At 45.6% G+C, this 115,343-nt stretch carries 89 protein-coding genes, 3 pseudogenes and 2 riboswitches (1 of these 94 running past the window's edge); of the genes and pseudogenes, 29 read left to right on the top strand and 63 right to left on the bottom strand.

The genetic code is table 11. From position 1 onward, the window contains the following. From BWI96_RS07340 to BWI96_RS22260, 5 genes are all read right to left on the bottom strand, one after another. Nucleotides 1-535, bottom strand: partial view of a Pycsar system effector family protein gene (locus BWI96_RS07340; RefSeq protein ID WP_232793626.1) — the start only. It extends 635 nt beyond the left edge of the window; 535 of the gene's 1,170 nt are visible here — the first part of the coding sequence; the start codon lies at nt 533-535; its stop codon lies beyond the left edge, outside the window. Between the two features lie 36 nt (nt 536-571). Next, nucleotides 572-4,234 carry a BamA/TamA family outer membrane protein gene (locus tag BWI96_RS07335; RefSeq protein ID WP_106636021.1) on the bottom strand — a complete coding sequence of 1,221 codons (3,663 nt, stop codon included), beginning with the start codon at nt 4,232-4,234 and terminating at the stop codon, nt 572-574. Between the two features lie 16 nt (nt 4,235-4,250). Beyond that, a complete protein-coding gene (locus BWI96_RS07330; RefSeq protein WP_106636020.1) occupies nt 4,251-6,623 on the bottom strand; it encodes a hypothetical protein in 2,373 nt (790 codons plus the stop codon). A gap of 184 nt (nt 6,624-6,807) precedes the next feature. Further along, a complete protein-coding gene (locus BWI96_RS22265; RefSeq protein WP_232793625.1) occupies nt 6,808-7,338 on the bottom strand; it encodes a hypothetical protein in 531 nt (176 codons plus the stop codon). Continuing rightward, nucleotides 7,305-8,150, bottom strand: coding sequence for a peptide MFS transporter (locus BWI96_RS22260; protein ID WP_232793624.1), 846 nt, complete (start codon nt 8,148-8,150; stop codon nt 7,305-7,307). Before BWI96_RS22260 ends, BWI96_RS22265 begins: the two co-directional genes overlap by 34 nt. A 422-nt stretch (nt 8,151-8,572) precedes the next feature. On the opposite strand from BWI96_RS22260, the gene BWI96_RS07320 reads away from it, so the two are divergent. After that, nucleotides 8,573-8,782 (top strand): hypothetical protein, encoded by a 210-nt coding sequence (locus BWI96_RS07320; protein WP_106636019.1) that lies wholly within the window; start codon nt 8,573-8,575, stop codon nt 8,780-8,782. Nucleotides 8,783-8,881: 99 nt separating this feature from the next. Then, nucleotides 8,882-9,301, top strand: a complete 420-nt coding sequence (locus tag BWI96_RS07315) for an SRPBCC family protein (RefSeq protein ID WP_106636018.1) — start codon at nt 8,882-8,884, stop codon at nt 9,299-9,301. A gap of 484 nt (nt 9,302-9,785) precedes the next feature. Here the strand turns inward: BWI96_RS07315 and BWI96_RS07310 are convergent, their stop codons facing one another. Then, nucleotides 9,786-11,351, bottom strand: a complete 1,566-nt coding sequence (locus BWI96_RS07310; RefSeq protein WP_106636017.1) for a serine hydrolase — start codon at nt 11,349-11,351, stop codon at nt 9,786-9,788. A gap of 214 nt (nt 11,352-11,565) precedes the next feature. Here BWI96_RS07310 and BWI96_RS07305 point away from each other — a divergent pair, with 214 nt between their 5' ends. After that, nucleotides 11,566-12,099: a DUF4833 domain-containing protein gene (locus tag BWI96_RS07305; protein ID WP_106636016.1), complete on the top strand. Its 534-nt coding sequence runs from the start codon at nt 11,566-11,568 to the stop codon at nt 12,097-12,099. A gap of 166 nt (nt 12,100-12,265) precedes the next feature. Here the strand turns inward: BWI96_RS07305 and BWI96_RS07300 are convergent, their stop codons facing one another. From BWI96_RS07300 to BWI96_RS07290, 3 genes are all read right to left on the bottom strand, one after another. Next, the gene (locus BWI96_RS07300; RefSeq protein ID WP_106636015.1) at nt 12,266-13,288 is read right to left on the bottom strand and encodes a FecR domain-containing protein; all 1,023 of its coding nucleotides are present in this window, start codon (nt 13,286-13,288) and stop codon (nt 12,266-12,268) included. 30 nt (nt 13,289-13,318) lie between these two features. Continuing rightward, nucleotides 13,319-13,918, bottom strand: coding sequence for an RNA polymerase sigma-70 factor (locus BWI96_RS07295; RefSeq protein WP_106636014.1), 600 nt, complete (start codon nt 13,916-13,918; stop codon nt 13,319-13,321). Nucleotides 13,919-14,040: 122 nt separating this feature from the next. Beyond that, complete coding sequence (locus tag BWI96_RS07290) at nt 14,041-15,381, bottom strand: MATE family efflux transporter (RefSeq protein WP_106636013.1); 1,341 nt, start codon at nt 15,379-15,381, stop codon at nt 14,041-14,043. Between the two features lie 425 nt (nt 15,382-15,806). Between BWI96_RS07290 and BWI96_RS07285 the strand changes: the two genes are divergently transcribed. From BWI96_RS07285 to BWI96_RS07265, 5 genes are all read left to right on the top strand, one after another. Beyond that, complete coding sequence (locus BWI96_RS07285) at nt 15,807-17,009, top strand: multidrug effflux MFS transporter (RefSeq protein ID WP_106636012.1); 1,203 nt, start codon at nt 15,807-15,809, stop codon at nt 17,007-17,009. Nucleotides 17,010-17,061: 52 nt separating this feature from the next. Then, the gene (locus tag BWI96_RS07280) at nt 17,062-17,967 is read left to right on the top strand and encodes a LysR family transcriptional regulator (protein WP_106636011.1); all 906 of its coding nucleotides are present in this window, start codon (nt 17,062-17,064) and stop codon (nt 17,965-17,967) included. 45 nt (nt 17,968-18,012) lie between these two features. Continuing rightward, on the top strand, nt 18,013-18,924 hold the full coding sequence (locus tag BWI96_RS07275) for an LEA type 2 family protein (RefSeq protein ID WP_106636010.1): 912 nt from the start codon (nt 18,013-18,015) through the stop codon (nt 18,922-18,924). A 584-nt stretch (nt 18,925-19,508) separates the two neighbouring features. Then, a complete protein-coding gene (locus BWI96_RS07270) occupies nt 19,509-20,852 on the top strand; it encodes a Gfo/Idh/MocA family protein (protein WP_106636009.1) in 1,344 nt (447 codons plus the stop codon). A gap of 165 nt (nt 20,853-21,017) precedes the next feature. Further along, nucleotides 21,018-21,380: a hypothetical protein gene (locus BWI96_RS07265; protein WP_157830250.1), complete on the top strand. Its 363-nt coding sequence runs from the start codon at nt 21,018-21,020 to the stop codon at nt 21,378-21,380. 6 nt (nt 21,381-21,386) lie between these two features. Here BWI96_RS07265 and BWI96_RS07260 read toward each other — a convergent pair whose 3' ends face one another. Further along, entirely contained in the window at nt 21,387-22,214 is an 828-nt protein-coding gene (locus BWI96_RS07260; protein ID WP_106636007.1) for an AraC family transcriptional regulator, read from the bottom strand. A 122-nt stretch (nt 22,215-22,336) separates the two neighbouring features. On the opposite strand from BWI96_RS07260, the gene BWI96_RS07255 reads away from it, so the two are divergent. Further along, nucleotides 22,337-23,326 carry a YhdH/YhfP family quinone oxidoreductase gene (locus BWI96_RS07255; RefSeq protein ID WP_106636162.1) on the top strand — a complete coding sequence of 330 codons (990 nt, stop codon included), beginning with the start codon at nt 22,337-22,339 and terminating at the stop codon, nt 23,324-23,326. A gap of 175 nt (nt 23,327-23,501) precedes the next feature. On the opposite strand, the gene BWI96_RS07250 is transcribed toward BWI96_RS07255, so the two are convergent. From BWI96_RS07250 to BWI96_RS07220, 5 genes are all read right to left on the bottom strand, one after another. Next, nucleotides 23,502-24,470, bottom strand: coding sequence for a zinc-binding alcohol dehydrogenase family protein (locus BWI96_RS07250; RefSeq protein WP_106636006.1), 969 nt, complete (start codon nt 24,468-24,470; stop codon nt 23,502-23,504). 1 nt (nt 24,471) lies between these two features. Next, nucleotides 24,472-24,834, bottom strand: coding sequence for a DoxX family protein (locus BWI96_RS07245; protein ID WP_106636005.1), 363 nt, complete (start codon nt 24,832-24,834; stop codon nt 24,472-24,474). A gap of 83 nt (nt 24,835-24,917) precedes the next feature. Then, nucleotides 24,918-25,493 (bottom strand): Crp/Fnr family transcriptional regulator, encoded by a 576-nt coding sequence (locus BWI96_RS07240; RefSeq protein ID WP_106636004.1) that lies wholly within the window; start codon nt 25,491-25,493, stop codon nt 24,918-24,920. A gap of 980 nt (nt 25,494-26,473) precedes the next feature. Beyond that, entirely contained in the window at nt 26,474-26,932 is a 459-nt protein-coding gene (locus BWI96_RS07225) for a hypothetical protein (RefSeq protein ID WP_106636001.1), read from the bottom strand. A 198-nt stretch (nt 26,933-27,130) separates the two neighbouring features. Then, nucleotides 27,131-27,838: a class I SAM-dependent methyltransferase gene (locus BWI96_RS07220; RefSeq protein WP_106636000.1), complete on the bottom strand. Its 708-nt coding sequence runs from the start codon at nt 27,836-27,838 to the stop codon at nt 27,131-27,133. A 659-nt stretch (nt 27,839-28,497) separates the two neighbouring features. On the opposite strand from BWI96_RS07220, the gene purL reads away from it, so the two are divergent. Then, complete coding sequence (purL, locus tag BWI96_RS07210; RefSeq protein ID WP_106635998.1) at nt 28,498-32,154, top strand: phosphoribosylformylglycinamidine synthase; 3,657 nt, start codon at nt 28,498-28,500, stop codon at nt 32,152-32,154. A 55-nt stretch (nt 32,155-32,209) separates the two neighbouring features. On the opposite strand, the gene BWI96_RS07205 is transcribed toward purL, so the two are convergent. Next, on the bottom strand, nt 32,210-33,091 hold the full coding sequence (locus BWI96_RS07205) for a cation diffusion facilitator family transporter (protein WP_232793622.1): 882 nt from the start codon (nt 33,089-33,091) through the stop codon (nt 32,210-32,212). A 320-nt stretch (nt 33,092-33,411) separates the two neighbouring features. Between BWI96_RS07205 and BWI96_RS07200 the strand changes: the two genes are divergently transcribed. Further along, nucleotides 33,412-34,281, top strand: coding sequence for a sugar phosphate isomerase/epimerase (locus tag BWI96_RS07200; RefSeq protein WP_106635996.1), 870 nt, complete (start codon nt 33,412-33,414; stop codon nt 34,279-34,281). A gap of 74 nt (nt 34,282-34,355) precedes the next feature. On the opposite strand, the gene BWI96_RS07195 is transcribed toward BWI96_RS07200, so the two are convergent. The 12 genes and pseudogenes from BWI96_RS07195 to BWI96_RS07145 form a co-directional block, all read right to left on the bottom strand. Further along, the gene (locus BWI96_RS07195) at nt 34,356-34,817 is read right to left on the bottom strand and encodes a GyrI-like domain-containing protein (RefSeq protein WP_106635995.1); all 462 of its coding nucleotides are present in this window, start codon (nt 34,815-34,817) and stop codon (nt 34,356-34,358) included. Between the two features lie 334 nt (nt 34,818-35,151). Then, nucleotides 35,152-35,889, bottom strand: coding sequence for a hypothetical protein (locus BWI96_RS07190; RefSeq protein WP_106635994.1), 738 nt, complete (start codon nt 35,887-35,889; stop codon nt 35,152-35,154). Nucleotides 35,890-35,921: 32 nt separating this feature from the next. Then, nucleotides 35,922-36,872: a bestrophin family protein gene (locus tag BWI96_RS07185; protein ID WP_232793621.1), complete on the bottom strand. Its 951-nt coding sequence runs from the start codon at nt 36,870-36,872 to the stop codon at nt 35,922-35,924. 66 nt (nt 36,873-36,938) lie between these two features. Then, nucleotides 36,939-37,373, bottom strand: coding sequence for an ion channel (locus BWI96_RS07180; protein WP_232793620.1), 435 nt, complete (start codon nt 37,371-37,373; stop codon nt 36,939-36,941). A gap of 236 nt (nt 37,374-37,609) precedes the next feature. Further along, a complete protein-coding gene (locus BWI96_RS07175; protein ID WP_106635991.1) occupies nt 37,610-38,056 on the bottom strand; it encodes a hypothetical protein in 447 nt (148 codons plus the stop codon). Then, nucleotides 38,053-38,406, bottom strand: a complete 354-nt coding sequence (locus BWI96_RS07170) for a DoxX family protein (protein ID WP_106635990.1) — start codon at nt 38,404-38,406, stop codon at nt 38,053-38,055. Before BWI96_RS07170 ends, BWI96_RS07175 begins: the two co-directional genes overlap by 4 nt. A 74-nt stretch (nt 38,407-38,480) precedes the next feature. Next, nucleotides 38,481-39,236 carry an SDR family oxidoreductase gene (locus BWI96_RS07165; protein WP_106635989.1) on the bottom strand — a complete coding sequence of 252 codons (756 nt, stop codon included), beginning with the start codon at nt 39,234-39,236 and terminating at the stop codon, nt 38,481-38,483. Between the two features lie 51 nt (nt 39,237-39,287). Continuing rightward, complete coding sequence (locus BWI96_RS07160; protein ID WP_198555172.1) at nt 39,288-39,695, bottom strand: AraC family transcriptional regulator; 408 nt, start codon at nt 39,693-39,695, stop codon at nt 39,288-39,290. A gap of 658 nt (nt 39,696-40,353) precedes the next feature. Further along, the gene (locus BWI96_RS07155) at nt 40,354-41,607 is read right to left on the bottom strand and encodes a DUF2264 domain-containing protein (protein ID WP_106636161.1); all 1,254 of its coding nucleotides are present in this window, start codon (nt 41,605-41,607) and stop codon (nt 40,354-40,356) included. Nucleotides 41,608-42,043: 436 nt separating this feature from the next. Then, nucleotides 42,044-43,186, bottom strand: coding sequence for a glycoside hydrolase family 88 protein (locus BWI96_RS07150; protein ID WP_106635988.1), 1,143 nt, complete (start codon nt 43,184-43,186; stop codon nt 42,044-42,046). A gap of 50 nt (nt 43,187-43,236) precedes the next feature. After that, a complete protein-coding gene (locus BWI96_RS22255) occupies nt 43,237-43,719 on the bottom strand; it encodes a DUF6805 domain-containing protein (RefSeq protein WP_369804111.1) in 483 nt (160 codons plus the stop codon). Between the two features lie 48 nt (nt 43,720-43,767). Next, a pseudogene (locus BWI96_RS07145) lies at nt 43,768-45,575 on the bottom strand (glycoside hydrolase family 127 protein); the annotation flags it as partial. Between the two features lie 207 nt (nt 45,576-45,782). On the opposite strand from BWI96_RS07145, the gene BWI96_RS21835 reads away from it, so the two are divergent. Further along, entirely contained in the window at nt 45,783-45,938 is a 156-nt protein-coding gene (locus BWI96_RS21835; protein ID WP_198555171.1) for a hypothetical protein, read from the top strand. A gap of 73 nt (nt 45,939-46,011) precedes the next feature. Here the strand turns inward: BWI96_RS21835 and BWI96_RS22250 are convergent, their stop codons facing one another. The 6 genes from BWI96_RS22250 to BWI96_RS22240 form a co-directional block, all read right to left on the bottom strand. Beyond that, nucleotides 46,012-46,947: a RagB/SusD family nutrient uptake outer membrane protein gene (locus BWI96_RS22250; protein ID WP_232793619.1), complete on the bottom strand. Its 936-nt coding sequence runs from the start codon at nt 46,945-46,947 to the stop codon at nt 46,012-46,014. After that, nucleotides 46,881-47,648: a RagB/SusD family nutrient uptake outer membrane protein gene (locus tag BWI96_RS22245; protein ID WP_232793618.1), complete on the bottom strand. Its 768-nt coding sequence runs from the start codon at nt 47,646-47,648 to the stop codon at nt 46,881-46,883. The genes BWI96_RS22250 and BWI96_RS22245 overlap by 67 nt, the downstream gene beginning before the upstream one ends. 24 nt (nt 47,649-47,672) lie before the next feature. Further along, on the bottom strand, nt 47,673-49,334 hold the full coding sequence (locus tag BWI96_RS22835; RefSeq protein ID WP_255400655.1) for a SusC/RagA family TonB-linked outer membrane protein: 1,662 nt from the start codon (nt 49,332-49,334) through the stop codon (nt 47,673-47,675). A 14-nt stretch (nt 49,335-49,348) separates the two neighbouring features. Next, nucleotides 49,349-50,692, bottom strand: coding sequence for a SusC/RagA family TonB-linked outer membrane protein (locus BWI96_RS22830; protein ID WP_255400654.1), 1,344 nt, complete (start codon nt 50,690-50,692; stop codon nt 49,349-49,351). A 281-nt stretch (nt 50,693-50,973) separates the two neighbouring features. Further along, nucleotides 50,974-52,248, bottom strand: coding sequence for a family 43 glycosylhydrolase (locus tag BWI96_RS07130; protein WP_232793617.1), 1,275 nt, complete (start codon nt 52,246-52,248; stop codon nt 50,974-50,976). Continuing rightward, nucleotides 52,179-52,892 carry a family 43 glycosylhydrolase gene (locus BWI96_RS22240; protein WP_232793616.1) on the bottom strand — a complete coding sequence of 238 codons (714 nt, stop codon included), beginning with the start codon at nt 52,890-52,892 and terminating at the stop codon, nt 52,179-52,181. Before BWI96_RS22240 ends, BWI96_RS07130 begins: the two co-directional genes overlap by 70 nt. 182 nt (nt 52,893-53,074) lie before the next feature. On the opposite strand from BWI96_RS22240, the gene BWI96_RS07125 reads away from it, so the two are divergent. Together BWI96_RS07125 and BWI96_RS07120 are read left to right on the top strand one after the other, a co-directional pair. Next, a complete protein-coding gene (locus BWI96_RS07125) occupies nt 53,075-57,292 on the top strand; it encodes a hybrid sensor histidine kinase/response regulator transcription factor (RefSeq protein ID WP_232793615.1) in 4,218 nt (1,405 codons plus the stop codon). 892 nt (nt 57,293-58,184) lie between these two features. After that, complete coding sequence (locus BWI96_RS07120) at nt 58,185-60,611, top strand: TonB-dependent receptor domain-containing protein (RefSeq protein ID WP_106635986.1); 2,427 nt, start codon at nt 58,185-58,187, stop codon at nt 60,609-60,611. Between the two features lie 49 nt (nt 60,612-60,660). Here BWI96_RS07120 and BWI96_RS07115 read toward each other — a convergent pair whose 3' ends face one another. Beyond that, nucleotides 60,661-61,626, bottom strand: a complete 966-nt coding sequence (locus BWI96_RS07115; RefSeq protein ID WP_106635985.1) for an AraC family transcriptional regulator — start codon at nt 61,624-61,626, stop codon at nt 60,661-60,663. A 94-nt stretch (nt 61,627-61,720) separates the two neighbouring features. Between BWI96_RS07115 and BWI96_RS07110 the strand changes: the two genes are divergently transcribed. The 7 genes and pseudogenes from BWI96_RS07110 (at nt 61,721) to BWI96_RS07080 (ending at nt 69,516) form a co-directional block, all read left to right on the top strand. Further along, nucleotides 61,721-62,833, top strand: a complete 1,113-nt coding sequence (locus BWI96_RS07110) for an NAD(P)/FAD-dependent oxidoreductase (protein ID WP_106635984.1) — start codon at nt 61,721-61,723, stop codon at nt 62,831-62,833. Nucleotides 62,834-63,083: 250 nt separating this feature from the next. Beyond that, the gene (locus BWI96_RS07105) at nt 63,084-63,365 is read left to right on the top strand and encodes a DUF427 domain-containing protein (RefSeq protein ID WP_106635983.1); all 282 of its coding nucleotides are present in this window, start codon (nt 63,084-63,086) and stop codon (nt 63,363-63,365) included. Between the two features lie 51 nt (nt 63,366-63,416). Further along, complete coding sequence (locus BWI96_RS07100) at nt 63,417-64,799, top strand: mercuric reductase (protein ID WP_106635982.1); 1,383 nt, start codon at nt 63,417-63,419, stop codon at nt 64,797-64,799. Beyond that, the gene (locus tag BWI96_RS07095) at nt 64,796-65,746 is read left to right on the top strand and encodes an ABC transporter ATP-binding protein (protein WP_106635981.1); all 951 of its coding nucleotides are present in this window, start codon (nt 64,796-64,798) and stop codon (nt 65,744-65,746) included. The genes BWI96_RS07100 and BWI96_RS07095 overlap by 4 nt, the downstream gene beginning before the upstream one ends. Next, the gene (locus tag BWI96_RS07090) at nt 65,746-67,314 is read left to right on the top strand and encodes a glycine betaine ABC transporter substrate-binding protein (protein WP_106635980.1); all 1,569 of its coding nucleotides are present in this window, start codon (nt 65,746-65,748) and stop codon (nt 67,312-67,314) included. Before BWI96_RS07095 ends, BWI96_RS07090 begins: the two co-directional genes overlap by 1 nt. Next, nucleotides 67,286-68,451: pseudogene (gene egtB, locus BWI96_RS07085) on the top strand (ergothioneine biosynthesis protein EgtB). The gene BWI96_RS07090 and the pseudogene egtB overlap by 29 nt, the downstream one beginning before the upstream one ends. A 123-nt stretch (nt 68,452-68,574) precedes the next feature. Next, nucleotides 68,575-69,516 carry an L-histidine N(alpha)-methyltransferase gene (locus tag BWI96_RS07080; RefSeq protein ID WP_106635979.1) on the top strand — a complete coding sequence of 314 codons (942 nt, stop codon included), beginning with the start codon at nt 68,575-68,577 and terminating at the stop codon, nt 69,514-69,516. A gap of 57 nt (nt 69,517-69,573) precedes the next feature. On the opposite strand, the gene BWI96_RS07075 is transcribed toward BWI96_RS07080, so the two are convergent. The 13 genes and pseudogenes from BWI96_RS07075 to BWI96_RS07025 all read right to left on the bottom strand — a co-directional run bounded on the left by BWI96_RS07075 (nt 69,574) and on the right by BWI96_RS07025 (nt 88,170). Beyond that, a complete protein-coding gene (locus BWI96_RS07075; protein ID WP_106635978.1) occupies nt 69,574-70,803 on the bottom strand; it encodes a multidrug effflux MFS transporter in 1,230 nt (409 codons plus the stop codon). 161 nt (nt 70,804-70,964) lie between these two features. Further along, nucleotides 70,965-71,663: a hypothetical protein gene (locus tag BWI96_RS07070; RefSeq protein ID WP_106636160.1), complete on the bottom strand. Its 699-nt coding sequence runs from the start codon at nt 71,661-71,663 to the stop codon at nt 70,965-70,967. Between the two features lie 106 nt (nt 71,664-71,769). Then, nucleotides 71,770-72,357: a Crp/Fnr family transcriptional regulator gene (locus BWI96_RS07065; protein WP_106635977.1), complete on the bottom strand. Its 588-nt coding sequence runs from the start codon at nt 72,355-72,357 to the stop codon at nt 71,770-71,772. 244 nt (nt 72,358-72,601) lie between these two features. Then, nucleotides 72,602-73,510: an AraC family transcriptional regulator gene (locus BWI96_RS07060; RefSeq protein WP_106635976.1), complete on the bottom strand. Its 909-nt coding sequence runs from the start codon at nt 73,508-73,510 to the stop codon at nt 72,602-72,604. A gap of 14 nt (nt 73,511-73,524) precedes the next feature. Next, complete coding sequence (locus BWI96_RS07055; protein WP_106635975.1) at nt 73,525-73,869, bottom strand: hypothetical protein; 345 nt, start codon at nt 73,867-73,869, stop codon at nt 73,525-73,527. Between the two features lie 25 nt (nt 73,870-73,894). Beyond that, a complete protein-coding gene (locus tag BWI96_RS07050; RefSeq protein WP_106635974.1) occupies nt 73,895-74,671 on the bottom strand; it encodes an SDR family oxidoreductase in 777 nt (258 codons plus the stop codon). Nucleotides 74,672-75,151: 480 nt separating this feature from the next. Beyond that, nucleotides 75,152-78,310: a TonB-dependent receptor gene (locus BWI96_RS07045; RefSeq protein WP_106635973.1), complete on the bottom strand. Its 3,159-nt coding sequence runs from the start codon at nt 78,308-78,310 to the stop codon at nt 75,152-75,154. Nucleotides 78,311-78,627: 317 nt separating this feature from the next. Continuing rightward, nucleotides 78,628-79,251: a cobaltochelatase subunit CobN gene (locus BWI96_RS22825; RefSeq protein WP_255400653.1), complete on the bottom strand. Its 624-nt coding sequence runs from the start codon at nt 79,249-79,251 to the stop codon at nt 78,628-78,630. Beyond that, nucleotides 79,223-81,675: pseudogene (locus BWI96_RS07040) on the bottom strand (cobaltochelatase subunit CobN). The gene BWI96_RS22825 and the pseudogene BWI96_RS07040 overlap by 29 nt, the downstream one beginning before the upstream one ends. Nucleotides 81,676-81,704: 29 nt before the next feature. Further along, complete coding sequence (locus BWI96_RS22820) at nt 81,705-82,880, bottom strand: (2Fe-2S) ferredoxin domain-containing protein (protein ID WP_255400652.1); 1,176 nt, start codon at nt 82,878-82,880, stop codon at nt 81,705-81,707. Next, the gene (locus BWI96_RS07035) at nt 82,873-84,204 is read right to left on the bottom strand and encodes a cobyrinate a,c-diamide synthase (RefSeq protein WP_106635972.1); all 1,332 of its coding nucleotides are present in this window, start codon (nt 84,202-84,204) and stop codon (nt 82,873-82,875) included. The genes BWI96_RS22820 and BWI96_RS07035 overlap by 8 nt, the downstream gene beginning before the upstream one ends. A gap of 17 nt (nt 84,205-84,221) precedes the next feature. After that, complete coding sequence (locus BWI96_RS07030; protein ID WP_106635971.1) at nt 84,222-85,757, bottom strand: PepSY domain-containing protein; 1,536 nt, start codon at nt 85,755-85,757, stop codon at nt 84,222-84,224. Between the two features lie 46 nt (nt 85,758-85,803). Next, complete coding sequence (locus BWI96_RS07025; protein WP_106635970.1) at nt 85,804-88,170, bottom strand: TonB-dependent receptor; 2,367 nt, start codon at nt 88,168-88,170, stop codon at nt 85,804-85,806. A gap of 167 nt (nt 88,171-88,337) precedes the next feature. Continuing rightward, nucleotides 88,338-88,599: riboswitch (cobalamin riboswitch) on the bottom strand. 109 nt (nt 88,600-88,708) lie between these two features. After that, nucleotides 88,709-88,981: riboswitch (cobalamin riboswitch) on the top strand. Between the two features lie 93 nt (nt 88,982-89,074). Here BWI96_RS07025 and BWI96_RS07020 point away from each other — a divergent pair. The 4 genes from BWI96_RS07020 to BWI96_RS07005 all read left to right on the top strand — a co-directional run bounded on the left by BWI96_RS07020 (nt 89,075) and on the right by BWI96_RS07005 (nt 93,696). After that, nucleotides 89,075-89,692 carry a cytochrome c biogenesis protein CcdA gene (locus BWI96_RS07020; protein WP_106635969.1) on the top strand — a complete coding sequence of 206 codons (618 nt, stop codon included), beginning with the start codon at nt 89,075-89,077 and terminating at the stop codon, nt 89,690-89,692. A gap of 42 nt (nt 89,693-89,734) precedes the next feature. Continuing rightward, nucleotides 89,735-91,876 carry a TonB-dependent siderophore receptor gene (locus BWI96_RS07015; RefSeq protein WP_106635968.1) on the top strand — a complete coding sequence of 714 codons (2,142 nt, stop codon included), beginning with the start codon at nt 89,735-89,737 and terminating at the stop codon, nt 91,874-91,876. 216 nt (nt 91,877-92,092) lie between these two features. Next, nucleotides 92,093-92,464 (top strand): DMT family protein, encoded by a 372-nt coding sequence (locus BWI96_RS07010; protein WP_106635967.1) that lies wholly within the window; start codon nt 92,093-92,095, stop codon nt 92,462-92,464. Next, a complete protein-coding gene (locus BWI96_RS07005; protein ID WP_106635966.1) occupies nt 92,458-93,696 on the top strand; it encodes an MFS transporter in 1,239 nt (412 codons plus the stop codon). Before BWI96_RS07010 ends, BWI96_RS07005 begins: the two co-directional genes overlap by 7 nt. A 341-nt stretch (nt 93,697-94,037) precedes the next feature. Here the strand turns inward: BWI96_RS07005 and BWI96_RS07000 are convergent, their stop codons facing one another. Both BWI96_RS07000 and BWI96_RS22235 read right to left on the bottom strand, forming a co-directional pair. Then, entirely contained in the window at nt 94,038-94,457 is a 420-nt protein-coding gene (locus tag BWI96_RS07000) for a hypothetical protein (RefSeq protein ID WP_106635965.1), read from the bottom strand. 110 nt (nt 94,458-94,567) lie between these two features. Beyond that, nucleotides 94,568-94,750: a hypothetical protein gene (locus BWI96_RS22235; protein WP_106635964.1), complete on the bottom strand. Its 183-nt coding sequence runs from the start codon at nt 94,748-94,750 to the stop codon at nt 94,568-94,570. A gap of 382 nt (nt 94,751-95,132) precedes the next feature. On the opposite strand from BWI96_RS22235, the gene BWI96_RS06990 reads away from it, so the two are divergent. After that, the gene (locus BWI96_RS06990) at nt 95,133-95,708 is read left to right on the top strand and encodes a hypothetical protein (protein ID WP_106635963.1); all 576 of its coding nucleotides are present in this window, start codon (nt 95,133-95,135) and stop codon (nt 95,706-95,708) included. 70 nt (nt 95,709-95,778) lie between these two features. Here BWI96_RS06990 and BWI96_RS06985 read toward each other — a convergent pair whose 3' ends face one another. From BWI96_RS06985 to BWI96_RS22225, 12 genes are all read right to left on the bottom strand, one after another. Next, on the bottom strand, nt 95,779-95,973 hold the full coding sequence (locus tag BWI96_RS06985) for a hypothetical protein (RefSeq protein ID WP_106635962.1): 195 nt from the start codon (nt 95,971-95,973) through the stop codon (nt 95,779-95,781). Between the two features lie 167 nt (nt 95,974-96,140). Next, nucleotides 96,141-96,473, bottom strand: a complete 333-nt coding sequence (locus BWI96_RS23205) for a 4-alpha-glucanotransferase (RefSeq protein ID WP_369804109.1) — start codon at nt 96,471-96,473, stop codon at nt 96,141-96,143. A 2-nt stretch (nt 96,474-96,475) separates the two neighbouring features. After that, nucleotides 96,476-100,246 carry a malto-oligosyltrehalose synthase gene (treY, locus tag BWI96_RS06980; RefSeq protein WP_369804101.1) on the bottom strand — a complete coding sequence of 1,257 codons (3,771 nt, stop codon included), beginning with the start codon at nt 100,244-100,246 and terminating at the stop codon, nt 96,476-96,478. Further along, nucleotides 100,239-102,080 (bottom strand): malto-oligosyltrehalose trehalohydrolase, encoded by a 1,842-nt coding sequence (treZ, locus tag BWI96_RS06975; RefSeq protein ID WP_106635961.1) that lies wholly within the window; start codon nt 102,078-102,080, stop codon nt 100,239-100,241. Before treZ (BWI96_RS06975) ends, treY begins: the two co-directional genes overlap by 8 nt. Nucleotides 102,081-102,082: 2 nt before the next feature. Further along, complete coding sequence (glgX, locus tag BWI96_RS06970; protein WP_106635960.1) at nt 102,083-104,209, bottom strand: glycogen debranching protein GlgX; 2,127 nt, start codon at nt 104,207-104,209, stop codon at nt 102,083-102,085. 184 nt (nt 104,210-104,393) lie between these two features. Next, the gene (treZ, locus tag BWI96_RS06965; protein WP_106635959.1) at nt 104,394-106,253 is read right to left on the bottom strand and encodes a malto-oligosyltrehalose trehalohydrolase; all 1,860 of its coding nucleotides are present in this window, start codon (nt 106,251-106,253) and stop codon (nt 104,394-104,396) included. Nucleotides 106,254-106,307: 54 nt separating this feature from the next. After that, on the bottom strand, nt 106,308-106,943 hold the full coding sequence (locus BWI96_RS22815) for an alpha-amylase family glycosyl hydrolase (RefSeq protein WP_255400651.1): 636 nt from the start codon (nt 106,941-106,943) through the stop codon (nt 106,308-106,310). After that, nucleotides 106,880-107,938 carry an alpha-amylase family glycosyl hydrolase gene (locus BWI96_RS22810; protein WP_255400649.1) on the bottom strand — a complete coding sequence of 353 codons (1,059 nt, stop codon included), beginning with the start codon at nt 107,936-107,938 and terminating at the stop codon, nt 106,880-106,882. The genes BWI96_RS22815 and BWI96_RS22810 overlap by 64 nt, the downstream gene beginning before the upstream one ends. 38 nt (nt 107,939-107,976) lie before the next feature. Then, the gene (locus tag BWI96_RS06955; protein ID WP_106635958.1) at nt 107,977-108,675 is read right to left on the bottom strand and encodes a YetF domain-containing protein; all 699 of its coding nucleotides are present in this window, start codon (nt 108,673-108,675) and stop codon (nt 107,977-107,979) included. A gap of 9 nt (nt 108,676-108,684) precedes the next feature. Further along, on the bottom strand, nt 108,685-109,377 hold the full coding sequence (locus tag BWI96_RS06950) for a DUF421 domain-containing protein (protein WP_106635957.1): 693 nt from the start codon (nt 109,375-109,377) through the stop codon (nt 108,685-108,687). A 255-nt stretch (nt 109,378-109,632) separates the two neighbouring features. Beyond that, a complete protein-coding gene (locus tag BWI96_RS22230) occupies nt 109,633-110,964 on the bottom strand; it encodes a hypothetical protein (protein ID WP_232793614.1) in 1,332 nt (443 codons plus the stop codon). Nucleotides 110,965-110,978: 14 nt separating this feature from the next. Then, the gene (locus BWI96_RS22225; protein WP_232793613.1) at nt 110,979-111,755 is read right to left on the bottom strand and encodes a family 10 glycosylhydrolase; all 777 of its coding nucleotides are present in this window, start codon (nt 111,753-111,755) and stop codon (nt 110,979-110,981) included. A 184-nt stretch (nt 111,756-111,939) separates the two neighbouring features. Here BWI96_RS22225 and BWI96_RS06940 point away from each other — a divergent pair, with 184 nt between their 5' ends. Continuing rightward, a complete protein-coding gene (locus tag BWI96_RS06940) occupies nt 111,940-113,715 on the top strand; it encodes a glycoside hydrolase family 15 protein (protein WP_106635956.1) in 1,776 nt (591 codons plus the stop codon). A 94-nt stretch (nt 113,716-113,809) separates the two neighbouring features. Here BWI96_RS06940 and BWI96_RS06935 read toward each other — a convergent pair whose 3' ends face one another. Further along, nucleotides 113,810-114,109: a hypothetical protein gene (locus BWI96_RS06935; RefSeq protein ID WP_106635955.1), complete on the bottom strand. Its 300-nt coding sequence runs from the start codon at nt 114,107-114,109 to the stop codon at nt 113,810-113,812. 162 nt (nt 114,110-114,271) lie between these two features. On the opposite strand from BWI96_RS06935, the gene BWI96_RS06930 reads away from it, so the two are divergent. Together BWI96_RS06930 and BWI96_RS21495 are read left to right on the top strand one after the other, a co-directional pair. Continuing rightward, nucleotides 114,272-114,751 (top strand): DinB family protein, encoded by a 480-nt coding sequence (locus BWI96_RS06930; RefSeq protein WP_106635954.1) that lies wholly within the window; start codon nt 114,272-114,274, stop codon nt 114,749-114,751. Between the two features lie 524 nt (nt 114,752-115,275). Continuing rightward, nucleotides 115,276-115,343, top strand: a 68-nt coding sequence (locus BWI96_RS21495) for a GTP-binding protein (protein WP_157830270.1), incomplete at its 3' end; no start/stop codon positions are given.

Genomic DNA, 115,343 nt, shown 5'->3' with positions numbered 1-115,343 from the left:
TGCGGGCGTAGTGGGTGAAATACTGGTGATTCTGAAAAAACAGTATATTCGCCGTTCGCCAGTCTGCTCCCGAAAGCGTATAGCCCTTCAGTAATTCTACTTCCTGCCGTAGCAGTTTCGATTTTTCTTTGTAATCAGCACTAGCCAGGTGACACAGATCGGCATCGCAGATGATTTCTTCAAGCAAAGTATTCGGTTTTTGAGGCATCCGGGTGGCTAAAATGCAGGCCCGAACCTGAGCTATGAAAGAGTCACTAAAGCCTTTCTTGTTCAGATAATCGGCGGCTAGTTCAGCACTTTTCTGTTCATGCTCGGCGGCTGAACCATAGAGGTAACCCAAATCATGAAACCACGCGGCTGCCATCAAGATCTGATAAGGTTCTGTACTCAACTGATAATGCTGACTGAGGGTATGTACCGCTGCTACGACTTCCCGTGTATGCGTTAGGGTATGATAGACCAGCTCAGGGACCACTCGATCCTGATACGTCTGAACGACATGTGCTTCAACCTGAGAAAAATCCAACTCCATCATTACATCAATTTTTTTGGTAAGGTAAAAGGTTTATGCTTAAAAACGGAAACCCAGCGAGGCATACGGTAAAGCACCTTCGTTGGAAAAAGCCACGGAGGCATTAAAAATCAGGAGTTGAGCTGGTGAAATATACAGCCCGGCTCCGTAACCATCGTGCCATTTTTGGGAGGTTTCATTCCTGGCCCATACGCGACCTACGTCATTGAAGAGGGTCAAACCAACCGTTCCCGGGAATAAATAGGAGTTGAAATCAAAAAGCTTCGTTCGCAGTTCGATATTATGATAGACCATTTTTTCTCCGGCAAAACGGTACTTTCGAAAACCGCGAAGGTTATCTTGTCCACCGAGGTACTGTAACTGATAAAAGGCTGGGTTTCCGTACGTTAATCCTCCGCCCAAACGATTCACAATCACAAATCGGGCCTTTTGGCTGAAACTGGCATGAATACTAAGATCTGTCGTAAACTGACTCAAATGATTGCGATCATTACCAAAACCCTGCAACGTGGTTGCCCGTGTGTCCCAGTGCAGTCCCCGGGTAGGCAGGGTGGGGTGATTCCGATTATCAATTAAAAACGAGGCCTGAAACCCAGCGTAGGCCTGTTGCCGCAAAAAGGTTCGGTTTTCAGGTAAGGTGTTTAGATAATCTTCCAGAAAGCGGCCTCTGTTGTCTTCAAGATCTACGTTGAAATACTGAAAAACCGGGCCAGCCGTAACCTGTACCTGCTGACTCAGGTTTCGTTTTAAGGTAACGGCAACCGTGCTCAAATCGTAACGCGTCCGGTAGTATCGGATGCGGCGATTTTTATCATAGGCCGTTTCATTTCCAATGCCAAAAAAGTTGGTAACGTTATCCGGGGCTCGCAAAATAGCATTAATCCAGAGATCATTTTTCCCAAGTACGTTGGTGAAAATTCCGTCGTATTTAATGGCGGTAGCGTTGGTGGCCAGGGCATGACTGATTAACAACCGATTCATGGAGGCATAGGGAGCCTTGCGGAAATGATGCTTCGTCAACTGAAAGCCGGCACCGAGCAAAACGCCATCGTCCACGTTAAAGCCCGCTGAAGCTAAGGGAGCGAGTCGATCGTACTGAAAGGCGTGCGTATCGAAGTGGTTAATACTGGCCGAAGTCGAGGTATGAATCTGAGCGTTTTGACTGCTCGGAAACGTATTATTTTCCGTGGAAAGGTCATAAATCAGATTTTCACATTTTTTGCTTTCGTTCACCTGATACCGATCCAAACCCGGTCCGCCGATCATGCGTATTTTTATTTTTCGGGATGATTTTCCCGTCACTATAAACTGATCGTTGCCCGCCTGTCCATACACGCGAATTTCGCGGGTTTGTTTGGGGTCAAAAAGGCGGGAATAAAGTTGCTGTTTAAGCGTACTGTCTTTGCCAATCTTGAAAATGTGAAGAGCTATTTTGCCGTCATTCTGGTGTTCAATACTGAACCGCTCCATCTTATCCGAAGCGGCAATGTCTACTTCTTTAGCTAAAAAACGATAATAGGTAAGGCCATACTTTTGCAGGCGATCCCGGCGGGCTTTCAGCGTTTTTAAAATTTCATCACCCGATTGCCGGCGAATAGGATCGGGCAAGGTCTGGATGGCTTTTTCAAACACCGCATCGCTCCAGGCCGATTGAAGTTTGGCAATCGTCTTTTCCCAATCGGCCTGACTTAAGTTATTCAGAAAGAGCCGATCAAAGTAACGGGCATTGTACATGAAACCGTTCACGTTGGACAGATTTTCCCGAAAACCCTGAAATTTGGGCTGAATCCACGAACGGGAAGCGATATACGGGAATAAACCATCAGACTTGAAAAAGACCTGATCGCGGTCACGGGGGACGGGCTGATAGACTTTCCCGTTTTTAGTTTTATGACTAATCCAACGCCATTGATCCTCGTGTCGATCCCAGTCGCCTATCAATAAATCCAGGAGTCGAGCCTCCAAAACGGCCTGTTGGTCAACCTGATTATCATTGTCTTTCTGTAAAGCTTCCAGCAATTTCGGCGTACTTACGCTTTTGTCCGAATCAGGATTGCGTTCCTCCAGCAAGCAAACGGTATTGGCAAAGTCAACGCCATACATGCCCAGGGCTGGATCATCGGGCACAAAAAAGAGCCGTGGGTGGGCATGTGGTACCGCCGCCGCCTCGGCCAGAACTGGAACTACCAGCGGAGCAAAGGGAAAAGCCGCCGAAATTTGATCCTGGATGACATCGCGGGCAACGGTTTGGCGGAGGTAATCGGGAAGGGCTTTTTCGGGGGCTTTCTGGATGGTTCGCAAAACCCATTCTTTACCGGAAGCGTCTTTCAGTCGTAATGATTTCGTTTGCTGGCCGCCGCCGCGTTGGAGAATCGTAAATCCACCCTCCACCTTGTTAATGTCAAAAACCGGAAAGGAAACGGGCGTAGCCCAGGTTTTTCGGTAATTTTCGCCAAAAAGAAGCCGATGAAATCTGCTGACTTTATCGTAATCCGACGCGATAGAAACGTGAACCGAATCAGGCCAGGTTTGGGTGGGCGTTCGAGTAGAACTTGATGGCGTTGTCAAGTTAATCCTGAAAAGTGTAGCCGAGTGAGCCAGCGTAGCCTCGGCGGCTTCATTAACCGTATAAAAATCTGACCGAACGCGACCATCCGTTAATTCATCAAGAACGACATAACCCCATTCGCCACTCACGAATGAAGCTTTCTTACCCTTTTTTACCCGTTCCCGATTGATGCCTGACCCACTAACAATGAAATTCCGATTATGATCAACGATGTGTTGGAGGGCATGGTCGTGTCCTGAGACAAACACGACGTTGGGGGCGGGCTCCAGGGCCTTTTCCAGCACTTGGGCCATGTGTTTGTAAATAGGGTTGGGTAAATCCTGAACCGTTCCAAACACGCCCCGGGCAATCGGATAGATAGAACCGATGAGGGGTAAAGGAATGTAAAGCTTGGGGTTTATATCCGTCAGCGGAAAAATATGTTGCTTTAGCGTATAGTAACCTCCGTGAATGCCATAACTACGAAAGGGCTGGTGCGTAGCCAGAATAATACCTTTATCTTTATTCAGGTAAACCAGTTCCGAAAGTCGGGCGACCACTTCATCCTGGGTTTTACAGGCACAATCCGATTCTTTCCCCGGCTTTTCGTTAGGGTGTAACCACCATTGGGTATCAATAATAATCAATACCAGATGCTCATTGAGGTTCACCAGTTCCGGTCCGGGGCAGCCGCCTTTGGGCAAGAGCTGGATATTGGGAGCGTGCAAACTGTCAAGCCACTGGCCCTGCCGTTTGATTTTTTCCCATCCGTCGGCGTGATCTTTGCTCCAGTCGTGGTTACCTGGAATGAATAGAACCTGAGACGATTTGTTGAGCCCTAAGGCAGCCTGGTACCGCAAAATCGTTGTTAGTGAATCATAATCCGGCGAGCTTGAATCAGATAAACCTCTGGGATATACGTTATCTCCCAGATACAAAAGTGTCGTATGTGGATCGTCAAAGGAATACCGATTGCGAACGGCATCTACCACCGGATTTTTCCCCTTGTATAACCGCCCCGCATCACCAATTAATACCAACCGATGCCGAACCGAATCAGGTCTGGTCTGCTGAGCGTAGGTAAGGCCCGATGAAAGGAAGAAAGCTAATCCTAAGAATGCTATTAATTTATATAAGTTCAGGAAGGTATTCATCCGTTCATTATCTGAGTTATAGTCTGACCTGTTCCAGTTGTAAATCCTGCACCGGGGCCGAGTTTGTATACTGGATTCGAAGTCGAATGGCTTTCAGGCCTACTAGTCCCTGAACGGGTTCAAGTTCAAGGTATTCAATTTCAGCCGCAATCTGATTTTTCTCCTGTAACTGATGAATCAGCGGTAAAAAATCCGAAATTTCCTGCTGATTCATGTACACCAGAGCAATCTGGTCGGGCTGCGTCAGGCGTTCTCCACTGCCCAAAACCACGGCTTTATCGATCCGTTTTTTAATAACTTCGTAACGAATGCTGTACGAACCTTCTACATCAAAACGATGCTCGTCTTCGCGGAAACTAATGGCAACGGGTTGAGCATGAGCCAGGATCAACTGCGTGGTTTGTAAAGGAAGGGGCAGATGCGGTAGTAAGCGATGGGTTAACTGAGCCATTTCGATCATGGACGTTAATTGCCACAAACGAAGCCGACGCAGATCATCCGCTACAAAAGGGGTTTTTGGAGCAATGGACTGACCGACGTAGATATTATATTCCATGCCGTCCGTCCGGTACTTTTCGAAGTAATGCGGATAGACCGACTGAAGTTTTTGTTCTTCCTGTTCGATGTAACTGTTAACGGTCGAGTTGATCCAGTCCAGACTTTGTTCGTAATCTCGCTGAGCCCGGTGAAAAATCCCGCTCTGCGGATCGGTTTGCCTGAAGTAAGATTCAATTGGCTCCTGAAGTTCTTTCTGAGATTGCTGCAAATGCCGTAAATAGGGGCTTACCTGCTGAATCAAAAACAAAGTAATACTCTCTTCATCGTCAGGACTAAGGTCTAGTAGCAGTACATTCTGATAATGCTTATTCCATTCCAGCAAAGCCTCGTGGCGATACTCCCGCTCTTTTACTTTTTCCAGCAATTGCTCAACGCCGGATAATTGCTGGCTCAAATCGTGCCGAACGGCCCGGTGACGTTCACTGGAAGAGTTTCGAATGTCAACGGCTCCGTAAAGTGGATATACCTGCGGAAAACGGACGCGGGCAAGTTCTGGCTGAGTAGGCTTGCGGTTCCCCGCTTTCAGGTATTGCCAGGCTACCTCATTGAATTTCCACTCCACCGCGGGTTGCAGGGACGTAAAACGCTGTCGGATTAACCGATCCACATTTTTGTTGAATTCATTAATCTGAAACAACAGTAACTCCCGCACCAGTGGCACTACTTTCTCAACTTTAAAGAGGACTTCTTCTCCCAGTGAGTCGGCGTTTTCGGAAGCCATTTCAATAACTCCAATCAATTCATCGCCTGCTTTAATGGGGTAAAGCATGAAACTTTTTAATCCGTTGTTATGCAGTAATCGTAACTCTGGTTCAGCAAATTGATTTAAATCGCAAAACAGGTGTGGATGATCGTGCTGCTTTAATCGCTGAGCAATGGTTTTCTGAATGTCAGGCTGTTGAAGTAAATCACCGTGCTGTTCGCACGTTCGAATTTGCGTGAAGAAAACGCTTCGGTTACTAAACTGCGGATGAAAAACGTACGTATCGTTTACCTTAAAGAAAGGCATCAACCCGATATGAATGTCAGGAAGACCGCACAAGTCACGTAAGGCTTTCTCGAAACGGTTATAAATAAGTTCTTCGGAATCCGTTTGTAAATGGATAAAAACCTCTTTCAACTGCTGTAAGGAACTTTCTTCCGTAATGTCTTCCACCAGAAACACACAAAAACCAGAGAGTGTAAACAAATGAAGAGGTAGGGTAGAAGTCATTTGCTCGAAAGAGCGGTACCCTTTCGCAAACTCCACCCACTCATTTTGCAGCGGGGGTAATTCAGATTGATAATACTGTGGCTCTACGAAATTGACATTTACCTTTAGTCGGTAATATTTCGTAATGCCACGTTCCGTTTTCTGAAAGGATATGGATGGAGTTAACTCCTTTATAAACCGAATAGTATAACAGTTTTCCAGAATCAGCTGATAAAAGTAGCGAAGCTTATCCGTGGGGTTTTTATGTTCTTCATTCCCCATTTCCAAAGCAGGGGTAATGTATTGGATGAAGGTATCCGAAGCGTGAAAAAGCTCCAGTGGGATGGGGAGTCCAAAGGCATAGGGAATTTCCCGCTCCGTACCCACGATGGGCAACACGCTTAACTTCAGTAACTGGGCAATGGCTTCAAGCTGATCGGGCGTATAGGTTTCCTCAATAGAGTCGGCGGGGATAAGTGGATTTAGTTGTTCCAGTAAATAATCAACCACTTGCGACTGCACGTCGCCGGCGGGAATAGTAGCCTTTCGTTGCGTTAAGTACTTAATAAAAGGCTTGAAAGATAACCGAAGGTCCATCGGATGAGCGGGAATTTCGGGGAGATTCAAATGGGTATCCATTAGCAGGACTATTAATTCATGGCAATTGGAATAATAATTGAAACCGTGGACTTTGGGTTCATTAAGTTGAAAATATTGTATGAAATACGCTTTTTATGTGATAAACGAATAGCCTTAGTTTCAAAATAATGCCGCTGTAAAGTAAAAACCTCCCAAATCGTCGAATTTGGGAGGTTTTTCTGAGTCAGGACTCTATCAAGGTATCATCGTCGGCCCCGTGTGTAAGGCGTTTGAGTGGTTTGAGTAACAAGAGAATTAATCCGCCAAAAAGTATACAGAAAATGGCAATGCCCGTGAAGGTCTGAAGTTCGCCCCAGTGTTCGGAATACGCTCCAATCATACCCGCCAGCTTCTCGCCGAGTCCGGTTGCCGCCCAGTAGGCTCCCATGATGATCGAAGCATATTGAGCCGGAGCCAGTTTGGTGATGAAAGATAACGCTACGGGAGACGAAGAAAGCTCGCCTATTACGTGAAATAAATAAGCCAGAATGAGCCAGTACATGGCAGCCTGACCCGTTTGCTCGTACTGCAGAGCAGCGGCAGTCATGAAGAAAAAGCCGGAACCCATGATCATGGTACCAATGGCCATTTTCGCTAATGACGAACTTTCTTTGCCTTTCAAAGCCCGGCGAGTCCAGAAATTAGCAATCAACGTACCTAGTGAGATAACAAAAAAGCCCGTTAAGGACTGAAACCAGGAAGCCGGAATTTCCATGCCCAATAAATGACGATTGGTTTTTGCTCGGCATAAAGGTTCATTAATCCTCCGGCCTGTTCGTAAGCTCCCCAGAACGTAACCACAATCAGGAAAGAAAGTAACAACACCCAGATGCGGTCTTTTTCGACTTGAGTTAGCGGCTGACGAAGTTTGGCACGATCTTCCGCGTGGCTACTTTTGCCGAGAAAGTCACCCACACCTACCAGATGCTTTTGACCCTGAGCGTAGAGAATCAGGCTTAACAACATGCCAATGCCCGCCAGAGCAAAGCCGTAGTGCCAGCCGTATTGGTAGGCCACCCAGCCCACCAGAATCGGAGCAAACGCCGCCCCTAGGTTAATGCCGATGTAAAAAATTGTAAATCCCTTATCCCGACGTATATCATGTTGAGCGTATAACCCACCTACCATCGTCGAAATATTAGGTTTCAGCAAGCCCACACCGAGTACAATCAGGAAAATACCGCCGTAAAAGGCCTGCATGTTCTGGAAGGCTAATGTTAAATGCCCTAATGCCAGCAGTAACGCTCCAATTAAAACGGTTTTTTTCTGCCCTAAAAAGCGATCGGCGAGGTAGCCGCCGGGCAAACTGGCCATGTAGACGCTAAAGCCGTACCAGCCATAGAAAGTAAGTGCTTCAGTATTGGTCCAGCCGAGTCCGGGGTTCGCACCGGTAACTGAAGCGGTGAGGTATAGAACCAGAATGGCACGCATGCCGTAGTAACTGAATCGTTCCCAAAGTTCGGTCATAAAAAGGACAAAAAGACCTTTCGGATGGCCGAACCACTGGGCTTGTGAAGGAGGCGTCATTCGTTAATGAGATGAGGGGAAAATGGAAAAATTAGGATTAGGTGAGGGGTAACAAATCTTGAATGTACATGGGGATTCTCTAGAATCGCTTATTAAGGTGCCGAATATAATGAGTTTTTAAGTTTTGAAAGCGGGGAATGTGCTATATAGTCAGGAGGCGTTCTGGTCGGTTTTAAAACAATCGATGTAGACCGTGTACTTATAAAACTCACGATTTATGTGAAAATTTTCTGCTTTCCTTTTTTCTGTCTAGTGAAAAATGGAAGGTAGTTTATGCAGTCATTGCTAATGTTATTTCTCAATGACTGCAGGGGTAGATCGTAGAAGTATGACTAGAGGGAGGTTGCTGAAAAGAGATAGTGAATCACGTTTCAACTAAGCTGGCATTCGATTTTTGAGTACAATTCTAAAACTTCAACACTATGAAAGGATTAGGAATTGGGCTTATCGTAATCGGAGCCATTATGGTCATCTGGACCGGATTTTCGTACACCAAAAAAGAAAAAGTGGTTGATGTAGGACCAATCGAAATCTCAGCCGATAAAAAAGAATCTGTTAACTGGCCGCCTTATATCGGTGGATTGCTGGTGCTGGGCGGAATCGTTATTGTGGCTACTGCGAAAAAAAGCTAATAGGGGTGATTGTCACAAATCGCCTCAACTTTGGCACTTTCAGCATCTTCGACAAGGGTAGATTTGCCGTAGGTTTGTCGTATCAAACGACACAAACCTATGGCAACTTTTGAGAAGATAACCATCGAAACGCTCATTAACGCACCCGTTGAAAAAGTATGGAAACTATGGAGCGAACCCGAACATATTATGCAATGGAACACGGCTTCTGAAGACTGGCATACAACGCAGGCAACGAACGATTTGCGTACGAGCGGTACGTTTTCATCCCGCATGGAGGCAAAAGACGGCAGCTTTGGTTTTGACTTTAGTGGAACGTATACCGAGGTAATTCCTCAGTCGCTGATTGCCTATGTGCTTGGAGATGAGCGTACGGTGACCATTACTTTCTCAGCCAAAGGCGATCAGACGCTAGTGGTAGAAACGTTCGACGCAGAGACTACGAATCCAGTCGCCATGCAGCAGGAAGGCTGGCAGCGTATTCTGGATAATTTCAAGAAATACGCTGAGCATAACTGAGTTATTTTGAAGAGTATCGATTTGCCCTATTGCTGCCAGCTGAAAAGCTGGCAGCTTTGTTTTGGGATAATCAAAATAGGTTTGATGTTAGTTTTTTGGGTTTACTAGTGGCTCAGGCTGCCAGCAAAAGGGCTGGCAGCGGCTACGTTGGCTATAGCTGGAAGATGTTCAATAGCAGAGTTATCTATTGCCGTTGCCAGCCTTTCTGCTGGCAGCATTGCTTGGGGATAATTAAAATAGGTTCGATGTCGGGTTTTGAGTTTACTAGTGGCTCATGCTGCCAGCAGAAAGGCTGGCAGCGGCATTACTGGGGTAGCTGTTGTACTAACAATTATTGCCGCCTTTGACCCGACCAGCTTTTCCGCTGGCAGCGGAATTCAATAAGCATTTAAACATCACTACACTAACGGCAACTGTATTATTAGGGGTGTGCTTTTTCGGCTTTATATCTTAAAGCAGTCCAAGTCAGATTCGTAATCCTAACCTAAGCTAATTTTCCTTCCAGAACCGGGCGTTTATCTTCGGTGTTGTCAATAATGGAAAGACTGCGGCGGAATTTAAGGGTGGCCTTATCGCCTTCGATGTGCACACGCAATGTATCATAATGAGCCGATTCGATGTAGCGGAGGGTAATCAAAAACGTTTGCTCATCACTCCAGGCTCCACTGGTTGCCAAGCGGGTTGGTAACTCTTTAGGTAAGGTAGAACGGGTTAACTTCAGGGCAGTTAGGGGCAGGCTGGTAGAGCCTAACTTCCAATAGCCAATCCCTCCTTCAATGCGATGTTCACGAGTACCGTCTTTCAACATCAACGTAAAATCTTTTCCATGAAAATTTAACTGAACCTGACTGATGCCCTGAGCATTCGACTCGACTGAAATTTTTTTACCGCTAAGGGTAGCCGTTAACGGAGAAGTGGGCGAACCCGGCGTAAGGGGTAATGCCAGCGAAGTAAGTTTTTTCTTTAATTCCTGCTGTACTCCAGCCGACCCCAATTGTCCCACGGCGGGAAGAATATGATTCCATACCGCATTCAGAATGCCTTGCATGTTACCACTTTCACTGGTCGTCACTACCACCATTTCTTTTTCAGGAATGACGATACAAAACTGGCCGAAAGCCCCGTCGCCCCGATAGGCATTATGCCGGCATCGCCAGAATTGATACCCGTATCCCTGTAGCCAGTCGTTACTTTCTTTGGGTTGATTGCCTCCTTTGGATTCTACCTGAGCCTGGGTCGCTTCCTTAATCCAATCGGCCGGTATTAGTTGTTTACCCTGCCATTTGCCTTCCTGCAAGTACAGTTGTCCAAATTTGGCAATATCCTCGGTGCGGAGTCTCAATCCCCAACCTCCGGTATTAATCCCTTTAGGGTCAATTTCCCAGTCGGCTCCGGTAATGTCCAGGGGTTTGAATAACCGGGGTGTCAGGTAATCCAGCAGTTTTTCTCCCGTTAACTTTTCGATCAGGGCCGAGAGCATGTAAGTCGCTCCGCTGTTATAGACGTAGAAGGTACCCGGCTGGTGCTGGACGGGTTGTTCAAAAAAGGCTTTCACCCAATCATCGGTTTGTGAAATGGGTCCAGTTGTATCCTTATCATGACCCGTTGACATGGTTAATAAATCTTTCACCCGCATGGCGGCTAGGTTAGCACTAACACTGGTGGGAGCTTTATCAGGAAAAAAGGAAAGAATTTTGTCTTCCACCCGAAGTCGTTTTTCGCTCACCGCAAAACCAATGGCCGTAGAAGTAAAGCTTTTACTGAGCGAGTATAACGTATGTTTAAGATCGGCCTGATAGGGTTTCCACCAGCCTTCGGCGATTACTTTACCTTTCCTCAAAATCATCAAACTGTGTAGGTTGAGTTTTTCATTTTCAACGGTTTGAATGAAGTTTAGCAGGCCTTCCGAAGAAACCCCCTGAGCTTCGGGAGTTGTTCGGGGAAAAGCAGAACCGGGCGAAACGGCCCAGACCGGTAAAGACGAAAGAAGGCTGGCTTGAGCGGTTAGAAAGCCCGCTTGCTTAAGAAATTCACGACGATTTAGAGGCATGTGAGGTAGTTTTGAAAATTTTGTAAAAATCTAAGAAATATCTTCATTGAATAAAAATAAAAAATATCTACTTTTAATAGGGGATAAGGCAGAGTCAGTGGTCATAGGGTCAGGTACTTCGGTTATGGAAACAAAGGAAGAAGAATCGTGACAGGAAAACCGAAATGTTATGCTCTTTAAACATTCATAATCAACAGTTATTACAGGAAAGCTTATGGTTAAGTTTGCACTGATTCCACTCGTATTGATAACCTTTTCGCTGGTCAATTCATTCACAGCCCGGGCGGATGGAAAGCCTCCTCTGGCCATATCCAAACAGTTGTTTTCGCTTCAGTTGAGTCGTAACTCTAACACGGTTATGTATGACGCAAACATTGGAGCAAACCAAAAACTTAATCCTGAGAAACCGATTGATGTTTACTGGATTCGTCATGAAGAACAGGGCCAACGCGAAAGCCTATCCAAAATTCAATGGAAATTGGCGTATGGATACACACATACCAAAACCAGTGCGGATACGTATTCAGTAAAGATCAATGCTTTTAAGGACCGAGCTTTTCGTGTGGAAGTGAATGAGGGAAAAGCAGTTGCTCTGGCTACGATTGATGGAAAGAAGTCTTACCTGCAAAAGATTTTCGTGCAGCTCGATCCGAATTCTTTCCTGATTCCCAAAGTTCAGTATGTAGAGCTGTTTGGGGTTGAGGTTCAGGGCAATAAATCTGTTTATGAACGCATCTTACCCAAATAAAATTTAGTATTAAATCGGATGTGAATTATTGCAAGGGCTCTTTTGTGGGTGTATAACTGGAAGTTTCGACCGCTGTAGAGCACAAGACCACAAGAATAAAATAGGGGTATAACCAAAGAAGCGATGCTGCAAGCATCGGCTTCTTTGGTTACTGAAAATGTTAACATTAACAACCCGTGCCGTCCAGAATAATCTGATTTCCGTTTTGACGAATGTGTAACTGGAAAGAATCCGCAATTACTTTAAGAATCGTGTCCAGACTGTCTTTGGTGTCGAATGGGACGTTCAACTGACAGTTCTTAATCCGATCATTAGCTAACTGAATATCTGCCTGGTATACTTCCCGAAGCGTTTCAATCACTTCCGACAAAGGCGTTTTTTCAAAAATTAGCTTGCCTGTCTTATAGGCAAAAACGTTCGGATTCAGATGGGCTGTGGTTTCAATGGTGTGCGAAGCCGAGTCAAAGGAAGCCTGCTGATTTTTAACAAGAGAAACTTCTTTCTTCATCGCTGTAAAAAGTACTTTTCCCGTTCGAACGGCTACTCTGACGTTGGAGTTATACGCCCGAACACTGAATGAAGTCCCAACCACCCGCACCGTTGTGCCATTCGCTTCAATAATAAACGGTTGCGAAGGATTGGGCGTGATGTCAAAAAAGCCTTCGCCTTTTAGTTGAACTACCCGCTGACCTTTTTCAAAACGTTGGGGATACGTCAACTGACTGCCCCGGTTAAGTAACACCGTACTGCCATCGGGTAAGTGTTGCTCCAAAGCCTGTTCAGTTGCTGTAGCTATCTGCTGGGGAGCTTGTCCGAATGGATTAAACATAAACCAGCATAATCCGAAAACTACCAGAATGGCAGCGGCGGCGGGCCAGAAATTTCTACGTTTAATCGGAATTACTTTGGCTTCCGATGCTATGTCGAGCGTTTGAACGGCAGGAAGGCCAAGTTTGCTTTTGACGCTATGCCAGGCTGCTTCCGTATCCACCGCGGCGGCGGGACTTTTGAGTACGGCACTCGACTCCCAGATTTGCTGTAGACGGTCAAATTCCCGCTGATGGTTTTCCCCGTTGGTAGGGTCGTGTCTTAACAGCCACTGCTGAACCTGCTCAGTTTCAGCCTCGTTGGTTTCGCCAGCCAGGTATTTTCCGAGTAGGCTATCATCTATACTATCCTGATTAGCCATGTTGGGAAGGGTGGTTAAAAATCGTAATGGTTAGTCATACACGTGAATGCCTAGTAAAAGGAGTAAGGGTAAATAATCCGCTAATTCGGTCCGCAAGATTCGCAGGGCTTTCCCGATCTGATTTTCAACCGTTTTAATGGATAAGCCCAACTGATCGGCGATTTCTTGATACTTCAATTCTTCAAAACGACTCATCATAAAAATCAGTCGGCACTGCTCGGGCAATCGTTCGATGGCCCGCTGTAACTGAATATCCAGTTCGGAGGCCATTAATTCCTGCACCGGACTTTGGTAAACATCGGAACCGTCGGCTTGCACATAACTCTGATACTCTGCCTGAACGGATAGATGTTTAATTCGGTTCAGACAGCGATTATGAACGGCCCGGTAGAGGTAGGATTTCAGCGAAGTCGTAATGACTAGTGAATCGCGTTTTTCCCAGAAAGCCAGAAACATGGCCTGCACGACCTCCTCGGCATCATCCCAGTCTTTTAAAAACGAAAATCCGTATTGGCATAAAGGGGAATATTGTTGCCGAAATAACAGCTCAAACGTGCGTTCATTGCCCGTTCGAATGGCCTCCAGAAATTGCTGATCTGTCAAGATCTCCGCCCCTTTTTTGTCATTCATGGTTTGATGGTCTGCTAGGATGACATCTCAAACGGTCTTTCCCCTACCGAAGGATGAATTTTTTTAATATAGGCATTGAAAGCGTGGGAGTGACTTCTCTCCCACGCTTTTGTGATTATACATCAGGCCGCTACGATCGTATTATTCTTCTTCGACAATTTTAAAAAGCGGAATAACAGAAAGACGGAAGCAAAAGTAAGTCCACTAATAAAACCTAGCCACATCCCAGAAGCACCCATGTTGCCGTGGAAAGCGAACCAGTAACCCAGCGGTAAGCCCACCACCCAATAGGCAATAGCGATGATGACGGTAGGCACCTGGACGTCTTTAATGCCCCGCAATAACCCGGCTCCGATGGCCTGCGTACTGTCAGAAATCTGGAAAACGGCGGCAAAAAGTAATAATAAGCTAGCAAGCTGTAATACTTCTGTGTTCTTGTTAAAGAAAGTTGGCAACTGATCGCGGAGCAGAACGAATCCAACGGCACAAAGTGTTCCATAAATTAGGGCTGTTACCAGCGTACTCTTACCGATGGTGGCAATGAGCGGCCAGTTGGAACGTCCCAGGGAGTTACTTACCCGAATCGACCCGGCCTGGGCCAAGCCCATGGATACCATGAATGTAAAGGAAGCACAGCTCAGGGCAATCTGGTGAGCGGCCTGAGCGATGGCACTGATCGTTCCGATAATAATGCCGGAAACAGCAAAAGCTCCGGCTTCCATGCCAATCTGTAAACTGCTGGGAATGCCAATGTGCAACAATTCCCGCATGGTAGTTCCGCTCAGATACCACTGTGATTTACGAACCGCCATGTATTTCCGAAAATTAGGATGATAGATGACATAAAGCGTAATGGCGATGAAAATTAAAGTCCGCGTAATGAGCGTCGCCCAGCCTGCTCCGATGAGTTCAAGTCGAGGAAAACCTAAGTTACCATAAATGAGTAACCAGTTTAGAAAGGCATTGATGGGCAGAGCCGACAGCGAGAAAAACATGGCCGTGCGGGTAAGCTCTAGTCCATCGGTGAATTGCTTGAGCGTCATGAATAACAACATCGGAATAATAGACAATCCCATGAGTTTCATGAAGGGCAACGCCAGTGCTACTACCTCTGGGTCCTGTTTGAAATAAAACAGAATATGGTTCCCGAAGAAGAGCGTCAGAGAAATGAGCAGAGCCGTTAAGGTGCAAAGAATGAAGCCATTGTATAGGTAATGTGAAACCTGCTGACTATCATGACGACCATGAGCCAGCGACACCATCTGCGAAACAGAAATAGTCATCCCAATACCGATAACAAACGGGATGTTGACGGTATTCAGAACCAGAGCTGCGGCTGCTAATTGTTTATAACTAATGGCCCCGACCATTGCAGTATCAATGATGTGCAGCACCATCTGAGCCAATTCTCCGATAATAATGGGAAAAGCTAATCGTAAAGTTTTAAATGCCTCCGTTTTCATGACTAGTGGAAAGATAATAACGCAATTGAGCCGCGAAGGTACGGAGGATTCCAGCGAAGCCCTAGTAGAGTGACAAAGAAAGAGATGGGGAAGTGGTTTATACTCAGATATGTCATCCAGAGCGAAGCGAAGGATCTTATGGGTTTTGACAGGTTACTTGGCCTTAGGAAACTTCGTTAGTCCGCGTTGGAAATGCGGATGAGCACGACTGGAGCGAGATTCCATCTTGTTCCTACCCAAAGGCAGACAATCAGAAAAGTTTATCTCGAATCCTATGCAAGTTCTAATCACAGGTTCAATAATCCTATGTTTCAGACTACATTCAATAAGTTTATCTTATTAAAATATAAGTAATAGATATTGGAAAAAGATAACAGATATAGCGAATTTTGTGTTTAAATCTGGAAATAAGACAATTAGAAACGATGAAACAGAAGCAGGGACTTATTATTACACTTGGATTATTAACTGCGGTTGCTCCTTTTTCAATTGATACTTATTTACCAGCCTTCACCGTTATTTCCCGGGATCTTCAGACCGACATTAGTTATGTCGCCTATTCATTAACCAGTTTTTTCATTGGTATTTCTTTAGGTCAGGCTCTGTGCGGTCCCTTACTGGATCGCTTTGGTAGAAAGAAACCCCTGTTGATTGGATTAAGCTTATACGTGCTTGCCGCTATAGCCTGTGCCAGTGTACAAAGTGTGAACTGGCTGATTGCGATTCGTTTTCTGCTGGCTTTAGGGGGTTGCGTAGGGATGGTAGCGAGTCGGGCGGTGGTTAGAGATTTGTTTACTCCGCAGGAAATGGCGGGCGTTCTATCTACTCTGATGCTGATTATGGGCGTTTCTCCCATCATCGCACCCACCATTGGCGGTTATATCTCAGAAGTAGCTGGCTGGCGGTATATATTCGGATTTCTGGCTTTGGTTGGAGTCACGTTGATTATGCTGGTGCTTCGCTATTTACCCGAAAGTAAACCCGCTGATCCCAGTATTTCCCTAAAACCTGCCCGTATTTTAAAGGATTATGGAACGGTGTTAAAAGAACCGATTTTCTCCATTCACTCCCTGGTAGCGGGTATGGCTTCGGGAAGCATGTTTTCTTACATTGCAGGTTCGCCTTTTGTGTTCATGAAATTGCATAACCTTTCTCAAACCGAATACGGCTGGGCTTTTGGATTTAATGCCTGCGGGATGATACTGGGAAGCCAGGTGAATCGTTTTTGGTTGAAACGTGCCAAAAGTGAAGAGATCCTGAAGAAGATCAGTGCATTTCAGTGGATCACGGCCCTGTTACTGATCATGGGTACCGTGCTGAACCTGTTCAATGCCATGGGTTTGTTAAGTATTATGTTCATATATCTGTTCTTCCACGGATTTATTAGCCCCAATGCAGCCGCGACGGCCTTGTTTCCCTTCAAACGTTACGCGGGTAGTGCTTCGGCGTTATTGGGTTGCATTCAGATGTTAATCGGGGCGGCGGCTTCGGGTCTGGTGAGTTACTTCCATAATGGTACCGCCCTGCCGATGGTGGTAGGAATGGCCCTTTCTTCGACCCTGGGTTACTTTTTATTAATCTCTCCGAAACTAGCCCGGCGAAATCTTCAGCCTGTAAGTGGTTCCTGAAAATCAAATCCAGTACCTTCGTAGGGCATTATCCCTATGAACGTCTGTATTCGTGGAATTACGTCAGCTAAGGTATTTTATTGAAGTCGCGAAAGAATTGCATTTTGGCAAAGCTGCTCAGAATCTTTTCGTATCACAACCCGCACTAAGTCAGCAGATTCAACTGCTGGAAAGTGAGCTGGGGGTAGAGCTGTTCGACTCGACCCGACGTAAGCAGTTCCGTAGGGTCGAATTGACCCCCGCCGGGCAGGTGTTTCTCAATGAAGCTCATAAAGTAATTCGGGCGTCTCAACGGGCAGTAGAGTTAACTCGTCAAACGGCCCATAAAGGAACGCTTGTCAAGTTGGGTATCTACAAAATGTTACTTCGCGAACGCATAGTAGAGATACTAACCCTCTTTTCCGAACATTTTCCCGAAGTAAACATCCAGCTCGTCGAGTTACCGACCTACATAAGCGTACAGGAGGCTCTGGTGGAAGGGACCATTCAATTAGGAATGACCCTTTGGCCTCTTCGGCTGGATGCTTTGCAGGGACACGTGTATCGAAAAGGGCATCTTTGTGTGATCTTACCTAAAAATCATCGGCTTGCGTCTGAGGCTGAACTTCATTTAAATTCGCTCAAAAAGGAAAAATGGATTGAAATTCCGGCTACGCTTCATCCTTTTTATACGCAGGTAGAATCCATTTTTCAGCAAGCGGGAATTAACCGCAAAGCCTCTATAACTCAGGAAGTTTCTTCGCTGGACTTAGTGGGTGAACTGGTAAGTATGAACCAGGGAATTGCTCTGGTACCCATCCTCTTCGACTGGACTCGTTACCCTGACATTCTCGTTAAAAACATTCAGTGGGACGCAGATCAGCATCCTTTAGAAATTGAATACGCCATTGCCTACCATCCTGAACACCTAACTCCCCGGTTGAAGGAAATGATTCAGACCTTGCCCAGCCTGCCCTAGGCATGCTTTTCTAAGGCTTTGTGGCTTATTTTTAGACACACCCTTATGAAAAAGGTTTTTATTACCCTGATAATTCTTATCATTCTGGCTGGAACAGGTTGGTTTCTATTCAAGCGATACGAACGTAAAAATGCGAATCCGGTTTCTGGTCTGAAGCCACGCGTAGAAATGAGTTTGGCGGAAATTTCGTCCATTACCGATTCTACGATGGAAATGTCCATGAAAATGCTGATTGACAATCCCTTACCCTTGGGAATGGATATTGAAAATTTTGCTTATCAGGTAAAAGTGGATGGGGTTCAGATTATCGAAAGCGATTACATGAAGCCGCTCCAGATTGAGCCCAGAGACAGCGTTACGATTGATATTCCTACGGAGTTAAAGATTGATACGTTTTCTAAAGTGGCAAAAAGAGGAGAAGCGGCGGGTCAGGATAGTGCTTTATACCAGTTTGAAGTCTTCTTAAAACTGGCGAAACCAGTGCTGGGTCACGATACACTTCGAATCGAAATGGAAAAACGATTGCCTTTGTATCACCTTCCAGAAATTGAAGTAGTAGGCATTGACCTGGAAAAATTCAAGCTCAAAAAATCTGAACTGAATGTGGACCTTCGGTTTATTAATAAAAATGACTTCGCCATTCAGTTTAAAAACATGAGGTATTCCATCGACCTGGGTAAAGAAAAAACTACAATCAATGGTCAATCACCGGGAGTTACCCGTGTTCCTGCCAAAAGTGATAAAGTGTACCAGATTCCGGTGCAGGTGGAACTCGGAAAAATGATTAGTGCAGGCACACAAATGCTGTTTCAGGGTAAAAAATTCCCTTTCACCGTCCATCTTCGTTCGCAGATAATATCAGATAATGATATGCTCAAAAACAGCAAGTTAAACATGAAAATTAGAGGCAATATGGAAGACATGAAAGCCGCGAAGAAGATGGTGGAAATGAAGTGATAGTGAAGAGATTGGTTAAAAAGAAGTAAGCCTCTCCACTTCGGAAGAACCATAGGGTGAAGAATTTATGCTGCCATCTGTCATCGAGAGCGAAGCAGAGGTGACTTGGTTGTTTCCCTGGATGAAATTCGGGACAGGGTTGCTATTTATGCCGTGGTTAGTGTCTCACCAACCACGAGGAAGTCGCGTCTTTATCCTTTCAAAACCAGAAGACGTTTCTTCGCAGCTACCGTCCTCACTTGTCCTCTCGAACGAAGAAAGACCTTCTGTAAAACGGCACGGCTAAAGTTTCCTCATGACCGAGATAAGTTAATAAAACCCAAAAGATCCTTCGCTTCGCTCTGGACGACAGGTCGGAGGTAAGGTTTTCTTCCCACGGCTCGCTCGAACGGAGGGAGAGGTTAACTCACTTTTATTTAAATCTCGCTTTTAGGATAATTTTAGGAATGTTTGGGTATAAATTGAATCATGAATTCTTTATACTGAAAAGTTTGCAAAGAATACATGACTCAGAAAAGAAGTAGCTTTAATGAAAATAATGACTTACTTCTTACTGAAAACGCCTCTATTAACCTTCTATTTCCATGCAAAAATCCCGGAGAGATTTTATTGTCAAAGCCGCACTAGGAACCGCTGGTATCACTTTCGGTGGTCTGGCCCAGGGCATGTCTGCCAAAAGTTATTCCCGTATTATAGGGTCTAATGATCGTTTAAATCTGGCAATTGCCGGTTTAGGTCGTCGACTAGGAGCTTATTTTGATCCCATTGCCCGTAAAGACAGTAATGTGCAACTCATTACGCTTTGTGATGTGATGAAAAAGCAGCGGGAATCCGCCGTGAAGCAATTTTCCAAACACATTGATTACACCCCAAAGCTGGAAAATGATATTCGGAAAGTGATTGAAGACAAGAATATCGACGTATTAATCAATGCTACGCCCGACCACTGGCACGCTCCGGGAACCTGGATGGCCATTCAAGCGGGTAAGCATGTGTATGTGGAGAAACCTTGCAGTCATAATCCCCATGAAGGCGAGTTACTGGTTGCTTTTCAGAAGAAGTATAACAAGGTAATTCAGATGGGCAATCAGCAGCGTTCGTCTCCTGAAACCATCGATATTATTCATCAAATTCATAACGGAGCCATTGGGACTCCTTACAAAGCGGTGGCTTTTTATTCAGCTACTCGCGGAGAAGTGCCAATTCCAAAGAAAGCACCAATTCCAGAAGGCTTAGACTGGGATTTATTTCAGGGACCCGCTCCTCGCACGGACTATACGCACGACACCTGGGACTATAACTGGCATTGGTACGGTTGGATGTACGGTACGGCAGAAAGTGGTAATAACGCTACCCACGAACTGGACATAGCCCGTTGGGCCTTACAAGTTGAATACCCGGAATTTGTAGAGGTAGAGGCGGCCAAACGTCATTTCCTGGACGATGGTTGGGCGGTATATGATACGATGGATGCAACTTTCAAATTTGGTGGTAATAAAATCATCAAGTGGGATGGAAAAAGCCGCAGCGGGTATAAAACGTACGGTACTGATCGCGGAACGATCATCTATGGTTCTACGGGTAGTGTATACGTAGATCGGGATGGCTATAAGTTATACAGTCGCGAAGGTAAATTGCTGAAAGACAGCAAGGCCAAAGGTTCTGAAGCGGGTACGGCATTAGGAGGTGGTGGCGACATGACAACGGGCCATATGGTTAACTTCTTCGAAGCCATTCGGGGAAAAGCCAAACAAAATTCACCCATCGACGAAGGAGCGAAAAGTACTTTACTCTGTCACTTAGCTAACATTGCCTACCGTACCAACAAGTCTTTCAAAGTGGATTCGAAAAATGGCCGTATTCAGGACAAAGAAGCCATGAAACTTTGGAGTCGGGACTACGAAAAAGGCTGGGAGCCAAAACTATAAGAATGGCATTTCTGGAAAGCCTGGGTTATTTATTAGCCCAGGCTTTTTACTTTTTTATAAATACTAGTTCCGTTTATCGATGGATAGTAACCGTTTATAAATAAGTAGGTAACTAGACGATTAGCTGTATTTACATTGCATGGTACCTTGTAATGCAATATAGCTATGAAACCAATTTCGCTTTTACTAGTCGCAGGCATCTTGGCCTTTTCGTCATGCTCCAACGACACTAGAATTTCGGTTACTGATAACGATAGCCTCTACAAACTGGATGCAGAATTTGATGATTCCCGGACCACGATGGTTCAGGAATACTTCAATGATTTTTTCAGACCGACGAAGGTAATTGCCTTGAATTCAGGAAATACCAGTCAAGAAGTAATGCTACCCGACCAGACTAAGTTCAAAATTGAAGTCTCAAAAGGGGAGATTCATTTACAGTTCAACAAAAAGGAAAATAACCCAAAGGCATACGCTCAGGTAAAAGCCTGGAGTAAGGGTTTGGGAAGAGTGGTTACTGAAGAATAAACCATTTTAATAAAGCTGATCAGGAAAACTAATACAAAAATTGCCGTTCTCCTGAAGTTTGCGAAACTCCTTTGGACTCAGGCCCGTATACTGTTTAAAGTCTTTAATGAAATGACTCTGGTCATGATACCCGAACGCTTCGATGAGATCAAACCAGGGGGTATTGGGTTGATTGCTTACCTGTTGAATCACTTTTTTGAATCGCAGAAAACGAAGCAGTTCTTTGGGTGAATAGCCTACGTATTTCTTAAAACGTAACTGAACCGTTCGCTCCGAAAGTGAATGCTGATCGGCGATGACCTTAACGGGATTCAGTACGTCTTGATGAAACAGGGAAGCATGTTCCAATAGCGTTGAAGCCGCATCCTCCGAAGGACTTAATTCGCGTAAAATATGCGAGGTAAGATAGGCTACGCGTAGGTCAAAATCAGGAATATCCGCTAGCGAAAGATAGAGAGCATTCAAACTCGGAAAAGCTAAAACGGATTCGCTTTCGGTTAAGCTTTCAATAGTAATTTTTTCAAGGGATAAAAAGCGAAAAAATCCATCCAGCGTAAACCCAATAACCAGTAGATCATCACCGGGTCTCAGTTCATAATTTAGCATTTGTCGAAGGGGGCCAATCAGGGTAACCTGGCTGAATGAATGCTCTGCTAATGCCTTGTTCCCAAAGGAATAACGGATGGGATCACCGAAATTAAATACCAGCATTAACTCCAGATTGGGAGATAAATGCTGAATGATAGGTTCTGAATGGATTGGAATCTGAACGGCGTAAAAGTGATCAATTACGCCTGCCAGTCGCGAGTCGGGCTTTTGTTTATACGTAATCATTCCTTAATTGATTTTCCTTACTTGGCACAAGAGAAAGGCAGGTAATCAGGCTAGTCTGAGGAATAACTTGCTTGCAAGAACGGATTTTTCTAGGTTTCGGCTTCATTACCAGACATACGCTCATGGAAAATACATTCAAAGCTCTGCTCATCAGGGAAGAAAACGGCCAGTTTTTGAAACAAGTTCAGCAAGTATCGCTAAGCTCCTTACCTGATCACGATACCTTGATTCGGGTAACGTATTCTTCTTTAAACTATAAAGATGCCCTGTCCGCGACTGGTAATAAGGGAGTTACCCGTACCTTCCCGCACGTTCCGGGCATTGATGCGGTAGGCGTGGTAGAGGAATCTTCAGGAAAGCTCTGGAAAAAAGGAGATCAGGTTTTAGTAACTGGTTTTGATTTGGGAATGAATACCTGGGGCGGGTACGGACAGTACATCCGGGTTCCGGGAGAGTGGATAGTAGCCTTACCCCCAAACTTACAACCTCAGGAAGCCATGGCTTTGGGAACGGCGGGCTTTACTGCCGGACTTTGCGTTGACAAACTTGTTCAGGCTGGAATTAAGCCTTCCGATGGCCCAATCGCCGTAAGTGGAGCGACGGGTGGCGTAGGAAGTATCAGTCTGCAACTGTTAAGTAAGCTGGGTTACCAGACCGTAGGTATTTCAGGTAAGAAAAATACTGATTTACAACAACAATTAAACGGAACGGAGTGGTTGGATCGGCAGGAATTCACGGACGAAAGTAAACGGGCTTTGCTGAAACCTCGTTTTGCGGGTGCCATTGATACCGTTGGTGGAAGTGTATTAACCACGCTGGTACGCTCACTTCAGTATAATGGCGTAGTGGCTGCCTGCGGAATGGCTCAATCCGGTGATTTAAACCTGACGGTTTTCCCTTTTATCCTTAATGGCGTGAGCTTATTAGGCGTGGATTCGGTTCAGGCATCCATGCCAGTCCGGCAACGGGTTTGGAACTTACTAGCCAACGAATGGAAACCCGAACAGCTAGTGAGCTTTACTAAACAATTAACGCTGGAGGAGCTCCCGGAGCAAATAGACCAAATGTTAGCAGGCCAAACGGAAGGAAGAACGCTGGTGAAGCTTTGGTAATAAGCTCTTTGATATTGTTGGATCGTAAGACATAGAAGGTGTTATGCCGTTGTTGGTGTTTGAAAAAGTGTCACCAACAACGGCGGAGCAATTTTGCTAGCATACTACTATACTGGTTCGGCTGTAAAACGTTGACTATCAAACGATCGACTAACAACCAAAAAATATCAACTAATTAAATGGAAACAACCAAACGTTTCCCATCTGACACCTCCATTTCCCACAATTTTTCAATGTCCGATAACTTCACTTCTATGGTCTCTACTTTGAGCTGGTTATCAGCTGCCAGTTGAAACATTTCTGGAAGTATTTCTGTAAATAACAGCTTCATTTCATCTCTTGTCCAGCTTCCTAAACCTGATCCTGAAAGCTGAAGATCAACACTGCGTAAATTCTCTGCTGATAACTGAATTTTGTCGCCTGTTACAGAACCGATGGAAATAAATCTGGTCTTGTGAGTAAAGGAGCCATTACCTTTTAGAGACGCAAGTAAAAGTTCAGCCGTGTGGCCCCACAAATAATCCAGGATGATATCTATGGGCGTATTATTGTGTATGGCTTTCAGCTGGGCGATAAACGCTTCATCGGTTTGTGTCGTCAAAACCGTTTCGTCGGCCCCTAATGCTACTAGGGATTGGAGCGAGGCCTGATTTCTGCCCGTAACGATTACTTTTTTCGCTCCGTAATGCTTGGCCACCTGAATGGCAATTTTACCGGTAAATCCCGTTGCTCCGTTGATTAAAACGGTTTCGCCTGGTTTTATAGCTGCTCTGAAACGAAGAGCCATTGCCGAGCCCGCAACCGCATTGGGTAAGGCACAAGCCGAAGCATCATCCATCCCATCGGGTACCTTTACTATTTTTCTTTTATCAACAATGGCTTTTTCTGCCATCATACCTTCGCCCAAAGCATAGACTCTGGTGCCGTCTGCCAGCAAACCGACCCCATCGCCGCCAATTACTATCGCGTTCTGTCTCCCGACTTCGGCTGAGTAATGAGTGCCTTTTACCCTGCCTTTGTCGAAATTTTTGATGGCTGCTGCTTTTACAGAGATTACTAATTCGTCGTCATTTTTTACGCCTGGTTCTGGAAAATCGGCGTATTGGGGCATTTCGCCCTGCTGGAAAATTACTGCTGCTTTCATTTTATTGGTTTAAACGATGGTAAGTGAAGTACGAAGTGAGTAAGAGGGCCAATGCCAGTAATGCAAAAGAAGATGAGATCAGCGAATCGCCTGAGGCAAGATGGGCAATGAACCCCGAGACAACCGTGATGAAAAAACCTGCGTAAGCCCATTCTTTCGGGTTGTTCCTAACTACAGGAAGCAACAAAGCTGCCGTTCCTAAAATCTTGGCAATAGCCAATTCTACCCGGAAGTAATCGGGAAAGCCAAAATGAACGCAAAGTCTTTTTGCTTCTTCGGAAGTTAAATACGCCTTGGCGTTTGCCAACATCCAGACCGCAAAAAGACCCGTCGATATCCAGTAAATTATTTTTTGAGACTTCATTTTACATTGCCATTGAGTACAATGCAAAACTATTCGGAGGCCTATCAGGCAAGCGATAACATATGTTATCAAATTCAGACCTGTTATTTTCCTTTCAGCAGCTTACTTTTTACCCGACTTAAATGGACAGTAGTAATCCCCAGGTAAGAAGCAATGTAATGTTGCGGGATACGCTGAATGATTTGGGGTTGGGTTTCTAGGAGATGAAGATAGCGTTGCTGCGGCGTGTCTCTTATGAAGGAGAGGCAATGTTTCATGTAATGGATATTCCGGTCAAATAAGGTATCGATGAGCTTTTCACGTACTTTAGGGATTTCAAAGCCGTCACGCATGATCTGATCCATATCTTGCTTATCGATGACCCATAAAGTGCTGGGCTCTATGGTTTCCAAGGTTACAATACTTGGAATATTCTTCTTGAAACTTTCTACGGACGATACTCTTTCATTCTCGAAAAAAAACTGAAAGGTTACGTCTTTTCCATCTTTGTTAAACCAGACCCTAATACATCCTTTTTCAATAAAAAACGCCTTTTTTGAGATTTCGCCCTCCTGTATCAACACCTTTTTCGCAGGAACCTGTATTCTTTTGAAATAACTCGCATACTGATTCCATTGCTTATCGTCAAATGGCAGTATGCTTTTCAGCTTTTCTAACATAGATGGTTGCATTTTGGGAAAGATGAATGTATAATGGCAGTAGGTATCCTATAATACGTAAAAAATAAGGACTCATAGTGCCTAATCACAGTTAATTAATAATATGCAAATCAAGAGAGTGATTTTTGTCTATGACAAGATAAGCGAGGAATTGATTGATGAAATACCCATGGATATTCCTTTAGAGTCTCTAAAATGTATATTCATACCTTATGAAGAAGACCCAGATCTTATTATGTCTTATGATATAACCGTTGAACGAGCCTGTCAATTACAACAATAGTTGAATACTAGTTTTAGCCATTTTTTGAAAGTTGTTATTGAACCTTACTATTCACTATGAAAGCTAAGAGGTTAATTACTAGTTTATGGATTCTACTGTCTGGTATAGTGTTGCTTATTGCTGTTTATATGCTATTTAATACCTATGTTTCGATAAAATATGAAGTTGAAGAGAATTTTTCAACGAATGTTAATAATGACATTTTATTGAAAAAGGAGTTTTATAATGAGTTAGTATTAATTCTTAAATTTTTTATAGGCTATATAGTGACGAATTTATTTGTTTTCTGGATTGTCTCACTGATAAAGGATTGAATAAACGAAGATTGACGAATTAAAATTTGCCCTATGCTCCACAGTTACTCGGCTCTGCCGAGTGACGATATAGTGTAGTAGACCTCTGGCCGATGGTTGCAAGGATCTTTGGTGGGAAGAGATGTTCTTTTATTCGCTACTAGTTTGCATCTTACCGGCCAGAAGCCCAGTAGCCACTCGGCTAGAGCCGAGCGACTGTGCTTGGTCTTAAGGAATCTTTACTAGCCTTAAGACCAAGCACTTTACCAAAGGGAATAAGGTTCTTCGCTACGCTCTGAATGACAGGAAAAAATAAAAGAGTAATAGCATAGCTAGGAACGACAGGAGATATTAAGCAACAAAAAAGCACATGATTGAACATGTGCCTTTTTTGTGCGATATGGTTAAAATCGTTTTCCGAAGGAAACACCCAGCCAGGGGCTTAATCCAAAATTGTTGATGATAGGAGTGAGCATGATCCGCCAAATCCACTCATCATAGGTGTGGCGACGGTAACCAATGCTGGGAATATAACTCGTGAAATGGTCGGCATCCGGGTTGGTTGAGGCTCCACGAAGTTTGCCATCTGCCCGGGCAAAGGTAACGCCCACGCCCATTTCAATGTAAGACTTTTCTTCTTCTAACGTAAACAAGTAGTTGGCTCCCAGTGGAATAGTGAGGTATTTGGCGTTGTGATGGTAATACCCCAGGCCTGCCCGAAGACCAAATTTAGGCTTATCGGTTAGCTGTAGTTCATAATTAAGAGAACCGTATAACCCAGGTCCACCCGCTTCGACGTATACGCTGTGTTGAGATAAACTTGCAAAAGTGGTAGGATAGGTTTGACCTGAAGCCACACCCATTATCAATAAGCAGAATATTAGTATAAAGGTTGATTTCATAAGCGAGCGTAAAATGAACAAAGGCAGCTTTTCTCTAAACAGAATTATAACCCCGGTTGTTGCTAAATCTTTTCATAGACTTGGTTTGCGATGAAAGTTTAACAGTAGCTGATAATCCAGATTCGTTGGCTGATTGCAAAGAAAGTATTTAAAATCTTCTCATTTTCGGCCACTTAAACCACTGGCACAACCGAAAAAATAGGGCTCATGCCTTACTTCCAGTCCAGCCTCTTCAAATACCTGTTTTACGTAGGAAGTATTTTTAAACTTTTCAGTATAAATCCAGAGCATTCGGTAATCCTCGGGATTTCCCAGAAAAAGTTTTCCCAGGATTGGAATAACTTTTCCTAAGTAAAATTTATAAAGCAAAGCGAGCATTTTATTAGATGGCTTTGATACTTCTACAAAAGTAAACACACCTCCTGGTTTTAAAATGCGGGTTACCTCTTTAGCCAGGATTTGAAGCTGCTCCTGATTAAAGGTCTTCAAACCATAGGCACAGGAAACATAATCGAAATAACCAGTGGGTAATTGATTAGCCAAAATATTCTGACACGTAATCTGTATTTTATTATCAAATTTTCTGGCATTTTTCAGCTGACTTTGCCGAACCATTTTTTCTGAAAAGTCCAACGCCCAGATGTCTGCTTTGGGGAAATTTTTATGGAGAAATTCCCAGTTTTCACCCAATCCTGAAAGTAAATCAATGATTTGTATGGGTTCCTGAGAGGCTCCTAATTTCCGTAAAAACTGTTTTCTCCAGCGAATGGAAAACCCAAACGAGGTAATGTAATTCATCCGCTCATAAGAGCCGGACATTTGATTAAATAGTTCTTTAACGTAATCAGGTTCGTAAATGTCTGGCATCTAATGACTTAATAATATTTGGTTTGTACAGGTGCACAAATATAAAAGCGAATGCTACAGGTAATAAAAATTTGGGATCATTGGTAATGGCTTCAGAAGATTGCTTAAAATGTCGAATCGTTAGCATTATTAATGCGAATCATGGGTTTTGAAATCTTTATTGATCACGAAACGAATGGAATCATTATGGATGAGGGGGAAACAAAGCCGCTCTCTGTCATCTCGAACGTAAGGAGAGACCTTCTGGAATGGGATTGGCTTCGTTGTTCAGCAAGCGTCGATGGGAGCAAGCCTAATTTCGTTTAGGATAAGGTGTTCTCTGACCAGCTTCTGATTTGCATGCTATCGGCCAGAGGCCTAGAGCTAAGTGGTCACTCGGCTAGAGCCGAGCGACTGCGGGAGAAAACCCCTTCCCAATTAAAAGAATTTGGTCGGAATGATCCGTTGAGTTTTTGTGTTGCCCAATCAGATGAACACGCTTTCAGCCCGCGTTTGGGGTTCGGAAAGGTGGGCAAATGTAATTTTAAGCAGAAAAGGGGTGGGAAATCACTCATTTTTCATGCTCCTTCCTTCAACTTGGATTTTTTTCTGAAAAACGGTCGAATCACGCTACCTTTGTAGCAAGTACTAAGCTTTTATCTAGCATTACGACTCCAAACATGATTTATTTCTTTTCTGCCGATCAGGTTACTGTTTACGCGGTTGAAACCCAGCAGTCTTTGACTGACGCGGACATTTCTAAATTGAACTGGCTCTTCGGAGATTCATCCTTATTGCCAGAAACTACGATCAATCAGGTGTTTACGGGCCCGCGGGCAGCCATGATCACCCCCTGGAGTACCAATGCTGTAGAGATTACCCAGAATATGAATATTACGGGAATCAGCCGAATCGAAGAGTTTACGAAAGTAGCGGCTGATTTCACCGGTTTTGATCCGATGGTTTCTCAGAAATATGAGGAACTCAATCAGGAAATCTTCACCATCAACATCGAACCCGAACCGATTATCGAGCTGGATGATATTGCCGCTTATAACAAACAGGAGGGTCTTTCGCTGAGTGATGAAGAGGTAGAATACCTTAATAATCTTTCAGAAAAATTAGGTCGGAAGCTTACCGATGCCGAAGTATTTGGCTTCTCGCAGGTGAACTCCGAGCACTGCCGTCACAAAATCTTCAATGGCACTTTCGTGATTGACGGTGAAGCTAAACCTACTTCTCTGTTCAAGCTGATTCGTAAAACGTCGGAAACCAATCCTAATGGAATTGTTTCGGCGTATAAAGATAACGTGGCGTTCGTGAAGGGCCCTCGCGTGCAGCAGTTTGCACCGAAACGTCCCGACGTTCCCGAATTTTACGAGGTAAAAGAGTTTGACTCGGTCATCTCTCTGAAAGCCGAAACGCATAACTTCCCAACGACGGTTGAGCCTTTCAGCGGTGCTGCTACGGGTTCGGGTGGAGAAATTCGTGACCGCTTAGCCGGTGGTCAGGGAGCCATTCCTCTGGCGGGAACGGCGGTTTACATGACGGCTCTTTCTCGTCTGGAAAAAGATCGTCCCTGGGAGAAGGGTGTCGCTGAGCGTAAATGGTTATACCAAACGCCGATGGACATTCTGATTAAAGCGTCTAACGGTGCCACTGATTTTGGTAATAAATTCGGCCAACCCCTGATTACGGGTTCGGTATTAACCTTTGAACACGAAGAAGACGGTCGCACGCTGGGTTATGATAAAGTAATCATGCAGGCGGGTGGAATTGGCTACGGCAAAGCCGAGCAAGCCATTAAGCACCAGCCCCAACAGGGCGATCAGATCGTTGTAATGGGTGGAGATAACTATCGCATTGGCTTAGGCGGTGCGGCGGTGTCTTCGGCTGATACGGGGAAATTCGGTTCAGGGATTGAGTTAAACGCCATTCAGCGTTCAAACCCTGAAATGCAGAAACGCGTTGCTAACGCCGTCCGTGGATTGGTGGAAAGTGATAACAACCCCATCGTTTCGATTCACGATCACGGAGCCGGTGGACACCTGAACTGTCTATCCGAATTGATTGAAGATACGGGCGGATCTATTGATCTGGATAAGTTACCCGTGGGCGATCCTACGCTTTCAGCGAAAGAAATTGTAGGTAATGAGTCGCAGGAGCGGATGGGCTTAGTGATTGGCTCTGCTGATGTGGAAACCCTGCAACGCATTGCTGAACGCGAGCGGGCTCCCATGTATAATGTAGGTGAAGTAACCGCCGACCATCGCTTTACCATTGCGTCTCACACAAAAGACGCTAAACCGATGGATCTGGCACTGGCTGATATGTTTGGCAGTGCTCCCAAAACCATCATGGTTGACGAAACGGTAGAACGTACCTATCAGCCCGTTACTTATGATGTGAATGAATTAGAAACCTATCTGGAGGCCGTTCTTCAACTCGAAGCGGTGGCTAGTAAAGACTGGTTAACCAATAAAGTAGACCGTTGTGTAGGTGGTCGCGTAGCGAAACAGCAGAATGTCGGTCCCCTGCACTTACCCCTCAATAACGTTGGGGTAATGGCTCTGGATTTTCAGGGTAAAGACGGGATTGCTACTTCCATCGGTCACGCCCCAATCTCGGCTCTGATTGATCCGGCAGCGGGTAGTCGTAATGCGGTTGCCGAAGCTCTTTCAAACATCATCTGGGCTCCGCTTGAGGAAGGTCTGAAAAGCGTTTCGCTGTCGGCTAACTGGATGTGGGCCTGTAAGAACAAGGGCGAAGACGCTCGTTTATACCAGGCCGTTCAAGCCTGTTCTGATTTTGCGATTAGTTTAGGAATCAACATTCCAACGGGTAAAGATTCGCTGTCCATGAAGCAGAAATATCCCAACGCGGATGTGATTGCTCCCGGAACGGTGATTATCTCCGCAGGTGCCCCCTGTAATGACGTGCGTGGCGTGATTGAGCCCGTTTTACAAAAAGACGGCGGTTCGATTTACTACATTAACCTCTCGGGCGACCAATACAAGCTGGGGGGTTCTTCGCTGGCTCAGATTCTAAACCGAATTGGTAACGAAACCCCGGACGTAGTAAATGCCGAAGCGTTCAAAACCGCTTTCGATGCCATTCAGGAATTGATCAAAGCCGGAAAAATTCAGGCGGGTCACGATGTAGGCAGCGGTGGTTTGATTACGACCTTACTCGAACTTTGCTTTGCGGATCGCAACCTCGGAGCTACCCTGGACCTGACTTCCTTAGGGCAGCAGGATAGCGTAGCGAAACTGTTCGCTGAAAATATTAGTATCGTATTCCAGGCAGATGCTTCAGTTGAGGAGATTCTGACTGCCAAAGGAGTGGCCTTCCATAAAATTGGTGAAGTAACGGCTGAAGCTACGGTAACGATCAAAGATCAGGACGCAAGCTGGTCACTGAACGTCGATCACCTGCGTGATGTATGGTTCAAGACGTCTTACCTGCTCGATCAGAAACAAAGTGGTGTGGCCAAAGCAACCGAGCGTTTTGAGAATTATAAAAATCACCTGTTGCAATACCATTTCCCTACACAGTTCACGGGTAAAAAACCAGTAATTGAAGGCTACCGCCCGAAAGCAGCCGTTCTTCGGGAGAAAGGAAGTAATTCCGAACGCGAACTGGCAAATGCTTTATACTTGGCGGGCTTCGAAGTGAAAGACGTTCACATGACGGATTTGATTTCGGGTCGGGAAACGCTGGAAGACATTCAGTTCCTCGGTGCAGTAGGTGGGTTCTCTAACTCCGACGTACTAGGTTCGGCTAAAGGCTGGGCTGGTTCGTTCCTGTATAACGAAAAGGCGAAACAGGCTATTGAGAAGTTTTTCCAACGCGAAGACACCCTTTCCGTAGGGATTTGTAACGGCTGTCAGCTCTTCATCGAGTTAGGATTGATTAACCCTGACCATGAAGTGAAGCCTAAAATGAAACATAACGAAAGCCACAAACACGAAAGCTTGTTTACTTCGGTAACCATTCAGGAGAACAATTCCGTGATGCTTTCAACATTGGCGGGTAGCACACTCGGGGTTTGGATTTCGCACGGTGAAGGTCGTTTTGAGCTTCCTTACGACGAAAGTGAATACCAGATCACGGCGAAGTACACCTATCACACGTATCCGGCTAACCCCAATGGTTCCAGCTTTGATACTGCAATGATGTGCGATAAAACGGGTCGCCACCTAGTGATGATGCCTCACGCCGAGCGTTCGGCTTTGCAGTGGCACTGGCCTTATTATCCTGCGGGTCGTAAAGATGAAGTTTCTCCCTGGATGGAAGCTTTTGTCAATGCGAAAAACTGGTTAGTAGAGAAACAATAATTGGTAATTATTCGATAGTAAAAGCGGACCTGCGAAAGTGGGTCCGCTTTTGCCTTTATAACATCCATTTACGCTCGGTGGTGAAGGAAATCGTTAACCACATCTGGTAATCGCCTTTGATTAGGTCATACAACTCCTGACGAATCCGATCCAGTTCAATCAGGGGCTTCTGAGCCTGATCTTTAGGTAACAGGAAGTCAATTTCTACGGTATAACTGCTGCCCGTTTTAGCGACGCGAACCAGTAAATCTGTAAAACGATACTGTTGGGCAATTTTTTCCGAAGCTTCGTGAATCTTGTCTTCCACTTCGTCGTCGGGAGCAAACTGAAGTAACTCTTTGATGTTTTTCCAGAACGTACGAGCCGGAATTCGCATGAACAACAGCGAAATAATCAAAACAATGATGGGGTCTAAATAAGGAATGAGGCCGGAGAAGCTCGTATCCTTTAAAAAGTAGCTCAGCGAAAGCACGACTAAAACGCCGAAACTCAGCAAGGCATCCAGTTGCCACTCATTCGCCTCAATCAAAACGTAATCCGACTTTAATTGCCGGGCTTTTTTACGGAAGTATAATCCCAAACCAATGCAAACGATAATCGAGGTAATCAGGTAAGGAAAGGCAATGGTTAATTCTACTTTTCGTCCGCCGTTCAGAATGTCAATAATGGAAGTGGCGAAGGAATAGAGGCACAGGAAAATGATGATGAGCGATTGAACGGAGATATAAAGTGGTTCAAACTGCGAGCGGCCAAAAGGTAGGTTATCGTCGTCGGGCTTGCGGACAAAGTTGGTGACAAACAACGAAACCCCGGACATACTGATCCCGACGAGCGAAAAGAGTGCATCAAAAATAATGGATTTTGAATCGCCGAGAATACCAATGGCTACTGCCCAGACGGTTAATAGGGAGCCAATGGCAATGGAAAGTTTTATCAACTTTCGTGCTTTGAGTTTTTTACGGCGGGGGTTCATGACTATAGAAGCATATACTAATCTAACCAAAAGGGAAGCGAAGAAGTTAGGTTCTTTTGAAATATTTACAAATACTTAATACAGCAAAGATACCTTCAGGACTCAATTTTAAATAGTTGAAAAAGTATCAGTTTACGTTAAATTAGGAACAGTTTAAGTGGAAGAGGGATTAGAAAAGAGCTGTTTTGAATTATTAACAATAGATTCTGCTGGTGAAGGTTGGATAGGCCATATGATTTACGCACATTTGCCTTTCTCTGAACAGGCTTTTACCATCCATTAACATGCAACGTCGTCATTTTTTGAAACAATCCGGTCTTCTTGTTGCCGGTGCCTTCACGCTTCAACAGTCCAAGCTTTGGGCTGCCCCCTCTAAAACGATTAGTCCGTTCGGTGTTCAGTTATACAGTGCCCGTGACGTACTTCCCAAAGATCCTAAGGGCATCATGACCCAGTTGGCTCAATTCGGTTACAAGCAATTCGAAAGCTACAGTGGTCCTAAAGGTTTCTTATGGGGCATGGAACCCAAAGAAATCAAAACCTTCCTCGGTGATTTAGGCGTGAAAATGGTTTCTACACATTTCGATTTCGGTAAAGCAGCCAATAGCTCTGATCAACTGAAAAAAGACATCGAAATGGCAAAAGGGGCGGGCCTGAGTTACCTGTTGTGTCCTTACATCGGTGCACAAAAGAGCTGGGATGACTGGAAGAAAATCGCCGATAATTTTAATAAAGTAGGTGAAGAAGTAAAGAAAAGCGGTTTGAAGTTTGGTTACCACAACCACGATTATTCCTTCAAGCCCCTCGATGGTAAATTACCACAGGAGTTCTTACTCGAAAATACGGATCCTAAAAACGTAATGTTTGAGCTGGATCTTTGCTGGATTGACGTGGCAGGTGTTAACACCGCCGAGCACCTGAAGAAATACGGCAAACGTTACGAACTCTGCCACATCAAAGATTACACCGTGAAGGGGGGCAGACCCGTACAAAACGACATCGGTGAAGGAGCAGTGAATTTCAAGAAAACCCTGCGGAGCGTACTTGATAACAGCAGTATCAAATACTTCCTGGTTGAGCAGGAAGAATACCCCAGTTCACCCATGGAAAGTCTGAAAAAAGACGCTGAGTACATGAAGAAACTTAGTGTTTAAGATTCAGTTTTTATACAAGAAAGGGACAGCTCTCGCTGTCCCTTTCTTGTATAAAATGCATCAATATAACGATTCTATTCCTGTAGAGATATAAATGTTTCTACTTCGGCCTGGTCTCCGTCATGGTATTTTATCCCATGAACCGTAAAGTCAGCCTTATAAGCCCGTTTTAAATCTTTATTGCCCCAAATTTCTACCCAGGTATTGAAAACAGCTTCGGGCATTTTTCCTTTGGATATGAATTTCTGATACACCGAAGTTTCGATGGTCATTCCTACAAAACCTTTTGGGATCGTTTCTAAGGAACGCACGGGTAAACCAATAAGGGTAGTATAAGAACCGGTAAAGTCAGTTTCATAGTCGGTGTAGACAGCATAGATATCGTCGCTGACCTTGTTAGGAATTTGCTTTTGGATGTCTTCACCCCAAAATCTGCCCCATAGTGCCTCAATGTCTTTGGCAGACTGTCCGTTTGCATTGGTTGTTCTCGTTGAAATCCCGATTACATAAAATTCCTGAATGGTTTGATTACTCATTGTTTGAATGGATTTGTTTAAGATTGAGTGATGAACGACGGAAGCGTTGATAGAAGAATAAACCTGTACAAGCTTCTGATGACCCTCTTCTGTAGATCACGTTGTAAAAGTAGAAGGCTCCTGTGACAACCCTATGTCAGGAGTAGCGAACGTTATTTACAAGTATCAAACTATTCTATAAAGGTCATTGAATGACGTTCAAAGGGTTAACTGGGCATCAACAACGCTAAACGCAATGCTCGGTAACCATTTCTCAATCTGCAAAAGGTACTAATCAATCCGTTTTCTTAGGATAGGTTACTTCAAAGAACTTACCGCAAACGCCTGTCAGTAGCTATTGATAAAACTTATCCATTAAACTCATTTGTTTTTGGGTAGATAAATCAAGGCAATCGAAACGCTTGTAAGAGCAGAAAGAGCCCATATCTTTATCGCCATTAATAAAGATTGCACCAATAAGAATCACGTATTTATAGGGATAATTGGTTTTACTCACTAATGTTTCAATACGTTCGTTAATGGCTTCGTACATGACTTCTGTCGCTTCAAATAGTTGATTAGCAGCAGATTTTATTCGATCAGCCTTTTTCAAAAAGATTTGTTCGATGGTGTTCATCTGATAATCCAAATCAGTGAAGTTGCCCGCTTCGATCTGGTTATTCAAAAGCTTTCCCAATGCACCTTTCGCAGCCCCACAACAGGCTGAATTTTCGCTTTGCCCTATTCGATGAATTTCCCCAATAGTCCCATCTTTAGTTATGCCAATGTGAGGGGCATAAAATACAACGACGGCTCCATCTTCGGGAACGTGGTGGGCAAAAGCATTCATTCCGGTAACTCCTGCAAAAGGATAGCCGTTTAAACCTCCCATATGAAAAGGCCCTAGCATTTCATAAGCCCTGGGTGGGTATTGAATCGCATTGACATCATCACAACACATACTATCGGCGTGCATAAGCTGGTTAGGTTTTAATCCTAATTCGTTTTCAATCACGTCGAGTAATTGGTTTACGGTATCTTCGGTTGTCTTAGCGTTTGGATACCACTTCTGTACAGTCTCTAGGTTGGTCATTAAAAGATTTGTTTTGTTTGCTCAATAACTGCTTAAAGCACAATGGTATGCTGGGCTGAGATGGCAGGTGGTAAATCTTTTTCACCTAGCATTTCTCTTAAATCTATTTCTATATTTCGGCTTATCTGCGTAATGGGAATATCGTTCGCTCCTCCCTCAAATGGATTTTCGGTACTTTCGCCAATTTGCTCTAACACGAGAAAAACCCAGCCTAAAATGATACTGAATGGAATAGTTAACCATACCATGCTTTCGCCAAATTTTTCAGTCAATTTTGAAAATTCCCCTATAAAGCCGAGCGGGAGTAATAGGCAAAACAAGTTTGTAAAGTAGAGATTGATGCTCGAAAACTGACGCGGATAAGGGAAGTTCTTAATCCTTTCGCATTTGCCTTGCTGATCGTATAAATCTTTTAACTGATTGGCTAAAGCCACATAGTTATAATCTGAAATGATACCTCGTTCATTCAACGTCTTTAGTTGTGAGGATTGCCGGGCAATGGATTGTGCAGCTCTGTTCTTGGTAGAAAGGATGTACTGACATTCTTCTGCACTTAAAAAAGTTTTCAATTCTTCATCCAGACTGCTCTCCCATTCAGGCACTTGGTAGTATTGCAGGTATTCTTTATTATAACTTTTTGTTTTAATGTTTTCCCAACTCTTTGTTTCCCTTAGTTGAAAACGCAAGGCGGTAAGCCACGCAAAATGACGGTAGATGATTTCTTTATGTAAGGCGGCCTGTTCTACTTTATCGCTAGTGCGTACAAAATCCTTTACCATGATACCCAGTGCCCTACTGCTGTTGATAATAGCCCCATAAATTTGCCGGGCTTCCCACATCCGGTTATAGGTTTGTGTGTTTTTAAATCCTGAAATAAAGGCTGTTGCGGTACCTAACAAAGCAACCGGTACCCACGGAATAGCCAACCATTTTATATCCAGGAAGTAAAAGAGTACGGTGGGAATGGTGCTTAGTAAAAGCATTTTGTAAATCTTGGTTCTCGTCCAAGGAATGAAGTGCAGGAGTTTATAGTGGCTGGCTATGTTCATTTATTTTGTATTGGATGAAAATTTACTCAAAAGAATACCTACTAAAACGACTGTGTAGAATTGCCCGGCAATCCCAATAAAAGCAGTGATGAGTTTAGTAATGTGATGATTGGGGGTGATGTCTCCAAAGCCTATGCTGGTAAAGGTGATGGAACAGAAATAGACAAGGTCGATATAGATAGCCGCTGGCGAAGAAGTATCAATCCCTTTAAAAGACTTTAAGTTTTGATACATGCAATATTGTAACAGAAAAACAGAGATTTCTATCAGTAGTAAGTACCCACAAATGGATGCGGTGATGACGTCGCTATTGATGTAACTGGGTTTTAATAAGAACCGAAGCAGTTCCAGAAACATAAATACAAAAAATACTACGTAATTGATGTTGAGAAAAGTAAAATACCAGGGCACCCCCTTAAAAAATGGGATGCCCATGGGTAGTACTAACACAACTATAAAATGCAGGTTTCTGAACCAATGCCGCCAACTGCTTTTACCGGTAAACATAAAAATGCTTCCCAGTCCCAACACCAGCATATTGATTGGCCAGATGGTTGTGGTATAGAAATCTAAATCGGTAATAAAAATTCCGATAAACAGATGTTGAACCAACGCGAAAAGCAAAAATTCGTACTTGAGTTTTTGTAACCTGCTTATTAACCCACGCATGCTTATTTTCCTTGTCCAATGTCCAATCTATCAAATTTACCCTCAGAGTTTTGATGAAATTTGAAGAATACTTTGAACGTTCCCCATTGCCCTGCGAAGAAATCTCCATAAATGCTTTTACCTTCATTCTCTACCTTGTCAATGCTCAGAAATTTTTCTTTATGATTGAAAGCATTATCAAAAAATGATTTAAAGTTCAAAGTTCTGCCATCATCTGTAAAAACGGGGTCTTTTGTGAAGAAAGAATAAAAGGTAGACTTATCTCCACTTTGTAAGGCATCAAATGCTTTTTTTACCGTTTCGTTAATTAATTTACTGGTGTCCATTTTATTAATAATTTGAAGGTTTTGTAATTCTGATTTTTGAGTTGGGATTACCTGTTTACTTTGCCCACAAGCAGCGAAGCTACTTGTAGTTAGTATGATAAAAAGTGTATATAAATTTTTCATACCGTTTTAGTAAGCGGATGCTGCAAATAAATAATAATTAAATTCATCAATAAAAAAGGTATTTCTATAGCTACCCCTTTCAAATCTTTGTCTAATGCATGCAAACAAATAATCATTAAAATACCTGCTGCCATCAGAAAATTACCCCATACAAATGTTTTAGGAAATAAGATTAATAAGGCAGCTATCATGGTAACTAATCCGTTGACCATGATAGCAGTTTTGCTAAAGTTCCACTTACCGAACATTTCCAGCATTTCGGCTTTTCCTGAAAACATGGCGTAGCCCTGTTTCATACCCATGAATACAGCGATAAAAATCAGGATTGAGTTGATGATTTTTAGTATCATAACGAAGGTTTATGTTAATGCCAAAGGCAAACGACGAATGCCATTTGCCTTTGTAAGAATCATTAAATCAACTTTTATCGGGTGGTGTAACCACCATTGGCAAAGATGGTTTGCCCGGTAATCCACCAGCCATCTGTAACTAAAAATTCTACTAGCGGGGCGATGTCTTCAATTTTAGTTAAGCCACCCAAAGCCGAAGCAGATTTATGGTAAGCAACCGCCTCTTCGCTTTCTTGGCCGTAGAAGAAGGGTGTATCCATGGGGCCGGGTGCAACCGCGGTAACAGAAATGCCGCGTCCACCGAATTCCTTAGAAGCGGCTCTGGTGAAGTGTTCTACGGGAGCTTTGGCACCCGCATACGTAGAGTAGTACCCAGTAAAGGCAGCTAACAACGAGGTCACGATGGTGCAAATTTTGCCATGGTCATTCAGGAGTTTCCCTGCTTCCTGTAAGAAGAAATAGGCTTGCTTTGCATTTACGTCCATCATGGTGTCGTACTCTTCTTCCGTAGTTTCAGTAAACGGCTTTTTAAGTACCATCCCAACGGTGTTAATGGCAATATCTACTCCCCCAAACGTTTCTTTTGCTTTAGCGAAAAGACTGGTGATATTGGCAATATTGGTTAAATCGCTTTGAACCAGAATCGCTTCACCACCCTTGTTTTGGATTTCTGCCAGGGTTTGTTCTGCTTCCGCTTTCGTTTGATCACTATTGTAATGAACTACTACTTTTGCACCTTTTGAGGCCATACTTTTACTCAGCAAACCACCCAGATTCTTTGCACCGCCTGCAATGATTACTACTTTTCCGTTTAAATCGTTCTTTGACATAGTAGGAGTATTGTTAAATGTTAACCCTGCAAAGGTCAAAAAGCGGACGGTCTATTTCATGGTGAACTTTTCGGAACTTTTATAGAGGAAGTTATTTTTTGTACTCTTTCCGAAATTCACCAGCGGTTTGCCCGGTAAATTTTTTAAAAAACTTACCAAATTGGAGGGATCGTAAGTTAGTTTTTTAGCTATTTCAGCAATAGATAGATCGGAGTCTACCAAAAGTGATTTTGCTTTGTTGACAATTTTAAGGTCATAGAAATGACAAGGATGATGCCCGGTTGTTTGTTGTATTGTATCGGAAAGATGGGTGTGTGAAACATACAATTCTTGAGCGATTTGATTGAGTTTTAAAAAATCGTCAAATTGCCCATTTACTACGTCTTCAATATGTTTATCGAGAAAGGCGAAATATTGATTAGTAATTTCCTCGCTTCGTTTAATTTTGCTTTCAGCCATAATTATTTATAATATTTTGAAGGTAAATTTTACTAAAATAGTATACATATAATTTATATTATTCAATAAACAAAATTCTATATTTTAGAGCTTGTCAGAATTTGTTAATAATATTCTGTTTTAGTTCTACTTTCATTAATTACACCCATTCTAGAGTGTGAGCTATTTTCTTTTATACGTATCACTATTTGGTTTACGACTTCTTGTGCATCAGCTTTTCTTTGAAATAAATTCTGGTCTAATGCCATGAAGATTAAGTAGTTAAATATTTATAGCTATTTAATTTTTGTTATTTATATAAGCTAAGGTGAATTTCTTTCATACCAGATGTTTCTTCTATAACAATTGCTTTTGTTTAAGTTCTGCTCGATTTTCTGTATTTCTCAAATAAAAGTAATAATCCAGTATCTACCTAGCTTTAGGTAATGAAAACACTTAACTAATGATTATAATTAATATTCAACTATAAGTATATGTAATCATATTGTCCTTTTGATACTTTTACTTTCTTATCAGAAACTCTTTTAATAAGTTGCAATAGCTTTAAGCATAATCAGGACATTCGAAATGATAGATGAAGGGGTAATTTTATTGCCCCTCAAACGAAAGGCGTTCCGGGTAAGCCTACCCGGAACGCCTTTCGTTTTTATTCTCTTAATTACTTCCAGCTTTCGCTATGATCATGCGGGAAATCTTCGCCACTCCAGATTTTCTGGGCACTCCACTTTTCGGGAGCGTCCTTCCAAAATGGATCGTTTTCGGGTAAACCTAAGGGTAGAAAGATATTCGAAGCAATGTACAAACTGCCCTGATTGTTATAAAAATCGGCCAGATCGGGCTGTGAACCGTATAGGCCGATGGTTAACCAGCCTTTCTCGTACGTTGAGGGACTTTCGAGGGTTTTTCGGATCACCGCCGTCAGGGCACATCGTACCTGAGCAGGTTTCAGCGTAGCAGGCAAAGCTTTTCGCCAAGCCATATCGGCCAAATGATGAAAAGCTGCTCCCCGATAGACAATGGAACGACCCGTGGCAGGGTAGGTTCCGTCGGTATTGATGAGGCGTTCCTGAATAACGGCATATCGCTCATTCCGCTTTTTGATCTTAGCAATCATGCCGTTGTAAGATCCGGTTTTCTGACCAATGACCTGCGTGATGGCGGCCAGATAGGGGTGAATGACGTAGCTGTTGTAGTAATCATAGGCGAAGGTGGTGCCGTCGTTGTACATGCCATCTCCCACGTACCATTGTTCCAGTTGCTGAAGAGCGTAATCGACCCGCATGGGGTCCCATTCATAGCCAAATCGGCAAAAGAACGTTTCGGTGAGAGCCGAGAACAACAACCAGTTGGAAAATACGGGTTTAAACTGACGCGTCGTACGAAGGGCTTTCGCTAGTCGATCCTGATCCGTTTTTGAAAGATGCTCGAAAAGCCAGGGAGCCCGAAGGAAAGCGTAGGCGAGGTAAGAAGCATCGACAATTTGCTGACCACCGATATTGAAGGTCATGTAATCTTTGGCCGTAGAATCCAGAGCATTTGAAATGCCTTTCAGAGCCCAGGCCCGGTACTGATTACGCAGGGCCACTTCTTCCGCCGAACCACCTTCTCCCTGAAGCCACGGTGCGATACCGCTCAATACTCGACCTAACACTTCGACGTACTGCACCTGAATGCGATGTTCGCGGTTGTCGATGCGTTTGGAAGTGACCTTTGGCATCATGATACGCAGACTGTCCTGAGCCAGGTAATACATCACTGGACGCACCATCTGATCCATTTTGGCTAGCCAGAACTGGCGATCGTTTTGAGTTGTGGGTGGATTAGCGGTACCTTTTTTATTCTTTTTTTGAGCGAAAAGAGGGCTAAAACCCAGGCAGAGGCCGAAGGTAATGAGGGAAAGAATACGTTTCATTAGGGGAGAAAAATTCAGGAAAATAAAATGAAAAATACTTTGGTTATGGATGCCACTTTTAGAAAGTAATACGGGCATACTACTGGTAGCTACACGTATATCTTTGACCTGTCATCCAGAGCGAAGGACCTTACTTAGTAGTCGCGGTTGTTCCTTATTGGCAAGTTTGCTATCTCCCGCAGTCGCTTGGCTCTGCCGAGTGAGGAAATGGAGTGCAGGACTCTGGCCGATGGTAGGTAAAGCTTTTAGGGTAAGCAAGTCTGTTAGTTTCTGGTCTATTTCTTTGCCTCAGACGGCCAGAGGCCTACAGTTATGCGGTCACTCGGCAGAGCCGAGCGACTGCGGAGGAGAGAGCAAAGCGGGCACTTGCCAAGGTTACTAACCCATCCCTTTTCTGAGCATGGATGAATGATAAAAGAACGTCACCCGCAACCATTTAATGCTTAACCGGATCAGGCTTTTTAGTGAGATGTCGATGTAACTCACAACCCGCCAGCAGAAAAGCTCCTACTCCAAAATTGGTGGTGGAATTGGCATCCACAATCTGACCGGGGATGGCTTTTTCGCCAATGGGTTGCACGTAACCAATCTTCCCGTCGGGCTGTAAAGCTACGGTTGAAAGGTACTCCCAAGCCTTGAGAGCCGCTGGTAAGTAGGTTTTTTTAGGTAAATAGCCGTGATTGATTCCCCAAAGCATGCCGTAGGTAAAGAAAGCCGTTCCGCTGGTTTCGGGGCCGGGAGCGTGCTCGGGATCGAGCATGCTGCGGGTCCAGTAGCCTTCTTTCTGCTGAGCTTTTAGAATGGCTTCAGCCAGTCCCAGAAATTTGGTTTCATACGTTTTCCGGTGCGGATCATTCTTAGGTAAATCCTGCAAAACTTTGGCTAATCCGGCAAAGACCCAGCCGTCGCCCCGAGCCCAGAAATCTTTTTTCCCATTCGCACTTTTATGCTTGGGATACACGTATTTGGCATCACGGTAATAGAGTTTTTCCTCCGCGTCATACATGATAGTATTGGCGTAAGAAAAGTATTCATTCAGTTTTTCCAGGTATTGTTTGTCTCCCGTCACTTTATGGAGCTTTGTCATGACGGGCATTACCATGTATAACCCGTCCGCCCACCACCAGTAGTCCGATTTCGGTGTGCTCATTTCGTAAGTCATCACTTCTTTCGCTCGGGCAATTTTATGAGGTTCGGGTTTCAGGTTATACAGGTCTATGTACGTCTGGAAGCAAATCTGCCAGTCTCCAAACAATACATAATCGTCCGTCTCACCATAAGAATATTTCCAGTTTTCAGGCTGGGTTGATTTAGCTCCTTTCCATTCATTTTGTTCGGCCCAGGCTTCAGAGTATTGACGGTATTTTTCGTTTCCGGTACGAAAATACGCCTCCATATTTCCCGTGTGATACGCAGCATTGTCCCAGAAAGCTCGACCCTGTTTCGGATTTTTCGTTTGCCAGTAGTCATTTGCTTTTTCAATGTCCTGTAAAACGGCCTTGGCCGAAGGCTTCTTCTGGGCGTAGGTAACAAGCGTGCCGCACAGCAGAACAATGCTGAGGTAAGTGGTTTTAATCATGGGAGATCGTAATGGAATGGGAAGAGGAGCTCTTCCCAGGAATTTGGAATTTACTTTAATAGGCGGACTTCATAAATTGGTCCGGTTTCTGAGCCGGCTGGAGCTTCGAATTTGATGAGAAGGGTATCCGATTTCTGAGCTGCTTCGGGTAAGGCATAGGTTTTCGTGAAGAAACCTTTACCGTCATTTTTCTCTAGCTGTACCTTTTCCAGGAGGGCACCATTGAGGTACAGGTGAAAACGTTGCGGAGCATCATCCGAATGGAACGTTAACTGCAAGCTGCGGGCGGCCTGATTTTTGTTTTTTAATGAATAACTAAACCAGCCTTTGGCCCGACGGAAATGCACGTCTTCGTGTACACCAATATCTGTTTTCTCACCCTGAAAGCCATGATCAGATTCGGGTTGCTGCTCACCCGTAGCAATTTTATCTACCGTCGAGTTTTCCAGCTTCAGCGTTAACTCATCGCTTTTTTCCAGTTCTTTCAGTCGGGCTTTCTGATTCTCGGGAGAGGCATAAGGCCAGTAAATCATGTACCGACTTTCATGAATTTGATAAAAAGGTTGTAGTTCAGCCGCTTGTCCCGCCAGACGGAAACGTAAATGCTGACCGGAAACGGGTTTAATACTGGCCACTAAATCCTTTGGATTCGATTGGATCAGCAAAGGAGCCTGGGCTAAAGGCGTCATAGGTCCGTGGGCAATGTGACCCATCCGGCTGTCATCGGCGTATAATCCAGCTAGATTCTGCTTGCCCGTGGCACTTGCCAGAACGATGGGACCGTGTACGAACGATACCCAGGCCGAGGAATCTGGTAACACTTCGGCGGTGGTAGTCATGGGCAAGCTCAGGCTAAGTTGATCGCCGGTTTTCCAGGTGCGGTCAATGATTACGTAACCTTTATCATCCGCCGAAACGTTTACTGGTTTTCCGTTCACTTTTACCTGAAACCTTTGGCCCAAAGGGGTTGACGCAGGTGCAAAGCCAGTCGCGTAGGCTTTGTTACTTTGAAGCTTAGTCGACTCTGTTCTTCTTCGGGAAAACGCGTTTGTTGGGTTAAGGTTAATCCTTTTTCTTTCCAGGTTAAGACCGAAGGAATAAAGAGATTCACGTATAAGCTGGATGCATCATGAGCATAAATCAACTGGCCATATTTGCCGTGGTTTTCCATGCCCGAACCCACGCAACACCAGAAGCCTTCCTGCGGCTGGGAGTACACGCGGTAATGTTGTGGACGCATCGGCGTAAAGTACACAAATCCGCCTTTCTCAGGGTTTTGCGAGGAGAGGATGTGGTTATATAACGTTCGTTCGTAATAATCTACGTAGGCTGAAGAGGGCTGACGGCGGTATAGATCTTCCGTCAGTTTCAACATATTATAACTATTGCAGGTTTCGGGGCCTTCCACGGAATTTACCATTGACGTGAAATTGGTAGCGGGGTGAAAGTGCTCCCGCACGCTATTCCCACCAATGGAAACCGTACGATGATGCACCACCGTTTGCCAGAAGAAATCCGCTGCGTTGGCCCAGGCGGCGTCCTGATCCTGCTGAGCTACGCGTAGATAACCAATGACTTTAGGAATCTGCATGTTTGCATGCAGGCCGTTGAGTTGATCTTTCTGGTTTAAAAGTGGTTGGAGTGTCGATTGATCCGAAAAACGCCGGGCGAGCTTCAGGTATTTTTTATCCCCCGTAATGGCTGCTACATCGGCAAAAACTTCGTTCAGACCGCCGTGTTCGGAAATTAATAACTGCTGGATCTGCTCATCGCTCAACGAAGCCGTAAGGTTTAGCATCCAGTCGGTTAACGCGATCAGCATTCCTTTGGCTTGTTGATTGCCCGCAATAAGGTACGCATCCCTTAAACCCGCGAAGGTTTTATGAATATTGTACAGTGGTACCCATTTGTGGTTGAGTGAAAAAGTACCCGCGTCAATTTTCCCGTTTTTAATCTCGGCCCAGATGACCTTTCCGCCCGGAATACCTCCGACATAACCATCGCCATTTTTTCGCTGACAGGAATCCAGTACACTGACCATGTAATTCAGTCGGCGAGTTGCGTCTTTGTCTCCCGTTGCCGCAACCATTTGAGCCAGAGCCGTGAGGTAATGGCCGCCAATGTGACCATCCAAACCCGTATTTTCCCAGTTTCCATAACTTTTAACCGCTGACGAAAGTCCAGCTTCCCGGCGGTAAGGAGCCAGAAGGCGTTCGGGATTCAGTTTAAGGATGTACGCTAAATCGGTTTGTTGGGCTTGCTGGAAAGGGCCGGGTAATAGTCGGACGGATGAAAGAGGGAATGTTTCGACTTGCTGGGCCTGAGTAGAGCTGAACAGGAGCGAAAGCGTCAGTGCTGATCCGAGGGTTTTGAGGCTTAACTTTTTCATGTAATACCAGAAATTCCTTTTCTATTATGAGGTTAACGTTTTCTAATATGAGGTTAATGTTGAAAGATAACCTTCATTTTAGAATTTAATTATTAAATGCCGATTTAATACGCTGGCCAGTTGACCTTTTAACGAAGGCGGACTGTTTTCATAATGGAACGAGTAACCATAGAAAAGGAATGTCTTTCAATTGATTAAGGTAGTAACGTGTCTCCTCGTTCGTCCGCGACTATGTTGCGAATGCCTGAGAAAAGCGTCTGCGACGCTCAGTGTTACAAACGTGGAGGGCGTATTGCTGGCAGCGTGGCCCGGCCAGATTTTCGCTGGCAGTGGTATGCCCGTAAAAGTAAACTCGTTTACTAATTTTATAGAGCAAACCCAATAAAACACAAGAATCCTGGCTGGAGTAACCCAGCCAGGACTTTTCATCGAATCACTAATTATACCCAGGGTTCTGTTCCAGTACGGCATCTTTATTAAGCTGAATTTCCGTTAAAGGAATAGGCATTAATAAATGCGTATTGCTCAGACCGCGAGTCGGGTTAAAGCCATTGTTTCCGTTCAGACGCGTGGCACGCTCTACCAGCGTTTTGGTTCGCATGAGTGTCATCCGGCGGTTTTCTTCCCCAACCAGTTCCCGAACGCGTTCATCCAAAACAAAATTGAGGGTCATCTCTGAGGAAGAAACTTTACCTACACCCGGATAACCTGGGAAGGCCCGCTCGCGAAGCGTATTGATGCTGGCTGCTGCTGCTTCGAGTTTCCCCTGTTTTACCTGAGCTTCGGCCAGTAGCAAATAAGTTTCACCGAGACGCATCAGTACCATGTCCTTGATCATTGCATAGCCAAACGTATCGTTTGGATCGAACTGATACCATTTGGTCGTGTGCGGTGCCAGGTTAAATACCGTATCTGCTCCTGCGTAGGGGACGGGTTTGCCGAAGGTCGATGGCTTGCTGGCATCGTTATAAACGTATCGGCGACGAATGTTGTAGGGTGAGTTACGAATGTCTCCGGGCTTATAAAGTTCATAAAGAACCCAGTTACTCAATCGCAGACGACCTAGTGCTCGACCTCCCGTAGAATCGGAGAGAGCCATACCCGGTACATTGTGGTAAGCCGCTCCCCATACCCGGCGGTGTTGCGGGTTATCGGTGATACCACCAACAACGGTATTGGGGTTTTCCTGCTCCAGTACCCAGATCGCTTCCGTGTTACCCTGTACCCGACGTTGGTTGCCGTAAATGAACATGTCGTGGTAATAGTCACCGGGTTGCGTCGACTGAATGCCGTAGCGACCTTTCACTAATTTGAATCGACCACTGTTGATAATGCTCTGCAACTGAGCCTCTGCCAAATCGGGTTTGTCCATTCGCAGGTAGCTTCCGCCAGCAGTTGCATAGCCATGAATTTATTCGCCCGGCCATAAAGCTTCCCTTTGGTGTTACTCCCCACGCTTTCAATGTCGGGTAAGTTATTTACTGCAAAGGTCAAATCTTCTACGATCACTTTATTTACCTCATCGAGAGAAGCCCGTACGAAGTCTGTTTTAGGTGCGGACAGAGCTTTCGTAATAACCGGAACCCCACCAAAACAGGTTGCCAGGTTGTTATAAGCGTAAGCTCTGAAAAACTTGGCTTCAGCACTGATGCGATTCTTACCTCCCTGACTGATTGCAGTTAAACTGGGGTCCTCAACAGAATTAATGATCGTATTGGTGAGGTTTACCATGATGTAGTTCCGGTTCCAGAAATAACTTGCTGCTCCGTCCGTAGGCGTTAGCAGGGTATAGTTGTAATACGGAATTTCGATCCCTTGCTGATTGGGCGTTGCATTGGCAACGTCCGTACCTACTTGCCAGACGCTAAGCCAGCCTTGTTGACCAGACCAAGAGTAATACGTACTGGTATGGTTGTAAAGACCCACCAGCGATGAATTAAGACCCAGCGAATCATTTAACGTAATGGGGGTATACGAAGAATAAGGTTTTTCGTCAAGAAAGCTTTTCTGACAGGAAGATGTTGCCAGTACCACCGCCGCGAGGGCAGCCAGCTTTACATATATTTTTTTCATTATGATCAAGATTAGGGTCGCGTATTAACGAAGCGAAACATTTAAGCCTAGTACCAGCGAGCGGGTCAATGGATAGTTATTCGTCCAATCCCCAGAGCCTCGACTGCTTTGTACTGCTTCGGGATCCCAGCCAATCCAGTTGGTAAAGGTGTACAGGTTCCGACCACTGGCGTATACCGTGAGACTACCGAGACCTAATTTATTCGCCAGATTCTGGTTCAGATTGTAGCTCAGCGTCACGTCTTTGATCCGGGTATAACTGGCGTCCGAAGCATAACCATATCCCCGCGTATTGCGGTAGGCCAGCGAAGGCCGGGTATTGCTCTGATTGTCAGCCGTCCAATAGCCTACGGCAATAGGCGTATTGCGTTTTCCGGTTTCATCGGCGTAGGTAAGGTCGGCGTTGTTACGAGTTACCCCCTGTACAGTTTGCAGGAACACACTCAGGTGGAAGTTTTTGTAATGGAAGGTGTTGGTTAATCCGCCCGTCCATTTAGGAGCCGTTTGTCCGAGAATAATCCGGTCGCCATCGGGGGTAATCTTGCCATCGCCATTGAGATCGGCAAATTTCAAATCTCCAGCCACGGCACTTGGATCCTGATCGGCTGGGTTTTCGCCCTGTTGCCATACGCCAACCATTTTGTAGTCATAGATGACACTGATGGGCTTGCCAATAAACCAGCGGTTTCCTAAGTCATCTTTTTTGTCTCCGTACAGGTCCACGATGCGGTTCCGGTTCGAAGCAAATACCAGTGTCGTTTCCCACTTGAAATCTGAGGCGGTCAGGTTACGAGTGTTCAGCGTTACTTCAACCCCTTTGTTTGAGGTTTCACCCAGGTTAGCAAATACGCTGGAATAACCATTCACAATAGGTATGCTTCGAAGTAAGAGTAGACCTTTGGTGCGGTTTTGGTATAATTCCACACTACCGTTGATGCGATCATTGAAAAGTCCGAAATCAACGCCTAAGTTCTGGCTCACCGTCGTTTCCCAGAGCAGGTTGTTGTTACCCATGTTACTCGGGAAGGTGCCGATGGTACTGATGCCGTTGAAAGGCGAGCGACCCGTGCTGGAAGTAGTAATGGTTCGGTATACACTGATGGCTTCGTTACCTGTTTTTCCGTAGGAGAAACGCAATTTCAGGTTATTCACGATGCTCTGGTTTTTCATGAATGCTTCATTGCTGATATTCCAGCCCAAAGCAGCCGAGGGGAACAAACCATATTTCGTAGTGTTACCTCCAAAAACCGACGAGCCGTCATTTCGGGCAGTAACAGTGAACAGATACCGACTATCGTAGGAGTAATTAATCCGGCCCATCTGAGAATTCAGGGCATAACGGTCCGCATACGAGGTGCTCGACTGCGTGGCTCCGGCTCCCAGGTTATTGAACGAAAGCTGATCATTCACAAACCCCGTAGACGAACCCGTCGTAGTACCGTACTTCCGTTGTTGAGCACTGTACAGACCCGTAAAATCGAAGTGGTGCTTACCGAAGTCTTTGCTGTAGGAAATGATGTTTTCCAGCGTGAAACTGTTGGTTTCCGAGTAAGACGTGTAGGCCGATCCTAACAAGTCATTGGCCGCTCGTCCGCTATAGCTGCCGAAGCGGGTTGGAATGTAGGAATAACCAATGTTCATGCGGTATTTCAGACCTTCCAGTTTACCGGGTAACTTCACCTCCACGTATCCGTTACCGTTCAGGTAGTATTGCGATCCAGTCGGTCGGTCGTCAGGCCCAGCAAGGGGTTAGCGTACAACTGCTCAGGGAACATGGGGAAAATCTTGTAAGTCCCGTTGGTATTGTACATCTGCCCGTAAGGACTCATGGCCGAAGCATTCAGCAAATTGGCCCGACCGCCATCGCGGTTGTTATTGGCAATGAAAAGTGAAGTTCCAACGGTCAGGAAGTCCGTCAGGGTAACGTCCAGATTGGAACGGAAACTGGCCCGCTTGTACTGATAGCCCTTAACTACGCCTTTCTGATCCAGGAATTCCCCGGAAACAAAATACCGAACGTTGGGAGAACCACCCGAAATACTCAGGTTGTGATCCTGTAAAACGCCCGTTTGGGTAGATTCCTTAATCCAGTCGGTAGTAATACCAGCGTTGTAGTTAGGAAGCTCGTCGTAGTTAGGAACCGGGAAAGGAGCTTTCTGACCCGTTTGTGTGATAAAATCAGCGTACTTCTGTACGTATTCAGCTCCGTTTCGTGGACGAAGAATGTGAGCAAACTCTTCAAACCCTACGTAATTGTTGTAACGAATGGTAGGCTTGCCCGTGTTTCCACGTTTGGTGGTAATTAGGATAACTCCGTTGGCTCCATTCGTACCGTAGATAGCTACGGCAGAGGCATCCTTCAGGATTTCCATCGACTCGATGTCGTTAGGGTTAATGTCGTTCAGCGAGCCTCCGGTTTTACTCAGCGGAATACCATCCACTACCACAAACGGGCCCGAGTTGGCATTGATCGAGTTTTGCCCCCGAACGATGGTGGTAGGCGTTGCACCGGGTACAGAGGAAGGCTGGGAGATGTTTACCCCCGCTACCGAGCCCTGAACGGCCTGCAATACGTTGGTAACGGGCAACTGCGACAAACGAGCTTTAGGTACGGAGGCAACCGCCCCTGTAATGTCCGATCGCTTCTGCGTACCATAACCCACAACGACCACCTCACTCAGAGCCCTGCTGTCGTCTATAAGCTGTACGTTCAGGGTCGTTTGAGAACCTACGACTACCTCCTGAGTGGCATACCCTACGTAAGAGAATACCAGTATGGGGTTTGTTGCCCGGTCAGGAATCTGGAGTTTGAAGTTCCCGTCGGAGTCCGTGTTGGTACCCAGGTTCGTTCCTTTGAGCGAAACACTCGTACCGGGAATCCCCTGCCCGTTGGCATCGGTCACCTTACCAGTGATAATGATAGCCGCCTGAGTACTTCGGTTATTGGTCGAAGGTACCAATGACTGGCCGGTCCAGGGCTGAGCAAATAATCCACCTGGCTGGTGTAAAATCGCTCCACAAATGAGTAGCCATTTGAATTTCATAGAATGTACAGGAGGGGTGTCTAACTATTTGTAGAATTAATGTTCAATAGAAGGACATTGGTTAAACTTATTACTTGAATAGTCCAAAAGTAGAGGGGCGGGTGCAGATGAGTAGGGGAAAAATTCGTCAAAAAGCGGGGGTAAATTTGATTCGATCCAATTCAGAATCAGATCATTAAATTTTGAGTGAGAATTGTACGGGCTGAAATGAATTTACCAGCAAAAAAAATCAGCTGACGCAGATGCACCAGCTGATTCGATACGATTGGAGACTATTGAACTTATTTTTTCTTTTTCAAAGAGACGGGTTTTATACCATTAAACGTGGGTTGAACTTTCTTAATGCTGCCGTCGGCGTTAAACGTTAAAGCATCAATACAGGTTTCGCGATTGTAGCCCGCCGCATCACCCATCGTGATTCCGTCAGGATAATGGAAACGGTGGTAAACGATGTACCATTCGTCTTTACCGGGAATCTGAATGATGGAGTTATGCCCCGTTCCGTAGATGCCCACATTTTTATCTTTTTCAATAACGATGTTGTTTGCAGGAATCGTAATAGGTCCCAAAGGTGATTTGGAGGTACCGTAACGAACGCGGTAATTTTCGCTACGAGTGTCGTCTTCCGACCAGAAAAAGTAATACGTTCCTTTCCGATACACGACATAGGTGCCTTCCCGGAAGGTAGGGTCAGGGGTAATAACTTTCTGAGTTTCGGGCTTAATCGAAAGCAGATCATCGCTAAGCTCAGCAACGGCCATATACCCATTTCCCCAGTATAAGTAACTCTTGTTGGTTTGTGGATCAGTGAATACATCTGGATCAATCTCCTGACCCCCATTTACCCCTTCAGGATGTTTATCAATAAATGGTTTCCCGAAATCTGTGAAAGGACCCGTGGGCTCGTCCGCCGTAGCTAATCCGATTTTCTGGGCTCCTGAATAAAAATAGAAGTACTTATACTTGCCGTTAATCTTTTTCTCTACAATACACGGTGCCCAGGCGTTACGGTTGGCCCAGGTAGTTTGCTTGGGCAAATCCAGAATGACGCCTTCATCATGCCAGTTGACGAGGTTATCCGAAGAAAATACTTTGAAAGAAGTTCCTGACCAGGAATGATAACCATCACTAGTGGGATACAGGTAGAACTTACCCGTTTTCTCAGCGTATAAGATCTCAGGATCAGCGTAATAACCACCCAGAACGGGGTTGTTGGCTAAGGGCCATTTCTGAGTCAATGCCTGATACTCAGCATTGGTAATGGGAAGAACCGTACCGTGGCGAGGCAGAAAATTCATCGAAATTTCATGATCGACCTTCGTGAATTTCTTCAGATCCTTACTTGTCGTAAACTCGTAGCGACCCTTCGTATAAACATCGTACATCAAAATGTACGAATCCGAATTATTAAGCTTGAAAACGCCCGAGCCTTCAACGGGATCTTTGGTCTGCTGCAAATACTCGTCATGCTGGGTGTAAGGGCCCGTTAAATTCTTCGCTGTAGACTGCTTGATTCCGTTCCCATTGCCTTCCGTTTTATAAAACAAATGATACACGCCATCTTTATTAATAATGTCGGCATCAATGCAGGACCGCCCTGTGGGTTGGTAAAGAGTAACTTAGGGGCACTTTCTAAAGCCGTAAAATCGGCATTAGCGTAGGCATAGTAGACCTTATCCGCATCCTGACCAAAACGCATGGACCAGTAGATCATGTATTTTTTCGCAACAGGGTCGTAAATGGTTTGGGGTGCCCAAACGCGATTTACGTCTTTAAACTCGGGGTAAGTTTTGGTTATGTCAATTTTGCTGGATTCCCAGTTTACCAAATCCTTTGACTTGAGTAATACCATGCCGTGATTCGGCCCCCAGCCGTATTTAACGGTGTGCATATCCGTTGCCACCATGTAAAAGGACTGGCCATCTTCCGAGCGAAGAATGTGCGGATCCCGCACACCGCCCGTTGCACTAATCGCCTCCGAAGCAATGACGGGTTGATTATAATTTAAAGCTTTGTAGTTATAACCATCTTTGCTAACCGCAAAACGAATGGCTTCCTGATTGTTTCCTTTTCCAATGAAATAGACAAACAGGTAAGCTGAATTAGGTTCTTTTCTCGGGGGAGTACTGGCTAACGTTGGTTCCAGACAGCCGATCAGCATGAACAGAACGAATGAAAGCCACTGCAAACGTAAAATCATAGATTTAGGGAAATATGTGAATGGTTACTTGTAAATGAAAAAGAATTAGGTCAACTTATAATACCCTCGTTGCGTAAAATCTTATTCACTAAGTGATTTATTAGTAGGCAAAAATACATTCAGTTTTAATGGGAAGACAGGCTAGAATTCGTCAAAACAGAGGTGCATTTTAGTTAATGGGTATGCAGGGCATTTACAAATACGTCTTTTTCTTCTGGGGCCTAGCCCTTTTTCCTATCCTGAGCTCAGCTCAGTCTGAGACGGGGCAGTTTCGATTTGAGCACATTACCGTGAATGAGGGCCTCTCTCACAGCGATGCTATGTGCGTAACGCAGGACCCCTTAGGTTTCATCTGGATCGGAACAAACAAAGGACTGGATCGTTACGATGGGCATGAGCTGAAGAAATACGAATTACCCCTCAATGATCAGACGGGAACCGCAGTCAACCGCATCCGCACCTTACACATCGACCAGAAAGGTCATCTCTGGACCGGTGTTGAGCGGGCGGGCCTCTATTGGTATAATGCCGATTATGACCGCTTTTTCAGCATCAGGGAACGGCCCGGTGCTCAGTCGCACCCTCTACTTGTGCAGCAACTGGCTCGGGTCAATATCAATGCCATGGCCTCCGATGCTTCCAATCGCATGTGGATTGCTACGCATCAGCTAGGGCTTTTCTGTATTCAGTTTACTCCCACAGGAGCCATTCAATATATCCGGAAAATCGATTTACCCGGCTTATCAGAACCTACCATTACCCGACTCAGCCTAGATCAACGGGGGCAGTTATGGATTGGTACGATGGATCATGGGTTATGGGTACTGAATCGTCCCGGCACTTCTACGATGGCCACTCAGGTGAAGGTCCTTAAAGATACTAACATCCGGGCCTTACATCTCGACCGTCGCGGTGATTTATGGATTGGCAGTGGAGGCCAGGTCTTTTGGGTCGATTCAAAATCTCTGTCGAATGGGATAAATATCCAGCCTGAAGCTTTAAAACGGAGTTTTGCAGAAATTGAAAGCCTGTATCTGGATTCCGCTCACCGACTTTGGATTGGCACGAGTTATGGGCTTTTGCTAGTGAATGCCGGTACGCTTGCGGGCGTTCCGGTGGATGAAAAGCAGGTGCATATTTTTCTTCCCCATGACAATGATCCTCATAGTATTAACTCGGTTCGGGTGCATAACATGATGGAAGACCGTTTCCATAATGTCTGGCTGGCAACCTCGGCGGGCGGTTTGAATTTGCTGAAGCTTCAATCGAAAGCCTTTGGGCTACTTCGTCGGCAAATGTTAGGATCAACAACCCCGGCTCATAACTATATCAACGCCGTTTATAAAGACGAAAAAGCCCAGCGGCTCTGGATGGGAACCCGCAACGGTTTTGCGAGTTATGACCTGAAAACTAAAACCTATCGTGACTACCTGAATCGTCCGACTTTTGGTCAGGATAATGGTGTAGACGTGTCCGCCTTTTATCAGGATCGAAAAGGAACGCTCTGGATTGGAACCCGTTACCGGGGTCTGATGCGATTGACGGGTACGGGCGACCTGTTTTCTCTGCCTGCTATGCCGCTGAGTTCCGGCTGGAATTCTGTCAGTATTGAAAACATCACGCAGGACCGTCACGGGATTATTTGGATAGCCACATTCAACGCAGGAATTCTGGCTTACGCCGAAGACGGCACCTTTCTACAGGCCTTTTCGTCGCAGAATAAAACGATGCCAACCCGGCAGTTTACTTCTTTATTATACGATCCTTCGCAAGACGTTCTTTGGGCCAGCACCCGAGATCGCGGCGTATTGAAACTGAAAATCACGGGCAGTAAATTGCAAGTATTGAAAGAGTTTGGGCACCAGCCAGAAAATATTCACAGCCTGAAAACTAATTACGCCTGGCCTTTAGTAAAAGACCGGCAGGGGAATATCTGGGTAGGAACCATTGGCGGGGGCTTGCATCGGATTTCAGTAAAGAACGAAACCATTGAGCGATACGACAGACGAGTTCCAGAAAAGGACGTAGAGAGTATGTTGATGGATGAGTCGGGTAACCTTTGGATTGGAGGAGCGGGTTTATACGAATTTAATCCACAGAAGAACCAGCTCTTACATTATGATGTGACGGATGGTTTACAGAGTAATTCCTTTAAAGTTGGAGCGGCTTTTCGCTCAAATGATGGGACGCTCTACATGGGTGGAATCAATGGAATTACGTATTTCAAACCCGCCGACATTCGCCCGAATCCGTATCCACCACTGGTTCAGATCACGGATCTTAGAATTCACAATCAGTCAGTTACTGCTGGCGATACCCTGAATGGGCGGGTTTTGATTAGTCAATCCTTCGCCGACTCGCCGAAAATGGAGCTAGATGCTTCGGAAAACGATTTTTCCTTAACCTTCGTTGGATTGAATTACGCCAATCCTAAAAAACAGCGATACGCTTACCAACTGGAAGGATACACGAAGGATTGGGTGGAATTACCTGCCGGACAGCGGACGGCCAGTTTTTCCAATTTACCGGCCGGAGACTATATTTTCCGCGTTCGGGCGACGAATGGCGATGATGTCTGGTCTACGAATTCGCTGAGCTTACCCATCACCGTTTTGCCGCCCTGGTGGAAAAGCTGGTGGGCCTACGTAATCTATGCATTGGTAATCAGTGGTGCGTTATTCGTGTATCGAGGTATTGCTACGGCTCAGCAGGATCTGAAAAATAAGCTGGCTTTTGAAAAATTCCAGAACGAAAAAGAGAAGGAATTAACGGATTTGAAACTGCGGTTTTTTACGAACGTTTCGCACGAATTGAGAACGCCCTTGACCTTGATTCTGGGGCCTATAGAAGAACTGTTATCCAGTAGAAATCAATGGCCGGGCCTTAAGGAAAAGGTAGTGCTCATGCACGGTCAGACCCGTAAGCTGCTGGATTTGGTCAATCAGTTACTCGACTTTAGAAAAGTGGAATCCGGCCATTTGAGCCTGAAAGCGAGTAAGGAGAACATTACCAGTTTTGTAACCGAGTTATTCCTCATCTTCAAGTTAAAAGCCGAAGAGAAAGAATTGGATTATGAGTTGATAAGTCCGCAGGAAGCCATTCCGCTTTACTTTGATCGTGACAAACTGGAAATCATCCTGACCAATCTGCTTTCTAACGCCTTTAAATATACGCCATCTAAAGGGAAGGTGCGTTTTTACCTGGAGGTGGTTGGAGATTATCACCAGAACGGCGTGTTTACCAAAGGTCATCTCACGAATCATTACCTGGAGATTCGGGTGCGTGACTGGGGCACGGGGATGCAGGAAGCGGAACTGGAGCATATTTTTGATCCTTATTACCAGGCTTCACACACGGAAACCTTACGAGTGATGGGTTCCGGGATTGGTCTTTCGCTGGTGAAGCAGTGGGTTGAGCGGCATCAGGGAGAAATTAGCGTTGTCAGCTCGCCCGGCAACGGAACCACCTTTACCGTTCGTCTGCCTTTTGGTCCGGCTCATTTACAGGAAGGCGATTTACGTACGGCAGAGCCCGTAATCGATACGTCCATAACCCCCGAAAATCTGGAAACCCTGGCAGAACCCCTTTTACCACCCAGCCGATTGCCTAACTCTCTGCGATTATTAATTGTGGAGGATAACGAGGAACTGCGGACGTATTTACAGCAATTATTCGTTGATGATTTTGAAGTAATAACTGCCAAAGATGGGCTGGAAGGTTGGACTCAGGCTTTAACATATTTGCCCGACTTGATTGTCAGTGATATTATGATGCCTGGAAGCGATGGGTTGGAGTTATGCCGGAAAGTAAAGCAGCACCCCAAAACTGCTCACATTCCAGTCGTATTACTTACGGCCCGGGCGGCGGCTTTGTATGAACTGGAAGGACTCGAAACGGGAGCGGACGATTACGTCTCCAAGCCTTTCCATCCGAAAGTTCTGGTCGCCAAGGTTACGGGTTTGCTACAAAACCGAATGAAGCTGCGGGAGTATTATCACCGTCAGATTTTGCTGGAACCGGGTGAAGTAGTGATTCCTGATGCCGACAAGCAATTCCTGGAAAAAGCAATGCAGATTGTTGAAAGCCAGCTCCAGGAACCAGACTTTAACGTGCAAATACTGGTTCAGGAAATGGGTATGAGTCAGTCGGTCTTTTATCGCCGACTCAAAAGCATTACCGGACAAACCGTGGTCGAATTCATTCGCGATATACGAATGAAGCGAGCCGCTCAGTTACTAGCCAGCACGAACATCCGCGTGTCTGATGTGGCGTATCAGGTAGGAATTGAGGATGTAAAATACTTCAGGAAGATGTTCCAGAAGCTCTATAATGTTCCTCCTTCAGAATACGCCAGACAATTTCGAACGACGGAAGTAGTGGATGATTTGTCGGAGCTCTGATTCTAAATGAGTTACACTTGTCTCTAACGGGGTTAAAGGGCTAATGACTTCCTTTTTATGAAATCATATCCCAATACTTCGGAAGGTCCTTCGTTTGGGATGGCCAGTAAAGGGGGAACTAACTTAGGTAAGTCCTCAAAAGGTATAAATTACAAACAGACTTAGACTGACAATTAAAGCGGCTAAGCCGATGATAAGCCACTGTTGAAAACGACTGGTACGTTGGGTTGGGTAGTTGGACTTCATGCTTACTGATAATTTTATACAATAATAGGTAGGAAGTCGCTCGCAAGAGGGTGTCTTTTTCGCTTCAAATAGGGGTCAAAATTGATAGGGCGGCTACAATTAGTAGTTAGTTCTGCTAAATAGATAGGTATATCGATTCATAAGTCTTAAAACGCGGTCTAAAATGTGTAATTGAAGACCTTGATATGAATCGAAATATGGATGCTAGGCTTGAGGGATAACGGCAGGAGGAACCTGCATTAGGGTAGGAACGAGATAGAATTTCGCACCAGTAAGTAGCAGGCTTATTTCTTCACCTGTCCTCTCGAATGAAGTGAGAGAATTTGAGGTCCCTCGCAGTCGCTCGGCTCTAGCCGAGTGACTGCGGAAACAACCCCGGAGGGGTTGAATATGAATAGCCCCGGATGAAATCCGGGGACTCGTACGGTTACAAACGCTTTCCCCAAAAATCCGCGTTGAAAACGCGGACTAACGTAGAGTCATCTTCCCTGAGTAAAAGCCGACAACTTATTTTTTGTATACTTTATCCTCCGCTTGCAACATTTTCATTTTTCCTTACTCTTTGGTAAAAACAACGAGACTCTAAGCCTAATGTCCTTTCAGTCCGCGAGCTTTTGCGGATAGAACCTTCAAACATTTTCCTACGATGAGATTTTTACTTTCCATGGCCATATTGGCTTTATGGGCTGGAAATACTTTGGCCCAATCCACGCATCCCGGCAGCCTGACGGGTTCGCTGGTAGATTCTACGACCCGCCAGAAAATTCCCTTTGCTAACGCCGCTCTTTATCAGGGAACCACTTTAATCACGGGAGCTACCACGGATAGTGAAGGAATTTTCCTGATCCAGTCACTGCCCTTGGGAAAGTATACGCTTACCGTATCCTCCGTCGGTTACCTGAAGCGGAGTCTGGAAGTGGTATTAAGTAGCCATCAACCTAAGCTTGAGCTGGGAACGTTAGCAGTAATTTCGGAAAACCGAACGCTGAGCGAAGTAACTGTTTCGGCTCAAAAGGCTCTGTTTGAAGAAAAAGGAGACCGATTGGTTTATAATGCTGAAAAAGACATTTCTAACGTGGGCGGCTCGGCGGCGGATATGCTTCGAAAAGTGCCGGGTTTAAGTGTAGATTTGGATGGAACGGTTCAGATGCGGGGAAATAGTAACATTCGGGTACTGATCAATGGAAAACCTTCGGCTCTGATGGCCCGGAATCTGGCCGATGCCCTCCGCCAAATGCCTGCGGATAACATTCGCTCGGTTGAAATAATCACCAGTCCGGGAGCGAAATACGATGCAGAAGGGTCGGCGGGAGTCATTAATATCATTACCAAGAAAGCACTGAAGGGCTTTAACGGTTCGGTCATGGCGTCTCAGGGTACGCTAAACCGCAGTATAAACACGAAACTAGCCTTAAAGACGAATAAACTTGGGTTTGCTTTAACGGCCAATGGTAACCAGTTTCGGAATATTCGTGAATCAGAACTAATTCGGACGACGCTGGTGGATGGAAATCCGTCCCGCTATTTAAATCAGAAAAGCAAGGCTGATAACGTCGGAACGGGTGGTTATACTGAAATGAGTCTGGATTATGATCCTGATTCAACCAATCATATTAATTTTTCAATCAATGCCTGGGGTGGTTCGTATCCTAAAAACAGTGTAGTAGTTAATCAATTATCTGATGCGAATCATACCCCCCTACAGACGTTTCGCAATGAAACCCGTTTTCGAAATCCGTACGGGAATAGCCAATTTGATTTAGGATACACAAAAACATTTCGCAAACCCGAACAGGAATTTTCTTTTCTGACGCAATTCAGTCGAATGCCCGATAACTATTTCTACGACACTGATCGCTATAACTTTGAGAATCAGCTTATTTTTCGGCAGAAAAGTATGAATTACAGTAGAAACAAAGAATTCACTTTACAGGCAGATTATACGCATCCCTTCCAATGGCGAACCAGCCGGGATACCACTCGCCTGAAATTAGAATTGGGCTTGAAAGCCATTCGCCGGGATATTGGCAGTGAGTTCAATGTCGAACAATCCGTGGATGGTCAATCTCCGCTGATCCCTGACCCGACGCAATCCAACGACTTTGTTTATCTGCAAAACGTCTATTCGGCGTATGTGGCTTTGCGGGCTGAAACCAAGTCCAAATTTAGCTTCAACTTGGGCACGCGATTGGAACGCACCGTCATTGATGGTGATTTCCAAAGTACGCAAACGCATTTAGCGAATGCGTATAATAATCTGATTCCCAGTCTTACTATTGCAAAGAAGGTAGGTACGCAGACCTTTAAAACCAGTTACACCCAACGTATTCAACGACCCATGCTTTGGTATTTGAATCCCTGGGTAAACGCCAGCGATCCGCAAAATCTGGAAACGGGTAATCCTTACCTGAAGCCTGAACTCAATCATGCTCTGGAAGTGGGGCATAGCATGTCTACCAAAGCCGGATTATCCGTTAATACTGCTTTATACGCCCGAACGACAAATAATGCCATTGAATATTTTCGAACCGTGGATGCTACTGGCGTAGCCATAAGCAAGCCCCAAAACATGGGTCAACGCAAATCGCTGGGATTGAACATCAACGTATCGGGACAGGCAAGGAAAAACTGGACTTTAAACGGTAGCGTTGATTTTCGATACATTGATATCTACAGTCCGGCTCTTCAGCAGGGCAATTCGGGAGGTATAAGCAATTTCAGTGTCAACAGCACCTACAAATTTCCGCATAATATCACTTTTCAGACCAATGCGAACGTAGGCACTGGTTGGATCAATTTACAGGGCCGGGGTACTGGGTATTACTGGTATGGTTTTGCCCTGAAGCGGGAATTCTGGGCGAAAAAAGCCAGCCTTACACTGGGGGTCAATAACCCTTTCAACCGGGGAATGCGACAAACCTATCAGCAGTTCTCCCCCACATTTGAGTCAACTACCCGCTCGTTTTATGTGAACCGTTCGGCTCGTTTAGCTTTCGAGTGGCGGTTTGGCAAGATGACCACCTCTGGAAAACAGGGCCGAAAAATCAGTAATGATGACGGGGGAGGCCGTTAAACAAAGCAGTAATAACCTCAGCTGGGCGAATCTAACCGCCTGGCTGAGGTCATTCCTTAGGCTTGATGCGACTAAACTGTTTCGGCTTTGTCCCGATGTGTTCGTAAAAAACTTTCGAAAAATGACTCAGGTTGGTAAAACCCAGAGCATAACCTACTTCAGAAACAGAGCGTTGCTCGGCTTGTAGTAAGCGGGCGGCCTCTTTCATTCGGAATTCCTGGTAATAACTGAAAATGCTGTTCCCAAAAATCTGTTTGAATAAACGCTTCAGCTTGGTTGGACTCATGTGAGCGGCTAAAGCCAGTTCGTTAATAACGGGCGGCGTATCCAGGTGTGCCAGCATGTGTTCTTTAGCCCGGTAAATGGCTTCCACATCCTGACTATTCAGGGCATATACCTGTTTCTCCTCTCGCTTCTCCAGAGCTATTAACAACTGGCAGATCAATTCTTCCGCCTTGATTCGGGCCCAAAACAGTTCGAAGGTTTCGCTGATGGGTTGATTCACGAGTTCGTCGATAATCTTTTGAATAGGGGGATGAACCAATTCTTCAAAAATCAGAGGTTGCGTATTCGTGAGCAAGCTTCGTAAAATCGGCGATTTTTCCGACGCAGTGAAAAGACCCTTCAGGTAATGAGCATCGACTTCAATGTTAATCACTTCCGTATTGGAGTGAATAGAAATGACACTTTCGGTATGCAGTTGACTCGTCGCAATTAATACGCTAGGAACCCGCTTTTTTAAGGAGTGTAAGCCCGTTTTGACCAGGACATGCTGAAACTTGAAAAGAATCGTTGGCGTAGGAGAAGCTACGTCTGGATTTTCCAGAATCAGATCTTCCTTCAACTCATAATTCAGAATCAATAATCGAAGATGTTCCGTAAAGGCATAGCCTGTGCAGTACCCGGAACCCTGGTCTGCCGGGATTTCAACGCTATGGTTCTTTACCTCCGTGTTTAAACGGAGAGCCAATGAGGCTAATACCTTAGGGATCGTAGGAAATGTTTCTGCAGGCATGAAATGTCTTATACGACTATTTTTTGGTGTAAAGTAGCTATTTTACCCGTAAAGTATCATAGACTTTTGTGTAGTTATTAACGAACGCAAAATCATGATCCTTACCAATAAAAAAATAGCAGTGATTGGAGCGGGCCCCGTAGGCTTGACCATGGCCCGATTACTCCAGCAGCACCATATCGACGTAACTGTTTACGAGCGGGATGCCTACGCGGAGGCAAGAATCTGGGGTGGCACGCTGGATTTACACAAAAATTCCGGTCAGGAAGCCATGAAAGCAGCGGGGTTACTGGAAAGTTATTACGCCCAGGCCCGACCCATGGGAAGAACCATCGTTGATGAAAAAGGGAAAGTGTTGGCTGTTACTGAACCCACGCCCGAAAATCGATTCGATAACCCTGAAATAAATCGAAACGATTTAAGAAAAATGTTGCTCGAAAGTTTAGCGACTGATACCGTCGTTTGGGACAGAAAATGCACGGGGCTGCAAGAGCACCACGGAAAATGGCTATTGTCCTTTGAACATCAAATTCAGGCGGAGGCTGATGTGGTCATAGTCGCCAATGGGGGAATGTCCGGCATTCGAAGGCTGGTAACCGATGCAGAAGTAGAGGAAACCGGAAGTTTTATCATTCAGGGAGAAATCGTTGAGCCGGAAAAGCATTGCCCCGAATTCTACCGACTGTGCAATGATACGATTCTGATGAGTTCGTATCAGGGGAACGTGCTGGTGGTAAATCCCAATAATAAGGGAGCCTTAACGTACGGAATTATAGCTAAAAAACCCGATGACTGGGCGTTTAGTCCCGGCCCGGCCTTTCGGGATGATATCATGCCTTTCCTTTCTTCAAGGTTCCGCCACTGGGGGGAATGTTACCAGCAATTATTCCGGGTTACTCCTTCTTTCTGGGCGTTACCTATCCGAAAATTACCCTTAACCAAACCCTGGAAAACCAATCGTCCTTTACCAATTACGCTTATCGGAGATGCCGCCCATTTAATGCCTCCTTTTGCAGGTAAAGGTGTCAATACGGGTTTGGAGGATGCCTTATTATTAGCCCATAATCTGACGAACGGGAAATTCGAAAGCATTGACGCCGCCATTCAGAACTACGAAGAGCGAATGATGATCTATGCTTCGGCGGCCCAACAGGAATCCATCGAGAACGAGCGAATGATGATTGCTGATACTTTCTCTTTTAGCTGAACCTCTATTCGTCAGAATCTTATGTTTCGAGTAATCATCGAGCCTAGCCGCTGCCAGCGTTTTTGTTGGCAGCATTAGGTTAAGCGGGCAAGTAATCATTGCTCGCTTCTTTGGGTAGCTAATGGTAGCTAACGAGTAGAGTTATGAATAGGCTAGTCATAAGGCTTGAATCAGGAACGTTAATGCCTGGATTAACGTGAGTATAGGTATAATTTTTTTAACAAATGGTTATGCATACTTACGAACAACTATGAAAGCCATTTGGAATGATCAGGTGATTGCAGAAAGCGATCAAACCATTGTGATCGAAGGTAACCATTACTTCCCTCCTGAGTCCATTCATCGGCAATGGCTCATTGATTCCCCAACGCATACCGTGTGCCCCTGGAAAGGAGTAGCCTCTTATTTTACCTTGCTGGTGGATGGTCAGGAAAATAAAGATGCCGCCTGGGTATATCCAGACCCTAAACCCGCGGCGGCTGAAATCAAAGCCTATGTAGCTTTCTGGAAAGGCGTTCGGATTGAAGCCTGATCCCTTCCTTCATTTATTCATCATACCTCTTCGGTTTTCTTAGTGTTTTACATGAAAAAGTACGATATCATTATTATTGGTGCCGGCCAGGCGGGTGTTCCCCTAGCCATGAAATATGCGAAAGCTGGACAAAAGACGGCCCTGGTTGAAAAAGAATTAGTGGGAGGCTCTTGCGTTAATTATGGATGTACGCCTACCAAAACCATGATTGCCTCTGCTCAACTGGCGTACAAGGTGGCTCACGGTGCCGAGATGGGGATTGATATTTCTGGCTATCAGGTCAATATGACTAAGATTCGGGATCGGAAAGAGGAAGTGGTAACGATGAAACGTTCGGCTTCGGAAGAAAAGCTCGAAGAACTGGAAAATCTGGATCTGATCTACGGTAACGCAAAATTTACGGGTGATAAGACCTTAGTCGTAACGGGAAAATTGGGAAAGGAAGAAGCATTAACGGCGGACCTGATCTTCATTAATACGGGAACGCGGCCTTCCATTCCTGATGTCGAAGGACTTTCAGAGGTTGACTATTTAACCAATAAATCCATTCTGGAATTAACCGAAGTTCCTGACCATTTACTCATCATTGGCGGAGGTTACATTGGTATGGAATTTGGCCAGATGTTTCGTCGGTTTGGAAGTGAAGTTACCATCGTAGAATCTTCCGAACGATTGCTATCCAAGGAAGATGAGGACGTGGTTGATGCATTGGAAAGCATATTGACCGATGAAGGAATTACGATTCTAAAAGGCTATAAACTAGAAGCAATATCGAAAAAAGATGCTTCCATTGAAGCCAGTCTGGCGTCTGATTCGGGTGAAAAAAAGGTATCTGCTTCTCATGTTTTGATTGCCGTAGGTCGCGAGCCCAACAGCCTTGATTTAGGGCTGGAAAGTACAGGTATTAAGGTTGATGAAAAAGGATACATCCAAGTGAATGAGACCCTGGAAACATCAGTATCCGGCATTTACGCTCTGGGGGAAGCCAACGGCGGTCCCGCCTTTACCCACATCGCGTATGACGATTACCGAATCGTGTCCGAAAACTTACTCAACCAAGGAAACCGCTCTACCAGTGATCGTCCTTTTCCTTACTGCATGTTTACCGATCCGCAATTAGGTCGGGTAGGGTTAACCGAACAGGAGGCCCGCAAAAAAGGATTGGCTATTCAGATTGCTAAAATGGAGGCCAAAAGTGTAGCCCGTTCGCAGGAAGTGGGCGAGACCCGTGGCCTGTGGAAAGTGGTGCTGGAAAAGGAAACGGGTAAAATCCTCGGAGCAGCCATTCTGAGTTCGGAAGGCGGGGAAATTATGTCGCTTTTGGAGATAGCCATGATGGGTAATCTGACGTATGAGCAATTGCAAAATGGCGTTTTTGCTCATCCTACCTACGCCGAATCGCTAAATAATCTTTTTACAAAACTTGAAGAATGATCGTTGCTGAGCGGCTAACCAAGGCGTTCGATGGATTGAAAGCCGTTGATAACGTGTCTTTTGAGGTGAAAGAGGGCCAGACGATGATTTTGTTGGGCACCAGCGGTTGTGGGAAAACCACCACGCTGAAAATGCTGAACCGTTTGATCGAATCGGATTCGGGACGGGTATGGATTCAGGGGAAAGATATTTTCTCAACAAAACCCGAAGAACTACGCCGAAACATGGGGTACGTTTCCCAAAATAATGGGCTGTTTCCTCACCTGACAGTAGCCGAAAACATTGCCGTAGTTCCCGGCTTATTGAAGTGGGAAAAGTCGAAAACCCGGCAACGGACCGAAAGCCTTCTGGACCAGTTGAATCTGCCTTATCGGAGTTACGCTCATAAATATCCTGATGAATTAAGTGGAGGTCAAAAACAACGCGTGGCCCTGGCCCGAGCGTTGGTGTCCGACCCACCCCTGTTATTAATGGACGAACCTTTCGGAGCATTAGATCCTCTGACCCGCTCGGCTATCCACCAGGAATTCAGAGAATTACCTGAACTACAACGCAAAACCGTAGTCATGGTAACTCACGACATGGCAGAGGCTTTTGAACTGGGCGACCAGATCGCTTTGATGCATCAGGGAACGATCCGGCAGTTAGGAACGCCGGAAGAACTAATGTTCAGACCCGCAAGCAACTTCGTCAAAGATTTCTTTCAGCACCAACGGTATCAGCTTGAGTTAAAAGCCTTGAAACTAAAGGAGATATGGCCTTTTCTTTCGGATAGTCAGGAGTTAATTACGCCAACCCTTCAGAGTGAACAAAGTCTTTGGGAGGCGATGGAATGGTTGGCAGAAAAGAAGCCCGCAGTGGTGAAAAATGAGTTAACGAATTCCTTAAAAACCCTCAGTTTGCCGATTCTTCAAACCGCGTATCAGCAGTACAAAGACCAGTTTTAATGGAGCAGACTTTAGGGCAATTCATGCAGCAGCAGGCTCCCAAGCTTTGGCAACAAACGTTGACTCATACCGGGTTAACCTGTATGTCGCTGCTATTGTCCGTACTGGTAGCCCTGCCGTTGGGCATATTCATCGCCCGGAAACCCAAAGCCGCTGGAGTGGTATTGGGTATCGCGGGTATATTACAAACCATTCCCAGCATTGCTCTGCTGGGTTTTCTAATTCCATTGCTGGGCATTGGGGCTATCCCTGCCATTACTGCCCTGTTTTTGTATGCTTTATTACCCGTCATTCGGAACACATTTACGGGCATTACCGGAGTAGATCCTGCCATTACCGAGTCTGCTTGGGGTTTGGGGATGAATTCCTGGCAGGTGTTAACTCAGGTAGAAATACCTCTGGCCCTGCCCGTAATTCTGGCGGGTATCCGTACGGCGGCGGTGATCAACGTCGGCGTAGCTATGCGGCGTTACATTGCTGCGGGTGGGCTGGGCGAATTCATTTTTGGCGGAATTTCCCTTAATAATACCCACATGATTCTGGCGGGAGCCATTCCAGCGGCCTTGCTGGCTCTGGCTTTCGATGTGGTATTGTCCTTCGTTCAGAAACTGTCGAGTCATCGCCTTCGCAAAGCGGCATGGATTATCCCTGCGATCTTGCTATTAAGTAGTTCGGCTTACGTTATTCCCAGCTCCCAGCAAAAGATGTTGGCTGGGTTTACTCCCGAATTTATGGGCCGCGAGGATGGGTATCTGGGACTTACTTCTGTGTATAAACTCGACATTCCGACGGTAGTCATCAGCGATGCGGTCATGTATAAAGCGGCCTTCGAGCAAAAAATTGATGTCATCAGTGGCTACAGCACCGATGGCCGCCTGAAGGCTTATGATCTGGTAACCTTAACCGACGACAAAGGTATTTTTCCGCCGTATTATGCGGCTCCGGTGGTGCGGGTGGAGGTGTTAAAAACCTATCCAGAGGTGGAGCCGACGCTTAACCTGCTGGCCGGGAAAATCAATGACTCCGTCATGACCGAGCTCAATTATCGGGTGGATTATCGTAAACAGTTACCCGAACAGGTAGCCCGCGAATTTCTACAAAGCCAAGGGTTGTTGAAAAATCAGGAAACTTCTAGAGAAGGAAAAATCCGGCTGGGCTCTAAAATTTTTGGCGAGCAGTACATTCTGGTACATATGTATAAACTGTTGCTGGAAGGATATACGCCGTTATCGGTTGAATTGAAAACGGGTTTGGGCGGTACGAAAATCTGCTTTGATGCCCTCACTCACGGAGAAATTGACCTCTATCCCGAGTACACAGGAACGGGTTTATTAACCATTTTAAAAGCCTCGACCGCTCAACAGAAGCAGCTCGGACCCAACCGCGACCGGGTCTATGCTTTTGTTCAGAAAGAGTTTCAGAAAAAGTACCAGTTACAGTGGCTTAGTCCCATTGGATTTAATAATGCGTACGCACTCATGATGCGGCGTTCGCAGGCTCAGGCCTTTGGCATACACACCATATCAGACTTATCAACCTATGTTTCCAACCACCATCTCCAGCCTTAAGGAAGCCTATCTGGAAGTAAGGGATTACTCCAGAATGATTTGCGAACCGCTTGAAATTGAGGATTATGTTCCGCAACCCGTGGCTTTTGTGAGCCCGCCCAAATGGCACCTGGCTCATTCTACCTGGTTTTTTGAAACCTTCATTCTGAAAAATTACAAGCCTGATTATCAGGTTTTCCACGATGACTTTAACTACCTCTTCAACAGCTATTATAACAATGTAGGAGATCGGGTGCTGAGAACGGATCGCGGTAACATGACCCGCCCTTCCGTTGAAAAAGTCTACGCCTATCGCCAGTATGTCGATCAGCACATGGAAGATTTGCTGGATACGCTGGAAGACCCCGAAGCATTGAAATTGATTGAGTTGGGGCTACACCACGAACAGCAACATCAGGAACTGCTGGTTACGGATATTAAATACATTTTGGGCCATAACCCTACTTTCCCGGTGTATTCCCACGAACAATCGTTATCGGACGCCAGAAATCAGCAAAGCGGCTGGCTAAGTGTAGAGGAAGGCGTATATAGCGTAGGGTATGCCGGTGATGGCTTTTGTTTCGATAATGAATTAGGGCGGCATAAGGTCTATATACAACCTTTCGAAATCAGTAAATCTCTGGTTACAAATGCCGAATATCTGGAATTTATGCAGGCAGGAGGCTATACAGACTTTAATCTGTGGCTGGACGAGGGATGGTCATGGGTTAAAGAAAATGAAATAAAAGCCCCTATGTATTGGCATAGAATTAACGGGGAATGGCATACGTATACATTAGCGGGCCTGGAGAAGTTAGATCCTGATGCCGTATTGAGTCACGTTAGTTATTACGAGGCTGCTGCTTTTGCTCAGTGGAAAGGCCTGCGTCTGCCTACCGAGTTTGAGTGGGAAGTAGCCGCCGACCAGCTTGACTGGGGGCAACGCTGGGAGTGGACGAATAGTGCGTATTTACCCTATCCGGGTTTCACGAAAGCGGCAGGAGCTGTGGGCGAGTATAATGGAAAATTCATGGTGAATCAATGGTGCTCCGCGGGGCTTCCGTTGCTACTTCTCCCAAACACAGTCGCAAAACCTATCGTAACTTTTTCCACGCACCCGAACGCTGGCAGTTCACCGGCATTCGTCTGGTGAAATGAGTTGTTAGTGGTTGGTAGATAACATAGAATTAATAACTAACTAACAACCAACCACTGGCAACCAGAGAAACCAACCGCCAGAAAACAAAAAACATCAACCCAAACACGAACAACCTCACACGAATGGTTACTACGGCATTTCATCAGGCAATTGAGGAGGGTCTAACCGCTTCCAGTAAATACATTTCTTCCCAGTTTTTTTATGATGACCAGGGAAGCCGGATTTTTCAGGACATTATGCGAATGCCTGAGTATTATCCCACCAGTTGTGAGTTTGAAATCCTTTCATTTCAGGCTTTACAAATCATTAATAAACTGGATTTTTCCGAGCCTTTCAATATCGTGGAATTAGGGGCGGGAGATGGTATCAAAACGCTTCAACTGCTTCGTAAACTCACGGAATTGGGGGCCTATTTTCATTATGTCCCGATTGATATTTCGGCAGAGGCCATTCAGGCTCTGGAAGAAAACATGGCCCGTGAATTACCTTCTTTATCCATTAAATCACTGGTAGGGGACTATTTCACGCAGATGGAAGTATTGGCTCAATCGGACATTCCATGTCTGTTTTTATTTCTGGGGGGCAACATTGGTAACTACGAAGCCCCGCAAGTGGATGATCTGTTAAGCCAGTTTTACGAGCAAATGAAACCCGGAGATAAATTACTGACGGGTTTTGATTTACAGAAAAACCCAATTACCATTCGCCGGGCTTACGATGATTCACAGGGAATTACGAAGGCTTTTAACATCAACTTATTACACCGCATCAACCGCGAAATGGGTGGTATGTTTTTACCGGATCAATTTGATTTTTATTGCGATTACAATCCTAAAAATGGTGAGGTAAGAAGTTATCTGGTAAGCTTAAAAAGCCAGGACGTGTACATCGAAGATCTGGAACGCAGCTTCCATTTTGATCAGAATGAACTCATCTGGACGGAGTTATCTCGTAAATATACGTTTGCTGAAATAGAGCAGTTAGCCAGAAAAAATGGATTTAGAGTAGTGAATCATTTTCTGGATTGTAAACATTACTTTACCGATAGTTTGTGGGTGAAGTAAGGCTTTTTAGAAAAAAGGAGTGGTATTTATGTTTGGATACCACTCCTTTTTTATTGATTAATGGAAAAGAGCAGCCTCAGAATCCTGCTGCACGTCTATCTGTCGGGTAATCGTTCTTCTTCCGACCAACAATACCAGCAAAGCAATGCTGGCCGATCCTGCCACCCCTATGACCATCGGCAAAGCAGAAGGTTCTTCAAACTGACTCATCAATACCGATATCAGTGTACCCATACCCATTTGTAACGCTCCCATCAGAGCCGACGCACTTCCTGCATTCTTGGTAAAGGGAGCCAGCGATAAAGCCGCTGCGTTAGGGTTCGTAAAACCAATGCAACTCAGAAATAAGAACAGGAAGACCAGGGTAATGGGCAGCGTCAGCCAGCCGCTAATGGCTACAAACAGGAAAGTAAAGGCAATGATCACCTGACTAGTCAGAGCTACAATTACAATTTTTTCGCTTTTGTAGGTACGAAGTAATAAGGTGTTTACCTGACTTGAGCCAATAAAACCTACAGAAAGAAAGGCGAATATCCAACCATAGACTTTTTCATCGGTATGGAAAACCTCCATAAACAAAATGGGTGAGCCGGAGACGTAGGCAAAAAGTCCCGAAAAAGCGATGGCTCCGGTGAAAGCATAGGTATAAAATTGAGGCTCCCGTAAGACCTTCCAGAAGTTGAGCAAGATAGGTTTTGGCTTTAGCGAAATCGAAGAATCGGGTTTGTAACTGTCTGGTAGCCACAAGAAAACGGCTAGTAAGATAGCTATTCCCATGCCCGTAAGAATAATAAATACCATTTCCCAGCCGTAAGCCGAGGTGACATAGCCACCCACAGTGGGGGCAATCATGGGGGAAGCCCCAACGACCAGCAGAAGGAGAGAAAATACCTTGGCATTATCCTGCACGGGAAATAAGTCACGTACCATGGCAACCGATGCCACCGCCGCCGCACAACTGCCAATAGCCTGAATAACCCGCATGAAGATGAGAGCATTGATATCATCGGCAAACGCACAACCGGCGGAAGCCAGGATGTAAATGACCAGTCCAATAAACAATGGTTTTTTTCGGCCAAAGCGGTCGAGTAAAGGACCATAGAGTAATTGTCCCACGGATATACCAATGAAAAAGCCGGATAGGGAAAGCGAGACTTTGGCAGCGGTTGTGTTCAGGGCTTTGGCAATGGCCGGAAAACCCGGAAGGTACATATCAATGGAAAAAGGACCTAACGCAGTAAGACTGCCCAAAATCAGAATTAAAAAGAAATACGTTTTTTTAGACATTAGGAAAGAATGAGTAAAGGCCCCAGCTAATGAAGAAGGATTTAGTTTGATAATTACTATACACTAAAACGGAAGTAATAATTTCAAATACCCCAAAATTAGAGCTGAACTCAACCAAACCTGTTCTTTAGTAACGACTCTGGGGAATCGGTTACAGGCAGTTAGGAAGTAACGTTGCCCATTAACTTCTGCTTTAAAATTTCAGCCCGCTCCCGGCCCGCCTCGTAATGAGGATCAAGTTTGATGGCCAGTTCCAGGTATTCCAGCGATTGCGGTCGGTGCTTTTTCGACTGATGCTGATTGGCCCAGTAAGTAAAACTCATCGTTTTGGCGTCTGCATAGATAGAATTCTGCTGGTATTTTTCAATGATCGACTGGAAATCATGCCGGGCTACTTTGCGTTTGCTAAAGAAAAACCACGGCAGATTCTCCGCCACACTTCCCCGCAGAAATTCAGGAGTACTGGATACCGTAGCGTAGGTACGAACCGCTTCATCAAATAAAGCAAATGCTTTGCCGAGCAGACTTAACTTCTTCGTCTCGGCTCCTACCAGCGAAAGAGCGGAGGCACGATAGGCCAAAATAACCGGGAGCAATTCAGGCGTCGCATCAGAACTTTCCGCCAATGCCGTAAGTAGATCGAAGCTTTTCTGAGCGTAGCCCCGGTAACTGGTTTTGGACAAAAACGACAGATTGAGGGCTACTTCGTGATAAACCACCCCGAGCCTGACTTTAGGAAGTTCATTTGGATGGCGGGGGGCTTCCTGCTCAACCGCCATTAGTTTGTCCTTCAGGTAAGTGTGGTCAATGATTTCGATGACGTCCTGTAACTGTTGTTCGTAACTTCTAACCTTTTCCAAAGTAAGAAGCTGAGGGTTTAAATGGGTAGCTGCCATGAGGAGTGTCTTTGTGTGTTAAGATTGCACAAAGGTCAGCCCCTCATTAGGCTCCAGACGTTGACTTAAGTTAGCTTCGTTCCTGCAAGGCAATTCTTTTCCGAATTCGGCTCAAACTTTCGGGGCTAATTCCCAAAAAGTTTGCAATGTATTTCTGTTGTACTTTCTGAAACAGATCGGGGTGTTTTTTTAGGAGATTCTTATACCGCTCTTCGGGCTTCTCGGACGACAGCGACATAGCAATTTCGGTGGCTCGTTGGGCAACCATTTCAGCCATTAACCTCCCAAAGGTTTCGTATTTGGGACATTGCTGGTATAACTGAAGCAGGTTTTCTTTTTTAATCAGCAACAGGTCTGTTTCCTGCAACGCCTGTAACGAAAAAATACTGGGCACGCGGTGGGTAAGGCTAGTAAAGTCGGTCAAAAAACTATGCTGAAACGAAAAGTCGCAGGTTTTCTCGACGCCCTCTTTGGTATGAAAATGGCGAACAATCCCCTCGTTAACGAAAGCAATGAACTGGCAGACGTGGCCTTCCTGCAAGAGAAATTCATGGCGTTGCAGGTGCAGAGGCACAAAATACGTGTCTAGTAAGGCAAGTTCTTCAGAGGTTAACGAGACAAATTGCTGGCAGTAGTGTTTGAGGAGTTGAGTAGTCATGAATGAACCTGAGGTACCGTACCGATTTTGGTTGCCAATATTAACAACTCTTGGTCAGGTTTCAATTATGATCTATTCACTTGAGTGAGGGGGAAACTTGCAGATGCTTTCTAACAATTCATAATCGTCAAACGGTAAACCCCACTCCTAGGGCTCGTCTGCGACGCTCAGGGTTGCAAACGCAGATTAAAGAAGAAAAAAGAAATACGTTATGGCTGCCAGTGAAAAAGGTACATCTAGTTGCTCAATTAAACGATTGCCTGAATTCCAGAGGACTCTGTTTTGTCTTAGTTTTGAAGAGTTTACTGAAGGACTGTGAATGCTCAAAACCTAAGTCATAAGCAATTTCGCTAACCGTCAGATCGGTGGTGGATAGTTTTTCCTTCGCTTTGTCAATGAGTTTATTGTGCAAGTGTTGCTGCGTAGTCTGGCCCGTTAGTTGCTTTAATAAACTATTCAAATATTTGGGAGACATCTGAAGCTTGTCTGCGATATACTGAACGGTGGGTAATCCTTTCGTGAGTAAAGCGTCGTTATCAAAACAATGGGTTAATACTTCTTCCAGTCTATCCAGCGTTTTATGACTACTAATTTTTCGGGTAATAAACTGACGCTCATAAAATCGTTGGGCATAAGTGAAGAGCAATTCCAGTTGGGCTATAATAACCTCTTGACTGAATTTATCGATATTTGAATGATACTCACTTCGAATATGATCTACAATACCGTTAATGATGGATTCTTCCTTATCTGACAGAAACAAAGCTTCACGGGCCGCGTAAGCGAAATATTCGTATTGCCTGATTTTTTTGGCTAAAGGCGTATTCCACAGAAAATCGGGGTGAATAAACAACATCCATCCTTCCAGATTCACCGGGATACTTTCGTCCTGCCCCCGCAGAATCTGTCCGGGAGACATAAACGCCATCAACCCTTCGTCGAAGTCGTATTTCTGTTGACCGTAGAGGAGTTTGTCACAGCCTCTTTTAAGCGACACGACGTAAAAATCAAGCAGAACCGCCCGGATATCCGAATGATTTTTAAATCCAGATACATCAATAATCCCAATCAGGGGATGATGAGGCTTGGGCAGGCCTAACAGGTGGTGGATTTCAGATATGGATTTAATTCGATAGGGTTTTTCAAGAGCCATAATGAGGTTTCATTTTAAGGTTCGAGGGGATGTTTTAGCCAAATGAGAACCAACGGCAGGGCAAGAAAGGGGATTTCCATCAAAGCAAAGCGACTTTGCCCGGCATTTAAAGCAAAAGCCATGAGTAAAACAATACTAATAGCATTCAAACTATTACCAAGGAAAAAGGTTGGCGGGAAAAACAGCATCAACCCTACCACGATCGAAAATACGCCTAAATATGGAAGAATGGTTTTGTGAATACCCAATTGTGTCATCATCTCGGTTTGCTCAGGACTGGTAGCCTGGAAAGAATCCCATCCGTGTTTAATACTTAAAAACGCGGAAACAAGCAGGAGTAATAGGCTAATTATTTTCATACAAGAATAGTGAAAGATTGAGAAACTAATTTCCGTACATGGTTGATGCCCCCATCCTGGCCTGCTGAGAAATGATGAATCGGGGAGCCAATCGGCTAAGAATTCGGATTACTTTAGACAGACCGGGAAAAACCTCATCTTTATCTTTCCGCATGCCTTCGATGCCCGCGGCCACAATTTTTTCCGGAGCCATCAGTAAGCTGGAATCAAATCCGTCTTCGTTCTTGAATTGATCATTTAGGGGTGTGGACGATCCCGGAGCTACCAATTCAATTACCTTGACCCTGGTGTTTTTTAACTGTACCCGCAGAGCCAGTGTATAGGCACGTAATCCGGATTTGCTGCCGCTATAGATGGGTGAAATCGGTAATGCTAGCAATGCAATACCAGAAGTAACGTTCATGATAGCCGCGTGGGGCTGTTGTTTGAGGTGGGGCAAAAACTGTTGCACCATTCGGATCGGCCCCATCAGATTGATTTCTATTTCACGGGTAATATCCAGTAGGGTCTGAGGCTGGTGAAGACTAAGTTTCCGCATCTCACCAGCGTTGTTGATGAGCATATTTAGGTTCGGAAATTGGCGGATCACCTGCTCATGCAAATCAATGATGTCTTCCACCTTACTCACATCACTTTGAATGATATGGACAGCAGGAAGTTGTTGCTTTACGGCCCGTAACTTTTCTGAATTTCTGCCAGTAATGATAACGGTATTTCCCATAGCCAGGAGCTGGGAAGCGAATTCATAGCCAAATCCACTTGTACCGCCCGTAATAAGGATGGTGTTGTTTTGTAGTACCATGGTCTCTTTGTTTGATTGGGACAAAGTTCGATCTGGTTCAGGCAACGGATGTAGCCAAAAAAGACAATCTTGAAGTGAAAAGAGAGGAAGTTATTGCTGGTAAATCAGGGAGGGTTTGGAAGGCAGGAGGAACCTGTCGTTAGTTTAGGAACTAGATAGAATATCGCAGCTGAAGTTAACTCATACCTGTCTCAAATGTTGGAAGAGACCTTATTGTAAAAGGGGACGGGGTATAATTGAACTACTCTGGAGGCATTGCAAAGCTATTCGTAAATAACCAAGATTAATAACTCTTTTTCCAGGTAATGATATAAAAGTGTAAAGCGGAGTTCTATATAAATAGAAACTAAAGCAAGCAGCCCGCAGCCCAAAGGTGGAGTAAAAACCTATCAATCGAAGGCATAGAAATACCAAACAAAAGGCTGCCCGAATTCCGGGCAGCCTTTGTTGAAAATAAGTTAATTACCTTAGGGTATAGTTCTAGAAACCATATCTGGCTCCCAACTGGAACTGATAAGGGTTGCCGCTTAGGTTAGATACCCCGGCGTTAGTATTCACTGCGTATTTGTAATTGTTGGTAGTGGGGTCAAATCCAGCACGGGATAATAGGGCAGTAGCTCCCAAAGCGTGATTAACGCCCCAGTCTCTCTTCAGCATGTTAGCCACGTTAAACAGGTCGCAGGAAAGCTCCACGTATTGTTTCTGGAACGTTTTCATTTTGTAAGTCAAACGCATGTCAACAGTTCCATAGAAGGGGTTAACGCCACCATTGCGTTCGGCAACTTTACCGAAGCTATTGCGGATGTAATCCTTCATGCTATTCTCCACCTTGGGGTTATTTAAAATAGCATTAATTCCGTCTTTCAAGTATTGGGGAGTTTCGGCTTTGTTAGGATCAAAAACAAAAGCTAAATCGTTCGTTTCTACGAAGTCACCGTTGATGTTACCATTAACAATCATCGAGTAACGAGTGCCACTGAATCCTGAGAAGCGAACGCCCAGGTTAAAGCCATAGAACGAAGGGGTATTTCCGTATACGACTACCTTGTTTCTGAAATGGTTGTCCGAATAATTCATTTTGTTCAATGTACGGGGATCTCCAGCCGTATACTGAACCAGGGTAGCCGTATTAGCTACGTTTCCGTTGTACGAAGTATTATCCATCGTCTGGTTCCAGGTATACGAGGCTGCGATTTCGCCGTCCTTGTAGTATTTGTAGTTCGCATCCACTACTAATGCAGCCTGATTTACCTTCCCTAAGCTTTCCAGTTCCAGAATACGACCCACTTGGTCTGTTTTGCGGCCTAGCGTCCAGTTCTGAGAGCCGTTTGAAGTGTTAATGCTAGAAGCAGGAACATACACTGGACGATTTCCTTCCTGTGATAAGGTGAAGAAAGGCTGGTCTACCATGTTTTTGTCGATATACGTGTAGTTATTACGAGCAAAAGACATGTAACCGGCGATACTCATACGGAAGTTACGAGTAAAGAAGTGGCTATACGAACCGTTGATTTTGTATACCGTTGGTACTTTAGCATCCTTACCATTCATGTTGATGGTGTACAGTTTCGGAACACTGGTGTTATTGACTAAGTCAACACCCGGAGCCGAAGCGGGATTTTTACGGTAGGCAGGAAAATCGGGGGTAGGAACCAGATTTCCGGTTACGTCGATACTTACGATCTTACTACCATCGAATAACATATTGTTAATCATAGAGTAAGGGTTCAACGCCGATCCTAAAATACCACCGCCGACACGGATGATATCTTTACCATTCTGATGGATGTCCCAGGTGGCCTGTACGCGAGGTTGTACCTGAAGCGTGGTTAGTTTATTATCGGTGCGTAAGCCCAGCGTGTTGAATACCGTCTGATTAAAGTTAGCCCGAGTCAGATAATCAGTATAGTCGATACGAACTCCAGCGGTGATGTCCAGACCCGGTCTGATCGTCGTTTGTGCCTGAGCGTATACATTGGGACAAAGAATATCGAAGATGATGTTATGATTGTTATTCAGATATACATCCCGCGTAAAGCGATAAGGGGCCAGATTATTGAAGGCCGTTAAACCAGTAAACCAGAAACGACCATTGGTTTCACTACCGTAAATCGAATTCTGTTTGGTATAGGTCAGACCCGCTCCAAACGTAAAGTTGAATTTGTTAGTATTCACATACAAATTGTTTACGAGCTGGATCAGGTGGTTATTGAAATAATCACCTCCATAGCGTTGACCACCGAGCTGAACGTTGGTATACAAAAATTTGGTAGTGTCACTAGGGTTGACCGATGCAATATTACCAACCGTTGCTCTCGGAATGTTATCCGAGGGTAACTGGGGATTGGCAAACATTTGGTTATACTCCCAAAAATGTTGCAACTTCAACTCGTTCGTCACTTTCGTATTGATGGTTGTTCGCAATGAACCCATCAAACTGTTCGTCATACTTTTACGGGTACTGTATACTTCATAGAGGTTAATAGTAGTGTTATCGCCGTCCGACTGGTTATCCATATCGTAAATGAAGTTATTACGAATCGTCAGCAGGTTTTTGGAGTTGAGCTGCCAGTCAATACGACCAAACAGGGCATGGGTATTTTTAAAGCGGTTAAACTGACCAAATTGCGGAGCATTGCCAACGCCGTATTTGCTACGGGCAATCTTTAAAAATTGGTCTTCTGTAGCCTGGGTAATGTTGTACCGCAGAACATCGGCTGCGGTTTGAATCGGAGCAATCAATAGAGGTAAGGTACTTTCCTGACGATCCCAGGCGACAAAGAAGTGAGCTTTATCTTTGACGATAGGACCACCCAGCGAGAATCCGTACTGAGACGTATGGAAAGGATAGTTTCGAGGCTGTCCATTCAATCCATAGCGGCTTGCAAGTCCATTGGTTCTTAAGAAGGTAAAGGCACTCCCGCTGAGGGTGTTAGTACCCGATTTGGTAACGGTACTAATGGTTCCACCCCCTGCATTGCCATACGTAACGTCATATTGGTTTGTAACTACTTGAAATTCCCGCACCGCTTCCATCGTAATGCTGTAGGCTCCGGCAGTTTGTCCCCCGGCAATGGTTCCTCTGGCAGCCATACCATCAATGGTGTAATTGGTAGCAGAGCCTAGTTGCCCACCCAAGCTATTACCCGTACTTAAGGGAGAAAGGTCTGAAAGAGTACTGAAGTTACGTCCGTTGACGGGCAGTCGATTGATGTCCTTGGCCGTTACCGCCGTGGCTGTCCCGATGTTTTCGATCTTGTTTCCTAAAGAAGTTGCAGAAATAACTACATCTTGCAACTGTTCCGTCTTTTCTGCCAACTGGAAGGAAAGCTGTAAAAGGTCCCCCTGGTTGAGTGAAAATCCAGTTTGTGTCTGGGTCGCCATTCCTACGTACTGAACCGTAACGGAATAAGGAGAACCCAGGGGCAATTCCTTCATGAGAAACTCGCCTTTCTCATTTGAAATGGTAGCGGTCTTAAAACCAGTAGACTCATTTTTAATCTGTACGGTAGCCTTATCCAGGGGCTTGCCGTCCTGAGTCGTTATTTTTCCAGCAACACCCGCCAAGTTGGTTTGAGCACTGGAAAAATGAGCAATAAACAGAATAAAGATTAATAAAAATTTGGGGAGATTGACCATGGTATATGCATGTTTATACTACGGCCCAAATATCCCCAGACAACATTTTTTAGATATTAATGATCTGTTATGTTACATTGAATTATTGGCGTGCAATGTTTCCCCATTGTTTACAAAATGCCATTTCTAATGAAAGAATAGGAAAAAATGGTAGATCGCTCTTGGTTTTGTACAATAGTTGACAAAACTGGTTGTAAGATTAGTCCGCGTTTCCAATGCGGATTCAGGGGAACAGCATCTGCGACGCTACCGCATGATAAATACTATTGGCCTGCATCCACAACACGGTTGCGAATGCAGCCAATAGTCCAACAAATTTACTCCGACCGCACCTCTAATAAACTTTCACTTTTCAGATACATCTGCTGCAAAGCCTGTAAGGTTTCAGGATTGGGGTTTTCCCAGAGTTCGCGTTTGGCGGCTTCGAGTAGTCGTTCGGTAATGGCATTGAGAGCCCAGGGGTTACTTTGTTCAAAAAACTGCTGTAATCCGGGATCAAGAGCGTAGGTTTCGGCCACTTTTTCGTACATCCAGTCTTCCATGACCTGAGCCGTGGCATCGTATCCAAAGAGGTAATCCACCGTAGCTGTTAACTCCAGCCCGCCTTTATAGCCGTGCCGCTGAATGCTTTCCAGCCATTTCGGATTAACCACTCGCGAACGGAACACCCGCAGGGTTTCTTCTTTCAAATCCCGCACGACGGGCTGGGCTGGATTCTGGGAGTCACCAAAATAATGCTTCGGCTGCTGACCCGTCAGGCTACGAATGGTGGCAATCATTCCGCCATGAAATTGCAGGTAATCGTCACTATCGAAAATATCGTGTTCGCGGTTATCCTGGTTATGTAAGGCCACCTGAACGGTGCTGAGTCGTTGTTGAAATTCCTGTCGGGCGTCCACTCCCTGAGCACTTTTACCGTACGCGAAGCCCCCCCAGTTCACATAAGCCTGAGCAAAGTCGGCATCGGTTGCCAGTTTTTTCGTTAATCAGGGGTAATATTCCGGCTCCGTAACTCCCCGGAGCTGCTCCAAAAATGCGGAAGCTGGCCCGCTCTTCGGCTTCTTCAATGGGCAGTTCGGAAAGCTCGGCTAAATCGCGGAGGTAATGTTTACGAACAAAATTTTGCTCATCCGACTCATCCAGAGCACTAACCTGCTGGACGGCCTCGTCGATTAACTCAATCAAATGCGGAAAAGCATCCCGGAAAAATCCACTGATCCGGGTCGTTACATCAATTCGGGGACGCCCTAATGCTTCGATGGGAATGACTTCTACCGAAGTAATCTGCCTACTTTCAGACTGCCAGATGGGACGAACGCCGAGCAGAGCCAATACTTCGGCTACATCATCGCCGTGGGTTCGCATCGCACTGGTGCCCCAAATGCTGATCCCCACACTTTCAGGATACGTGCCCGTTTCTTTTTTATGCCGATCCAGTACTTCGCGGGCCAGTTGCTGACCTACCTCCCAGGCCGCCTGTGAGGGCAGGGCCCGTGGGTCTACAGCGTAAAAATTGCGTCCCGTGGGCAGAATATGAGCCATGCCCCTGGTGGGAGCCCCACTAGGTCCGGCAGGAACATAACCGCCTGAGAGTCCATGTAACAAATGATGAATCTCGTTTTCGGTCTGAGCCAGGTTGGGAATTAGTTTTGTACAAACGTATACTAAAATGGGCCTCAGCGACTGCAAGCTGGAAGCGTCTTTTAAAAACGTTTCGCTCAATACCTGATCAATGCGGGCAGGCTGAAAATGATACTTGGACAGCAGCGAAAACAGATGCTTCCCTAGCTCGTCAATGGTTTCAAGGGCATCGGAAAGCGTGATGATGGGTCGGCTGGCTAAGGTCTGAAAATCAGCCCGAACGCTGGGTAATCGCTGCCCTTTAGGCTGATGTAAATCAGGCAAATCAAAAATCTGGGCGATGGTGTCGGGCAGGGATGGGTAATCCAGATTGGAAAGCCGCGTCATGGATTGCAGCATATCGACCAGAGCCTCGCCCTGTGGCATTTGTCCGAGCGTATGCAGTCCGTTTCGAATTTGGGCGGCCCCCAGTTCACACAAGTATCCGTCAATGTCTTCGATGAGGTGGGCAATGTCCTTACCTGCCATTTCCGTCAGCGTCACCGGCACACCTTCCGGGGTTAGCTCATCGTCCCATTCATGTTTATGATCGCCGTGATCGCGGCTGAGCATCGCGGAAAGATCCGCCTGCAAATTGGTCTGTTGAATTAACTCCCAGATTTGCCGTTGCAGCAAAGGCAGCTTGGCCGGATCGAGCGTTTCCACCTGATAATATTCATCGACCAACTGCGTTAACTGAGCCAGCTCGCCGTAGCTATCTGCCGAAGTCATGGGGGGCGTCAGGTGATCTACCACCACCGCGTGAGCCCGTCGCTTGGCCTGCGAGCCTTCGCCGGGATCATTAATGATGAAGGGGTAAAACAGGGGCATATCGCCCAGAATGGCATCGGGGAAACAGTTTTCGGAAAGACCAATGCCCTTGCCGGGTAACCATTCTAATGTGCCGTGTTTCCCTACGTGAACGATGGCGTCGGCCCGGTAACTTTCTTTGATCCAGCGGTAAGCTGCGTAGTAATGATGCGTGGGGGGTAAATCGGGCTGGTGGTAAATGGCATCCGGGTCCATGCCGTAACCCCGGGGCGGTTGCAATAACACCACCACGTGGCCGAGATCAATACCCGCCAGGGAAATACAGCCTTCGTGAACGTACGTTTCGCCCGGTGGGGCCCGCATTGCTTTAGCATTTTCTGCTGCAACGCTTCGGGTAACTCTTTAAACCAACCTTCGTAGGTTTTAGCCGGAATGCGGGCAATGGCCCTGGAAAGTTGTTCGGGCGTTAAGTAGGTTTCATCGTACGAACAGCGGTCAATTAATTCATGAATGAGCTGAGTGCCACTTTCTGGAAGATTATCCACGCAATACCCTTCCGCCAGCATCGCTTCCAGCATCTGCATTAAGGAGGCCGGAGCATCTAGTCCTACCGCATTTCCGATCTGGGAAGCCTTGCTGTTGGAATTCGTAAAAATGAACGCAATTTTCTTCTGAGGGTTCGGGATGTAACGAAGCCGGGCCATTCGGTAGGCAAGTCCCGTGATGCGTTCCACCCGGTTTTCGACGGGCTCGTAATGCGTTACTTCCTTATTTTTTTCCTTGAATGAAAGCGGAACGGTAATGATTCGCCCGTCAAATTCGGGAATGGCTACGTTCATAGCCGTATCCAGGGGGCTTAACCCGCGGCTGGATAACTCCCAGGGAATGCGACCCATGCCGCTGGTAATGGCCTGAAGAATGGGTACATCCAGAGCCAGTAAACTTTCCTGCGGTTTATTACCCGTTGCCCGCATGTCTGTCATGGCGTAGGAAACCGTGTTAATCAGGGTATCAATCCGAACGCCCTGATTAAAAAATCAAAGGCATAAGGTTGTCGGGTTTCAGGGTTTACCGTTTTTAAGGAAGAGGTATAAATGGGTAATACATTCACTGACTTTTCTTCCAGCGAACGAATCAGGGCATCCACAAAAGATGTGTTTCCACTGATCCAGTGGGAACGATAGAAGGTAATACCGATGGTAGGAAGCTGAGGCTGATAATACCGCTGCCAGTCACTCCATTCCGTATTTTCGGGTAATTCTGGATGGTAAATGCCGTGTTCGGGCAGGGTCAATGGAGCTTCCGATCCAAAACCTGTCATTAATAAATGATCGGCAACGTAGTACAACAGGGACGTTAAGTTAGCATAACCTCCCGCCTGAATATACGCTAATACGTCCTGTTGAATGGCGGGAGAAACGCTCGAAATCGCCGCAAATTCTGGGTTTAAATCGCCCGTTCCACTAATAACGATCAGGTGTTGATGGTGCTCTTTGGCCCGTTTAACCAGTTCACCAAAACCCGGAATACTACTGGGGCGACCGTGAATCCGAACGATAATAATTTGAGCCGCTCCAATTTCCCGTTCCAGTAACTGAGCCATGTGGGCTTCGCTTTTGATGGCGAGCAAACTCATACCCAGGGTCTTCGGAAAATCATCGGGTAAATCCTGCATCGCCCGACTCAGGGTTAATAAGTCGGTATCCGCGTGCGTGAGAAAGACGATTCCGTCCGTGGGGGATGGCGTAATACCCAGCAGCGTTGAGGTCTCCGAACCCTTCCAGGTATAATATTGAAATACAAATTCGCTGATTTCAGCCGGGGGTGTTAAGAACCGATCCGCCGCAATCATCGAATCGATGTAATCAAAAATTGCCCGGATGTGCCATTCGCTGTTAATCGAATGAAACCACACAGAATGTCCATCGAATAGCAAGGTCGCTACGTTGGCCAGCGTGCAGGGGCCGAGGCAGCCGCCTTTGGTTAGGTGCACTTTGTTACGCATTTTCCGGCGAAGCCATTCTTCCTTATACACATCCACCAGCACCGGGGCATACCCCCGGTCGGTGCGACCGCAACAGCAGGCGTTGTAACAATAGGATAAATGTCCGCGTCGCTGGACGATATTAATGGCTTTGCCATCGGGTCGCATGACCCGCTGCCGCTTGATTTCAGACATGGCTAGTAGTGAGGCGGCCCGATTGCTCAAGCCAGTCCATGATAAATTCTGGCTGCTCCGCCCAGTAGATATGAGCGTAAGTAGCTAATGTATTCTGATACTGAAAAAGTTTGGTAGTTACGGGGGCTCCTTTCGCCGAGGTGATCGTCGCGACCGAAGGTAACGATTCATCTTCCTGAATCTTGGAATAATGAAATTCATGCCCCCGAAATTCCCGGCCTTTCCAGTGCATCCGGCGATACCCCAGCGTTAACTTTCGGTTTTGCATGGTCGTCTGGTAAGGGAAAAGACCGACCATGTCAAACGTTTGATTGGCATCGTTGGTCATCCTTTTTCCCAGATACATCAACCCTCCGCATTCGGCATAAGTGGTTCCTCCGTTTTCACCGTAGGCACGAATGCTTTCCAGCATCGAACGGTTTTCACTTAACTTTTGGGCATGTAGTTCAGGATAACCGCCGGGCAAATACAGAAAATCCGTTTCGGGTAAAACGGCATCCTCAAGCGGGCTAAAAAAGGTAAGATCAGCCCAAGGTTTCAACGCTTCGAGATTGGCGGGGTAATAAAACGAAAAAGCCTCATCCTGAGCTACGGCCATTCGAAAACGTTTGAATGGCCGTCCGCTGTTCCGTTGGGGAGTGCAAATTTCACGGTTGCATAGTTCCAGTAACCGATCTACCTGAACCGTTTGCGGAAGGGCATCGGCGATGCGTTGAATAATGGCTTCGTAATCGGTTTCCGAAGAAATATGTAAACCCAAATGCCGCGAGGGAATCTCAAAATCGGGGTTTGACGGTAAATAGCCGAGCACTTCAATGCCCACGTCTTCACTGGCTTCCTTCAAAAACTGGTAATGCGTTGGGGTATTGACGTTATTGAAAATGACCCCTGCGATCTGAATTTCGGGTTTAAAGTGTTTATATCCGTACAAAAGTGGAGCCGCCGAATAGGCTATTGCTTTGGCATTTACGACGAGAATGATGGGAATGCTAAGTAAGGTAGCCAGGTGAGCACTACTGTTTTGCATCCGATCCGATCCATCAAAAAGGCCCATGACGGCTTCACTTACGGCGATGTCCGACGGGCTGGCGTATCGGGTATATAACTCCTGTACGTGAGCTTCTGAAGAAAGAAAGGTATCCAGATTCAGGCTGGTTTTTCCGGCTGCCGTAGCGTGATGACGCGAGTCAATGTAATCCGGGCCACATTTGAAAGGTTGAACGCGGTAACCCCGTTGCCTCAGCACGCGGAGTAACCCCAGCGTCAGAGTAGTCTTTCCGGAGCCGCTGGAGGGAGCCGCAATCATGAAGTGTGTCACGTTCATTATACTCAAGTGCTACTTTAGTTAGAATTGATAACTGACTTATCAACAGTGTTTTTAGAACTACTGGTTAATGCCTTTCTGGCTTTTGAAATCTTTCGTTTCAGCCATTTGCAGGTTAAGACCAAACCCGTACTGCTGGCGGCCATGCCCCCGAGTAATAAGGCGATGAGTGTAATATCCCAAAGCGGTCGGCGGTAGAATAGAAAGCTAAAATCCAGGCTGTGCAAACCGTGGTATAGCCAGCGTTCGAGCCGGGTCAGGTTTTGATGTTTATAGACTACCTGACTCGTTTTTAAATCTACGTAATACCAGATTTGTTCCGGGGTGTCCAGTTTTACTCGTAAAATCGGTAATCGTTTTTCTCCGTTTTTCGAGTAATAGTAATCATCGTAAGCAGTAAGAATTTTTGTTTCCAATACCGGGCTTTGGGGATGCAAGGTACGAATGCTTTGCTCGATTGTCCCTGAATCAAAACGTTCAAAGGGCTTCGCTCCCGTCTGATTCGCTAACAGAAGTCGGGTATGATGGTCGTCCTGAAAAGCCAGGTAATAGGGCTTACCGTTGAATTGAATCAACTGAATTTCTTTGATCGTTAAATCCTTCGACAACTTCTGAAAAGCATGGGCGGGAGTAACCGTGAAGAGTGTAGGGTTAAGCGGGCCGTCCATCCACTGCCCGGTTTCTTTGGGAGAAAGTCGGCTGGAAGGGGCCCAGTTCCAGGGGCTCATGGAAAATAATCCGCTCAGAACCCAGGTGAAAGCGAACAAGCCAAAGATAAATCCGGTATAATGATGCCAGCGAAACCAGCGTTTTTTGTAAGGACTAAAAGCCAGTGAATCAGGATTTTTTCGTGTAAAACGAAGGAACCCCATCCCAATGCCAGCCAGGCACATTACGCAGCCCATTACCGAAATCCAGATGACTACCTGACTCCAGACGGGCCGCTGCCGAATCAAAAAAGTCGGATAGATCCAGTGCGGAATGGGGCCCAGCCAGGCCAGGAAGCGTTGACGAGCCGTAACACTTTGCACGACTTCATTTGAAAAAGGGGAAACGTAGACATACGCACCGTCGTTCATTTTCAGTCGATACACTTCAGGCAGATAGCCCTGGTAGCGGTGGGCAGCCATCCACTGGTCAATCTGGGTTAGTTTTTCGACTTGCCTGACTTCCGCTTTTGTCCAGTTTTGAGCTAATTTACGGGCTAAGGCTTCATTCCCGTAGGGCAGAACGGTAGCGGAATCAGCGTAAAGACTGAGGTGACGGTTTTGTAAAGTAATGATCCGGTAGACCGGACGATTCAATACCATGCCCAGACGGATAGATTTGATAGAATCACTGAGCCCTGTTTTATCAAGAACTTCTGCCGGAGTAAGCAGACAGGTACTCCAATCTATCTTGGCCGTTTGCTGAAGCTTCTGATGGGATTTTAAGGTGGGATACGACACGTACATCATCATGATTCCCGACAGAAACCAGATGAGAAAAATCAGGCTCAGGGCAAACCCGAGATACCGATGAATCAGCCGTACCGCTTTAGTAAATCTTTTCACAGAATATGGCAAAAAACGCTGATTTTCAGACCAGCGGCTTAAGAGTTTAGAGTTGATAACTAATCGTGAGTAGGTAATGTCGGGTAGCTCCGGGATAAAACTGCCGGGTTAGAATTACGTTTGTAAAGTAACGTTCGTTGAACAGGTTATTCACATTGGCCCGAATACCTACCCGGCTCATCTGGTAACCCAGGGCCGCATCAACCGTTTTGTAAGCGGGTAATTGGTACGTATTGGCAGCGTTCGCGAAGGCCTTGCTCTGGAAGTTAAAGCCTGCTCCGGCATTTAAGCCTTTCAAATTCGTTCGCTGAACGGTGTAATTAATCCAGGCATTCACCAGGTGTTTGGGAGCGAGAATAGCCGCGTTTCCGGCAACGGGATTTACCTCGGCACTGGCAAAAGGTAAATATTGAGCCTGCGTGAAGGTATAACCTGCCGTAAGATCAAGTCCGGCGACTGGATTACCCTGAGCTTCTATTTCAACCCCTTTTGATTCTGCTGAACCTATGCGTTTGAAGATACCACCGGACAAACTTTCCACCTGATTATCTTTCCGCATGTAGTAAATGGAGGCATTGGTCGAAAACCTGGAAGATAATTCCAGTCGGGAACCCACTTCCGCCTGATAACCCGTTTCGGGATCGAAGGTCTCGCCGTTGGGGGCCACGCGACGGGAAGGCTTGAAGTAAGTTGAATAAGAAGCGTATACCGACAATGGTTCAATGGGTTGATACACCAGCCCTAGTCGATACGTCAGGGCATTACGGGCAATGGTTGAGGTGGCCCCGTAAGAGGTGACGTGACGTTCCCGATCCACCTGATCGGTATAATAATCTCCTTTAAAAAAGTCGTAACGTAATCCGACTAAGGCTTTGATTTTCTCGGAGAAACGGATGAAATCCTGTAGGTAAATGCCGTGAACCGTTTCTATCGTAGCCCGGTAGTAAGTATCGTAATAGTTGAGGTAGCCTTGGTTTTCGATAGGGTTGACAACTGGAATTTTAGCAAACTTGCCGGGCCCATCAATTGTACCGTTGTACGTTTTTCGGTCCAGATAGTTCAGCGAATAGCCCAACAATACTTTCTGCGAAATTTTGCCTGTATTCCAGTCATAGGTTAACTCCAACTGGTTTTGGAGGGGTTTGGTCAGGTGATTGAAGTAATAGGGGAACGAACGGGTAATGGAATCGAGTCGGGAATTGAGGCTTAATTCTTCCGTTGAGAAATAGTCAATGTTATCATCCGAATACGAAAGTTGATTCGAGAGTTTCAGGTGGGGCGTTAACTCCCGCACGTAACGAAGCTGGAAATCCGTCCGTGTGTGTTTTAGAAAATCAGCAGGATCATTATAGCGAGTCGTGACATCCATGCCCGGCACCAGAGCCCCGCCTGTCAGTACTGGAATGCCTGAATCGGTTCGGTAAACATCCTTGTTGGCTCCCACGGCAAGATAAAAGTAATCTTTGCTGGTGGGCGTGTATTCCAAAGCTACGTACGCATTATTGGTAGCCACACCCGCCTGCCGAAATCCGTCGGTATCAGACACGCCAAAATCCATGCGGTAACGAAGTTGGGTGTTGATGGAACCACCCGCTCCGGCCCGCATGTGGCGGGTATTAAAGCTCCCGTAGCTGGTCGAAAAATTGGCTCTGAAATCAGCCGTGGGTTGTTTACGAACGATGTTAATGATACCTCCTAAAGCCGAGTGCCCAAAAAGCACCGAAGCAGGGCCTTTTAAAACTTCGATCCGTTCCACATTGGCGAGGTTGGTGTTGGGTGCACTGGTGGAGATGTTATGCCGCTCATCGCGAACACCATCCACCAATAACACAAAGTTGCTGAAACCCCGAATGGTAAAGTGTTGAAAACCACCGTAGGTATTATTGGAACGTACACCCGTGGTATTTTTCATGGCATCACCCAGATCGTCAATGCCGCGTTGTTCGATGGTTTTGACCGTAACCGAACTGACTGACAAAGGCAAATCACGAATGGGAACGTCGATTTTGTTAAGGGCTGAAAACGAACGGTTTCGCTGACTGGTAATGGTTACTAACGAGAGCTCGTGCGTTTTTTGATTGAGCTGATAACGTAGTGGCAGACGTTCGCCAGCTTTCACCGTTACCTGAGTTTGATGTGCTTCATAACCCACCCCGCTGACGGTTAACGTATAAGTACCGGTAGGAATGTTTAGTAGCTGAAAACTACCCTCGGCATCCGTGGTAACGCCAAAAGTAGTGGCCTCCAGGCGAATGGAAATGCCGGGTAAGGGTTCTTGATTCTCAGTTTCAACGCGGCCTTCGAGTGAACCGTTTTTTTGTTGAGCGTAACTCTTTAGCCAGACGCTAAGGATAAATGCCAGGGTAGATAAAATGATTTTACTACTCAATCGTGAAGTAGAAGTGGGGAGCATAACTTTTAACAAAAAAGGTTAAAAGCTCTCGGCTTACCTTCCAGTCAATCAGGAACCAGGGAAACAGAAGAAGTCAGTAGAGTTTACGTATAGACGCGACGGTGCATGCACGGCTGTGCCTACCATCCATAAACTCCCCTTTGACGACGCTCTAACCCGTGAAAGCATGATCAGCTAAGAATAAAGGCAGGTCTCCTGACTCGTCCCCTCCCAAACGCCTTCCCATATCCTAACGACACAGTGGCTTTATTGTCAAGGAGTTTACTCAGTTGTCCGTTTTTAGTTTGCCGTTTTCAGTTAATGACCACTGAAAACAGAAAATTGAAAACAGAAAACGGAGCGGAACTTACAGTTGCACGACAGTTCGTGATTTGCACACGATTCCCTATTAATCTGCAGTTAAGCAGAACCTTTTTCCGTGGAAAAATGAAGTAAAGAACTTGAATGAAGGAACAAAAGTAGGGTATAATTCAGCCGTTTATGGATTTACATTCAATAATAAATTTTCCAGGTAAGGTCTGAACGTTAAAAATAATCGTACTTTCGCGGCTCAATTGGTGCCTTTTCTGCCCGTCAGAAGAAGCTTAAAAGGGAATCCGGTGCAATCCCGGAGCAGTACCCGCTGCTGTAATTTCTACTTAGTTTACAGTTTGCCGTTTACGGTTTTCAATTAGTTTACTGCTAACTGAAAACGGCAAACTAAAAACGGACAACTAAGTAAACTCTAAACATCAATGCCACTCCAGTGTGCTGGGGGAAGGCGTTTGGAGTGGAAAGAGCCAGAAGACCTGCCTGTTGAACATACCATTCATGCTTTCGGGAAGAAAGGCAGGAGGCTTCACATGCTTAGGAGGTGTTTCCACCTCTGTCCTGTTTCCCGTGTATACACTTAAAAGGGAAACAAATGATCAATCCTTTATTACTCGATTCGCTGGTGTTGGGGATACAACATTCCTTTGAACCCGATCATATGGCCGCCGTTTCCGTGCTGGCCAGTGAAAGAAAAAAAGGCCAGCTTTGGCGAGTCATCTGGCGGTCTTCGCACTGGGCTTTAGGGCATTCCTTTACGCTGATTCTCTTTGCCTGCCTGATTCTGCTGCTGAAATCCCAGATCTCGGAAGAGGTGGCTTCCTACGTGGAGTTTCTGGTGGGCCCCTTAATGATCTGGCTGGGAGTAGTAGCCATCCGGCGAAATTTTGTTCCGGCACCCATTCAAACGCCAGAAGAGGCCAAAATCAGCCGTTCCTTCGGAGTAGGCATGATCCACGGATTGGCCGGAACGGGAGGAGCTTGTACCGTAGCCTTGACCCTGGCGGCCAAAGATGCCAGCACCGCCGTTTGGATTATTATTCTGCAAAGCCTTGGCATTATCGTAGCGATGACTTTGTACGGTTGCATTCTGGCTTTTTCGCTGAAGCAGGTCGTACAGCGGGCCGAGAAAGCCCTGGTAATCATCAACTATGCCGTAGGTATTTTCTCCATCCTCATTGGATTCGTAACCCTTTACGAATCTTTTCAGTAATCCTTAGCACTTTTTCCCCTTTTTCATTTTATATATTTTTACATGCGTTTTACGCCTTATTCGCTGGGACTGGCTCTGCTGGCTCACCAGGCTTTAGCTCAAACTCCGGCTGATTCCAGCCGCAATCTTAATCCGGTGGTGGTAACGGCTACCCGTTCCGAAACCCGACTGGATCGCATTCCCCAAACGTTAAAACTGATTAATCGGGCGGATCTGAACTTAACACCTGCAAACGATCTGACTGACCTAGTTAAAAAAACGGCGGGCGTACAGGTGATTCAGTATCCGAACCTTTCCTCGGGGGTGGGAATCCGTGGGTTCCGTCCGCAGTTTTCGGGCTTGAATCAGCGGACATTATTACTCATTGATGGTCGTCCGGCGGGAGCGACGAATCTTTCCACGATTCAGTTATCAGCCATCGACCACATTGAAGTTCTGAAAGGCCCTGCTTCGGCTTTGTACGGTTCACAGGCCATGGGCGGGGTGATTAACGTGATTACCCGTCGTTCGAAAGGAATGCCTACCGGAAACGCTTTTGCCGAATATGGTAGTTTTCAAACGCTTCAGGCTGGTTTTTCTTCGGGGGGTAACCTGACCAGCAAACTCGATTACGATTTATCCTTCGCTTATTTTGAACGGGGAAAAGATTACAAAATCGGGAAAGACAACTGGCTACGAAATGCGTTCGGTTTTAAAAACGCCGTGAAGTATTACGCCAAGGGTACGAGTGAAGAAGTAGATGATCGTCGTGACGATGGTCAGACGCGGCCTTACACCCAATTACAGTATTACTCAGGAGCGTTGCGATTAGGATACCAGATTGCGGAAAACTGGCGGGTAGACGTTCGCGGCGAAAGATTCCAGGCTCGCAATGTTCAATCCCCCGGTGACATTGCTTACGGAATTACGGAAGCCAGCAGTAAGGATGTCGAGCGGGCTTCGCTGGAAGCTTCCTTAACCGGACAAATCGGTGCTCACCAGCCTAGTCTGAAGGTGTTTACTGCCGATGAGGCGAATAATAACTATACCCTGAATGCTTCCGGTAAACCCGTCATCCCTTACCGCTCGAATCGCACGGCAAATGCCTGGTCGGGTTTACAGGTGAAAGATGTGTGGAAGTTAGGACAGCATTCGCTGGTGCTTGGGTATGATTATACCAATGCCTCGACGCAGGGTCGCCGCTGGAGTGATGCCACAACCGAGCGTGCTCCCACGCAGCCCGATTATGCTCTGATTTCTTCGGCTTTTTACGCCCAGGCAACGCTGAACGTTGATAAACTAACGATACAACCCGGCCTGCGTTGGGATCAGATTACTTTTGATGTCAAGCAAACCCCTTTATTAACGTCGTACCGGGCGGGGAAGAAAACCAATCCCTTCCTGAGTCCTAACCTGGGGGTTACCTATCAGTTGCCTCAGCATTTAAGAATCAAAGCGACTGTAGGGCGTGCCTTTGTAACCCCCGATGCTTATAACGTAGCGGGGTATTCCGAAGCCCGAACCACCGCCGGGAAAATTGCCGTAACCAGCGGAAACCCTGACTTAGCGAATGAAAGTAGCTGGAGCTGGGATGTGGGGGTGGATTACCAGCATCAGGGTTTCTACGCTAATGCAACGTATTTCTCTACCCAGGTGAAAAACCGCATTGCCCGCGTCGTACGGACGGTAAATGAGCCGCTTGGCAATGGGGATGTGATTGTTTCGAGAACTACGTTTATTAATGCCGCCGATTCGGATATAAACGGTCTGGAAGCGGAGGCGGGTTATGACTTTGGTTATAATCAGAAACACGCCCTTCGTCTTTTTGGTAACCTGACAACGATGTTTAAAGCTCAGGAGGTAATTGTCGGAACGGATGAATCCCGGACGGAACGGATGATTGCCAATGTGGCGAAAACCAATGTCAATTACGGACTGGAATTTGATAACCGTAAAAATCTGCGTCTGCGATTAACGGGCCGCTATGTCGGTACTCGCCGCGACATTGATTATACAGATGCCTTGAATCCGGAAATTGAGTATACGCCGTTCATGGTGGTTGATCTGGTGGCTGCGTATACGCTTGAGAAAAAGCACACGCTGACTTTGTTACTCAATAACCTAACGGACGAAAACTACTACGAAAAACGCGGTTATAACATGCCCGGTCGGAGTGTTTCGTTACGGTATGCCCTTCAGTTTTAAAGTACTGCTTGTTTTGAGTATGAAAAGGCCTTTCCCATTGGGGAAGGCCTTTTGTCTTAGTAATAAACGTTTGGTAAGAATGTTAATGGTTTGATAGTTAGTTGGTTAGTTAGTGTTAACGTAGAAATGGCGAGCTTAAAAATGAATTAAAATACGCATTTCCGCTGGCGGATGGCTGAAAAAAAGAGTTCAGTATACAAACTCAAAACTTGAACCATGAAAGGATTAGCTTGTATTGCTCTATTAACCATTTCAAATGCCTTTATGACGCTGGCCTGGTACGGACATTTGCAGGTAAAGCAATGGCCCCAACTGGCGAAACTATCTTTATTCGGCATCATTGCCCTGAGCTGGGGCTTAGCCTTCTTTGAATACGTATTCCAGGTGCCAGCCAACCGCATTGGCTCGGACGAGACGGGAGGGCCCTTTTCTCTCTTCCAATTGAAAATCATTCAGGAAGTAGTCTCCCTGACGGTGTTTACACTGATGACGGTATATCTGTTTAAAACGGATCGACTGGCCTGGAACCATGCCGTTGGGTTTGTCTTTTTAGTAATTGCGGTGTTTTTCATTTTCAAGAAATGGTAAGCTCTTCTACCGTTACTCCGCAGCCTTCCCGGCAAAGTTTGTCGGCACTGGACAAAGCCAATTTTCTACTCGCCGACGTTCGCGATGGTATGGGCCCTTATCTGGCTATTTATCTGATGGTCAGCTTAAAATGGAAGCCTCAGGACATTGGCATTGCCATGTCCGTAATGGGTATTACAACCGTAGTAATGCAAACGCCCGCTGGGATACTGGTGGATCGTACGACACGAAAAAAGTTGTTTACGATACTGGCTTCCGGTTTAATGGCCGTGGCCGCTCTGCTTACCATCCTGTTGCCCAGTTACCCCGTCATTATGGGTGGTCAGGTGTTAATGGGCATTTCTGCTGCCTGGTTTACACCCGCCGTAGCCGCGATCACGCTTGGACTGGTGGGCCATCAGGCTCTGGATGCCCGTATTGGTCGTAACGAAACGTTTAATCATGCGGGTAATGTTGTAGCGGCATTACTGGCGGGTACGATTGGTTACTTTCTAAGTAGTAAGGGAATTTTCGTGTTGTTGGCCCTGATGTCCGTTTTAAGCAGCTTAAGTATCTGGCAAATCAAGAGCGAAGAGATCAATGACGAGCTAGCCCGCGGCAGTGGGGAAGCCAACGAGAGCGAGGCAAGCCCATGGAAATCATTATTGGCCAAGCCTTCTCTGTTGTTTTTTGCTTTGGCCTGTGTGTTGTTTCATTTTGCTAATGCCGCTATGTTACCCTTACTGGGGCAGCGTCTCTCCCTGAAAGCCGATGCTGGAGGAGCGTCACTGTATATGTCGGCCTGTATCATCGTTGCACAAGTTGTCATGATTCCCGTCAGTGCCTGGGTAGGAAAGAAGGCGTCGACGGGCCGTAAACGGCTGTTACTGATCGCTTTTCTGGTTTTGCCGATTCGAGGCGTACTCTATACTCTTACCAGCGATGAAGTATTACTGGTATGCATTCAGATTTTGGATGGGGTTGGAGCCGGAATTTTTGGCGTATTATCCATTCTCATCGTATCGGATTTAACGCAGGGGTCGGGTTTATTTAACACCGTTCAGGGAGCCATTGCTACGGCGGTGGGGCTAGGAGCTTCGTTAAGTAATGCGTTTGCGGGCTTTTTACTTCAACGGAGTAATTTTCAAACGGTTTTTCTGGTCCTTGCCGCCATTGCCCTCGCCGCTCTTATCCTTGTCTGGCTAGGCGTTCCTGAAACCCAGAAGTCCAGTGAAAAAGCTCAGGTTGCCTAAGCTATTACTTACAATGCAGCCCGTCATCCAGAGCGAAGCGAAGGACCTTACTTAGTGGTCGGCTTTGCTTCTTATGGGCAAGTTTTCTATTTCCCCCGCAGCACTCGGCAGAGCCGAGCGACTGCGGTATACTTCTAGAATTCAATCATCCTTTCCTGTCATCCAGAGCGAAGCGAAGGACCTTGCTTAGTGGTTGGCTTTGTTCCTTGTGGGTAAGTTTTCTACCTCCCGCAGTCGCTCAATTCTGCCGAACGACTGCGGGAGCTTTTGCAATGGAAAACGCCTTGATTTACCTTCCCGCAGAAATGTAAATTAAGGCATTTAAGAAAACCCAGGTTAGCTTACGAAGCCTGTCGATATGGGGTATTTCTCAGAAGCTTCAGGTTATTGAGTTCTGGAATAATCACTAGGTCATGCTCCGGGACAATGCCTCGGGCAATCCAGTTCATTACGGTACCGTGCGATTTATTGTAAAGACGGCAGTAATCGGTAATAGTTACCCATTCGCCAAGTTTGTATTCTACGCCGTTGTAAACGACAGCTCCCTTAATTGAATTAATGATGCGTTCAGCGTCGGCCGTAAACTGTTCAAACTCCAGCTTGTCTTTCTCTAGTTTTTCAAAATTTGTAACCGGAGGAACATAATCCGGTAATTGCTCTAGTTCGATCCTAAATTGATCGTTAAGCCGAATCCGTTCGTCTAAATCGCTCACATTCGTTGCTAATTTTCTGTATTTTTCTTGAAGTTCTAAAGCTGTCATGGTAAGTTCTTTTGATTATTTAATAATATGTTTTTGTTGTAAAGTCTTGAATATCAGTAAATTAACTAACAGATATGTATATAATCTTAATAGGGGCTGGGTCTGTACGATTATCGAAGTATTTCGTTTATTTGGTCAATTTGTCTTTTGTAAGATTTTGCTTTCTTTATCGTTAAATCATATTCTTCTCGTGTGGTGTTTAAGTCAAATTGTAGGATTTCTTCCATTTGGGCGAGATGTTTTTTTAGGGTTTCTCTTAATTCTTGAAGGTCTTTTCTTTCCTGATCTGTCATCTTTGTGGGGGAGTGATGATATAAAGATCAGTAGTGTTAAGTTATTTAACAAATGTTTTCAGGTATAAATAAGCTTCATCAGGAATCGTTCGACCCTGCCGAGTGACAAAATGTAATCCAGGCCTCTGGCCGATGGAAGTCAAAGCTTTTTTAGGTTAGGCAAACCTTTTGCTTTTTAGTAGATTCCTTTGCCTGAGACGGCCAGAGGCCTACAGTTATGCGGTCACTCGGCAGAGCCGAGCGACTGCGGAGTCATATTATTCCTATTTATCTTTTGCACTAAAGCTTACTCACAAACTAATATGAAAAATAAAAAAATAGAAAATATCGTTTTTTTAGAAATTAGTAATAAGGAAAAAAAGAATTATTAAAGGATGAGCCAATGCCTGATAAGAATTCTATAGATTCATTGGGGGATTATTATTATGAGTTACATAATGGAAAAATCATATATGAAATAACAGGCGTTAAAAATTTTCTTTTTAATAATTTATATGATTTAAAAAAATATATCAGTATAACTTCTAAACCAAGAATCGATGATGTCTTTCTAAGTACATCGACTTATCCAATTAATGATAACAACTTTATTGAAAAAATAAGCGATTATATGACTTATTTTAATCAGTTGAGCAAAAGGGAATTCAATTTCGAAGAAGGAGAATATTTGAAAAATATCGATGAAATACTAAATACAATAAATTTGCATGAATTTAAAAAATATAGATTATCTATCATAGCAATAACTGGAGAGGCTATTATTAAGCAATCTAAGAAGGAGGCACACTGGGATTATATTGTTTATTCTAATACTAAAGAGCCAGTAATTATAATTGAAAATAAAATATTAATAGATCCAGTTAACATAGTATATGACGAATATAACAAAAAAATAAAAAATAATAACTATAAAATTAACACACATAGATCCATACAAAATGTACTATTGAAAAAATGAGAACTATATAAATTGATTTATAACAGTATTCATCATTGTGATGATTATAACTCATAATATGCAAAAACATTTACAACTTCTGTGGGTCTTCAGCCTGCTGGTCAGCTCCTGCTTTGCCCAAATTCAGGGCAAAGTCTATCAGGATGGCAACGCCAGCGGCACCCAGGATGCCTTTGAATCTGGCATACCGGGTATTCGCGTCGCGGCCCTCAATGCCCAGTCCCAACTCATCGATCAGAACTCTGGCCGATGGTAGCCAGAGCACTTTAGGTCAGGCAAACCTTTCGCTTTTGGTAGACTTCTTTGCCTGAGACGGCCAGAGGCCTATGCGGTCACTAGGCAGAACCCGAGCGACTGCGGAGATAAGGATTCTCATAAAACCAAGAAGGGGTTCATTCGATTTTGAATGAACCCCTTCTTGGTTTTCAAAAGTTACCCGCGATGGTAAGTCTCAGCCCATTTTTTCAATTGTCGCTGATGAGCTTCCGTTAATTGGCTGGGAATCAATCGCCATTTCCAGCAAGCTTCGTTCCCGGCTGGCGTGTTCATACGGGCGGATTCGTCCAGTCCCAACACATCCTGAACGGGAAGTATGGCGGTTTGAGCTACCGACGAATACACCATGCGAATGAGAACAAAGTGAATGGTTTCTTCTTTTAAAGGCCCACCCAGGTATTCTTCCAGTCGGCGATGGTCATCGGGGCTTAAATCGTTCCGGTACCATCCTTTAGTCGTATTATTATCATGGGTTCCCGTATAGGCAATGCTTAAGGAGAATGATTATGCACGATGTTCACCGAGTACGGCATGTCGTCGCTGAATGCAAAATGAAGCACTCGCATCCCCGGTAGCACACAGGCATCGCGGAGTTCATACACGTCCGTTCCAATATCGCCGAGGTCTTCCGCTACCAGAGGAAGACTGCCGAGTTTTTCCCGGAGCACGTCAAAGAACGCAGTACCGGGCCCGGGTTTCCATTCGCCATTTTTAGCCGATTTTTCCTGAGCGGGAACTTCCCAGTAACTGGCAAAAGCCCGGAAGTGGTCGAGCCTCAGTAAGTCGTACAGTTCCATATTCTTGCTAATACGGTTGAGCCACCAGTCGTATTTTCGGGCTTTCAGAACATCCCAGCGATAAATGGGCATGCCCCAGCGTTGACCATCTTCGTTGAAATAGTCCGGTGGTACGCCCGCTACACAGGTCATATTCCGCTCTTCGTCGAGATGGAAAATCTCAGGATTGGCCCAGACGTCTACCGAATCATAACTCGGATAAAAGGGTAAGTCCCCAAAGAGCTTCACATTCCGAATGTTACTGTATCGCCGAAGCTGATGCCACTGCCGGAAGAAAATAAACTGAATCCATTGCTGATAAACCAGAGCCTCCGCCTGCTCTTCCCGGAATTGTTGTAGGGTAACCGCGTCGCGAAGTTTAAAGGACTCGGACCATTCGTGCCAGGGCTTATGATCCTGTTGCTGCTTGATGACTACATACAGCACAAAATCATCCAGCCATTCGGCTTCGTTTTGGCAAAAATTTTCAAACTCTCGTTTCAGTAAAGGCCGTTTTTGGTACTGGGCATAGGCCTGTTCCAGCAATTGATGCTTCAATGCCAGAGCCTGCTCAAAATCCGCCTCGGGCGTTTCCATAATTCGGTATTCCGATAAATCACCCAATAAGCCCTCGGCCTGTAATAGCTCAGGGCTAATCAGCATGGGGTTCCCGGCCCGGCTGGAAATGGAACTGTATGGCGAAAAACCCTGGTCTGCTCCGGTTGGGTTAAGCGGTAATAACTGCCAGTATGTCTGTTTACTCTTGCTCAGAAAATCAGCGAATTTATAGGCCTCAGGTCCTAAATCGCCTACCCCGAAAGCAGAGGGCAATGAAGTGACTGCCAATAATAACCCCGCCGAACGATCCCGAATGTCGGGCTGACCTTTGAGTAAGGCCAGCGGTAACTCACTAAATAAATCCTGAACGAGCCACTCAGAAGTAAGGGACGCCGAACCCAGCAGGTTTTGCCAGTTTTGAGGAGCGTCTTCGGGAATAATCACGCGAGTGTCTTTCCAGTCAATTTCCAGTACTTCATGAATGGAGCCAATCTGAGCTGCGTGCAGCGGAACCGCCACGACGTACCAGTTTTGCTTGTACCGACGGGCAAAAGCCAGCACGTGATCCTTGTAGGTACCTTCAACTGTTAAGGGCAGATAAAGTCCCTCGGTGAAAGTATCGACGTTTTCTTTGCGTTCCTGAAATAACGCATGCGTTAACCAAAGCTTGATTTGGCCCGAATAGCGGTGCTGCCATAAAGCCCGCCAATCGAGCGACTCGATGTCATTCAGGTATTGTTCCCGTAATGAATAGTCAACCGGACGGCGGTTATCAGGATCTACCAGACTTAAATCCCAAAGTTCCGTTCCCTGATATACGTCAGGAACACCGGGCGAAGTGAATTTAAGTAAGGTCTGCGAAAGTGAATTGACAATGCCCCAATCGCAAACGCTGCGATGAAATCCTTCGAAGGTCTTATAAAAATCGCTGGATTTGTCGAGTAAGGAAGACGCAAAATCCTTGGCTGCCTGCTCGTAATTTTCATTCGGTTGCGTCCAGCCAGAATTCACTTTTCCTTCCCGCAGAGCCTTGGGTAAGTATTCGTGCAAACGGTTTTCGAAATCATCTTCGTCCTGACTGGGCATGGGATGAGCCCCTACGACTGTCTGGTAAATCAGGTATTGATCGTTCGGTTCCAGTTTCGTTTGCGGGTGCATGGAAAACCAGTTACTAACGGTTTCAATCCATAGTTCTGGCAAATCCGTCAGGGCGTTAAGTCTAGCCCGTACATCTTCCCCGCGTTTCGTATCGTGGGTTGAGGTACCATTTAAGGACAGGGGCCAATGTTCCTGCCGATCCTGCATTAACTCGTGGTAGTGTTCGGAGGTAATCCCAAATTCCTCAACCGAATCACCCACTTCATTATGCCCGATGAAACGGGTATAGGTATACAACAACGTGTCTTCCACACCTTTCGCCATGAGAGGCCCGGAGAACTGCATGCAGCGTTGGTAAAAAGGCAACGCTTCTTCCAGGGTCAACGTTTTTTCGAAGGCATTAATCGAGGCTTTTTTCTCGGGATACTTTTTACGAATAGCCTTGAAAATTTCTTTGTTGGCTTGCTGTTCTTCTTCCCCCAGCGGCCAGGCGTTTCCGTAATAGCGATATACCGGGCAATGAATGAGGTAAAGAGCAATGGTGTCTTTCAATGCCTCCTTTTCTAGCGTCGGTAAGTTCAGGCTCTCATACAAACGCACCAGGTTATCCAGTTCCCCGCCCATGTGGTCGAGGAGGATCATGGCTTTTTTCTGGTGAATCTGTTCCTGCGTAGGCGTTTGATCACCCGTGAGCCGTTGGTAATACTTCGTAAAAGGTTTCTCAGCGGCCTTATTCGTAAACAGATTATTGACGTATGAAAGAAAATCATACCCCGTATTTCCCTGAATTGGCCAGCTTTCATTCAGTTTTTCGCCGGGTTCCAGAATTTTCTCAACGGTAATGTACGTTTTCGGTCCGGCTAAATCCCGAAGTTGTTCGAGGTAACTGCTGGGATCATACAAGCCATCGATGTGGTCAATGCGTAAGCCCTGAAAAACACCCGTATCTACCAGTGTTTGAATGTATTTATGAAAATGCTCAAAAACTTCAGGCTTCTGAATATTCAAACAGATCAAACCATTTACCGTAAAAAAGCGGCGGAAGTTGATTTGCTTATCCGTTTCGGCATAATGACAAAGTCGAAAGAACTGGTTTTTAGCCAGTTCTAGCAACTGTTCCTTTGACTGGTTAATCTTTTTCAACTGGGCTTCAATGGCGGCCACGAGCTCTCCATCTTCCTGCAAAGGCTGAAGTAATAATTCACTCAACTGAACGCCATACAAACCATTGTCCGTGATGTCTTCGAGTTTTTGGAGCGAATCAAGTAACGTTTTTGCCGCCGGAATCTTCTCCAGAATACTGGCGTAACTGGCAGGATTAACCGGGAATTCTGATTCGTCGTATAAATTCCAAACCAGTTGACCTCGGCGATAGGCCAATTGCAACTGATTTTCCTGGATTACCTTTTCCAGCGTATCGCCCAGAAAGGGGGCCATGATCTGCCCCGGACTTACCGGGTTGTCCCAGTCAATGTCGAAAAAATCGGCATAGACCGAACGTTTGCCTTTTTGAAATACGTCCCAAATCCAGAGGTTAGCCGGGCTATAGGCCATGTGGTTCGGCACAATATCCTGTAACCACTGGAAACCTTCTTCGTGAATTTCCTGAGAAATGCGTTCAAAATCTGCTTCATTACCGATTTCCGGGTTAATGCGATGCGGATTGAGCCCGTCGTACCCGTGCGTGCTGCCGGGTGTGGATTCAAAAATGGGCGAAGCATAAATCGTGCTAACGCCCAGTTTTTTCAGGTAAGGAATAATCGCTTCGAATTCTTTCAGCGAAAAGTCCTTATGAAACTGAAAGCGGTACGTGGCGATGGGGTTATTCATGGGAATAAATTAAAATCGATTCGGGTTGAAGAGTTAATTCGCTACGGGCCTGAAGTTCATCGGGAGAAGCTTTCTCGCCACCCCATTGAGGGTCCGCAGAATCAAGACATTTTTTCCAAATGGGAGCCTGATCAGAAACAGTAATGACGTAAGGATCAGAAGAAAAATTCATGCAAATTAAAAGCTGTTGCGGACCTTCCCAGCGACGCACGACGATGACATCTTTGGCTTCGTCGACCGTGACCTCCATATTCCGTCGATCCGCTTTGCGAATCAGGGCATGATCCTTACGAATCTGAATGAGCTGCTTGTAATAGTTGTAAAGCGTGTGATGAATGTGATCCTGTTGTAAGCCCCACTCAAGTTTAGACTGATCGAACGTATCCTGAATGGTAGGGTCGGGGGCTTCTCCTTCGCCATGAAAGGCTGCGAACTCCCGCTTTCTTCCTTCGCGAACCGCCGTTGAAAGTTCCGGGTCGGTATGATCGGTAAAGTAGAGGAAGGGCCGGGATTCTGCCCATTCTTCGCCCATGAATAGCAAGGGTAAAAATGGACTTGTGATTACGGAGCCAGCCATTAACTTCAGCATCTCGAAATTCGTCAACTGACTCGACCGATCTCCATTCATGCGGTTTCCGATGTGATCGTGGTTTTGAGAAAAAACCACGAACTGATGACTCGGGAACGGGTCCGTTGGGGTACCAAACGTTTTGTTTCTTCGGAAGGTGTATTCTCCTGTGTGTACGTAAGCATTCTGGTAGGCTTTGGCAAAGGCTGCCGTTCCGTCCATGTCGGCGTAATAGCCCGTACGCTCGCCTCCGGCTGATACCCGAAGGGCATGATGAAATTCATCACTCCACTGGGCGTCCATGCCGTAACCTCCCTTTTCAAACGAGTTAATGAACCGCGTATCGTTTAACTCCATCTCTACGATCAGGTAATGATTTCGGCCCGTTTGCTGGGAAAGCTCATTCACGTATTGCTTGATTTCTTTCAGAATATGCACCGGACTAAAATCCCGAATGGCATGAACCGCATCAAGCCTTAACCCATCGATATGAAAATCACGGAACCACATCAATGCGTTTTCGATGAAGTAGTCGCGAACGCCATCGCTCCATTCATCATCGAAATTGATAGCTTCGCCCCAAGGCGTCAGGTATTGCTTGGTGAAGTAAGGGCCGTATAAAGAGAAGTAGTTTCCATCTGGCCCCATGTGGTTGTAGACTACGTCCAAAACGACGGCAATGCCTTTTTCGTGACAGGCATTAACCAAATGCTTTAAGCCTTCAGCTCCACCGTAAGAATCCTGAACGGCAAAGGGATATACTCCATCATAACCCCAGTTCCGTTTACCAGGAAATTGAGCAACCGGCATCAATTCAATGGCCGTTATGCCTAAGTCAACCAGGTAATCCAGTTTGGATTCAACACCAGCAAAGGTGCCTGCTTCCGAAAATGTACCGACGTGAAGTTCGTAGAAAATGTAATCTTCGAGGTTTGGGTTTTTCCAGGACTGGTCAGTCCAGTCATACGAGCCAATGTTGAGAGCTCTGGAAGATCCGTGGACGCCATAAGGCTGGCTGATGGAAGCCGGATCGGGAACGTGGCGACCGTCGTTGAGAACAAACTGATATAAATCGCCAGGTTTTAATTCAGGGGTGGTTAATTCCCAATAGCCAAATTTATCTTTCTGTAACGGATACATCGTCCGTGTTTGGTCCAGATAAATTTCTACTGATTCAAGCAGGGGGGCCCACACCACAATGTGGGCCTCTCCTGCCTGATTGAAATTCACCCCGAGGCTGCGAGCACTCAGGTCTATTTCTTTCATGGTTAATGAGTCGAAAGCGGGCTTTTCAGTACAACGACTGATCGGCCTTCTACGGTTATCTTTTCTCCGTTATCGTATTTTTCTCCATTCTCATCGACGTAGTTGTTGTAGCTATCCACCACTTTCACCCAGTTACCGCCCCATTTTTTCGAAGGAATCTGGTATTCAATGGGTTCATAGTGAGCGTTGAAAAGCACGTAAAAACTGTCGTCAAGAATCCGTTCACCTTTTTCACTGACCGACTTAATAGCGTGACCACTCAAATAAACGCCCAGTGATTTAGCGTAACCGTTTTGCCAGTCTTCATCACTCATTTCGTTGCCGTCGGGCAGGAACCAAGCAATATCCTCGCGATCTGTTCCCTGAACGGGCTGACCTTTAAACCAGCCTCTACGGCAGAATACGGGGTGATCCTGGCTAAACTTGATGATTTTCTTGGTGTATTCCAGCAGGTCCACATCCTGGTTATCCCAGTGGAGCCAGGAAATTTCGTTGTCCTGGCAGTAGGCGTTGTTGTTACCTCCCTGCGTACGGCCAAACTCATCCCCAGCCACCAACATCGCTACCCCTTGCGATAGGAAAAGCGTGGTCAGGAAATTACGTTTTTGCTGTTGACGTAACTTATTGATTTCTTCGTCATCCGTTGGGCCTTCGACGCCACAGTTCCAGGAGCGGTTATGGCTTTCTCCATCATTATTATCCTCACCATTGGCTTCGTTATGTTTGTCATTGTAACAAACCAGATCGTTGAGGGTAAAGCCGTCGTGAGCGGTAATGAAATTAACACTAGCGGTTGGGCTGCGGTAATCTTCACGGTATAAATCAGGGCTACCCAGGAAGCGGCTGGCAAATTCGCCGAGCTTACTGTCTGCACCTCTCCAGTAATCACGCACGCAATCCCGGTACATACCATTCCATTCGGCCCAGCCGGGAGGGAACTTACCCACCTGATAACCGCCTTCACCTACATCCCAGGGTTCTGCGATGAGTTTTGACTGCGAGATGATAGGATCTTGATAGATGACGTCAAAGAAAGAATTCAGTTTATCAACGTCGTGTAAACCACGAGCCAGCGTTGAGGCTAAATCAAAGCGGAACCCATCTACGTGCATCTCCTGAACCCAGTAACGAAGGCTGTCCATGATTAAACGCAGGACGTTAGGTTGCATCACGTTGAGCGTATTACCCGTGCCCGTGTAATCATTGTAGTAACGACCTTCGTGCAAACGGTAATAAGCAGCATTGTCGATACCTTTGAACGAGAGCGTTGGACCTTTTTCGTTACCTTCTGCCGTATGGTTATATACGACGTCAAGAATTACTTCAATGCCAGCCTTGTGAAGTTCTTTCACCATCGTTTTGAACTCGGTAACCTGCTCGCCGCGTACCCCTGAACTGGAGTATTCTGCGTCAGGAGAGAAGAACCCGATGGAGTTGTAACCCCAGTAATTCTTCAGCCCTTTTTCGATCAGATGGCTGTCGTTAATGAACGAGTGAATGGGCATTAACTCTACCGCGGTGACACCCAGTTCTTTCAGGTATTTGATGGTAACAGGATGTCCCAGGGCTGCGTAAGTACCCCGGATTTCTTCGGGAATTTCGGGATGTAACTGCGTAAAGCCTTTTACGTGCGTTTCGTAAACAATCGTGTGGTTGTAAGGAATCTTGGGGAACGTATCGCCTTCCCAGTCGAAATTCGTGTCAATAACCACTGATTTAGGCACGTAAGGAGCACTGTCACTCTCACTGAAAGTCAGGTCTTCTTCGCCCATTTGGTACGAGAAAAGTGACTCGTTCCATTCGACGGTACCCGCTAAAGCCTTCGTATAGGGATCGATTAATAATTTGTTACGATTGAATCGGTGACCGTTTTCAGGTTCATAGGGACCGTCTACCCGATAGCCGTACAATTGGCCGGGTTGTAGTCCTGGAATGTAAACGTGCCAGATGTGATAGGCTCGTTCCAGTAAAGGAATGGTAGTAGTTTCAGACTGACCAGAAATTTCATCAAACAGACATAAATCAATTGCTGTGGCATTTTCTGCAAAAATGGCAAAGTTTACACCTTCACCATCATATGTTGCCCCTAGCGGAAAAGGAGAGCCAGGGTAAGTAGTAGTGGACTTCATTCGTTGGGTTTCGTATAGTTTAAGTTGACTATAAGATTGGCCTTGTTTGGTTGATTATGTTGTAACAGGCATTTCCTAAGTACACTTTATTAGTTAAAAAACTAGTGGCAATAACCGCGTCAATCATAATTGTAGAAAATTGAGGAAAAATGGGTATGACCTCAGCGAACTTACCAAAAAGTTTCTAGTTTGTTTCCAGGGATTCACCCATGTATACTGCCACGCTCCAGGGTAATAATTGTATTGACGTATTAGCATATACGTTTTCTGGGAAAGTCTTTTCATGCGTGGATTCACTAAAACGAGTTTCGTAGGAGTGAACAAGCAAATCCCATTGCTCGCATCGGTGCGGAACCTTTGCCTCTACTTGCTGATCGGACAGATTAAAAAAGGCACTCAGGTAATGCGTACCTGACGAATTTTGACGAATTAACACAAAGCCAGATTCATCAATGGTTTGTACCTGAGTAGAACTCCGGCTGAAGTTTTGAAGAATGGGTTGGGTTTTACGAAGCTGAATAAGAGCCTGATACCACTCAAGCATTTGCTGATGTTTCCCTTCTTTTCGTTGATCCCAGTCCAATACCGAATCCTGAAAGGTTTTTTCATCCTGAGGATCGGGCGGTGCTTCCTCTTTCCCTTCATTGAATGATTTGAAGTCTTCTTTACGACCCTTCTGTACCATTTCAATTAATTCCGGTTTGGAATGACTGATGAAGTATAGAAAAGGCGTTTGAGCGGCATATTCCTCGCCCATGAACAACATCGGAACGCTGGGGCTTAGCATCATGGCGGCAGCGGCTACTTTGAGTCGATCTGCACTTAGTAACATCGACAATCGTTCGCCGAGGAGTCGGTTTCCCGCCTGATCGTGGTTATCAATAAACGCGATAAACTGGTGCCCGGGTAAACTAACGGAGGAGGCTCCAAATCTTCGTTTGCGGACCTTATTGAATTCTCCACTGTGCACAAAACCATCGGTATAGGCTTTGGCTAGCTGGTCCATCCGGCCAAAATCAGGGTAACGTTTCAGTCCTTCTTTTTCATCAATGATGGAATAGAGGGAATGATGAAAATCGTCAAACCACTGAGCCGTGAAGCCCCAGCCACCCGTATCTACCGATTTTAATACTTTCGGGTCATTCAAATCACTTTCGGCAATGAGTACAACCAATCGACCCAGGCGTAGCTCCAGTTCATGAACTTTCTCGTGAAGCAATTGCCAGAAGTTAACCGCACTTTGATCAAAAATAGTGTGAATGGCGTCAAATCGCAGGCCATCTACGTGGAATTCTTCAATCCAGTATAGGGCATTCAAAATAAAAAATTCTTTGACGGCATCACTCCAGGCACCGTCCAGATTCATGGCTCCTCCCCAGGGCGTACAGTATTTGTCGGTGTGGTAAGGGCCAAATTCTTCCAGGTAATTTCCTTCGGGACCCACGTGATTATACACCACATCGAGGTAGACGGCAATGCCTTCCGCGTGGCAGGCATCCACCAGTTTTTTGAAACCCTCCGGCCCGCCGTACGTATTTTGAACGGCATACAGAAACACGCCGTCATACCCCCAATTACGACCGCCAGGGAATTGGGCGATGGGCATAATCTCGATGGCATTAACGCCAAAGGCTTTTAATTCTTTCAGTCGTGGGATAATGGCTTCGAAGGTGCCTTCCGGCGTAAAGGTACCAACGTGTAATTCATACAGAATCACCTCCGGAAACGGCACCCCTTTCCAGGTTTGATCCTGCCATTGGTAGGTCCGATGGTTAATGACTTCGGAAGGACCATGAACGCCTTCGGGCTGAAATTGAGAAGCAGGATCGGGGTAATGATGCTTATTTTCAGGCCGGAAAAAGTAACGAGTACCGGGTTCAATTTCCGAAAGAGTGAGCTCAAAATAACCTGATCGGGATTTAGTCATGGGTAGAATTTCTTCTTTCGGATGCACTAACTCCAGCATCATCTGCTCTTTCTCGGGAGCCCAGACCGTAAAGGTACACGAGCTATTGCCTTGATAATGAGAGCCTACTTTTTTCATAGGAAACAGTTGAAGAATTGATTATGGTAAGGTAAAGGAATAAAAAGTAAGGCGTTAATGTAAACGAATAATAATTCCCTGATCGCCGCTGAGAGCAAAGTAGCTGTCTACCTCCTGTCCTTCTTCTTCGGGAAGGGTGGAGAGGACGATGGTTCCCTTAAACGCATCGTGTTCGGGTTTGAAATAAGCGGGGCGGTGCGTCAGGTTTAGTACGATCAGAAAAGCCGGAGCATTTTCATGCGTTCGCTTATAGGCCAGAATCTGTTGATCTGAATAAACCGGAATGTAATCACCAGCGGTAAAAGAAAGTTCTTTCTGTCGCAGGTCAATCAGTCTTTTATAGAGGGTTAACATGGAGAAAGGGTTGTCTTTCTCTGATTCCACGTTTAGACGTCGATAGGTACTGGAAAGCCGAAGCCAGGGTTTTTCGGAACTAAATCCAGCGTAGGTGGAGGCATTCCACTGCATCGGCGTTCGGGCAGGATCCCGGCTGAGGTTTTTATCGGGCATGTTCAGCCCTTGTGGGTCCTGTACTTCTGAAAACGGAATCGGAACATCCTGCATGCCAATTTCGTCTCCGTAATAAATGGTCGGTGTACCCCGTAACGTCAGCAGTAACAACGCCGCTACCCGAGCCTGTTGCAAGCCAACGCGGCTGGTAATGCGGGGTTGATCGTGGTTACCCAGCACCCAGTTTGGCCAGCCGTATTCGGGTAAGGCTCCTTCGTACTGACTGATGCTGCCGCCAGTTGAGTAGCATTCCAGGGAAGGTTAAGGAGCTGGAAGTTAAAGGGTAAATGGGCTCCCGAGCCGTTTTCCCCGTAATAAGTCACCAGTTTATGAACGGGCAGATAGATTTCACCGATCATCATTCGCTCCTCGTAAGCGTCCAGTACTTCCCGCATCTGGCGAACGATGTCGTGTACTTCGGGCTGGTCGGTAGAGTACACCGCTAATAACTGATCGACCGTAGCCTGATGCGGCTGATAGTCAGGGTTAATCGGATTATTACGGAAATGAGCGTCCTTCACCATGTGCCACATCACATCTACCCGAAAGCCGTCAATGCCTTTTTTCAGCCAGTAATGCATGACATTCATCATGGCTTCCCGCACCTCGGGGTTTCGCCAGTTCAGATCAGGCTGTTCTTTTAAAAACGCGTGGTAGTAATACTGCTGAGTGGTTTCGTCCCATTCCCAGGCGGTGCCCCCGAACATAGCAAGCCAGTTATTCGGTTCCGAACCATCGGGTAATGCATCTTTCCAGATGTACCAGTCGCGTTTGGGGTTATCCCGGGAAGATTTCGATTCCAGAAACCAGGGGTGCTGATCAGAAGTATGATTAGGGACAAGGTCAAGAATCAGTTTCATACCCCGCCGATGCACTTCTTCCAGTAATTGGTCAAAATCGTCCATTGATCCAAAAATGGGGTGAATTTCTTGGTAATCAGATATGTCGTAGCCATAGTCGGCCATCGGTGAAGGATAAATAGGGGAAAGCCATACGGCCTGGATACCCAGCCATTTTAAATAATCCAGCCGATTAATGACACCTTGTAAATCACCAATTCCGTCGGCATTGCTATCCTGAAAAGAGCGGGGATAGATTTGGTAAATTATACCCGATTGCCACCATAGTTGCTGACTTTTCACTTGAGATTGGGAGGCCATTCCGTACGGAGTCATTTCATTCAAAGGTTGTTTTGAGCCTTATCGTAAAAAAACTATTCTTCCGTCTCGATGGGTGGTAACCAGTTCTGATCTCCACACTGGGGACATTTATCTTCCGTAGTAGATTTCTCGGGCATGTGGTTCCCGCAGTTTTTACACACCATAATGTCCTCTGATTTTTTCTGCTCATCTACTAACTTTTTGTCCCAGTTAGGGATTACGGAAAGCCCAGGAATGGGAGGCTCTTCCTTAATCAGCGTAAACTTGCCGTTTGCTTCCAGATAGAGTCGTCGAACCTGACCCAGATGTAAAAGCCCTTCCGAGCGAAGTTGGGCAAAGAGGCGTTCGCGGGTAATGCGACTTCTTCTCATCTGCTCCAGATTCAGGATGCCATTCTGTACCAGAATATCGATTTCATCCTGCGTAATGGCTTCAAAGCGTTCATTACGCGAAGCAATTCGGGCAATTAGCCGTTGCCCCAATACGATGATAATGGCGATGGCCACCGCCGGTAACAAGCCCCGGTCCGGGGATAACACCGGCATACCGATAGCCGCAGCCAGGGAGGTCAGGGCTGCCATTTCGTTACGGTTCATCTGAGAAGCCATTCGCCGACCCATGAAACGCATGGATACCATGAGCAGCAGGTACGTGAAAGCCATGCGGAGCAGGATTTCGAAAAAATAATCCACGGGCAGCTCGCCCATCAGAATCCGCATCCAGTCGGTAATGTGTATATCTTCGGGTTTCATGGCGAAAGTCTATAAAACGGCATCTGCCCAATCGCTGGATTGGCAGGTGGGGCAAGGGTTGGATTTCTCTGATTTAGGCACACTCTGTCCACAAAAACTACAGGCAACGGTATCATCCAGTACGTTCTGAATGTTGTGTATTTCTTCGTCGGCTACATTGGGAGGTAAGGTAGACAGACCGGGTAGGGCTTCTTTTCGCTCATAAATGCTGAATAAACCCGAAGCTTCGAGGTACACCCGTTTCGCTTGTCCCAGATTGTACACACTTTTTCGGCGGAGTTCCGTAAAAAGCTGTTGCCGGGAAACGCGGTTGCCCGCCAGGCTATCCACCTGAATAACCCCGTCAATCACCAGAACGCTCACCGTGCCCTGCATGATTTTTTCGATCTTCTTGTTATTAAACCCCCAGAGAGTCGTCAGCCGTTGATACACCAGAGCACAGATCATAGCAAATATTCCCAGGGCAATTCCCCGATCTGGAGCCTGCATGGAGGGAGAGATGATGGCCCCTGTAGTTAGCATTACGGCCATTTCCGTGATGGAAAGTTGCCCATTCATGCGTTTCCCGAGAAAACGCATGATGATCAATAAGAAGAGGTAAATGAATAAAGTACGGAACAGTACTTCAATGAAGAATTCTGGTGGGGCCATTCCCCAGAGAATTCGTTCCCAGTCGCTTAGATGAATCTCATCCTTTTTCATAGATAGTGCGGGCCGCCCGTGTGGGAGCAGAGCGGATGCTAAAAAAAAGGATGCCTATTTTATTGAGGCAGGTTGATGTACTATTATTTAATATGTTAACTTACTGATTACTAGTTAATTAAAGAAAACAATTTTCTATTACCTATTTTTATGATAACCTCCGTCGCTATTGGGGTATAATAAGGTAAGTACTGCTTGTACTATTCAGCCTTCAACCTTTGTGTAAAAAGTCCCCCGAACAATCGAGGGATTTTTTTATTTCGTGAGGATAATACCCGTAAATGCCTCTAGTTCAGGTAACACAAATTGAACGGTATCATTTGTATACGTAAAAGGAATGGCCTTACTTTTTCCAAGTTGCTGGATTCTGGAAGGTTTGAAAGATGACTTTAGGCGGAACGTCAGATTTCGCACGGGTAAAGGTTCGAAGTAGGTATTTCCGCTGAAACCCGTCAGGTTAACCAGGTGTAAAATCAGCCCGTCCGTCGTTTTTTTGTTGAGAGCCGCAGGGGTGTTTTCCGTAAATTCCTGAAGTATCACTTCAACCCGATCTGGAGCATTGGTTTGGATGGCCTTACTCAAATGAGGATCTAAATGATCAATAAGATCGAGTAAAATGTTTTTATGCTCCTGATAACCGTGCAGGTAATAGAGTCTTCCCAGGTTAACAGGTAACAGAGCATTGACGGTTTTTCCGTAAGAATGTAACCCTAAAGCGTAATAACCCGTGGAATCGTGGCCGCCAATGATTTCGGGTGGACCGGGGCGACCTTTAGCGAGTATGGGTAATTGTTTTTGCGTCTGTTCCGTCCAATCGTATTTTCCCAGATTGAACTTCCACATGATCATTTTCTGACCCGCCAGCCGCCTAAATATGGGCTGATGAACGGGAGTGAGGTAGTAACCGCTTCCTTCGGCTTCCATCTGAGTCGTTTTCGCTCCAAATAATTCCCGTAGTGCTTCCGGGTGATCGGATAAACTCCGGTTCGTAGCCACTAAATGAGTGCCGTTGCGACTGAGTTCTTTTAGCACTTCCACGGAGGCGGCGGGCAAAAAGGTAATATCTGGCAAAAGGATCAAGGCATATTTCTTCAAATCTTCCGCTCGCTTCTGAAGCTGAGCATCCTCGATGATGTCATAAGACAAATGGGCTTCTTTCAGCATGAGCTGAATGCCCCGATACTCCTGCATGGGTAAGCCGCTGGGCCAGGAGCCCGGTGCAATCAGAGCAATTTTGGCGGTGGTTTTATACCTTCCAAAGTACTTTTCATGGGCTTTATGAAACCCGTAGACTTCCCGTATTACTTTATAGTTTCGCTCGTCTTCATAATCCTGCATATCGCCCATCATACTTAAATCCAGTCCTGACCCATTGGCGATGTTTTCATACAATCGAATCCTTACCTCGTTGGGCTCCACCGCATTATACCGCGATTGAAACGAAATCTGCTGGATACTGGCATTACTGATGGTGTGATGGGGAAAGGTATGAATAGCGTTATTCACATTATCAGAAGCGGAGTAAGGCCAATAAGGCAGGCTATTCGTCTGTGATTCATGACGGATGATGTCTACATACTCGTCCATATACGTGCAAAGAGCTACGTTTTCATTTTGGATTTGATCAGCTCATGCAGGCGTTTGGTCCAGTCTTCAACGGTGTATTGCTTAAAGGCTAAATACTTCTGAAAAACCGGATCGGTCTTGTCCTCTTTCGTGGGCAGTGCTAGCCCTTTACTGTACTCCGCAAAACGTTTCTGGTCGTGCTCATTCTGATCAATGCCATGATATACCCCTTCGTAAGGATTATTCACCTGGTAACCCGGCATATTCAGGAAAATCCCGTCGATGGGAAACGTATCCAGTACTTCCGCAATAATATCAAACGCCTTTTGCTGGACGTAAGGAGCATTGATCGAAACTACTACCATGTCCGTATTGTACACCCGCTCGCCTTTGGGAGAAAGGTAACACCAGTCTGGGTGAGCCTTGAAAATGCTTTCGTGAATACGACTAAAATCAAACCGAACCATAACCTTAATACCGGCAAGGTGACATTGGTCAATGATGTCTTTCATTACCGTTTCTGAACGCAGGTACGGGTTACGGTAATGAAAATCCAGTTGCGTGGGATAGAAAGCCATGATGCCGCCGATGTTAATAATCAACGTATTGGCGAAGCAGCGTTTCAGGTCAGCAACGACAGAATCGGCGTTCAAAGTGGCCGCCTCGGTGGCGGGTAAATTGAACTGAATGGTGCGAAGATTATTGATTTTCCACCAGGGGTAATCGGCAGGCCAGCTCTTCGGCGATTGAGCCATTAAGGCACTGGCCGTAAGTAGTATGGCCAGTACGGAGGTAATAAATCGACACATCATAAATCAGATTTAGAGAGAAGTTACGAAGGTAAAGGAAGGACTGCATTTCAGGGAATTTTCCTGAGAAAAGGAAATTAGAATTCAATGAGAATACCCAAAAACGGGGGGAGCTCGCATGATCCTTTTAAAGGAATAAACACTCAATAATTAACCCACCCGGTTAACGACCCATTTATTCATCCCTATGACGCAAGCTACTATTGATCAATATGGCGTGATTGGTAATATGAATACCGCCGCTCTGGTCTCCCACTACGGATCTATCGACTTTTTGTGTTTGCCCCGCTTTGATTCACCCTCGGTTTTTACGGCCATGCTGGATGCCGAAAAAGGGGGAAATTTCTCGATCATCCCAACCCTGAATGACCTATCTTATAAACAGATTTACTTAACGGATACGGCGATTTTAGTAACCCGATTTTTTTCGGATTATGGCATTGCGGAAGTAGCCGATTTCATGCCCGTCCACGAGGAAGGTTCCCGGATGACTCTGATTCGGAAAGTAACCGCCGTGCGGGGCAATGTAGAATTCAAACTTACCTGTCGGCCCCGCTTTAACTATTCCCAGAGCGAGCATCGTACTGAGTTCGTTGAAAAAGGAGTGAAGTTTACGGCAGAAAATGATCAGATTCTTCACCTCTACAGTGACATTGAGATGAAGCTTGAAGAAAATGATGTAATTACCCTTTTTACACTCAAAGAAGGTGAAACGCAGTGTTTTATCCTTTGCGATGGAAACGATGAAATTACGGATGGGGTAACCGACTTCTGTAAGAGCCATTACGATGATACCCACCATTTCTGGAAAGAATGGACGCAGAAATGTACATACAAAGGTCGCTGGCGGGAAATGGTCATTCGGTCAGCCATTACATTGAAGCTTCTTTCTTCGCATCAGTACGGCTCGGTTGTGGCTGCCCCTACGTTTGCCCTGCCCGAAACGCTGGGCGGTGAGCGAAATTGGGATTACCGCTACTGCTGGATTCGGGATTCTGCCTTTACCATGTTTGCTTTTCTTCGGCTGGGGTTCATCGACGAAGCCCGCACGTTTATGCATTGGGTGGAAACCCATTGCCTTGACGAACCGTTGCAACTGATGTATAAGGTGGATGGAACACGGCCCGATGATGAAGTGGAGCTCAAGCATTTCAAAGGATACAAGGATTCAAAACCTGTATTGATTGGAAATGGAGCTGTAGATCAGAAGCAAATGGATATTTATGGAGAGTTAATCGACACGATTTATCTTTTCAATAAATATGGTGGACACTTAACCTACGAATTCTGGCAAAAACTGTCGGTTGAAGTCGAATACGTATGTGACCATTGGCAAACGCCCGATCATGGCATGTGGGAAATTCGTGGCAAGGAGCGGGAGTTTCTGCACTCTTTTATGATGTGTTGGGTAGCCTTAGACCGGGCTATTAAAATTGGCGAAGAACGTTCGTTTCCCTACCCGCGTGAAAAGTGGTATCACACCCGTAATGAAATCTACGATTACGTGTATAATGAATTCTGGTCGGAAGAAAAGCAGTCATTCGTGCAGTATAAAGGCGGCCACGAACTAGATGCTTCCGTTTTATTAATGCCAGCGGTTCAGTTTATTACTTCGAATGAGCCGCGTTGGCAGAAAACGCTTCAGGCCATTGAGCGAGAGTTAAAACTGGACGTTCTGATTTACCGCTATAACAATGCAGAATCGAACATTGACGGTCTGGACGGAGAAGAAGGAACCTTTACGATGTGTTCGTTCTGGTTTGTCGAATGTCTGGCTAAAGGAGGGCAGGTAGAACGGGCGAGTAACTTCTTCGAGAAGATTCTCGGTTATTCCAACAGCTTGGGTCTGTTCTCGGAGCAGATCAGTAAACGAGGCGAGCAGCTAGGCAATTATCCGCAGGCACTCACGCATCTGGCTCTGATTACCGCCGCCATCGAACTGGATCGCGTTATGACAGAATAGCCAATCTTCAAATCATACCTAAGGGCTGAGCTACTTCAAGTTAGTAGCTCACGCCTAGTTTTGTCTCATTGATGAGTAGGGTAGGAGGGTTAACCTATTCTGCTTTTTTGAATTCCTCCAGAGCTTTCCGTAATTCATGATTATCCCGTGAAAGCGATTCAACCTGTGATTTAAGAAAAGCAATCTGGTGGAGAAGGGCATCAACCGTACGATCAGTTTCCTGCCAGGGTGCAGCCGTATCCAATGTATCCGCCTGATGCGAATAAGCCCGGCAGGTAGACGAACAGAATTTGGCAGTTGACCGAGAAGCAAAGAACGGCGTTCCACACCATTGACAGGTCTTCTCGAATACTTTAGCGTTATGTTTAAAACCTTCTCTTGATAAACGTGGCATAGTACGATCAGTTGAGGTGAAAATCTGGTGTAAATATAAATAGTTTTTGTAACGTTATTGTTACGTTATAATAATTATTTACAAATTTATGGCAATAACGTTCATCTTATTGGTATATCTATTTATGATATATATTATTTCTAACCTTTATCTACCATTTCTATGAATTATAACCCTGAATATATCCTTAACAATCTCATAGATAATCTGGAAGGAAGTAATGCTCATGTTACTTTTGAAGATGCAGTTGCGAATTTAAATCCGGTCTATCGTACAAAAATCTACGGTGAATTGCCTTATAGTATCTGGCAATTGGTAGAACATATTCGCATTGCCCAGTGGGATATTGTAGAATTCAGTACCTCTTCGGCTCATCAGTCGCCCCAATGGCCGGAGGGGTACTGGCCTAATCCTACATCAGAAATCAGCGAACAGCAGTGGCAAACCTCGCTTCAGCAAATCAAGGATGACCGGAGTCGATTTATCGATCTCTTGAGAACCAATCGCAATCATCTGTTTACCGCCTTTCCTTACGGTGACGGCCAGCATCTGTTCAAAGAGGCCCTATTAATCATTGATCATACCTCTTATCACACGGGAGAAATTCTGCTTCTCAGAAGGCTGTTCAACGATTGGGCTTAGCTATTCCTACTATTTACGATAGCAGGAGCACTGTTGTTTTACTTAACATAATTAAAGTTTTATGATAGAATGAAGACTACTGAATTTAGTATAAATAACTATCAAGTTATGCTTATAGACATGAAGATGAAAGTGGACAAGAGTATGATCTTAAAGCCCATTTTTTCAGAAGTTTTATAACTTAGTGATTAAATGGTTAGTAGAGTTGAACCTTTAATAGATCATTAAAGTCCAAGTTGGCCCTCTTGATTAGTAAGGATACCTTGATTGTGTACCACGGCTGCCTCAAGGGGATTTCCTGTTTCTACATCCCCTTACACGCACCCTTGGAGCCTGACTAATAGGCTTACAACCCGATAGTTAACCCCAATAATTCACCAATCAATCTTTAACCATAGGTACTCTTTACTTAAAAGTACGGCTATAAGGGTGTTACTTTTCGTCATATTTGCAACATTGTTGCATTTAATCTTATATTTGCAACAACGTTGCATTAATAAGTCGAGCGAAAAATTGCTGATCCGATGAGAAAACTTCCTGTTACCGTTTTAAGTGGCTTTTTAGGAGCCGGAAAAACCAGTTTGCTGAATTA

It is taken from the genome of Siphonobacter sp. SORGH_AS_0500 (genome assembly GCF_002838835.1).
GTDB lineage: Bacteria > Bacteroidota > Bacteroidia > Cytophagales > Spirosomataceae > Siphonobacter.
The sequence above is the reverse complement of the archived record's forward strand: the minus strand, read 5'-3'. Positions and strand labels throughout refer to the sequence as shown.

Coding starts and splice junctions, on each gene's coding strand:
- BWI96_RS07335 (WP_106636021.1), bottom strand. CDS start 4,234: ATGAATACCTTCCTGAACTTATATAAATTAATAGCATTCTTAGGATTA.
- BWI96_RS07330 (WP_106636020.1), bottom strand. CDS start 6,623: ATGGATACCCATTTGAATCTCCCCGAAATTCCCGCTCATCCGATGGAC.
- BWI96_RS22265 (WP_232793625.1), bottom strand. CDS start 7,338: ATGGAAATTCCGGCTTCCTGGTTTCAGTCCTTAACGGGCTTTTTTGTT.
- BWI96_RS22260 (WP_232793624.1), bottom strand. CDS start 8,150: ATGACGCCTCCTTCACAAGCCCAGTGGTTCGGCCATCCGAAAGGTCTT.
- BWI96_RS07320 (WP_106636019.1), top strand. CDS start 8,573: ATGAAAGGATTAGGAATTGGGCTTATCGTAATCGGAGCCATTATGGTC.
- BWI96_RS07315 (WP_106636018.1), top strand. CDS start 8,882: ATGGCAACTTTTGAGAAGATAACCATCGAAACGCTCATTAACGCACCC.
- BWI96_RS07310 (WP_106636017.1), bottom strand. CDS start 11,351: ATGCCTCTAAATCGTCGTGAATTTCTTAAGCAAGCGGGCTTTCTAACC.
- BWI96_RS07305 (WP_106636016.1), top strand. CDS start 11,566: ATGGTTAAGTTTGCACTGATTCCACTCGTATTGATAACCTTTTCGCTG.
- BWI96_RS07300 (WP_106636015.1), bottom strand. CDS start 13,288: ATGGCTAATCAGGATAGTATAGATGATAGCCTACTCGGAAAATACCTG.
- BWI96_RS07295 (WP_106636014.1), bottom strand. CDS start 13,918: ATGAATGACAAAAAAGGGGCGGAGATCTTGACAGATCAGCAATTTCTG.
- BWI96_RS07290 (WP_106636013.1), bottom strand. CDS start 15,381: ATGAAAACGGAGGCATTTAAAACTTTACGATTAGCTTTTCCCATTATT.
- BWI96_RS07285 (WP_106636012.1), top strand. CDS start 15,807: ATGAAACAGAAGCAGGGACTTATTATTACACTTGGATTATTAACTGCG.
- BWI96_RS07275 (WP_106636010.1), top strand. CDS start 18,013: ATGAAAAAGGTTTTTATTACCCTGATAATTCTTATCATTCTGGCTGGA.
- BWI96_RS07270 (WP_106636009.1), top strand. CDS start 19,509: ATGCAAAAATCCCGGAGAGATTTTATTGTCAAAGCCGCACTAGGAACC.
- BWI96_RS07265 (WP_157830250.1), top strand. CDS start 21,018: ATGAAACCAATTTCGCTTTTACTAGTCGCAGGCATCTTGGCCTTTTCG.
- BWI96_RS07260 (WP_106636007.1), bottom strand. CDS start 22,214: ATGATTACGTATAAACAAAAGCCCGACTCGCGACTGGCAGGCGTAATT.
- BWI96_RS07255 (WP_106636162.1), top strand. CDS start 22,337: ATGGAAAATACATTCAAAGCTCTGCTCATCAGGGAAGAAAACGGCCAG.
- BWI96_RS07250 (WP_106636006.1), bottom strand. CDS start 24,470: ATGAAAGCAGCAGTAATTTTCCAGCAGGGCGAAATGCCCCAATACGCC.
- BWI96_RS07245 (WP_106636005.1), bottom strand. CDS start 24,834: ATGAAGTCTCAAAAAATAATTTACTGGATATCGACGGGTCTTTTTGCG.
- BWI96_RS07240 (WP_106636004.1), bottom strand. CDS start 25,493: ATGTTAGAAAAGCTGAAAAGCATACTGCCATTTGACGATAAGCAATGG.
- BWI96_RS07225 (WP_106636001.1), bottom strand. CDS start 26,932: ATGGGTGTGGCTTCAGGTCAAACCTATCCTACCACTTTTGCAAGTTTA.
- BWI96_RS07220 (WP_106636000.1), bottom strand. CDS start 27,838: ATGCCAGACATTTACGAACCTGATTACGTTAAAGAACTATTTAATCAA.
- purL (WP_106635998.1), top strand. CDS start 28,498: ATGATTTATTTCTTTTCTGCCGATCAGGTTACTGTTTACGCGGTTGAA.
- BWI96_RS07200 (WP_106635996.1), top strand. CDS start 33,412: ATGCAACGTCGTCATTTTTTGAAACAATCCGGTCTTCTTGTTGCCGGT.
- BWI96_RS07195 (WP_106635995.1), bottom strand. CDS start 34,817: ATGAGTAATCAAACCATTCAGGAATTTTATGTAATCGGGATTTCAACG.
- BWI96_RS07190 (WP_106635994.1), bottom strand. CDS start 35,889: ATGACCAACCTAGAGACTGTACAGAAGTGGTATCCAAACGCTAAGACA.
- BWI96_RS07185 (WP_232793621.1), bottom strand. CDS start 36,872: ATGCTTTTACTAAGCACCATTCCCACCGTACTCTTTTACTTCCTGGAT.
- BWI96_RS07180 (WP_232793620.1), bottom strand. CDS start 37,373: ATGGGCATCCCATTTTTTAAGGGGGTGCCCTGGTATTTTACTTTTCTC.
- BWI96_RS07175 (WP_106635991.1), bottom strand. CDS start 38,056: ATGAAAAATTTATATACACTTTTTATCATACTAACTACAAGTAGCTTC.
- BWI96_RS07170 (WP_106635990.1), bottom strand. CDS start 38,406: ATGATACTAAAAATCATCAACTCAATCCTGATTTTTATCGCTGTATTC.
- BWI96_RS07165 (WP_106635989.1), bottom strand. CDS start 39,236: ATGTCAAAGAACGATTTAAACGGAAAAGTAGTAATCATTGCAGGCGGT.
- BWI96_RS07160 (WP_198555172.1), bottom strand. CDS start 39,695: ATGGCTGAAAGCAAAATTAAACGAAGCGAGGAAATTACTAATCAATAT.
- BWI96_RS07155 (WP_106636161.1), bottom strand. CDS start 41,607: ATGAAACGTATTCTTTCCCTCATTACCTTCGGCCTCTGCCTGGGTTTT.
- BWI96_RS07150 (WP_106635988.1), bottom strand. CDS start 43,186: ATGATTAAAACCACTTACCTCAGCATTGTTCTGCTGTGCGGCACGCTT.
- BWI96_RS22255 (WP_369804111.1), bottom strand. CDS start 43,719: ATGATTTACTGGCCTTATGCCTCTCCCGAGAATCAGAAAGCCCGACTG.
- BWI96_RS22250 (WP_232793619.1), bottom strand. CDS start 46,947: ATGGACAAACCCGATTTGGCAGAGGCTCAGTTGCAGAGCATTATCAAC.
- BWI96_RS22245 (WP_232793618.1), bottom strand. CDS start 47,648: ATGAAAAAAATATATGTAAAGCTGGCTGCCCTCGCGGCGGTGGTACTG.
- BWI96_RS22830 (WP_255400654.1), bottom strand. CDS start 50,692: ATGAAATTCAAATGGCTACTCATTTGTGGAGCGATTTTACACCAGCCA.
- BWI96_RS22240 (WP_232793616.1), bottom strand. CDS start 52,892: ATGATTTTACGTTTGCAGTGGCTTTCATTCGTTCTGTTCATGCTGATC.
- BWI96_RS07125 (WP_232793615.1), top strand. CDS start 53,075: ATGCAGGGCATTTACAAATACGTCTTTTTCTTCTGGGGCCTAGCCCTT.
- BWI96_RS07120 (WP_106635986.1), top strand. CDS start 58,185: ATGAGATTTTTACTTTCCATGGCCATATTGGCTTTATGGGCTGGAAAT.
- BWI96_RS07115 (WP_106635985.1), bottom strand. CDS start 61,626: ATGCCTGCAGAAACATTTCCTACGATCCCTAAGGTATTAGCCTCATTG.
- BWI96_RS07110 (WP_106635984.1), top strand. CDS start 61,721: ATGATCCTTACCAATAAAAAAATAGCAGTGATTGGAGCGGGCCCCGTA.
- BWI96_RS07105 (WP_106635983.1), top strand. CDS start 63,084: ATGAAAGCCATTTGGAATGATCAGGTGATTGCAGAAAGCGATCAAACC.
- BWI96_RS07100 (WP_106635982.1), top strand. CDS start 63,417: ATGAAAAAGTACGATATCATTATTATTGGTGCCGGCCAGGCGGGTGTT.
- BWI96_RS07095 (WP_106635981.1), top strand. CDS start 64,796: ATGATCGTTGCTGAGCGGCTAACCAAGGCGTTCGATGGATTGAAAGCC.
- BWI96_RS07090 (WP_106635980.1), top strand. CDS start 65,746: ATGGAGCAGACTTTAGGGCAATTCATGCAGCAGCAGGCTCCCAAGCTT.
- BWI96_RS07080 (WP_106635979.1), top strand. CDS start 68,575: ATGGTTACTACGGCATTTCATCAGGCAATTGAGGAGGGTCTAACCGCT.
- BWI96_RS07075 (WP_106635978.1), bottom strand. CDS start 70,803: ATGTCTAAAAAAACGTATTTCTTTTTAATTCTGATTTTGGGCAGTCTT.
- BWI96_RS07065 (WP_106635977.1), bottom strand. CDS start 72,357: ATGACTACTCAACTCCTCAAACACTACTGCCAGCAATTTGTCTCGTTA.
- BWI96_RS07060 (WP_106635976.1), bottom strand. CDS start 73,510: ATGGCTCTTGAAAAACCCTATCGAATTAAATCCATATCTGAAATCCAC.
- BWI96_RS07055 (WP_106635975.1), bottom strand. CDS start 73,869: ATGAAAATAATTAGCCTATTACTCCTGCTTGTTTCCGCGTTTTTAAGT.
- BWI96_RS07050 (WP_106635974.1), bottom strand. CDS start 74,671: ATGGTACTACAAAACAACACCATCCTTATTACGGGCGGTACAAGTGGA.
- BWI96_RS07045 (WP_106635973.1), bottom strand. CDS start 78,310: ATGGTCAATCTCCCCAAATTTTTATTAATCTTTATTCTGTTTATTGCT.
- BWI96_RS22820 (WP_255400652.1), bottom strand. CDS start 82,880: ATGTCTGAAATCAAGCGGCAGCGGGTCATGCGACCCGATGGCAAAGCC.
- BWI96_RS07035 (WP_106635972.1), bottom strand. CDS start 84,204: ATGAACGTGACACACTTCATGATTGCGGCTCCCTCCAGCGGCTCCGGA.
- BWI96_RS07025 (WP_106635970.1), bottom strand. CDS start 88,170: ATGCTCCCCACTTCTACTTCACGATTGAGTAGTAAAATCATTTTATCT.
- BWI96_RS07020 (WP_106635969.1), top strand. CDS start 89,075: ATGATCAATCCTTTATTACTCGATTCGCTGGTGTTGGGGATACAACAT.
- BWI96_RS07015 (WP_106635968.1), top strand. CDS start 89,735: ATGCGTTTTACGCCTTATTCGCTGGGACTGGCTCTGCTGGCTCACCAG.
- BWI96_RS07010 (WP_106635967.1), top strand. CDS start 92,093: ATGAAAGGATTAGCTTGTATTGCTCTATTAACCATTTCAAATGCCTTT.
- BWI96_RS07005 (WP_106635966.1), top strand. CDS start 92,458: ATGGTAAGCTCTTCTACCGTTACTCCGCAGCCTTCCCGGCAAAGTTTG.
- BWI96_RS07000 (WP_106635965.1), bottom strand. CDS start 94,457: ATGACAGCTTTAGAACTTCAAGAAAAATACAGAAAATTAGCAACGAAT.
- BWI96_RS22235 (WP_106635964.1), bottom strand. CDS start 94,750: ATGACAGATCAGGAAAGAAAAGACCTTCAAGAATTAAGAGAAACCCTA.
- BWI96_RS06990 (WP_106635963.1), top strand. CDS start 95,133: ATGCCTGATAAGAATTCTATAGATTCATTGGGGGATTATTATTATGAG.
- treY (WP_369804101.1), bottom strand. CDS start 100,246: ATGAATAACCCCATCGCCACGTACCGCTTTCAGTTTCATAAGGACTTT.
- treZ (WP_106635961.1), bottom strand. CDS start 102,080: ATGAAAGAAATAGACCTGAGTGCTCGCAGCCTCGGGGTGAATTTCAAT.
- glgX (WP_106635960.1), bottom strand. CDS start 104,209: ATGAAGTCCACTACTACTTACCCTGGCTCTCCTTTTCCGCTAGGGGCA.
- treZ (WP_106635959.1), bottom strand. CDS start 106,253: ATGAAAAAAGTAGGCTCTCATTATCAAGGCAATAGCTCGTGTACCTTT.
- BWI96_RS22810 (WP_255400649.1), bottom strand. CDS start 107,938: ATGACTCCGTACGGAATGGCCTCCCAATCTCAAGTGAAAAGTCAGCAA.
- BWI96_RS06955 (WP_106635958.1), bottom strand. CDS start 108,675: ATGAAACCCGAAGATATACACATTACCGACTGGATGCGGATTCTGATG.
- BWI96_RS06950 (WP_106635957.1), bottom strand. CDS start 109,377: ATGAAAAAGGATGAGATTCATCTAAGCGACTGGGAACGAATTCTCTGG.
- BWI96_RS22230 (WP_232793614.1), bottom strand. CDS start 110,964: ATGGACGAGTATGTAGACATCATCCGTCATGAATCACAGACGAATAGC.
- BWI96_RS22225 (WP_232793613.1), bottom strand. CDS start 111,755: ATGATGTGTCGATTTATTACCTCCGTACTGGCCATACTACTTACGGCC.
- BWI96_RS06940 (WP_106635956.1), top strand. CDS start 111,940: ATGACGCAAGCTACTATTGATCAATATGGCGTGATTGGTAATATGAAT.
- BWI96_RS06935 (WP_106635955.1), bottom strand. CDS start 114,109: ATGCCACGTTTATCAAGAGAAGGTTTTAAACATAACGCTAAAGTATTC.
- BWI96_RS06930 (WP_106635954.1), top strand. CDS start 114,272: ATGAATTATAACCCTGAATATATCCTTAACAATCTCATAGATAATCTG.